Annotated in this window: 88 protein-coding genes and 1 pseudogene (2 of these 89 only partly in view); 53 read left to right on the top strand and 36 right to left on the bottom strand. The window is 45.8% G+C overall.

What is annotated here, in order from left to right:
- The 5 genes from ACOMG9_RS04940 to ACOMG9_RS04920 form a co-directional block, all read right to left on the bottom strand.
- Positions 1-774, bottom strand: the beginning of a protein-coding gene (locus ACOMG9_RS04940; RefSeq protein ID WP_494529880.1) for an AarF/UbiB family protein. Its footprint begins 894 nt before the window's first position; 774 of the gene's 1,668 nt are visible here — the first part of the coding sequence; the start codon lies at positions 772-774; its stop codon lies off the left edge, out of view.
- A 122-nt stretch (positions 775-896) separates the two neighbouring features.
- Positions 897-2,591: an IS66 family transposase gene (gene tnpC / locus ACOMG9_RS04935; RefSeq protein ID WP_494529122.1), complete on the bottom strand. Its 1,695-nt coding sequence runs from the start codon at positions 2,589-2,591 to the stop codon at positions 897-899.
- A gap of 36 nt (positions 2,592-2,627) precedes the next feature.
- Positions 2,628-2,996: an IS66 family insertion sequence element accessory protein TnpB gene (tnpB, locus tag ACOMG9_RS04930; RefSeq protein ID WP_448215654.1), complete on the bottom strand. Its 369-nt coding sequence runs from the start codon at positions 2,994-2,996 to the stop codon at positions 2,628-2,630.
- Entirely contained in the window at positions 2,993-3,319 is a 327-nt protein-coding gene (gene tnpA, locus ACOMG9_RS04925; RefSeq protein WP_448215653.1) for an IS66 family insertion sequence element accessory protein TnpA, read from the bottom strand. Before tnpA ends, tnpB begins: the two co-directional genes overlap by 4 nt.
- 76 nt (positions 3,320-3,395) lie before the next feature.
- Entirely contained in the window at positions 3,396-3,620 is a 225-nt protein-coding gene (locus ACOMG9_RS04920) for a hypothetical protein (RefSeq protein WP_494530407.1), read from the bottom strand.
- Between ACOMG9_RS04920 and ACOMG9_RS04915 the strand changes: the two genes are divergently transcribed.
- Positions 3,575-3,850 carry a 2-dehydropantoate 2-reductase N-terminal domain-containing protein gene (locus ACOMG9_RS04915; protein ID WP_448216016.1) on the top strand — a complete coding sequence of 92 codons (276 nt, stop codon included), beginning with the start codon at positions 3,575-3,577 and terminating at the stop codon, positions 3,848-3,850. The two genes, ACOMG9_RS04920 and ACOMG9_RS04915, sit on opposite strands and share 46 nt — an antisense overlap.
- Positions 3,851-4,000: 150 nt before the next feature.
- Here ACOMG9_RS04915 and ACOMG9_RS04910 read toward each other — a convergent pair whose 3' ends face one another.
- Complete coding sequence (locus ACOMG9_RS04910) at positions 4,001-5,653, bottom strand: AarF/UbiB family protein (RefSeq protein WP_494529879.1); 1,653 nt, start codon at positions 5,651-5,653, stop codon at positions 4,001-4,003.
- Between the two features lie 528 nt (positions 5,654-6,181).
- On the opposite strand from ACOMG9_RS04910, the gene ACOMG9_RS04905 reads away from it, so the two are divergent.
- Complete coding sequence (locus ACOMG9_RS04905; protein WP_448216014.1) at positions 6,182-7,111, top strand: ketopantoate reductase family protein; 930 nt, start codon at positions 6,182-6,184, stop codon at positions 7,109-7,111.
- Between the two features lie 37 nt (positions 7,112-7,148).
- Here the strand turns inward: ACOMG9_RS04905 and ACOMG9_RS04900 are convergent, their stop codons facing one another.
- Entirely contained in the window at positions 7,149-7,676 is a 528-nt protein-coding gene (locus tag ACOMG9_RS04900) for a hypothetical protein (protein WP_448216013.1), read from the bottom strand.
- A 152-nt stretch (positions 7,677-7,828) separates the two neighbouring features.
- On the opposite strand from ACOMG9_RS04900, the gene nadC reads away from it, so the two are divergent.
- The 3 genes from nadC (at position 7,829) to ACOMG9_RS04885 (ending at position 11,512) form a co-directional block, all read left to right on the top strand.
- Complete coding sequence (nadC, locus tag ACOMG9_RS04895) at positions 7,829-8,707, top strand: carboxylating nicotinate-nucleotide diphosphorylase (protein ID WP_448216012.1); 879 nt, start codon at positions 7,829-7,831, stop codon at positions 8,705-8,707.
- A gap of 16 nt (positions 8,708-8,723) precedes the next feature.
- Positions 8,724-9,740, top strand: a complete 1,017-nt coding sequence (galE, locus tag ACOMG9_RS04890) for a UDP-glucose 4-epimerase GalE (RefSeq protein ID WP_448216011.1) — start codon at positions 8,724-8,726, stop codon at positions 9,738-9,740.
- Positions 9,741-9,829: 89 nt separating this feature from the next.
- Complete coding sequence (locus tag ACOMG9_RS04885; RefSeq protein WP_494529878.1) at positions 9,830-11,512, top strand: helix-hairpin-helix domain-containing protein; 1,683 nt, start codon at positions 9,830-9,832, stop codon at positions 11,510-11,512.
- A gap of 103 nt (positions 11,513-11,615) precedes the next feature.
- Here the strand turns inward: ACOMG9_RS04885 and ACOMG9_RS04880 are convergent, their stop codons facing one another.
- Positions 11,616-12,089, bottom strand: coding sequence for a pilin (locus tag ACOMG9_RS04880; RefSeq protein ID WP_494529877.1), 474 nt, complete (start codon positions 12,087-12,089; stop codon positions 11,616-11,618).
- Positions 12,090-12,229: 140 nt separating this feature from the next.
- Here ACOMG9_RS04880 and ACOMG9_RS04875 point away from each other — a divergent pair, with 140 nt between their 5' ends.
- Positions 12,230-12,670: a hypothetical protein gene (locus ACOMG9_RS04875; RefSeq protein ID WP_448216008.1), complete on the top strand. Its 441-nt coding sequence runs from the start codon at positions 12,230-12,232 to the stop codon at positions 12,668-12,670.
- Here ACOMG9_RS04875 and ACOMG9_RS04870 read toward each other — a convergent pair.
- A complete protein-coding gene (locus ACOMG9_RS04870) occupies positions 12,663-13,934 on the bottom strand; it encodes an O-antigen ligase family protein (RefSeq protein WP_494529876.1) in 1,272 nt (423 codons plus the stop codon). The two genes, ACOMG9_RS04875 and ACOMG9_RS04870, sit on opposite strands and share 8 nt — an antisense overlap.
- Positions 13,935-14,543: 609 nt before the next feature.
- Here ACOMG9_RS04870 and ACOMG9_RS04865 point away from each other — a divergent pair.
- Both ACOMG9_RS04865 and ACOMG9_RS04860 read left to right on the top strand, forming a co-directional pair.
- Positions 14,544-15,527 carry a transposase gene (locus tag ACOMG9_RS04865; RefSeq protein WP_448216006.1) on the top strand — a complete coding sequence of 328 codons (984 nt, stop codon included), beginning with the start codon at positions 14,544-14,546 and terminating at the stop codon, positions 15,525-15,527.
- Between the two features lie 449 nt (positions 15,528-15,976).
- Entirely contained in the window at positions 15,977-16,795 is an 819-nt protein-coding gene (locus ACOMG9_RS04860) for an ISL3 family transposase (RefSeq protein ID WP_448216005.1), read from the top strand.
- Between the two features lie 109 nt (positions 16,796-16,904).
- Here the strand turns inward: ACOMG9_RS04860 and ACOMG9_RS04855 are convergent, their stop codons facing one another.
- On the bottom strand, positions 16,905-17,927 hold the full coding sequence (locus tag ACOMG9_RS04855) for a hypothetical protein (RefSeq protein ID WP_448216004.1): 1,023 nt from the start codon (positions 17,925-17,927) through the stop codon (positions 16,905-16,907).
- Positions 17,928-18,399: 472 nt separating this feature from the next.
- Here ACOMG9_RS04855 and ACOMG9_RS04850 point away from each other — a divergent pair, with 472 nt between their 5' ends.
- The 3 genes from ACOMG9_RS04850 (at position 18,400) to ACOMG9_RS04840 (ending at position 21,152) form a co-directional block, all read left to right on the top strand.
- Positions 18,400-20,256: a hypothetical protein gene (locus ACOMG9_RS04850; RefSeq protein WP_448216003.1), complete on the top strand. Its 1,857-nt coding sequence runs from the start codon at positions 18,400-18,402 to the stop codon at positions 20,254-20,256.
- Positions 20,257-20,512: 256 nt separating this feature from the next.
- Positions 20,513-20,746: a FitA-like ribbon-helix-helix domain-containing protein gene (locus ACOMG9_RS04845; protein ID WP_448216002.1), complete on the top strand. Its 234-nt coding sequence runs from the start codon at positions 20,513-20,515 to the stop codon at positions 20,744-20,746.
- Positions 20,733-21,152, top strand: a complete 420-nt coding sequence (locus ACOMG9_RS04840; RefSeq protein ID WP_448216001.1) for a type II toxin-antitoxin system VapC family toxin — start codon at positions 20,733-20,735, stop codon at positions 21,150-21,152. Before ACOMG9_RS04845 ends, ACOMG9_RS04840 begins: the two co-directional genes overlap by 14 nt.
- A gap of 216 nt (positions 21,153-21,368) precedes the next feature.
- On the opposite strand, the gene ACOMG9_RS04835 is transcribed toward ACOMG9_RS04840, so the two are convergent.
- From ACOMG9_RS04835 to moaD, 11 genes are all read right to left on the bottom strand, one after another.
- Entirely contained in the window at positions 21,369-21,641 is a 273-nt protein-coding gene (locus ACOMG9_RS04835) for a CopG family antitoxin (RefSeq protein WP_317143018.1), read from the bottom strand.
- Positions 21,638-21,916, bottom strand: a complete 279-nt coding sequence (locus tag ACOMG9_RS04830; RefSeq protein WP_448216000.1) for a BrnT family toxin — start codon at positions 21,914-21,916, stop codon at positions 21,638-21,640. The genes ACOMG9_RS04835 and ACOMG9_RS04830 overlap by 4 nt, the downstream gene beginning before the upstream one ends.
- A 274-nt stretch (positions 21,917-22,190) precedes the next feature.
- Complete coding sequence (locus ACOMG9_RS04825) at positions 22,191-22,517, bottom strand: type II toxin-antitoxin system HicB family antitoxin (protein ID WP_422137239.1); 327 nt, start codon at positions 22,515-22,517, stop codon at positions 22,191-22,193.
- A 1,526-nt stretch (positions 22,518-24,043) separates the two neighbouring features.
- On the bottom strand, positions 24,044-25,465 hold the full coding sequence (locus tag ACOMG9_RS04820) for an O-antigen ligase family protein (RefSeq protein ID WP_494529875.1): 1,422 nt from the start codon (positions 25,463-25,465) through the stop codon (positions 24,044-24,046).
- A 71-nt stretch (positions 25,466-25,536) separates the two neighbouring features.
- Positions 25,537-25,965 (bottom strand): pilin, encoded by a 429-nt coding sequence (locus tag ACOMG9_RS04815; RefSeq protein WP_494529874.1) that lies wholly within the window; start codon positions 25,963-25,965, stop codon positions 25,537-25,539.
- 621 nt (positions 25,966-26,586) lie between these two features.
- Complete coding sequence (locus ACOMG9_RS04810) at positions 26,587-27,033, bottom strand: DUF29 domain-containing protein (protein ID WP_494529873.1); 447 nt, start codon at positions 27,031-27,033, stop codon at positions 26,587-26,589.
- Positions 27,034-27,097: 64 nt separating this feature from the next.
- Positions 27,098-28,171, bottom strand: a complete 1,074-nt coding sequence (gene modC, locus ACOMG9_RS04805) for a molybdenum ABC transporter ATP-binding protein (protein WP_494529872.1) — start codon at positions 28,169-28,171, stop codon at positions 27,098-27,100.
- A complete protein-coding gene (modB, locus tag ACOMG9_RS04800) occupies positions 28,171-28,845 on the bottom strand; it encodes a molybdate ABC transporter permease subunit (RefSeq protein ID WP_494529871.1) in 675 nt (224 codons plus the stop codon). The genes modC and modB overlap by 1 nt, the downstream gene beginning before the upstream one ends.
- A complete protein-coding gene (modA, locus tag ACOMG9_RS04795; protein ID WP_494529870.1) occupies positions 28,845-29,594 on the bottom strand; it encodes a molybdate ABC transporter substrate-binding protein in 750 nt (249 codons plus the stop codon). Before modA ends, modB begins: the two co-directional genes overlap by 1 nt.
- Positions 29,591-30,046 (bottom strand): molybdopterin synthase catalytic subunit MoaE, encoded by a 456-nt coding sequence (gene moaE / locus ACOMG9_RS04790; RefSeq protein WP_422132548.1) that lies wholly within the window; start codon positions 30,044-30,046, stop codon positions 29,591-29,593. Before moaE ends, modA begins: the two co-directional genes overlap by 4 nt.
- Before the next feature lie 2 nt (positions 30,047-30,048).
- Positions 30,049-30,294 (bottom strand): molybdopterin converting factor subunit 1, encoded by a 246-nt coding sequence (moaD, locus tag ACOMG9_RS04785; RefSeq protein ID WP_422132547.1) that lies wholly within the window; start codon positions 30,292-30,294, stop codon positions 30,049-30,051.
- Positions 30,295-30,374: 80 nt separating this feature from the next.
- Here moaD and ACOMG9_RS04780 point away from each other — a divergent pair, with 80 nt between their 5' ends.
- Complete coding sequence (locus ACOMG9_RS04780; protein ID WP_448215968.1) at positions 30,375-30,938, top strand: MYG1 family protein; 564 nt, start codon at positions 30,375-30,377, stop codon at positions 30,936-30,938.
- A gap of 43 nt (positions 30,939-30,981) precedes the next feature.
- Here the strand turns inward: ACOMG9_RS04780 and moaC are convergent, their stop codons facing one another.
- The 3 genes from moaC to mobA are packed head-to-tail and all read right to left on the bottom strand — an operon-like array spanning position 30,982 to position 32,587.
- A complete protein-coding gene (gene moaC, locus ACOMG9_RS04775; RefSeq protein ID WP_448218610.1) occupies positions 30,982-31,458 on the bottom strand; it encodes a cyclic pyranopterin monophosphate synthase MoaC in 477 nt (158 codons plus the stop codon).
- On the bottom strand, positions 31,455-32,006 hold the full coding sequence (moaB, locus tag ACOMG9_RS04770) for a molybdenum cofactor biosynthesis protein B (protein WP_494529869.1): 552 nt from the start codon (positions 32,004-32,006) through the stop codon (positions 31,455-31,457). The genes moaC and moaB overlap by 4 nt, the downstream gene beginning before the upstream one ends.
- Positions 32,003-32,587, bottom strand: a complete 585-nt coding sequence (mobA, locus tag ACOMG9_RS04765) for a molybdenum cofactor guanylyltransferase (protein ID WP_494529868.1) — start codon at positions 32,585-32,587, stop codon at positions 32,003-32,005. The genes moaB and mobA overlap by 4 nt, the downstream gene beginning before the upstream one ends.
- A 337-nt stretch (positions 32,588-32,924) precedes the next feature.
- Between mobA and ACOMG9_RS04760 the strand changes: the two genes are divergently transcribed.
- The 3 genes from ACOMG9_RS04760 (at position 32,925) to ACOMG9_RS04750 (ending at position 38,251) form a co-directional block, all read left to right on the top strand.
- The gene (locus ACOMG9_RS04760) at positions 32,925-36,134 is read left to right on the top strand and encodes a hypothetical protein (protein ID WP_494529867.1); all 3,210 of its coding nucleotides are present in this window, start codon (positions 32,925-32,927) and stop codon (positions 36,132-36,134) included.
- A gap of 77 nt (positions 36,135-36,211) precedes the next feature.
- On the top strand, positions 36,212-37,702 hold the full coding sequence (locus tag ACOMG9_RS04755; protein ID WP_422132543.1) for an SLC13 family permease: 1,491 nt from the start codon (positions 36,212-36,214) through the stop codon (positions 37,700-37,702).
- A gap of 90 nt (positions 37,703-37,792) precedes the next feature.
- Entirely contained in the window at positions 37,793-38,251 is a 459-nt protein-coding gene (locus tag ACOMG9_RS04750) for a YcgN family cysteine cluster protein (protein ID WP_448215971.1), read from the top strand.
- A 17-nt stretch (positions 38,252-38,268) separates the two neighbouring features.
- On the opposite strand, the gene ACOMG9_RS04745 is transcribed toward ACOMG9_RS04750, so the two are convergent.
- On the bottom strand, positions 38,269-39,015 hold the full coding sequence (locus tag ACOMG9_RS04745; RefSeq protein ID WP_422137226.1) for an enoyl-CoA hydratase-related protein: 747 nt from the start codon (positions 39,013-39,015) through the stop codon (positions 38,269-38,271).
- A 251-nt stretch (positions 39,016-39,266) separates the two neighbouring features.
- A complete protein-coding gene (locus tag ACOMG9_RS04740; protein ID WP_448215972.1) occupies positions 39,267-40,163 on the bottom strand; it encodes a 1,4-dihydroxy-2-naphthoyl-CoA synthase in 897 nt (298 codons plus the stop codon).
- 225 nt (positions 40,164-40,388) lie between these two features.
- Here ACOMG9_RS04740 and ACOMG9_RS04735 point away from each other — a divergent pair, with 225 nt between their 5' ends.
- The 7 genes from ACOMG9_RS04735 to ACOMG9_RS04705 all read left to right on the top strand — a co-directional run bounded on the left by ACOMG9_RS04735 (position 40,389) and on the right by ACOMG9_RS04705 (position 48,391).
- A complete protein-coding gene (locus ACOMG9_RS04735; RefSeq protein ID WP_448215973.1) occupies positions 40,389-40,796 on the top strand; it encodes an SCP2 sterol-binding domain-containing protein in 408 nt (135 codons plus the stop codon).
- Positions 40,797-40,942: 146 nt separating this feature from the next.
- Entirely contained in the window at positions 40,943-41,464 is a 522-nt protein-coding gene (locus tag ACOMG9_RS04730; RefSeq protein WP_422137223.1) for a flavin reductase family protein, read from the top strand.
- Positions 41,465-41,534: 70 nt separating this feature from the next.
- On the top strand, positions 41,535-42,101 hold the full coding sequence (locus tag ACOMG9_RS04725; RefSeq protein WP_448215974.1) for a DUF4202 domain-containing protein: 567 nt from the start codon (positions 41,535-41,537) through the stop codon (positions 42,099-42,101).
- Positions 42,102-42,112: 11 nt separating this feature from the next.
- The gene (locus ACOMG9_RS04720; protein WP_422132536.1) at positions 42,113-42,613 is read left to right on the top strand and encodes a protein disulfide oxidoreductase; all 501 of its coding nucleotides are present in this window, start codon (positions 42,113-42,115) and stop codon (positions 42,611-42,613) included.
- A 66-nt stretch (positions 42,614-42,679) separates the two neighbouring features.
- Entirely contained in the window at positions 42,680-44,104 is a 1,425-nt protein-coding gene (locus tag ACOMG9_RS04715) for an efflux transporter outer membrane subunit (RefSeq protein ID WP_422132535.1), read from the top strand.
- A 7-nt stretch (positions 44,105-44,111) separates the two neighbouring features.
- On the top strand, positions 44,112-45,302 hold the full coding sequence (locus tag ACOMG9_RS04710; RefSeq protein ID WP_422137219.1) for an efflux RND transporter periplasmic adaptor subunit: 1,191 nt from the start codon (positions 44,112-44,114) through the stop codon (positions 45,300-45,302).
- A complete protein-coding gene (locus ACOMG9_RS04705) occupies positions 45,299-48,391 on the top strand; it encodes an efflux RND transporter permease subunit (RefSeq protein WP_494529866.1) in 3,093 nt (1,030 codons plus the stop codon). Before ACOMG9_RS04710 ends, ACOMG9_RS04705 begins: the two co-directional genes overlap by 4 nt.
- 208 nt (positions 48,392-48,599) lie before the next feature.
- Here the strand turns inward: ACOMG9_RS04705 and ACOMG9_RS04700 are convergent, their stop codons facing one another.
- Positions 48,600-50,375, bottom strand: a complete 1,776-nt coding sequence (locus ACOMG9_RS04700) for a hypothetical protein (RefSeq protein WP_448215976.1) — start codon at positions 50,373-50,375, stop codon at positions 48,600-48,602.
- Positions 50,376-51,680: 1,305 nt separating this feature from the next.
- On the opposite strand from ACOMG9_RS04700, the gene ACOMG9_RS04695 reads away from it, so the two are divergent.
- The 6 genes from ACOMG9_RS04695 to ACOMG9_RS04670 all read left to right on the top strand — a co-directional run bounded on the left by ACOMG9_RS04695 (position 51,681) and on the right by ACOMG9_RS04670 (position 57,213).
- A complete protein-coding gene (locus ACOMG9_RS04695) occupies positions 51,681-53,480 on the top strand; it encodes an F-box/WD repeat-containing protein (RefSeq protein WP_448215977.1) in 1,800 nt (599 codons plus the stop codon).
- A gap of 109 nt (positions 53,481-53,589) precedes the next feature.
- Positions 53,590-53,778, top strand: coding sequence for a hypothetical protein (locus ACOMG9_RS04690; RefSeq protein WP_448215978.1), 189 nt, complete (start codon positions 53,590-53,592; stop codon positions 53,776-53,778).
- Between the two features lie 144 nt (positions 53,779-53,922).
- Complete coding sequence (locus ACOMG9_RS04685; protein WP_448215979.1) at positions 53,923-54,243, top strand: type II toxin-antitoxin system Phd/YefM family antitoxin; 321 nt, start codon at positions 53,923-53,925, stop codon at positions 54,241-54,243.
- Between the two features lie 165 nt (positions 54,244-54,408).
- Positions 54,409-54,666 carry a type II toxin-antitoxin system YafO family toxin gene (locus ACOMG9_RS04680; protein ID WP_448215980.1) on the top strand — a complete coding sequence of 86 codons (258 nt, stop codon included), beginning with the start codon at positions 54,409-54,411 and terminating at the stop codon, positions 54,664-54,666.
- A 180-nt stretch (positions 54,667-54,846) separates the two neighbouring features.
- Entirely contained in the window at positions 54,847-56,634 is a 1,788-nt protein-coding gene (locus tag ACOMG9_RS04675) for a WD40 repeat domain-containing protein (RefSeq protein ID WP_448215981.1), read from the top strand.
- Between the two features lie 381 nt (positions 56,635-57,015).
- Positions 57,016-57,213: a hypothetical protein gene (locus ACOMG9_RS04670; RefSeq protein ID WP_448218612.1), complete on the top strand. Its 198-nt coding sequence runs from the start codon at positions 57,016-57,018 to the stop codon at positions 57,211-57,213.
- 68 nt (positions 57,214-57,281) lie between these two features.
- Here the strand turns inward: ACOMG9_RS04670 and ACOMG9_RS04665 are convergent, their stop codons facing one another.
- Positions 57,282-58,322: a hypothetical protein gene (locus tag ACOMG9_RS04665; protein ID WP_448215982.1), complete on the bottom strand. Its 1,041-nt coding sequence runs from the start codon at positions 58,320-58,322 to the stop codon at positions 57,282-57,284.
- A gap of 391 nt (positions 58,323-58,713) precedes the next feature.
- Here ACOMG9_RS04665 and ACOMG9_RS04660 point away from each other — a divergent pair, with 391 nt between their 5' ends.
- The 3 genes from ACOMG9_RS04660 to ACOMG9_RS04650 all read left to right on the top strand — a co-directional run bounded on the left by ACOMG9_RS04660 (position 58,714) and on the right by ACOMG9_RS04650 (position 63,031).
- A complete protein-coding gene (locus ACOMG9_RS04660; RefSeq protein WP_448215983.1) occupies positions 58,714-58,899 on the top strand; it encodes a hypothetical protein in 186 nt (61 codons plus the stop codon).
- Between the two features lie 224 nt (positions 58,900-59,123).
- On the top strand, positions 59,124-60,920 hold the full coding sequence (locus tag ACOMG9_RS04655) for an F-box/WD repeat-containing protein (protein ID WP_494529865.1): 1,797 nt from the start codon (positions 59,124-59,126) through the stop codon (positions 60,918-60,920).
- A 302-nt stretch (positions 60,921-61,222) separates the two neighbouring features.
- Positions 61,223-63,031, top strand: a complete 1,809-nt coding sequence (locus ACOMG9_RS04650) for an F-box/WD repeat-containing protein (RefSeq protein WP_448215985.1) — start codon at positions 61,223-61,225, stop codon at positions 63,029-63,031.
- Positions 63,032-63,223: 192 nt separating this feature from the next.
- On the opposite strand, the gene ACOMG9_RS04645 is transcribed toward ACOMG9_RS04650, so the two are convergent.
- From ACOMG9_RS04645 to ACOMG9_RS04635, 3 genes are all read right to left on the bottom strand, one after another.
- Positions 63,224-63,475 carry a hypothetical protein gene (locus ACOMG9_RS04645; RefSeq protein WP_448215986.1) on the bottom strand — a complete coding sequence of 84 codons (252 nt, stop codon included), beginning with the start codon at positions 63,473-63,475 and terminating at the stop codon, positions 63,224-63,226.
- Between the two features lie 103 nt (positions 63,476-63,578).
- Complete coding sequence (locus ACOMG9_RS04640) at positions 63,579-64,733, bottom strand: hypothetical protein (RefSeq protein WP_448215987.1); 1,155 nt, start codon at positions 64,731-64,733, stop codon at positions 63,579-63,581.
- A gap of 502 nt (positions 64,734-65,235) precedes the next feature.
- The gene (locus tag ACOMG9_RS04635; protein ID WP_448215988.1) at positions 65,236-66,402 is read right to left on the bottom strand and encodes a hypothetical protein; all 1,167 of its coding nucleotides are present in this window, start codon (positions 66,400-66,402) and stop codon (positions 65,236-65,238) included.
- A 994-nt stretch (positions 66,403-67,396) separates the two neighbouring features.
- Here ACOMG9_RS04635 and ACOMG9_RS04630 point away from each other — a divergent pair.
- The 3 genes from ACOMG9_RS04630 to ACOMG9_RS04620 all read left to right on the top strand — a co-directional run bounded on the left by ACOMG9_RS04630 (position 67,397) and on the right by ACOMG9_RS04620 (position 73,330).
- Positions 67,397-69,334, top strand: a complete 1,938-nt coding sequence (locus ACOMG9_RS04630) for a WD40 repeat domain-containing protein (protein ID WP_494529864.1) — start codon at positions 67,397-67,399, stop codon at positions 69,332-69,334.
- 77 nt (positions 69,335-69,411) lie between these two features.
- The gene (locus ACOMG9_RS04625; RefSeq protein ID WP_448215990.1) at positions 69,412-71,073 is read left to right on the top strand and encodes a WD40 repeat domain-containing protein; all 1,662 of its coding nucleotides are present in this window, start codon (positions 69,412-69,414) and stop codon (positions 71,071-71,073) included.
- Positions 71,074-71,404: 331 nt separating this feature from the next.
- Complete coding sequence (locus tag ACOMG9_RS04620; RefSeq protein ID WP_494529863.1) at positions 71,405-73,330, top strand: WD40 repeat domain-containing protein; 1,926 nt, start codon at positions 71,405-71,407, stop codon at positions 73,328-73,330.
- Between the two features lie 316 nt (positions 73,331-73,646).
- On the opposite strand, the gene ACOMG9_RS04615 is transcribed toward ACOMG9_RS04620, so the two are convergent.
- On the bottom strand, positions 73,647-75,380 hold the full coding sequence (locus ACOMG9_RS04615; protein ID WP_448215992.1) for a hypothetical protein: 1,734 nt from the start codon (positions 75,378-75,380) through the stop codon (positions 73,647-73,649).
- A gap of 704 nt (positions 75,381-76,084) precedes the next feature.
- Positions 76,085-77,941, bottom strand: coding sequence for a WD40 repeat domain-containing protein (locus tag ACOMG9_RS04610; protein ID WP_494529862.1), 1,857 nt, complete (start codon positions 77,939-77,941; stop codon positions 76,085-76,087).
- A gap of 449 nt (positions 77,942-78,390) precedes the next feature.
- On the opposite strand from ACOMG9_RS04610, the gene ACOMG9_RS04605 reads away from it, so the two are divergent.
- Complete coding sequence (locus ACOMG9_RS04605) at positions 78,391-78,876, top strand: DUF29 domain-containing protein (RefSeq protein ID WP_422132512.1); 486 nt, start codon at positions 78,391-78,393, stop codon at positions 78,874-78,876.
- Between the two features lie 187 nt (positions 78,877-79,063).
- On the opposite strand, the pseudogene ACOMG9_RS04600 reads toward ACOMG9_RS04605, so the two are convergent.
- A pseudogene (locus ACOMG9_RS04600) lies at positions 79,064-79,216 on the bottom strand (transposase); the annotation flags it as partial.
- Between the two features lie 161 nt (positions 79,217-79,377).
- Here ACOMG9_RS04600 and ACOMG9_RS04595 point away from each other — a divergent pair.
- The 10 genes from ACOMG9_RS04595 to ACOMG9_RS04550 all read left to right on the top strand — a co-directional run bounded on the left by ACOMG9_RS04595 (position 79,378) and on the right by ACOMG9_RS04550 (position 100,139).
- The gene (locus ACOMG9_RS04595; protein WP_494529861.1) at positions 79,378-81,171 is read left to right on the top strand and encodes an F-box/WD repeat-containing protein; all 1,794 of its coding nucleotides are present in this window, start codon (positions 79,378-79,380) and stop codon (positions 81,169-81,171) included.
- A 168-nt stretch (positions 81,172-81,339) separates the two neighbouring features.
- On the top strand, positions 81,340-83,262 hold the full coding sequence (locus tag ACOMG9_RS04590) for a hypothetical protein (RefSeq protein ID WP_494529860.1): 1,923 nt from the start codon (positions 81,340-81,342) through the stop codon (positions 83,260-83,262).
- 308 nt (positions 83,263-83,570) lie between these two features.
- Positions 83,571-85,454, top strand: a complete 1,884-nt coding sequence (locus ACOMG9_RS04585; protein ID WP_448215997.1) for a WD40 repeat domain-containing protein — start codon at positions 83,571-83,573, stop codon at positions 85,452-85,454.
- 238 nt (positions 85,455-85,692) lie between these two features.
- Positions 85,693-87,606, top strand: coding sequence for an F-box protein (locus ACOMG9_RS04580; protein ID WP_448215998.1), 1,914 nt, complete (start codon positions 85,693-85,695; stop codon positions 87,604-87,606).
- A gap of 260 nt (positions 87,607-87,866) precedes the next feature.
- Positions 87,867-89,537 carry an F-box/WD repeat-containing protein gene (locus ACOMG9_RS04575; RefSeq protein ID WP_494529859.1) on the top strand — a complete coding sequence of 557 codons (1,671 nt, stop codon included), beginning with the start codon at positions 87,867-87,869 and terminating at the stop codon, positions 89,535-89,537.
- 148 nt (positions 89,538-89,685) lie between these two features.
- Complete coding sequence (locus tag ACOMG9_RS04570) at positions 89,686-91,602, top strand: F-box/WD repeat-containing protein (protein ID WP_448215960.1); 1,917 nt, start codon at positions 89,686-89,688, stop codon at positions 91,600-91,602.
- Positions 91,603-91,767: 165 nt separating this feature from the next.
- A complete protein-coding gene (locus ACOMG9_RS04565; protein ID WP_494529858.1) occupies positions 91,768-93,720 on the top strand; it encodes an F-box/WD repeat-containing protein in 1,953 nt (650 codons plus the stop codon).
- Between the two features lie 117 nt (positions 93,721-93,837).
- Positions 93,838-95,754, top strand: coding sequence for an F-box/WD repeat-containing protein (locus ACOMG9_RS04560; RefSeq protein WP_494529857.1), 1,917 nt, complete (start codon positions 93,838-93,840; stop codon positions 95,752-95,754).
- 336 nt (positions 95,755-96,090) lie between these two features.
- Complete coding sequence (locus ACOMG9_RS04555) at positions 96,091-98,070, top strand: F-box protein (protein ID WP_494529856.1); 1,980 nt, start codon at positions 96,091-96,093, stop codon at positions 98,068-98,070.
- A 137-nt stretch (positions 98,071-98,207) separates the two neighbouring features.
- On the top strand, positions 98,208-100,139 hold the full coding sequence (locus tag ACOMG9_RS04550; RefSeq protein ID WP_448215956.1) for an F-box/WD repeat-containing protein: 1,932 nt from the start codon (positions 98,208-98,210) through the stop codon (positions 100,137-100,139).
- Here ACOMG9_RS04550 and ACOMG9_RS04545 read toward each other — a convergent pair.
- Positions 100,089-100,856 (bottom strand): hypothetical protein, encoded by a 768-nt coding sequence (locus tag ACOMG9_RS04545; RefSeq protein WP_494529855.1) that lies wholly within the window; start codon positions 100,854-100,856, stop codon positions 100,089-100,091. The two genes, ACOMG9_RS04550 and ACOMG9_RS04545, sit on opposite strands and share 51 nt — an antisense overlap.
- A gap of 279 nt (positions 100,857-101,135) precedes the next feature.
- Here ACOMG9_RS04545 and ACOMG9_RS04540 point away from each other — a divergent pair, with 279 nt between their 5' ends.
- The 8 genes from ACOMG9_RS04540 (at position 101,136) to ACOMG9_RS04505 (ending at position 114,308) form a co-directional block, all read left to right on the top strand.
- A complete protein-coding gene (locus tag ACOMG9_RS04540; RefSeq protein WP_448215063.1) occupies positions 101,136-102,149 on the top strand; it encodes an IS110 family RNA-guided transposase in 1,014 nt (337 codons plus the stop codon).
- Positions 102,150-102,779: 630 nt separating this feature from the next.
- Positions 102,780-104,567: a WD40 repeat domain-containing protein gene (locus tag ACOMG9_RS04535; protein ID WP_448215954.1), complete on the top strand. Its 1,788-nt coding sequence runs from the start codon at positions 102,780-102,782 to the stop codon at positions 104,565-104,567.
- Between the two features lie 266 nt (positions 104,568-104,833).
- A complete protein-coding gene (locus ACOMG9_RS04530) occupies positions 104,834-106,663 on the top strand; it encodes an F-box/WD repeat-containing protein (protein WP_448215953.1) in 1,830 nt (609 codons plus the stop codon).
- 296 nt (positions 106,664-106,959) lie between these two features.
- Positions 106,960-108,771 carry a WD40 repeat domain-containing protein gene (locus ACOMG9_RS04525; RefSeq protein WP_494529854.1) on the top strand — a complete coding sequence of 604 codons (1,812 nt, stop codon included), beginning with the start codon at positions 106,960-106,962 and terminating at the stop codon, positions 108,769-108,771.
- A gap of 232 nt (positions 108,772-109,003) precedes the next feature.
- Positions 109,004-110,791, top strand: a complete 1,788-nt coding sequence (locus ACOMG9_RS04520) for a WD40 repeat domain-containing protein (RefSeq protein WP_494529853.1) — start codon at positions 109,004-109,006, stop codon at positions 110,789-110,791.
- Between the two features lie 153 nt (positions 110,792-110,944).
- Positions 110,945-112,738, top strand: coding sequence for an F-box/WD repeat-containing protein (locus ACOMG9_RS04515; RefSeq protein ID WP_494529852.1), 1,794 nt, complete (start codon positions 110,945-110,947; stop codon positions 112,736-112,738).
- A gap of 154 nt (positions 112,739-112,892) precedes the next feature.
- Positions 112,893-113,498, top strand: coding sequence for an RING finger domain-containing protein (locus ACOMG9_RS04510; protein ID WP_448215949.1), 606 nt, complete (start codon positions 112,893-112,895; stop codon positions 113,496-113,498).
- Positions 113,499-113,717: 219 nt separating this feature from the next.
- A complete protein-coding gene (locus ACOMG9_RS04505; protein ID WP_494529851.1) occupies positions 113,718-114,308 on the top strand; it encodes an RING finger domain-containing protein in 591 nt (196 codons plus the stop codon).
- Positions 114,309-114,408: 100 nt separating this feature from the next.
- Here the strand turns inward: ACOMG9_RS04505 and ACOMG9_RS04500 are convergent, their stop codons facing one another.
- Positions 114,409-115,343, bottom strand: the 3' portion of a protein-coding gene (locus ACOMG9_RS04500) for a hypothetical protein (RefSeq protein ID WP_494529850.1). 910 nt of this gene lie beyond the right edge of the window; only the last 935 of its 1,845 coding nucleotides appear in the window; its start codon lies beyond the right edge, outside the window; the stop codon is at positions 114,409-114,411.

Genomic DNA, 115,343 nt, shown 5'->3' with positions numbered 1-115,343 from the left:
GCCATCAATATACTCCATCACAAGGGCATCAGGGCTGGATAACGATACAGCCACCTCAGGTACCCTGAACTGAACTGGCACCTGATGGCCTGAACCGGTACTTACGCGGTACTCATTGCTTTCTGTCAAATCTTTTAATGTCACAGACGCTTTTTCGGTAAACTTAAGTTCCCGTGATAAATCACACTCATTACTAAAACTCTTGAATGCCCTGGAAAAGTCGTCAAAGTCCTTCTCTGACATAAAACCCGAGTTATTAAGGTTAGAAAACAGGCCGGTCATTATCGAAACATCAGTGTTAATTTTTTCTGCCAATTCTGGTGATAAATATTTAACAGCAAAGTCTTGTCCATCAATATTAAACTGATCGACCTGGCAAATAGTCCCACGCCCAAGTGTTTCAACATGCCGGACAGTTGCTGCTGAAACGGCAGTGTTAGCCATGACCTGGCTACTGCTGTCATTATCAGCTGCGCCTGATCGTTCCTGCATGGCACCTTCAGAAAGCAGCCTGTCAGAACGCAATCCGGCATTAGCCACATTGCGCTCGACAACTTTCCTGATTACCTCAGGATCAACCTTGCCTGCCGAATACTGACTTGCGGATTTCACTATGTCAGTCACATAGTTATAAACCTTTTGATCTGATTTAAAACACTCAGCCGGTGCTTGAGTTGCTGCCAGGTATTGGCCTATTTTGCCGCATAGCCCACCATTTTCATGGTAAAACTGAGCAATTGCTTCAGGAGAACGTAAACAGACTTTCTTCGCCACTGCAGCGCCGCAACTGGCAGCCACTCCAAGAACACGTGATGTCCTCTTGAGGGTGCGGGTGACTCTCTGTGTTATGTAAGCGCCAAATAAACCAGCGTACTGGCTGCCGCCCCCAAGATTTCTTATTCTTTGCCTGTCTTAACATTCCAGGGGAGAAGCTGTTCCAGTTTCTCAACGGTATCGGCGTAAGGCAGCTCTTTTAAAATATGGTTCAGGTAATTGAAAGGCTCCAGACCATTCACCTTTGCGCTTTCAATCAGGCTGTATAAAAGGGCACTGGCTTGCGCCCCTTTTGGCGTGTCTGCAAACATCCAGTTCTTGCGGCCAATAGCGAAGGGGCGGATGGTGTTTTCCGCTGCGGCATTACTGATATCCAGGTGGCCGTTGTCACAGTAAACGACCAGTTTTGGCCATTGGTTCAATGCATAGCTCATGGCTTGGTGCGACAGGCTGCCCGGGTCTAGCCTGGTTATGTTTTTCTCCAGCCATACATGAAAGTCGTCCAGTAGTGGCTTACTCTTTTGCTGACGCAGGATGGCTTTTTCTGATGGAGGAAGATCTCCTATTTCTTTCTCAATGGCGTAAAGCTTACCGATTTTGCCTAAAGCGACATTCGCCTTGCTAACGCGGGTGTTTTTCACCTTTTTGCCCGGTTTGGCTTCGCCCTTCCTGGCATCCAGAAATTTCCTGCGAACGTGGTCGAAGCAACCCGCCTGGGTGATGCCTTCTTGTTTGCATACAGCGTCGTAACTGGCATACCCGTCAGTTTGCAGGTAACCGCTGAACCCTTCGAACAGACGCAGGGGAACCTCCTTGCCTCTTGAGGGATCGTATTCAAACACCACCGATGTTTGTCCGGGTGGCCCACCAAGGCTGACCCACATATATTTGTCAGAGTTGATGGACTTGCTGGTTTCCTTGATCACCTGAATTCGGGTTTCGTCAGCATGGATCACCGAACCGGTCTTTTGATGATCTCTCATCAAATTGATGAGTGGCCGCAGTTCTGTAGACAGCCGAATCAAAGAGTTGGCCATCGTCGTCCGGGTGACAGAGCCACCGTATCGCTTGAGGATATTCTCTTGCCTGTACAAAGGCAGTGCGTCGCAGTACTTGGAGACAATGATCCAGGCCAGTGTGCAAACAGAGAGTGAAGATTTGGGCAGTGGGTGTTTTGGCAGCTCTGCAACTTTAATGACCCGCTTCTCCTGTCCATGCTCATCGACTTCTGGAAAGACTGCTTTCTCTTGCAGAATTTCTTTCACCTGAACCTTGGTCGGAACGATATCAAGCTCTTCACGGACTTTGACAAAGAAGGTATCAATGGCTCCGGCTTTTTCTTCTTCACTGAGTTCAGAGCGTTCCTGCACTCTGGGCAGAGACTCTGAAAATGACTTGCGCCCTGTTTTCTTTTTGCGTGGTTTTGGAGGCTCTTGCTCTGGCTGACCTTCAGCTTCGTCTTGCTCTCCGGTGCAGCCTTCCAGCTCCACCTCGTTGAAAATGTCGACCTGGCTGTTGTTTTTTTCAGTGCTTCTTCCGTACAGGCGGGATCGGGAGAGCCTCAGGTACTCTTCCAGTTGCGCAATGCGTTTTTTTTGAGAATCGATGACCTCTGACTTCTTTTGAATAATGTCGTCTTTTTCAAGAAGGGCATTTTCTTTTTCAAGAAGGGCATTTTCTTTTTCAAGAATGACACTTTCCTGCGAATGGATCGCCTCAAACAAGGCGACCATTTCAGGGTTAGTCTCAGCCTGATGAAAGGGCAAATCCAGTGCGGATTTCGGCTGAAAAATCAGAGTGTCGGCGGTCGATTTCATGGTCGCTATTTTACCATAAAACCCTGAAAAACAGGACTAAAAACAGCTCTCATAATGCCTTTTTTTATGGGGTTGCATGGCATTGAGATTGTAGCCGTCCAGCAGCCAGTTTAATTGTTTCCCGGTTAATGTAACCAGCTCTTCGTCCGGTTTGGGCCAGTGGAATTTGTCCTCAGACAGGCTCTTGTAATAAAGCACAAAACCATTATCTTCCCAGAACAGGCACTTGATTTTATTACGCTGCCGGTTGGTAAACGCATATAAATAGCCGTCAAAGGGGTTGTGCCCCAGCTCTTGTTCAACCAACACAGCAAGCCCACGAAATGACTTGCGAAAGTCAATCGGCTCCCGGTAGAGAAACACCTTTGGTAATACCTCTGACGGTCGCATAACCGGGGTGTTCATAGCATATCCCTCACCAGTTGCTCACAAAGCGACAGGTTACTTTCATCAATACCGGACACTGTTACACCACTGGGTAGGGTGATGGAGAGTGGTGTTATCCGAGAAGGCGCACCAGGTTCTGGTTGGGGTGTTACCTGGACAAAGCCAGAGTTGTTCGGGGTCGGTTTTACGCTGGGGGTTGTGTCGAGTTTACGCTTCCAGTATCCGAATTTGGATACCCTTATACCATGCTGTTGGCACCACGCACTCTGAGTCAAACCTGAATCCCGCCACGACTGAACACGCTCTAGCCATTCACTGTCTGCGGGTAATTTCTTTGACATATTGGCCTCCTTATATCGGGAGGCTAATCATTTCAAATGGGGTTTTGATTCTGAAGGGCGTGGGTTTATTTGGCGTTTACTGTGTTATTGAGCCAGCCGCCTGAGATATCGTCCTGAAAACCAGGGAGTCACCCGCTCTGGAGTGACCTGCTGCAGGGTGCTCATGCGCGGGTTGCAATTGCTTATGGGGATTAATGGCGGTGACAGTGCTTTTTGATGCACTGGTGGAAGCGTTAGCCTCAAACACCCTATTGTATGCACCAGTGCTGGTCACTCCTGCGGTATTATTCGAAACGTCCATATCAACTCCTTGGTTCATCCATATTGTTTACATACAGCTTTGACTTGAATGAATCAAAAAAGTTCATTTTTAATGCTTATCATTTATTGGTCTACACAAAAGCGCAGGATGCTGAATCGGCTGTTCTTTCAGTCGCTGATCACTTATCAGACCCGTGCCTGATACTATTAATCCAGAACGCTATGGGTAGGCAACAGGCGATAGCACAACATTTCAGTTCACAAACATGACTGGCTGGCAAAGCCAGCACCAACAATACTGTTGTCGGGTGGTGTGGTTATTATTTCTGGAGGTGGTTCACGATAATAGCGAGAGTGTCTTCTAAGTCGTGGCGGCAGTAAATTGGTCTGAAAACCCGCTTTTGTTCGTCAAATAGCTCGCTATTCTCGATAATACTCCCAGTTATCCATTAGCGACTCCAGTTGCCCTATATACTGGCGATATGCAGACAATTGCCACCCAACCCGCAGTAATATGGGATTGTTCGGACTGATCTGAAAACCCAGACTTTGAGCAAATTTGTCAAAAGGAACAGCGACAACTCTGTGCAAGGCTGTAATGTCAGCCTTCTGCATATCTTGCTCCACATGTTCCATGGCAAGCCGGATCAAAAATCGCGTCAATAGCTCCACAAACGCAGCCTCTGATTGGACAGGCCCCTCCGTATCAGAATCGTCCGAGATGTCTTTTAACCAATGATAAATCTGACTGCAAATTTCTCCAACGCTAGCTTCTCTCTGAAATTGTTGTAATTCATCAATGGGGGGTATGATATCCGGTCCAAAGCCCCTACGATAAGTTTCAATAAATGTTTCTATAGATTCCTGCGCTTCCGGGGATATTGCCGTGCAAACCAGAGCCCGGATGTCAACTTCGTCGGTTGTATCCATCGAGCTTGGGATATTTTCCTCTTCAATCAGGCCATTCCCGTTAGCACGGTTATGAAACAACAAGAACAGTCCTGCAAGAAGTGAATAATAAACAGGGTCTTTCATCATGCGCAAAATATCGTTATTGCCAGTACTGTTGGCGTGATCAATACAATAAATACTGATACGATCACTCTCCAGTTTCACCATGAAATTACCCGTTTGGGGGTCAGTATTTAAAAAAAAGGATTCACTGAATAAATCCAAATAAGCTTCTAGCACAAGTTTATGAATGCCGACAATAATAGTATTTATTTCCGTTTCAGTTAGCCTTCCACCCTCTTTCCAGTCCGGCTGCCATGAAGCGAGCCTCTCCCTTAACGCGTCTGTACGATCAAGAGAACAGCCATCAATATACTCCATCACAAGGGCATCAGGGCTGGATAAGGGTACAGACACCTCAGGTACCCTGAACTGAACCGGCACCTGATGGCCTGAGTCGATAGTTACATGGTAGCGCTTGGTTTCTGTCAAATTTTTTAAGGCCTCAGACGCTTTTTCGGTAAACTTAAGTTCCCGTGATAAGTCACACTCATTACTACAACTCTTGAATGCACTGCAAATGTCGTTAAAGTACATCTCTGAGATAAAACCCCAGCCATAAAAGAAAGAAATCAGGCTGTTCACCAACGAAACATCAATATTAATTTTTTCTGCCAACTCTGGTGATAAATATTTAACAGCAAAATCTCGTCCACCAATATTAAACTGATCGACCTGGCAAATACTCCCACGCCCGAGTGTTTTAACATGCCGGACAGGTGCTGCTGAAACAGCACTGTTAGCCATGAACTGGCTACTGCCGTCATTATCAGCTGTGCCTGATCGTTCCGGCATGGCATCTTCAGAAAGCAGTCCGGCATTAGCCACATTGCGCTCGATAACTTTCCTGATTACCTCAGGATCAACCTTGCCTGCCGAGCACTGGCTCGCGACTTTTACCATGTTAGTCGTGTAGTTATAAAGATCTTGATGTGATTTGAAATACTCAGCCGGTGCTTGTTTTGCCGCTACGTATTGGCCTATTTTGCCCCACAGTCCGCCATTTTTATGGAAAAACTGAGCAATTGGTTCAGGAGAACGATAACAGAGAACCTTCGCCATAGTAGCGCCACCACTGCAAGCCAACCCAATAACACGCGATGTCCTTTTCAGGGTGCAGGTGACTCTTTGGGTAATTGAGCTAGCCGCCTGAGATATCGTCCTGAAAACCAGGGAGCAACCCGCTCTGGAATGGCCTGCTGCAGGGTGTTCATGGGCGTGTTGCAATTGCTTATGGGGATTAACGGTGGTAACAGTGCTTTTTGATGATGTACTGGTGGAAGCAGCGTTAGCCTCAGACACCCTATTGTATGCACCGGTGCTAGTCACTCCTGCGGTATTATTCGAAACGTCCATATCATTCCCCCTGGTTCATAAATAATGTTTACATACAATCTCTGACTTGAATGAATCAAGAAAGTTCATTTTTAATGCTTATTATTTTCAATTTTGAATTGAAAAAACTGTAGATAGGTGGAGAAAAATTGAATGGTCGAGAACAAATAGAGACCAATCTTACACCGCTGGCAGCACTCAATATTCACATATCACCATTGACTGTTTAAACTCGCCCGGATTATCTCAACCAGAGTGAGCCAAGAAGTGACCTGGCATATCATCGGTGCTGGCAGTATGGGCTGCCTGTGGACAGCTCAGTTCCTCAGGGCGGACATGAAAGCTACCCTGCTTGTTCGGGAACAGAGCTTGCACTCACTCAACGTTACCCAGCCTGTTCTGGCCATTGATGAACTGGATGGAGTCAGTCAACACTTCCCTATCAAACTGGATTCTTCCGAATCTCTCACTGACTCGATAACCCATTTATTGGTCTGCACAAAGGCACAGGATGCTGAACCGGCCGTTCTTTCACTCGCTGATCACTTATCAGACCAGTGCCAGATACTATTAATCCAGAACGGTATGGGCAGCCAACAAGCAATAGCACAACATTTCAGTTCACAAACCGTATGGGCCGCATCGACAACAGAAGGGGCATGGATGAAAGACGTTCTGCATGTCTGTCATGCCGGTCGTGGATCAACCTGGGTGGGTCCTGTTGGTCAGAAGCCTGAGAATGCTGTTTGGCAAGGATTAAAAGGCGCTCTGGAAAAGCTGCCAGTTGACATTCAGTTTACCCATCAGATTGAAGAAAAGCTCTGGGATAAACTGGCAGTCAATTGTGCCATCAACGGTCTTACTGCCTTGTATGATTGCAGGAATGGACAACTGCTGGACACTGAAGAGCGTCAACAACGTTTAGCAGCATTGGCTGAAGAAGTGACACAGGTGAGGCAAGCGGCCGGCATTCCCGGTTCAGAAAACCTTCTTGAGCTGGTCAGGCAAGTCTGCCGGGATACCGCAATGAACCGCTCTTCTACCTGCATGGATGCCCGACAGGGTCGAAAAACCGAGCTGGCGTTTATTAACGGTTATCTGATCGAGCAGGCTGAAAAGCTGGGCGCGGAGGCGCCTGCCAATCGGACACTGATGAGAGAGCTGGCAGAACTCAACATCCGTTAGCCAAAAAATAACGTCAAGGCATCAGCGACAAGTCAATTCAAGAGTGAGGTGTACGCCATAACTTAATGGCTGATCCAAATGGACAAGTGAAGTGATCGGTTTTGAGGGTCTCTCCGGTTTTTGCATCCGAGGCAATAAACCAGATATTAAATTCTTTATTATTTTCTCTGGAGAGGGTGTAGGCACTTTGCCACTCCATCCAGGCTGGCCAGTCTATCCAGTCTGGCAGAGGTCTGGCATCCCTGACTTCGGCCATTAAATAGGAGTTCAGTTTATAGCTCGTTAACATCATTATCGAGCCATCTTCATTGATGGTGTTTCGTTTAAAAATAGTGACCTCTTTTCCATGGAAACTCTGTACCGCCTGATGAGAATGATGCTTAAGTTTCTTGAGCTTATGAGTACACTGTCCAAAATCAATCACACCGATAACAGGGACCTCTCCCTGTTCAAGAGCGCCCTTCAGGGCTATGTAGGAATTAATTTGTCTGGTCTCGCCCCATACCTGAGAGCAGGACATGGTCAGGGCAAGAAGAGCACACTTAAAGGGCTTGATAATGTACATATCTTTGGTCTTCTGCGTGTTCTGAACATGACCCCCGAGTATAGATCATGTCAAGCTGGTACAGTCGGCAAGAACAAAGACATGAGACAACGATTTGTTTATAATCCCCGCCAATTCTTCATGATTTCCGGCCATATATTAGTAGAGTCAACATGCAGCCCCGAGACAATCTCGCTTCCGACCTGACCGACACCATCCAGCACAATGTTCGCAATGCCCTGGAAGAAGACATCGGCTCAGGTGATATTACGGCCTCCCTCATTCCTGCCGGGCAAATGGCCAAAGCACGCATCCTCTGTCGTGAACCTGCGGTTATTGCGGGACGCCCCTGGTTTGATGAAGTATTCAGGCAGATTGACCCATCGGTGACTCTGGACTGGCAGGTTCAGGAAGGTGAACAGGTGGGAGCGGATCAGGTTCTGGTTTTTATGGAAGGTCCTGCCAGAAGCCTGTTAACCGGTGAACGTACAGCCATGAACTTTCTTCAGACCCTTTCCGGCACTGCTACCCGCTGTTCTTACTACGCCAATCTGGTCAAAGCGACGGGCGTTAAACTGCTGGACACCCGTAAAACCCTGCCCGGTCTTCGCCTCGCCCAAAAGTACGCCGTCATGGCAGGCGGATGTCACAATCACCGGATCGGGCTTTATGATGCCTTCCTGATCAAGGAGAACCATATTGCCGCCTGTGGCGGGATTGAGCAGGCAGTCAGCACCGCCCGCGCCATGGCTCCGGGCAAGCCTGTGGAAGTTGAGGTCGAAAACATGGAAGAGTTCCAGCGGGCAAGAAGCGCTGGTGCCGACATCATTATGTTGGACAACTTCCCTCTGGACGCACTGCGTGAAACCGTCGAACTGAACAACTCCCTGCCAGCACCTCAACCCGGGCTGGAAGCTTCCGGGGGTATTACCGATGAGCGCCTGCCGGTAATTGCAGCGACCGGAGTCGACTTTATTTCCATCGGAACACTCACCAAAGATATTCAATCCATTGATCTGTCCATGAGACTGGTTGATACCACAGAGATCTGAACAGGAAGCCAAAACCATGAGTAAAATTCTGGTCACAGGAGGTGCAGGCTATATCGGTAGCCATACCTGTCTGGAATTATTAAACGACAACTACGAAATAGTGGTTCTGGATAACCTCAGCAACAGCAGCGAAGAATCTCTGAGCCGGGTTCAGGAGATTACCGGCAAAACACTGGCGTTTGTCAACGGCGACATCCGCGATCGAGCTTTGCTGGACGCCCTCTTTCAGCAACACGATTTTGAAGCCGTTATTCACTTTGCGGGGTTGAAAGCCGTAGGGGAGTCTTGCGAAATCCCTCTCGATTACTATGAAAACAATGTCTACGGCACCCTTGTACTCTGCCAGGCCATGCAGGCAGCCAATGTAAAACGCATTGTCTTCAGCTCGTCAGCGACCGTTTATGGTGATCCTGCCAGTCTGCCGATCACAGAAGATTTTCCGCTGAGTGCCACTAACCCTTACGGCCGCTCGAAACTGATGGTGGAAGAAGTACTGGAAGATCTCTTCAAATCGGATACTGACTGGAGCATTGCCCTGCTTCGTTACTTTAATCCGGCAGGTGCTCATTCTTCTGGTCGCATTGGCGAAGATCCTAATGACACCCCTAACAACCTGATGCCCTACGTGACTCAGGTGGCCATTGGAAAGCTGGAAAAATTAAGAGTTTTTGGTAACGACTACCCCACCATCGACGGCACCGGAGTTCGTGATTATATCCACGTGGTGGATTTGTCAGTGGGTCATGTCAAAGCCATAGAAAAACTTCGTACGACCAAAGGCGTACATACCTGGAACCTCGGCCTGGGCAAAGGCTACAGTGTTCTGGAAATAGTTGCGGCGTTTGAAAAAGCGTCTGGCCAAAATGTACCTTACGAGATCACGGCTCGCCGTTCCGGTGACATTGCCGCCTGCTATGCCAATACCGACAAAGCTCTGAATGAGCTGGGTTGGAAAGCAGAGCGGGGGCTTGAAGAAATGGTGACCGACGCCTGGCGCTGGCAGTCCGACAATCCGGATGGATACAACCCTTAACTTTAATGGGGCTTTAATGCCCCATTTCGATCAGTTTCGTCTTATCTGGCCGATCAATTAAAGACGTCCCCCTCCCCGGAAAACTGATCATGAAACACCTTTTTTCGCTTTTTCTCCTGCTCATTCCAATCACTGTATGGAGCGCCTGTCCAAGCTGGACCTCCGAGCAGGCTGAAAAGCAGATCGTTGCTCTGCAAAAAGAGATCAGACATAACGATGACCTTTACTACAACAAACACTCTCCCGTGCTCACCGACCATGAATACGATGCGCTGAAAGCGCAACTGCAATCTCTGATAAAGTGTTTTCCGGAACTGACACTTCCCCCTGTTGCTGAGGAGAATATCGAGGGAGACGTTGACCATCGCGCCTTTATGGGTAGCTTGAAAAAGGCCCGGGACATTGATGATATCAAAAAATTTCTCAAACAAGCCGGTAAGGAAATCATTCTGGTTCAACCCAAGATTGACGGTGTTGCGGTTGAGCTGGTTTATCAGAACGGCAAACTGGTCGCCGCTTCTACCCGGGGCACAGGCGACAGAGGGCAGAATATTCTTGATGCCGTCAAACACATGCCCATGATCCCGAAAGCGCTGATTACGGAATATAACGATATTGTCCTGCACGGAGAACTCTTTGCCCGCCTGAATGAGACCGTCAAAAATTCCGTTTATAGCAGTGCCCGTCATTATGTCTCCGGCCATATCAGCCGCAAAGAACTGGATGTTTCGTCACTGGGCAGTATCGAATTTTTCCCATGGCGCTGGGTCAACAGCCCTTTTGATAGCGACAAGACGGTGATTAATACCCTGTACGGCTATGGTTTTGAGCTACCTGCCGAGCATACCCAACGGGGTAATACTCTGAAAGAGATAGAAAAAATTCGTGATACCTATAATAAACGCAGCGATATGGAGCCCTTCCTTATGGACGGTATCGTTCTGAAACTGGATAACCTCGAGCTTCGTAAAAAACTGGGCTGGGAGAGCCAGAATCCAGCCTGGGCCATTGCCTGGAAATTCCCTTCCGACAGTGCGATAACCACAGTTAAAGGCGTTGATTTCAGAGTGGGACGTACCGGCCAGATCACCCCGGTACTTCAGCTGGAACCGATAGCGATCGGAGGGGAAACTGTTCGGCAGGTATCACTGGGCAGCATCAAAAACCTGTCTGAGAAGGATATCGCTATTGGTGACCAGATTTCTGTGCAACTGAAAGGCGCTGCTACACCGGTTTTTGGTCAGGTTGTTCTGAGGCCGGAGCATCGCACCCGACCAATGTTTCCAGACCCGAAAAGATACAATGCCTTCTCCTGCCTTGAGTTAAAGCCGGGCTGTGAAGAACAGTTTACTGAAAGATTGAAATGGCTGGGGATAAGTCTGGATATTCCCTTTTTGCACGAGCCACTGATAAAAAAGCTGATGGCAAATAAGGCCATTGACCGCTTTCCAGATAGTTTCAAAGTGTCTGAGTCTGACCTGAAACAGGCTGGCTTGAATGAACATTCATCGAAACAGCTGCTATCAGTACTCAACACACTTCATAGGATTTCTCTAAAGTCCCAGATAAGAGCCCTGAGCATTCCACAGCTGGGAGAAACCCGTTCCAGAAAGCTGGCAAGCCATTTTGAAAGCTGGGACAAAATTCTTGATGCCACGCCAGAGGAAATGTCGGCTGTAGCTTTGATCTCCGTTGAGCAGGCCCGGAGAGCTAAAGACTATTTAAACACTTCAGACATCAGGGACTCTATTGAATGTTTTAAACGGCCCTGATTTTACCTCTGACTTTCAATCTCAGGTCACCCTCATAGATTCACCAAACAGAAAAAAGGCCGGAATTAAATCCAGCCTTCGAAGAAACTACGTCAGTAAAGTTCTAGGGCGAGTAATCTGGTGTAGTAGTTAAAGAATCATTGCTGCACAATGTACCACCACCATTACATGTAAGAGTCCATACAGTGCCTGTTGCATCAGGAGTGTACGTTAAAGTCTGTGAAGCAAAAGCCCCACCTGGAGTAATTGTGATAACCCCATCCACGACATCGTCTATTGTGTTTCTTGCAGCGGGAATACCATTTGATCCATCATCACAATCAGTGATAGGGTTGGTTTGAGCACAAATACCTACAGCCGTCTTATACTGGCTGGCTTCACTCAACGCGGCGTTTATTGTCGCATTACGGGTATAATTCTGGTACTGGGGAATCGCCACTGCCGCCAGAATACCAATGATCGCCACTACGATCATCAGTTCGATCAGCGTGAAACCCAGCATCCTGGACATCCATGTTTTCATCTCGTTATCCTCGGTCATTGAATAGCTGCCCTCCGCCAATACACTGGGCCCCACAGGTCAGTCTCTAGCAAGATGTCGGCGCTCATGACCAGAGCTTTAGGACTTACCTTTCGTTTTTAAAACCGCTGATTTCTCGTGATTTTCAGATGTGGCCCGATAAGCCTTATACAGGCTTTTCTTCAGGGGCAGCTGCCATGAAAAATCTCACCCTTTTCGCCAATAAAAAACTCTCTCTTGTTGCCCGGGTCATTACTGTTGTGCTGATACTGACATCCACTGCGATCACCGGCGCTGTCAGTCTTCAACATGTCTACCAAGGTGAAGTGGATCGTTATTTTGAGCAGGGGCAAGACTCAGAGCTGATGCTGATCATTCAATCGGGGCACCACACACTCAAAACCACAGGCGTGGGAAAAGACAATTTCAGACCCTTATTAGGCAGTGAACTGGGAGAATATCAGAATCACACCTTTGTTGGCTGGCACGCAGATTTCAGACAAATGACCCGGGAAGGTGGGTTTCCTTTCTTCATGCTCTACGAAGTCAGTTATCAGAAAGGGCGGACTCAGGAGTATTTTTCCTACCAGGGCCTACTGAATCCACAACTGGTAGCCAGAGAAATCCATATTAATTAACAAGGTGAAAGGCTCCATTCTGCCAGAAACGTGGGGCCATGGATTCAAAGGGAATTGAAACTGGGTAGGTTCCCTGAATAAACTCAACGTAGAAAATGCTAAAGAAGGTAATAGACAACAAGATAAGCATTGAAGCCAACAGCTTTGAAACACTCACTTCGTAATCCTTAACTTCAGCAATGACCTTCACTCTGTCCTTATCGTGAGCATACAGACAATAGCCCACTACCAGCAACATCATCATCTGACTCACAGGCGTGATAAATACACCACTGATCTGGGCATGAAGCACCGCACTCAGAATAGCCCAAAAGGCCGATATCTGGATATAGGTTTGCTGCACCGACAATGATCCTCTCTCTAACCTTTTTTTCAGCCGCATCAGGTAAGAAACGCCACCCCAAAGCATGACGATAACAAAGCACAATGTAGCCAGCGTCCCCCACTCAGAAAGCCATTGCAAAACAATATTATGGGGCGATCCCAGTCCATTGTCTGATGAAAGAATAAAATGCTGAGGCCCCACCCCAAACAGGGGATTATCTAATGCCAGTTGCCAGGCAGTGATCCAAAGCTCAACACGATCATAGGTTTTCAATGCCGCTGAGAGTGGTCTGAATCCCTTGACTCCATGCCCCAATAAATAAGGAATGAGCCAAATAAAAACCGTATAAGCGATCAACCCAACCATCAATGCTTTTGTATGAACTCGAATAATGGGTGTTATTACTTTCTGGAAACAAAAGTAAATAGCTATTCCACTCATAACCAAAGACAGAAGGATGCCTCGGCTCTGTGATAAAAAAATGAAAAAATACATAATCATCAAGGGAATCCAGCTTAGCCTCTGAACCAGTGACCCCTTGCTTTTCGACAAAAGGGGCAGTAAAGCCAAAAGTGGAATCAGCCAGTTCTGCGCATGATTCAAAATCCTGGGGTTAGTAAATCCATAAATCGTGTGCATCCAGGACTCAGGCGGATATTGTAAATAAACGGCATAGTGAAACAGGTAGCCAAAACCGTAAAGCCCTAAAGCCATGCCAATAACACTGATAATGCCTGCCAGCTTTCTCTCATCAATACTTTTGGCCAGGAGTAAAGTGCTCATCATCAGTAAACCATAGAGCCCAACCTCCTGAATGCCTTTTAACGGATACTCACTCATTAATGCCGAGCATGATCCAAACCCTAAGCCAAGGAAGATCAAGACTCTGGCCAGAACGGGCAAATAAGCAAAGCCATTCAGGGACTGATAGCAAACCATAAACAACCCAGAGGCAACAGAAAGAAAAACAACTTGAACAACTCGCCTGAAGTTGTAGCTGGACAGTCCGAAATCCCAGATTTGAAGAGCCGACCACATTGCCAGTAGTGTCAGCGTCATTAAAAGAAACACTGCGCTTTTATGGTGAGACTGATGAATGAACGTGAGCATGAGCACTGAATTTATGTGGACATAATCATCGTATATCGGCTATGAGCCGGACAAGAGTAGCCTCGGTAACTTTAAAAAGAGAAGAGAACAAAGAGAGAGAACAAAAAGAACAAAAAGGACATCCAAAGAGAGAGAGGAAGGCACCACAACAAAAAGGACACAACAAGAGAACAAAAAAAACACCCATATATTTGACGAACAAAGAAAGAGAACAAAAAAGACACCCATATATTTGAAGAGAACAAAAAGGACACCCATATATTTGACAGAACAAAAAGGACATCCAAAGAGAGAGAGGAAGGCACCACAACAAAAAGGACACAACAAGAGGAAAAACAAAAAAAAACAAAAAGGACATCCATATATTTGACCAATCGACTGGTTAAGCTATTTTTCTCATGTTTACGATTTTTACCCACCATAGCAATAGGAGATCTCATGACTCAAGCCCGCAGCAACCTGATTGATTCAGGTTCGACACCCTATTACCACTGTGTGTCTCGGTGCGTCCGCAGGGCTTACTTGTGTGGTGAGGATCATCTGACCGGGAATAGTTTTGAGCATCGCAGGCAGTGGGTGGTCGACCGTCTGCGTACATTGACCTCTGTCTTTGCTATCGAAGTCTGTGCTTATGCTGTGATGTCTAATCACTATCACCTGGTACTACACATCAACATCAATGAGTCTGACAAGTGGAATCGAGATGAAATACTGCGGCGATGGACTACCCTTTTCACAGGTCCATTATTGATCCAACGCCATTTGAGCAATGCAAAGCTCAGCAGCTCGGAGCTCAGCCGTATCGATGAATATGTGGCTGAGTATCGTAGCCGTTTGAAAAGTATCAGCTGGTTTATGCGTTGCTTGAACGAACATCTTGCCCGTGAAGCCAACAGGGAAGATGGTTGTAAGGGCCGATTCTGGGAAGGACGTTTTAAAAGTCAGGCGTTACTGGATGAAGCCGCTTTACTGACCTGTATGGCTTATGTTGACCTTAACCCTATCAGGGCAAAACTTGCCTCAACACCAGAGCAATCCGACTATACCTCTATCCAAAAACGCATTGAAAAAACTACCGAAGCAACAGATAGCAGGCAGCCGTTCATGTTGAAGCCTTTTCAGAACCAGGAGCAAGACCCGAATAAAACATTGCCATACATTCTTCATGATTATCTGGAGCTGGTAGACTGGAGTGGAAGAGCGGTCAGAAAAGATAAGAAAGGTTCTATAGCGGAAAGCTCACCTCCTATCTTGGCAAGACTAGAAATAGATGGTGACGAATGGCTAAAAACCATGAGCAGAAACAATCGATTTTATCGTGCAGTCGGACGACTGAAGGCCATGAAGGCATATGCGATCAGTACAGGTCAACGTTGGCTTCAGGGGTTATATTGTTGTGGCCAGTTATTTCAGCCTGGTTGATTCATCTTTTGCCTTATACGCCACATTCTTACCGAATAGATTTGGTGAGATGGGATTCTGCATATTTTATAAACCTAATAAGTTGTATTTCCTTGTTTTATCGAGTTTAGGGTCATCCCAAGTTTGATCCGATCAGGTATTTTTTATGCGTGACGGGCTATGTATTGGCTTCTGGTCAAGAAATTTTATGGGTGTCTTATTTTCCTTCTATGGTGTCCTATTTTCTATTTCTATGGGTGTCCTAATTTCTCTTGGTTAAGAAATTTTGTGAGCGTCTTAATTTCTTTTAATTTCTTCCTTCTTGGGTGTCCTAATTTCCTAATTGGCTATGTATTGGCTTCTGGTCAAGAAATTTTATGGGTGTCTTATTTTTCTTTTTCCTTCCTTATGTGGGTGTCCTAATTTCTCGCTATTATTTTCCTTCTCTTTCTATGGGTGTCCTATTTTCCATGCGTTTTCCATTCCACCATTCTATGGGTGTCCTATTTTCCATTAATGAAGTGGCTTACCAGGTCGGACATAAATACCTGACAGTGGTTTATCAGATTGATCGCAGTTGCACCCGGCTATTATGGGTTGGTCAGGATCGTACTGAAGCCACAACTAGAAACTTTTTCTTCTTTTTTGGCCCTGAGCGTAGTCAGCAACTGAGGTATGTCTGCTCTGACATGTGGAAGCCCTATGTAAAGGCGATCGCCGAGTTTGCCAATCAGGCGCTGCATATTCTGGATCGATTTCACATTGTGGCCATGCTGAACAAGGCCATCGATGAGGTCAGGGCATCAGAACACAAACAGCTTCAGGCTGATGGCTATGAGCCTGTTTTGAAAAAGACCCGTTGGTGTCTGCTGAAACGGAAGGAAAACCTGACCGAGAAAGAAGAGATCAAGTTAAATACAGTGCTTCAGTATAATCTCAAAAGTGTCAGGGGCTATCTGCTCAGAGAGGAGTTTCAAGTGTTCTGGGGTTACATATCACCACACTGGGCAGGAAAGTATCTGGACCGGTGGTGTACAAGAGTCATGCGGTCAAAGATAGAGCCGATGAAGAAAGTAGCTAAAACTGTTCGGCGGCACAGGCCACTGATCCTGAATTGGTTCAGGGCAAAAAAAGCATTTTCCAGCGGAATTGTGGAAGGTCTGAACACCAAGATAAAACTCACTACGAGAAAATCGTATGGTTTCAGAACCTATAGATGTGCAGAAATCGCTTTATATCATGCACTGGGCAACCTGCCCGAACCAGAAATGCCACACAGATTTTGCTGACGAGGCAGAAAAAGAAATAATGCCAATCAGGACTTCCAGTTCATCTTTAACACAGGGCAGCAAAATCATCAAGACATTTTGTGAGCATCCAAATTCCCTCAGTTTCTCTTTATATTTTCCCCCTATAGACTTCAAGAGTAATCTTATCTTCTTTTTTAACTCCCAAATATCTCCTTGAAGATGAGAACATTCTAAAATATGGTCGGTCATCCGAATTTTTTAAAGCTGAAAACAATGTAGGCACAAACTTCTGGCCAAATATAGATTTAGAACAGGCTTTATTATTTGATGTTTTTATAACTCTACCGAATGACGATTTTATTTTTTCAAATTCCTTGTAGATTCTTTGCATTTTTTTAGCGGATGAAGGGGAAGATTTTTTTTCGCACTGAAATAAACTCAAATCACAATCTTCTTTAAATTCTTTTGCTTGATTGTTTATCATTGAAGAGTCACCAGTAATCCATTGTTCAAGAGTGAATGCTCCAGAAACTGACTGTAGTAAGTGAAATTTTTCAGCTCCCCTAACAATAACAAAATCATGAATACTTTCCTCTTCGCTATCATCCGAAACTTTAAGCTTATGAAAAAACACGTAATCATGCTTTGGGTCATTATTGAGGTAGTTCTTATATCCATCCTGATCATCAGGTGAAAAAATAGTAGATTCTGAATAGCTTTTCAGATCGAAGTTTTTTTGAAGAACTAAAGACGTTACGCTGCTTATCGTTTCTTCTTCCAGTTCACCCAAACTCAATTCTAATGCTAATGAAAATGTGTCGCTTTTTTTTGCAAGAACCCTGTCAGGCATATATTTTTTGTCGACACCCAGTACTCTTAAAACATCGGATAACAGTCTACTATCTCGCTCACTATAAAGTGAAACAGGCCTTGAAAAAGCACAGGCTGTCTCATCTGAAGTACTTTGAAAAAACGGTGACTTTTCCTGTAGTTCGATTGATTGCCCTGCATAGGTTGCTGAGGGCAAATTGAGACAATGCGGAGAACTTTCATTATATACAGTAACTTCTTTACCCATAATGAAACCAGTGGGTAATTTCCCTCTTCGGGCGCGCTTGGGTGGTGGTGAGTTTGAAAAAACTGTGTCGGAATTTTTATTTATGCCATCCATGTCGGTTATCTCCCTGATAAGTATTTTTCCTCGATTAGCAAGAGCTTACAAAATTACTCCTAATAACTTAGAGGCGTTTTTAGCATAAAAGTTCATAGCAAGCTGTTAAGTGCAACTAACAAAGTTTCTGTCTTTCAGTAAGGGCAGGACGGTTTTACACATTGACACCTTGTTTCCAGACTCCACAGACTGACGTAGAACTCTGGCCCCTTGCTTTTAAACCCTCTGGGTCACAACGTGGGAGTCCATACGTTATCTCAAGTTACGAAGCTCGGCTTTCGAGGGGGGTGATGTGTTTCCAAACAGGTTGCAAGTACAAGTCGGAAATTTTTTGGATGCCCTGATTTCTTTGGGAACAAGTAAAAAATTTTATGGGTCTCTCTCACACTAATCTATCCTTCTTATCTGTAAACCAGAAGGCAAGGGTAGAATTATTAAACACTCACTCTTTGCAACACTGCTGTTACTGTCGTTGTCTGTCATCTGTCTAGCGAAACCGCTAACAAGGCGTTTTATTATTGAACTTGAACAGAATGCAGATTTTCCAAACCAGAACTTTTCTATAAAGATTGACCAAGGCACATTGTCGGGCAGCCTGCCAGACATTGCCGACATAAATGGCTGCGCAGAAGCGGATTTACCGCCTGATAACAAACGACACAAACCTGACAGTTATAGGGTAAAAACGACCCTCGTTGAGTCGATTTCCTGGCAATGGCTTTACACCACAAACCTGCTGGTTACCTACGAACTGCTCCTGACCAGTAGAGATATCTCTCTATGTTTAAAGCCTTATTTATGGATACCTGTAGAAGCATTTATAACCGTCGGCCTGCTTTTAAAAAGCAATTGGAACCCGGATTCATTGCTGTTTAACCCGATTGAACAACATGAAACGAATCAAAGTCACCTGCTTGCGATAACCGCTGCGATGCCTGGCTCTGAACATGAACAACAAGGCCGACCATCAGAATCATCCGGCCAGCAGGGCCTACGTACCGACAGCTACCCTAAAGACTATTTCATCAATCTACTGTATTCTGACTCTGGCGAGAATAACGGATTCCCTCAACAACACTCGCACACTTTGGGTCTAAATTGTTTCATTTTTCCCTGCAGTGACGTTTGTCAATTCCGACAATCTTCCGATGCGTCCTACAACGCAACCCCAGATTCTAGAGAAAGTTCAACAGACCACAAAGAAGCAAGACCCGGACAAATATCATGCCCCCATCTGGCTGATACAAACGGCCCTTCCAGACAAGCAACCTGCAACGTGATAGTGTTCGGGAAGGATGGCCAGCTGCGACAATGCGGGAAGGTCTACAAGAATAAACGAGCACTAAAGTCTCATAAAAGCAGATTCCATAGCGGCCAAAAGACCTGTGATTTGATGGTGATTACAGAGGATAAAGAGTCGCAGCCATGCGGAAAGGTCTTCCAGAATGCCAGAGGCCTGGAAAATCACAAAAGCATTGTCCACAGCGGGCAAAAAACCTGTGCTGTAACCATAATCGGGAAAGGTGGCCAGCCGCAGCCATGTGGAATAATCTGCAGCAATGCTCGATCTTTGACGGTGCATAAAAGTCGATACCACACCGCTCAGAAAACCTGTTCCATAACCTATATCGGGGAGGACGGAAATCAGCGGCCATGCGGGAAGGTCTGCAAGAATGCTATAGCCCTGACGGAACACAAAAGCAAATTCCACAGCGGGCGAAAAACCTGTAACGTATCGGTGGCTGGAAAGAACGGCCAGCCAGTGCCGTGCGGGAAGGTCTGCCAGAATGCTATAGCCCTGTCGAATCACAAAGGCAGCTATCACAGCAGGCAACAAACCTGTATGAAAAACGTGATCGGGGATGATGGCCAGCTGCGGCAGTGCGGGACAATCTGCAGAAATGTTCCAACTCTGTCGTATCACATAAGAAGAGAGCACTGCGGGCTACAAACCTGTAAAGTAAACATGGTTGGGGAAGATGGTCAGAAACGGCATTGCGGGAAAGTCTGCAAGAACCCTGATGCCTTGTCGAATCACAAAAGAAGAGATCACAGCGGGCAAAAAATCTGTGATAAAACCATAATCGAAGATAATGGCCAGCTGCTACCATGCGCGAAGGTCTGCAATAATGCTAAAGCCCTGTCGGATCACAAAACCAAATACCACGCCGGGCAACAAATCTGTGACGTGGCCGTGATCGGACATGATGGCCAACCGCAGCCGTGCAGGAAGGTCTTCAAAAATTCAAAAAACCTCTTGAATCACAAAAGAATACATCGAAAACGCAAGCCTTTTGATGTGGATCGGGACACTTATCCTATTCCATGAACTGACACCCGCCCTTGCATAAGGAAAACTCAGAAACACGCTTTTTTCTTCAACTCGTTCCCAGGCTCTGAGGCTCTGGCAAAACCTTTAAGTCAGAAATTTTGTGGGTGTCCTGTTCTTTCTTGCCCCCGGATTCATGGGAGAAATTTATGGGTGTCTCAGATTGCTCGTTCTTGATTACTTTTTTACCTTTATTATCGTCCATCTCTGATATCAATGCTATCATTTACGAATTGAATACATCTGGATGACTCTAATGGCTAACCTGATAGTGCGCAATATTGATGAGGAAATAGTTGATGCCCTCAAAGCTCGGGCAGGAAAACACGGGAGAAGTGCAGAAGCTGAGCATCGAAGAATTCTGGAAGCAGCTCTCCTTCATCCCAAGAAAAAAAGCTTCACTGAAGCACTGAAAAACATTCCAGATGTCGGCTCAGATACGGACTTCGAACGTATCAATGATAACGGTGATCGTGATGTATTTAATTGATACCAATGTCATCAGTGAATTAAGAAAAAGAAACAGTGCAAATCAGGGCGTTCAGCTTTTTTTCAACACAGCACAAAAAAAATCATTAAAGCTCTACCTTAGTGTTATCTCCATAGGTGAGCTCCGTAGAGGCGTTGAAAAAATCCGTCATCGAAATGACTCCATTCAGGCAAAGCAGTTAGAGCTATGGCTAAATCATCTGGTAGATGATTATCGAGATCATATTCTTGACTTTGGTAGCACCGAAGCACAGATTTGGGGAAAACTCAGAGTACCCCGCCATGAAAACGCAATTGACAAACAAATTGCAGCAACAGCCCTTGTTTATGGCCTGACAGTAGTCACAAGAAACACCCCGGATTTTGTGGATACAGGGGTTAATTTGTTCAATCCATTTCTGGATTGAACAAAGAGATTATGTCGATGAGGCATAGCAGTCATTGCCAGAAATATTATGGGTTACCTATTTCTCCCTTGAGGAAATTTCGTGGGCGTCGCATTTCTTGCCTTTCTTCGATTCAAAGACACCCGTATATAAATATGGGTGTCTTTGATTACTTTGGTTAGAGATAAATATGGGTGTCCCAGATTATCTGTGGATGTCTCATTTATTGGTTTCTTGTCAGACATCCCGCAAAGCCCCTGACAAATACTTATGAATAATACTGGACACCAGTGTCTGGTATGGAATCCCTTCCCGCTGGGCCCGTGACTTAATCGCCATCAGGTCATGTTGGGAAATGCGGATATTAATACGCTTATCCTTTTTAAACGTCTCACTGGCCATGGCTTCCAGCGTCGTCTTGCGCTCAGGGGTCATCACAGACTCATACTCACCCTGTTCAAGGGCATTGAGCAACGTTTGCTCCTCGTTATCCAATGTTGTTTTTTTCATGATCGTTCTCCCAAATAGTCACGGGTAAATTTGCGGCTGGGAATCAGTGTTTTCAAAAAGATCTCCTGCTCACTTTCCACGTAGGGCACCAGCCAGACGTAACCCTGTACATTCACCACAAAGATCCGCTGATGCGGATACGCTTGCGGATTAGGATGGACGATGTCATCCAGCAGGCCACCATTCTCTATGTGGAAAATGACTTCCTCGAAAGACTGATCCCGTTCGCGGATCAGCTGCTGATTCTTCTGAGGGTTCCAGTTAAAGCGTTTCATCAGAGAAGTATAGCGAATGTGTGCCTTTTGTCATCAAATAAAGCAGGCAATAGTGATTCAATAGTTCGGCTTTCTGGGGGATTCAAGGATGGGAGATTCAAGGACACCCATATATAAATGTGGGTGTCTTAGATTACCTTTGTCATCAAATAAAGCAGGCAACAGAGATTCAATAGTTCGACTTTCAGGGGGATTCAATGGGTATTCAAGTATTCAAGGACACCCATATATGAATGTGGGTGTCCTAAATTACTCTCCCAGTTTATTTTTTTACTCAGTGCAATCTACTGGCTATATAACGATTCAAGCTTACACCTGATTCGGCTGCCTGAATAACTAACAAACGATGCGTTTCTGGAGTAATTCTTAACAATACTTTCCCGCTATAGTCTCTGGTTGAAAAAGGTTGCGGTATCTCTTCATTTGCATTTTTCATTTCATCTACGGTTTCCAGAACTAAATTCTGGATTCCTGATAAAGCACCTACTTGCGTTTCTTCAAGCCAGCTCAAGCCAGGAAATTCAGCACATAAGCCAACATATTCCTGATCCTCTTCAGACCAGGTTACCCGGTATGTATAACGATCAATTTTCCTATCCATTTTTATCACCCTCTATGCGTTCGATCGCCTGTAACACCTGCCTTACCTGGTAAGGTTTAGCTTTGCCCTTGTTATTTTGAATATTCACTCTTGGGTCACCAACCCAAGGTGTTTTATACACCTTATGACTTGATCCTGACTGCCTTGGTGCACCAAAGTATGATTCACAGACTTTGCAAAGGTCTCTGAACCTCACGCCTTTGGGATTACTTCTCATCTGACTGAGAATTTCAGTGATATTAGTCATACAAGGATAGTAGCATTATTGATACTATATTCAAACTGTTAAACACTCCATAGACATGAATAGACCCTTTGGGTCCTGGTGTGGGTGCCCATATTTTTTCTCAAGTTAGTGAGTTCGGCTTTTGAGGGGAGGGGTATGTATTTCCAAACAGCGTGCGGCTACGAGTCAGAAATTTTGTGGATGTCTTAGATTACTCGTTCTCTATGTGGAAAATGACTTCCTCGAAAGACTGATCCCGTTCGCGGATCAGCTGCTGATTCTTCTGAGGGTTCCAGTTAAAGCGTTTCATCAGAGAAGTATAGCGAATGTGTGCCTTTTGTCATCAAATAAAGCAGGCAATAGTGATTCAATAGTTCGACTTTCTGGGGGATTCAAGGATGGGGGATTCAAAGACACCCATATATAAATGTGGGTGTCTTAAATTACTCGCTGTATATAAATGTGGATGCCCCCGGATTCATGGGAGAAATTTATGGGTGTTTTAGATTACTCCCAGATTATTTTTTCCTATCCAGAGAAACCCACATATAAATATGGGTGTCCTAGTTTATTCGACTTTCTGGGGGATTCAAGGATGGGGGATTCAAAGACACCCATATATAAATGTGGGTGTCTTAAATTATTTGGGTGTCCCAGATTATTCTACCCAGATTATTTTTCCCAGATTATTGTGGGTGTCCTAGATTATTGTTTCTGGGGGATTCAAGGATGGGGGATTCAAAGGGATTCAAAGACACCCATATATAAATGTGGATGCCCCCGGATTCATGGGAGAAATTTATGGGTGTCTTAGATTACTCCTTTTTTTCCTATCCAGAGAAACCCACATATAAATGTGGGTGTCCTAGTTTATTTAGAAACCCACAAATAAATATGGGTGTCCCAGATTATTATAAATATGGGTGTCCCAGATTACTCCCTGTATATAAATGTGGATGCCCCCGGATTCATGGGAGAAATTTATGGGTGTCCTAGATTACTCCCTCTCCCAGATTATTTTTTCCTATCCAGAGAAACCCACATATAAATGTGGGTGTCTTAAATTACTCGCTCCCACCCATATATAAATGTGGGTGTCTTAAATTACTCGCTCCCATTTTGAGAAACCCACAAATAAATGTGGGTGTCTCCCAGATTATTTCTTGGGTGTCCTAGATTATCTTCCAAAGACACCCATATATAAATGTGGGTGTCTTAAATTATTTGGGTGTCCCAGATTACCACAAATAAATGTGGGTGTCCTAGTTTATTTTCCAGATTATTCTATGGGTGTCCCAGATTATTTATGAAAAGCTCCATTTTTCCAAAATCTTGGCGCATTCGGCTGATCGTACAACGCAGTAGGATAATTACCATCAAAATACTCCCAATAAAAAATGGCAAAATAAGCTATTGAAAACAAAATCAATACACTAAAGAGTATATTTACAAGCCAATTCGGAGCATTTTTTTTACTCTCACGATCTTTGAAATGCACATTCATACAATACCCCACTACCAAAACCATAAGCATCTGACTCATTGGAGTAGTAAAGACCCCGCTGACCTGTGCATGAATACCCGCACTTAACAAAGCAGTAAAGAGAGAGATTTGAATTAATTGCTGCTGATCTGACAGCACTCCTGAATGGATTCTATACTGCAACCCTCGTAAGTAACTTACCCCACCCCAAACTGTGAGAATGATTAAACAAATGGCAGCAGGAATACCCCACTCAGAGGCCCACTGAAGAATGATATTATGCGGCGAACCAGGACCTGCTCCCACCAAAGTAATAAAGTGTTGCGGACCTATCCCAAAAAAAGGGTTCTCTTGGATGGACTGAAGAGTTATCTTCCATAGTTCAACTCTCCCTGAAGAGGTTGAGTTTTCAAGAATAAATCGATCAAAATCCAATCCAGCAGTATTCCCTATCATTAATGGAACCAGTTGGATGAGAAAAATGTAAGCGAATAAGCCTAAAGTGAAAGACTTCAAATGGATAAAAGCTAGTACCTTTGAACGCTTTGGAAATAAAGTAAAAGTTACTGAGATCGCTACTAATAACGATAATGCAATTCCTCGACCTTCTGTCAGAGCTAAAAAGAAGTACATTAACACTAAAGGCAGCCAACTTAATCTCTTCAGCAGATTATAATTTCCTGAATAAGTAAGAGGAAGAAGTGCGATCAGAGGTATCAACCAGTTTTGAGTATGATTAAAGATTCTTGGATTTGCAAAATCGTATATTGTTGAAGGCCACGCCTCCGGAGGAAACTGGAGGTATAAGGCATATTGAAATATATATCCAAATGCATATAGAAGAATACCTCCACCACATAAGTAGAGAAAAAGTATCCAGCACTCTTCTTCCATTTCAACCATATAAATTACAGATATAGAAATTAGCAAGAGCGAGTATAAACCTAACTCTTGCAGACCCTTATATAAGAACTCTGAGTTTAATGTAGATATAGTACCCAGAGCAGCTACTAAAAAAATTAGCAATGTAGAACAGCTATTGAACGCCAGAATAGGCGATTTACTCCTTAAAAAAACAAAAAAACCATACAAAATCAAAAGAGATAAAGCCACTCTTTTTAGATTAAAAGGATATTCTGTAGAAAATGTATTTAATAGGCCTGACCAAAGAAAAATAAAAGCCACGCCATAGAGAAGAGTGATATAATCGAGTTTCTGAAAAAAAGATTTTGAATTCATCTAGTAAAACAACAACCATGCAAAAGCAAAAAGGCTTCTTGTGTTCAACCAAGAAACCTTTTCGTATAGAGTTATGCGCTGAAATCTGGATTTCCAACCAATGTTGGGTTAGCTTCCAAGTCGTTAGCTCCACCATCACCAGTACAAGCATTGCACTCGATTGTCCAGTTTGTGCCACCTGCATCTGGAGTCATAGTGTAAGTTTGAGCAGCAAAAGCTCCACCTGGTGTTACAGTGATTACACCATCTGTGATAGTAGTCACTACACCATCAACTGCTGGAATACCCTCAGCACCAGCATCACACCGTGCAATAGCGTTTGTCTGTAAGCAGAGTGCTACGGCTGTTCTATATGGACCAGCTTCAGAAATTGATGCAGTAACCGTTGCATTACGAGTGTAATCCTGATACTGCGGAATAGCCACAGCCGCCAAAATCCCAATAATCGCCACAACGATCATCAATTCAATCAGCGTAAAACCACTTTGTTGTTTTTTCATTATTCTTAGCCCCCTGAGGACATACATTTTTATTATTCATTATTTAAGCCACTAGGGTACGCAAGCACCCGCCAAAAACGACACACGGCCACCCTGGCTTGCTCAGTCTACCCACTGCACCCGACAGTGACGCTTCCATAAATACTCTTTCATCCAGTCCATTGTCTGATGGGCAGAATACGATGAAAAAATAACCACTCATGGCTGTAATGTCTTCCTGACTGCTCGCTGAGAGCTTTTTGATGCAAAACTTTCTGTCCTGAGACCCTGTGCGAAAGTGGTACATCAACCTTATCCAACTGCAGAGACCGCACACAGATAAGGGAACATCCTTAGAGCATTACGATATATTCCAGAAAGAAAAAAGCAACCTTTTTCTGGTGTATTTGTGTTGTTTTGGTCAACTTTCTCAGCTTGACAAAAAACACGGTTTCTGACGTTTAGTTGCCTGACAAAAAACAGCCCCTGCGCCACACAGGATTCTGGCAAAAAGAAGGTTTTGCTGAAGATGTCAGAATGGCTCGTTCTAACGACTCATTACCAGATTCATCATGGGACTGATCGATGTCACTTAAATGCTGATTGTCGATCATTCACCCCCAAATCCTGTTAAAAGGGAGGCTATTGTAGAAAGTCTGCTGGCCAGAAATCAGCACTCATAGCTTGGTCGTAAGTCCAGGGACAAGTCGAAGGAAAGGTTTCAAGAGTCAACCCTGTCTCTTTGGTCGCCTCAATCAGTGCATACCGGTAGGCTCTTTCCATGGCTGCCGGGATTCTGGGTTTAAGGCTGGGGTTATCGTTAATGTGATCCAAGAGTTCTGCCCTTTGGCCTATAATCATATACCGCCAGCTATTGGATTGCAGACCCGGTTGATATTGCCACTTCAGCAAATGCATCAAGAGAATCTTCAAACGACTGACTAGCTCTCGATGCAGGTTTTTCCCCATAGCTTCTATTTCCAGTGCAATATTCTTGATATCGGCTTCATCCAAATTCCCGGACCTGAGCAAATCAAGCTGTTGATTGACCCACCCGTAAAAGTCAGAGTCGTAAAGTGGCTCGCCCATCAGGTATCCCTCCTGCCAAAGTGGCTATTATAGTCATGCATTCTGAATTTAGTGCGTCTTAACCTCAAACCACCTCCAACCCCGAAGCCTTAAAGTGAGCAAACACCTTCATGCCAATTTTCAGTGCCAAGCGATCCACCGACTTTCGTGTCACCAGGGCCATTAATGTCTGCTCACCCAGACTTAATGTGATTAACTGGTGCCAGTCGTCTCTTGTTTGTATTGAATCAATCACCACCGGCAAACGATTCAAAACACTGGTGTCGCAAAAATCTTCCAGGACAATACTTACTTCATGGGCAGGAACAATCATTCGCACTTTGCCCCCTAACGCCAAACCTGACTCGTGAACATGCAGCGTATGGCCTTCCGCACTCAGAACGGTAAGCCCATAGTCTTTATCATGATCAACCACTTCTGCTTCCAGCATGGATAACAGCGGCTCATGCTGATCATCTACGGCTAATGCGCTGTTTAACAGAGTCTGACTCTGATCTTTGCCGGTCACAGTGCCCCGGTGCAGTAATAACACCTTGTCTGTCAGGCGAGCCACCTCTTCTCTTGAATGACTGACCATGATGATGGGGATATTAAAATCCCGGTGAATACTTCTTAAGCAGGGCAATATCGTTGCCTTGGAATCCCAATCCAGAGAGGCCAGAGGCTCATCCATTAACAGCACCTGTGGCGCATTCAACAAAGTACGGGCAATGGCTACACGCTGTTTTTCTCCGCCGGACAAGGTTTCAACGCCGCGACTTAACAAGTGACCAATGCCTGATTGCTCGACGACTGCTGCAAAGGTTAATCCCTGTCGATCAGTGTTTGAGCGCTTCATGGAAAACTGCAGGTTACCCAGAACGCTTAAGTGTGGAAATAAACGGGCTTCCTGAAAGATGAAACCTATCCCACGTTGTTCCGGGGGTACAAAAATACCCTGTTCGCTGTCCATCCAGACCTGTTCATTAAACTGAATCCGACCCAGCACCTGTTTTTCCAGACCGGCAATGGCTCTGAGCAGAGAGGTTTTGCCACAGCCCGAAGCACCCATGATGCCCCAGACTGCATTCAGCTTCAGGGAGCTATTGATGGAAAGATCAAATCGATCCCGGGGCAGTTGAATATCCAGTTTCAACATCAATGATTACTCACTCCAGACACCTGTCGCTTGTCAATGCTATAGAGGGCTACCAACATCACAAGAGCAAAGGTTAACAAACCCGCTGCCATAGCGTGAGCCTGATCCAGCTGCTGGGTTTCCACCGCATCGTATAAAGCAATGGACAATACCTGGGTTTCGCCGGGAATATTGCCGCCAATCATCAGCACCACACCAAACTCGCCCACAGTATGAGCAAACCCCATACAGGCAGCCAGCAAAAGTGCTCTGAGGGAATTAGGCAGAACCACATTCATAAACCGGTCAAGCCGACTGGCACCCAGCATTGAGGCGGCTTCAAGCAGACCACAATCCAGCTGCTCAAACGCTCTTTGCAGAGGTTGTACGACAAATGGCAACGAATACAGTACAGAAGCAACCACCAGCCCTGAAAAACTGAATGCAAGGGTAGAACCGGTCAGATCAACCCACCACTGGCCCAGAATATTGTCTGGCGAGAAGGCGATTAACAGATAAAAACCGAGTACCGTCGGCGGAAGCACCAGTGGCAAACCCACAAAAGCTTCTATCAATGGCCGAAAACGACTTTTCATATTGGCCAGTTTCCAGGCCAGAGGGACACCCACCAGCATTAATAGCAGCGTCGTCGTCAGAGCCAGTTTAATAGTCAGCCAGATGGCTGTGGTCAGCATTATTTCGCCCTATCCTTGATGGCTGGAAAATAGCCATGCTCCGCAATATATTTCTGGGACGAGACAGACAACACAAACGCCGAAAACGCCTGAGCTGTCTTTTTATGCTCTGTCCTTTTCAGTATCACCATATCCTGACGAACGGGATCATAAAGCCTGTCCGGCACATAGGTGATTTGCTTCAGCTCTTCACCCGTCAGCTGAGATAAGGCAACCAGTCCCATATCAACATTACCGCTGGCAACAAACTGCCAGGTCTGCTGAATGTTAGCGCCCTGAACCAGCCGCCCCTGATAACTCTGCCATAACCCCAATTTTTCCAGAGATTGTTTTGCCGCCAGTCCGTAGGGAGCGGTTGCGGGGTTGGCAATAGCCAGTCTTCCCTGCCAGTCTTTGAGCTGCTCAATGGAAGAGGGGTTTTTATGTTCTGTTCGATGCCACAGAACCAGACGTCCATAGGCGTATGTTCTGCGGCTGTCTGGCAGCACCCTGCCATTGCTTTCCAGCTTCAGGGGTCGGGCTTGATCGGCTGAGAAAAAAAGATCAAAAGGAGCACCGTGCATAATCTGGTGATAGAGCACGCCGGTCGACGCTGAAGAGATACTGACCCTGTGGCCGGTCTGACGCATAAACTGTTCAGCCAGATGTTCCAGCACAGGTTTAAAATTGGCCGATACCGCCACTCGAAGATTGGCGGCGGTTGCGCCTATGCTCAACAACAGTGTCAGCATACCCAGCCAATACTTCACAAGGATTCCTGTCCCCAGCGTTTGGCTGCCTGTTCATCGGACTCTCTGGCATCGACCCAGCGATCACCTTCTGGCGTGGTTTCCTTTTTCCAGAAAGGAGCACGGGTTTTCAGGTAGTCCATAACAAACTCACAGATCTCAAAGGCTGCTTTGCGGTGGGCACTGGCCACACCGACAAAAACAATTCTGTCGCCCGGCTGAAGCTGTCCGACCCGGTGAATTACTTTAATGGCTTGCAGTGGCCAACGTTCTGCGGCTTCATCAATAATTTCCTGGAGCGCCTTCTCGGTCATACCCGGATAATGTTCCAGGTACAGCCCTCCCACATCATCCCCGAGGTTTTCATCCCGCACCAGTCCGGTGAAAGTCACCAGCGCCCCGGTACCGGTGTTGCCACTGAGCTGATCCTGTTCATAGCCCGGATCAAAGTCGTCTTTCTGTATCGAGATCATGATCACCCTCCGGTGACGGGGGGAAAGAAAGCAATTTCGTCGCCTTCTTTTATTTCAAAATCCTTACGGGTCATGGTCTGGTTCAAAGCCACCAGGGTGCGTGAGTCATTGACGACTTCCTGCCAGTCTTGCCCCTTTGCAGAGAGCAGACTTCGGAGTGCAGAAAGATTCTCTGGAATCTCTGCCAGCTCCAGTCTGTCTGTACCCAGCTTTTCCCGGTAGCTGGCAAAAAAAAGAACCTTAATCACCGGATTTACTCTCCTCTGGAAAAAGTCTGCTACTTTGAGAGTTCTACTCAATAACGTTCTACTAAAACAAGGCTGTATCTATGTCACCCATCGAAGCCAGACTCGACATACTGGAAATACAACATAAAAACCTGGACGCCGACGTGCATAGCCTCGCAAAGGTCTGTGCAGAAATCAAAAATATCGCCCTGACCAATCAGAGTGATATCACCGGATTAAAGCTTGATGTCGCAGACGTTATCAACGACATTGCTGATGTTAAAAATGATGTTGGGTCGGTTAAGGAACATGTCAATGCCTTAACCGCTGCAACTCATGCCGGCTTTATGAGAACCGACAAACGCTTTGATGAGATGGACGCCAGATTCACCGAGCGTATGGATCAAACGGATAAAACAATTAATCAAATGAACACTGAGCTCAATGAACGTATGGATCATATGGACTCAAAATTCACCAAGCGCATGGACCAGATGGACTCAAAATTCACAAAACGCATGGACCAGATGGACTCAAAATTCACCGAACGCATGGACCAGATGGATTCAAAGTTCGCCGAACGCATGGAGCAGATGGATGCCAAGTTCACTGAACGCTTTGAACAACTGGAATTATTAATCCGGCAACGACAACCCGTTAACTAAAACCCGCAAAACCAGTGGCAGCTTCCTATGTTGCCACAGCCATCTACCCTGCTTTGTAGTGGCCGCCCTTGCCACCGCTTTTCTCAAGCACCCGCACACCTTCAATGCACATATCCTTATCCACCGCCTTGCACATGTCGTAGATTGTCAAAGCCGCCATTGAAGCTGCTGCCAGTGCTTCCATTTCAACACCGGTTTTACCGCTCAGGCGACAGCAGGTCTCAATACGTATGCGGTTTTGCTCTGGCTCAAGTTCAAATTCTACGCCAATGAAGTTAAGCATTAACGGATGACACAGAGGGATCAGGTTGCCACACTGTTTGGCAGCCTGAATACCGGCAATGCGTGCTACCGCCAGAACATCGCCTTTCTTGAGACCATTGTCGGCTACCAGTGCCAGCGTTTCCGGCTTCATCACCACGAAACCTTCTGCTCTGGCTTCACGCCGGGTGACATTTTTGTCACCCACGTCCACCATGCTGGCCTTGCCCTCGTCGTTGGTATGGGTGAGCGACATCAGCCTTCAACCTTTTTGAGTTGCTCGACAAAGTTGCAGGGGCGGTGACGACGGTCCAACTGCTCTCTGATAATACCTTCCCAGGCAGTCTTGCAGGCGTTGTTAGAACCCGGCATCACAAAAATGATGGTGCTATTGGCCAGGCCGGCAACGGTTCTCGACTGAATGGTGGAGGTGCCCACCTGCTCATAGGAGAGTTGCCGGAACAGCTCGCCATAACCGTCTATTTCTTTGTCAAAAATGGGGAGTAAGGCTTCCGGTGTACTGTCACGGCCCGAAAAACCTGTGCCGCCGGTCACCAGAACGACCTGAACATGGTCTGAGGCGATCCAGCGGGATACGACTTCACGAATCTTGTAGATATCGTCTTTGACAATGGCTTTGTCAGCCAATTTATGACCGGTGGCAGTCAGATGATCCACCAACAGTTGGCCGGAGGTATCTGTTTCCTCTGTGCGGGTATCAGAAACAGTCAGAACCGCAATATTCAGGGGTACTAATTCAGTTGCTTGCTTATGAGCCATCATGTCTCCGTTAATACCGTTAATCATTTCTCAAGCTTTTCCCCGCTCATGGCTTTCAGGGCACGATGCCACTCATCGGGGGTGTTGGTGTTCTGGAAATACGCTGCCATTGGGGCAGGAAGCGGGACAGCCACACCCGGCAGACGATCAAACAGCCGTCCAAGTGAATAGTCTTGGTGATCCTGACTGCTCAGCGCACTATTGACGGCACTTCGTAGCTGGCTGTCGACAGGCAGGATAAGTGGCAGGGAAAAGGTTTCAAAGATAACCGCCCTGCCCAGCTCAGCTGCAGATAATACCAGCTTCCTGCAGGCTTCCGGTGGCAATAGAGGCATATCCACTGGTACCACTAAAAGGTTCACATCATCGGGTAGAGTGTCAATGGCCGCATGAACACCGCCAAGAGGTCCCCGGCCAGGTATTTTATCCACCAGCGCCCTGCTGCCAAACTGGTCACCACTGAGCAGTACTTTATCGATACCCGACTCATGCAGCAGATTTTGCATATGTTGAAACAGGGGAATGTTCTGCCAGAGCAGACGAGCCTTGTCCTGCCCCATCCGGGAAGACTGGCCACCCGCCAGCACCAGTCCGATAGTTTGGGTCATATTCGGGCACCCTGACCATAAAACGTTTTGCCAGATGAACGGGTTGAGGATTCTACCAGTCTGTCCTGTAGAGGTTAAGGCTAAAAAGTTGCATAAGTACCTAACCAGTTGGTTTCGCATATTCTGGACGGCGGCTTTTTCCATCCTTCTGCGTTCCAACTCTGGTTGCGTAGCTATGGCTACGCGCCCGTCGTTGCGCCTTGAAGGATGAAAAAATCCACTCGCCAGAATATGCGAAACCAAATGGCCAGGTACTTAGCCGAAACCAGTAACCAAAAATGACTGGTCGTTTAAATCTGCTCTTTACCGAACCGATTCCGTGCCGCTAATTAAATTGATGGATTCCATCCTGCAGACTCCCGGGAGCGAAAAAAGTCTTTCCCGGTCAATCAGGGAAGCATCAGAGACTGACATGCCCAGCATAGAAGAACACATAAGCCATCATCTGGGGCTCATCGACCAGGCTACTCAGGAAGGGCGGGCCTGTCGTGTCGCTATGGACAGGGATGGCCGACCAGTTGTAGAGACCTCCCCAAAAGAGTTTCTGAAGCAAGGCCCCTGGAAACTGTTACACCGGAGAAACAGAGAGGCTGAAAGAACGCTCAGGGAAATGATCATCGACGTTATTCGCAAGCCTGAGACTAGCTTATCTCTGCGAAAACAGGTCTTCGAAGGCGCCAAAGCCGGTCGATACGTCTTTTTTTCGGAAAGGGAAGCCAAAGTAATAGAAGAAAACGCAGCACTGATGTTACGCCCTGACCGAAAAAAAGAACCCGTTACCAGCAAACCTCTGCCAAAAAGAAAAGTCAAACTGGTGGATGCCATGAACTTCAAAGGACGGATCAGAGAGGTGTCCGGCAACCCGAAGAGGCACCGGTTTCCCGATGCCATGAAATGCAGTGGCCCTGCCAGAGAGGTTAAAAAAAGGACACCTCCGGAAATCCCTGCTATTCCCTTTACGCCACCGACCATTATTGTTACTCCACCCGCTGAAGAGGCCCAACAGCCCGGTGAATCAACATCGATAGACTTCGAAGCAACGCCTGTGCTTCAGCAGCCGTCAGAAACCACAGACTCTTCGCCCATCAACGGCGGCATCCCCTACATACCGACACCGGTGGAAGTGCCGGAAGACCCGCCTGAGGCCCCGGTTTCCCCAATATCAAGACCTATCACTCTGGTCCCAATGGATTCGCTTGAACGCCCGGTGATTTTTCCGAAAGTGCCCCGGCTTATGCTCGAAGAGGCTCGAAAAGAGCTGGAGACAAAGCTGCCTGCAATCAATCTTGCCGACGCAGATCAGTTTCTTTGGTTGTACTACACCTGTGTGTTTCTCGAAGAACACACATCCGACGACTCGGATGAATTAAAAGCGCAGCTGGAGCAAAGCTTTGCCGCTGCCGGTCTGTCTAATCAATACAGAAAACGGCAAACCGAACAAATGTGGCAGGCGGTTCGCATGCTGAAAGCCGACTTGTCGCCCGAAGCGTTCACTGAATGCACGGATGAGATCAGTCAAATCAGCAGCCCCATGCGTTTCAGCCTTACCCAACACCTGGTCAGGGATATCAATCAACTCGGTTTTCGAAAACTGCCCTACCCCAACGGCGATCCGGCTAAAAAAATCGATGCCTTTCAGCTGGAGTTTCTCGAGCAGGTTAAAGATACCGACGAATTAATGGAAGAGCTGGGCTTTGAAATCGAAGATCCCGATGAAAGTGACCACCCCCTGGAAGCCAGGGCAAAGCTGGTGGATGTCAGGGCACAGCTAGAGAACGAATTATTAACCTACAGCACCGAGCATGAGTCCTTTGCTCAGTTGGTTGACCAGCTGGAAGAGGTTGATCCTGCTGAAATCAGAAAGAAAATCGAAGATGAAATAACACTCACCGGGGAAGAATTACAGGCCATTATCGCAGCCAAAAAGCAGAAACTGGAAATAGCGCAGCGGCTGGGAAAAAAGTGGGGAGACTCCCTGCTGCTGGACGGACGTAACTGGCCAGACAGCTATTCCAGGCAAACGTTATCGAAACTTTATGATCTTGCCAGTCTGGACAGCCCGGCCATTAATGCCAGTCTTACTGGCTGGATTCTGGATAAACATCAGCAGGCGGAATACCATCCACAAGTTATCATTGATGGTTCCGGCATCCATGGACTGCTGGCGGCCTTGACGCAGGTTGAAGCAGGTGCTGATGTCACCCTGTTATTGAACCCGGAACCCGTCTTTGCTGCCAACGAGACGGTCCGGCTCGACCCGCAATGGATGGAAGCATTACGTTTTCATCTCGGTGCACAGTTTGACCTGCTGTTTACAAGCCTGCCAGACCCTGAACAACATTCTCCACAAAACACTGACAGCAGCTCAGGTCTGCTGCACCCGGACGGTTTTGGAGAAATTTCAGCGGGCACCCTGCATCAGGCTCTCTGGAACCAGGTCCTTGAGATGGCCGAGCCTGATGCGTCGCCCCTTAAAATGGTCGCCAATGCCCGGGTCGTCGATATTGAAGCGCCTGATCAGCAAAATACAAAACATCTTGTTCATCTGGAACATCAGAGCGAACAGGGCAGCCACAGGAACAAAGTCCCTGTGGACCTCCTGATCAATGCCCGGGCAGAGCCTGACGCGCCCAGCGCCGAATATCTGGCAACAGAAACCGTCGATGATAAAGCCCATAAGGCCGGGACTGACGGGCAAGCCAGGCCGCCAAAGCGTTTAGCCTGTCGGTGTGCATTTTCATTGCCCCTGGCTTCCGCTCTCAATGAAACTGCCCTAAGGAGCCCTTTCTACACGACGGTCACCGACTCGTCATTCAGCCGGTCTTTGGCCAAAAACATGCAGGAGAGACTGGGTCATATGGCGCCTGTCCTTCCCGGTATCAGAGAAAACATGCTCAACAGAATCCAGCTCAACCTGATCGAAAGGAAGGAAGATTTCGACAACAACAGCCAATATACAATCACTGGCGAATTGGAAAAGCTCTGCCTCTCACTTAAGAATGAACCGGTACCGTTGAAAATCTTTCACACTGAAAACCGGCACGTCATCCAGATTGACATGGAGCTACCTGCCCAACTGTGCCAGTTTCTTGAAATTGCCGATGCCTACCTGCAACACAATGACGCAACTACCCAAGAGGCAGCAGCCATTCGTCAGCAGATTCTGGCGGCCTGGTTTGAAACGGTGGTGCATACAGAATTGCCTGAACGGGGCATCCAACCGGAACACCTGAGACTGGATTCCCTGTCTACTTTTGCACCGGAAAAGACAGCTCTTGATCCCGCCGTTGAGACCCTTGAGGCTGATAACAGCATGCTCACCATAACGGCCATTGGCCCTGCAGCCGTCAAAAACCCAATGTCTCCCGAAGCTAACCAGACCTCGGCCAGAGAACATATCTTCCAGTGTCAGGCGTTGACTGAAAAACTGTCGGAGCACTACAGCCCGGAGGGTCATCTTAAGGACGCTGAAAACCTGCTGGAAGACGCAGAAGATATGGCACAAAAGTACTTATTACTGCAAAAATTCGTTTTTGAAGACGATTAATCCTGCAAGAACTTCATCCTTTATTAGACTTTAAGGTTCCTCTCCTACGAACACTAATAATTGAATGAGGTTGTATCATGTCCAGCCATCTGGAAAACACTACAGCATTGAAACAATGGACTGCAAGACTGGCTGTTCCCCTGTCGTTCTGTGCACTCCTTCTGGTGATCTCTTTGCCTCTTGAAGGTTTGACCGCTTATGGCCAGATTATGCTGGGCATTCTGGTTTTGGCGGTCATTCTCTGGGTAACAGAAGCTTTGGCTTACCCTATCAGTGCCCTGCTTATTGCTGCACTGGTTACCCTCCTGACAGGCATTGTCCCCAGCAGTGAAACCGGTGCAGTCCTGGGTACCAGTAAAGCACTGGGACTGGCGATGAAAGGCTTTTCATCGCCCAGCATCATTGTTATAGCCGGTGCACTGATCATGGCTGCCGCAATGCAGTCCACAGAGCTGGACAAACGTATCGCCCTGACCATTCTGTCACGCATTCGCCCCAGCCCCGGCGCTATTATTGCTGGCTGCCTTCTGGTCGGCGTGGTGTTTTCGTTTATGATTCCTTCACCCACTGGGCGTACGGCCGTTCAGGTTCCTATTCTGGCAGGGGTGATCGCGACACTGGGTCTGGACCCCAAAAGCCGTCTGGCGGCGGTATTGATTATGGGGGCCGCCCAGGTCAGCACAATATGGAACGTTGGTGTCATGACAGCCACCGGCCACAATGTGGCGGGCCTTGAGTTGATGCATGAACACACGGGCTTCACCATGACCTGGATTCAATGGTTGATCCATGCCGGTCCCTGGTCGGCCCTGATGACGGTAATCCTGTATTTTATTTTGAAAATGGAGGTCAAGGGACACGCTTTGAAAGACGACATCGGCCAATGCCTGGACACCTCTTCCGACCCCTGGACCTCCCAACAGAAAAAGCTGGCACTTTTTACCGTTCTCCTGATCAGCCTCTGGGTGACCGAGGGCACGTTTCACCACATTACTGTTCCAGCCACCATGTTATTGATGTCCGTTTGTCTGCTGCTGCCCGGAATTGGGGTCTTTGAGAGCTGGAAAGATATTGAGAAACGCATTCCCTGGGGCGTCATCGTCATGTTTGGCGTCAGCATCAGTCTCGGTCAGCAACTGGTGAGTACAGGCGCTGCTGCCTGGCTGGCAGAACGCTGTTTTTCATCCATGGAAATTCACACCATGTCGTTGGCCCTGCTGGTGTTCGTGATGACATTGTTTACTGTGGTCATGCATTTGGGCTTTGCCTCGGCAATGAGCCTGACCGTAGCATTGCTGCCGGTATTCCTGGCTTTTGCCGACACCCTGCCAGACAGCATGATACATAACGCCATGGGGCTGGTGCTCATACAACTGTTTGCCGTGAGCTTTGGTATGATTCTGCCGGTGAACTCACCCCAGAACATGGTGGCCTATTCAACAGGCACCTTCCAGGCAAAAACATTTGCCCGGATCGGTTTGCTGCTGACTCTGGCCAGTCTGTTGACCTTTGTACTCTTCTCAATGACCTGGTGGCAGTGGACCGGACTCTTGTCTCCGACCCATTAGCCAAAACAGGATAGAGTGTGAAGCCACCTATATCTTAAGTCGAAGATTTGCGGTAAGTTTCACACTCTCATACCAGCCGATTTCCAGCCTATGTCTTCACCAGCCCAAGAACCTTTCTGGCGCACCAAAAGCCTGAAAGCCATGACCCGTAATGAATGGGAGTCTCTTTGTGACGGCTGCGGGCGCTGTTGTCTGAACAAACTCATTGATGACAACACCGGCGAGATTCATGCCGTCGCGGTTTCCTGTAAATTACTGGATCTCACAACGGGTCGATGTCAAAACTACAAACATCGCCGCAAGTTTGTGCCCGACTGTATTATGCTCACCCCCGGAACCATGCAGGAACATCTCCCATGGCTGCCCGACAGCTGTGCATATCGGTTATTGCATGAGGGCTATGATCTACCTGAATGGCACCCTTTGATTTCGGGTGATCCGGATTCAGTTCACAAGGCTGGTTTTTCAGTAAAAGGAAAACCTGTCGCATCCGAAGAAGACGTGCCAGACCCTTCGGATTGGTTTGATTACATTATTCGCACCGGATGACAGATAACTCCTGACTATCAGGCTTTCCCCATAAAGGCACCCATAATCTCGCGAGCCTCGTCCGACTGAAGTCGTTCAGCAAAAAGAGCGCCTTCATCGGTCAGTCTTTTCTCGACATCACTGCGGTAGGACTGTTTAAGCAGTTTTTTGGTGTATCTCAGTGCTTCTTTTGGCTTGGCGGCCAACTCTTCAGCCCTGGCCAGGGCATGTTCAAAGATATGATCAGTATCAACCGCTTCGTTGGCTATACCGTAATCCCGGGCCGTTTCTGCATCAAAAAAGTCCCCCAGCATAAGCAGTTCTGCGGCACGCTGATGCCCCATCACCTGAGGCAGCAGAAGGCTGGAAGCCGCCTCCGGGACCAGGGCCAGGTTGACAAACGGTAATCTCAGCTTGGCGTTTTTAGCAATATAAACCAGGTCGCTGTGCAACAGCATCGTAACACCAACACCGACAGCGACACCGCTGACCGCTGCCACCAAGGGCTTTTCCAAAGCAACCAGTTGACGAAGGAACGTCATTACAGGGGAGTCGAGACCCAGACCCTGTTTCAGAAAGTCACCCAGATCATTGCCTGCCGTAAAGGCATCGGTGTATCCCTGAATCAGAACAACACGAACAGCATCATTCTTATCTGCATCGGCCAGTGCTTTGGCCATATCGGCATACATAGCACTGGTCAGGGCATTCTTTTTTTCCGGCCTGTTCATGGTCACAATCAAGACCGAACCATTTTGCTCAAGCACTACATTATTTTCAGACAAATTCATCACCTTTGAGAGTTGTTTTCTTATTTTCCTGAGTTCACTAATTTGAACATTAACCGCAGTCAGTCTCTGTAAATTGAGACCCGTATCTCGACCCAATTATTCTTTCCCAAGCTCCGCAAGGGAATGTATACCCCCTGAAATCCGGGCTCTAAAATCTGTGGTAAGGTATGGGTTCCCACGCTTGGGTCCAGAGAGTTAAAAGCATGGGAGCCAGAGAAACTATAGACCAACGCCTCGACCCATCCTTAATAATGGTAAGGAAAACGAGAAAAGTCCCTGGATCTCTTTTCCAGAAAAGCATCACGTCCTTCCCTGGCTTCTTCCGTGCCATAGGCCAGCCGGGTCGCTTCGCCGGCAAACAACTGCTGGCCAACCATACCATCATCAGTCATGTTTAAGCCAAATTTCATCATGCGAACAGCTGTTGGTGATTTCTCGCCGATCGTGCCTGCCCATTGCAGGGCCACTTCTTCCAGCGTTGCGTGAGGCACTACTTTATTGACCATACCCATTTCAAAGGCCTCCTGAGCGGAGTAATCCAATCCCAGGAAAAAGATTTCGCGGGCCCGTTTTTGTCCGACCATTTTGGCCAGATAGGCTGAGCCATACCCCGAATCAAAGCTGGCTACATCCAGATCAGTCTGTTTGAAAACGGCGTGTTCTGCCGAAGCCAGTGTCAGGTCGCAGACAACATGCAGGCTGTGTCCACCTCCTGCGGCCCACCCGGGCACTACCGCCATCACCACCTTGGGCATAAACCGGATCAGTCGCTGCACTTCAAGAATGTGCAAACGCCCCAGACGGGCATGATCCTGCGCATCCTGAGGTATTCCCTCATACTTGTAGCCGTCTTTGCCACGCATACGCTGGTCGCCTCCGGAGCAGAAAGCCCAACCTCCATCTTTCGGGGATGGACCGTTGCCCGTCAGAATCACAACGCCTATATTGCTGGAGGTTCTCGCATGTTCGAGCGCCCGGAACAGTTCATCCACTGTCTGGGGTCGAAAAGCATTTCGACACTCGGGCCGGTTAAAAGCAATTCTCACGGTTCCCTGATGTCTGGCTCTGTGATAAGTAATGTCTTCAAATTCAAAGCCATCCACTTCCTGCCAATGTTCCGGATTAAAAATTTCAGAAACCATAGGACCTCCCGAGACACACAGGCCGTAGCGACAAAAGATTTTAGCGAACAATTGTCGCATAACAGCCAGACAGTGCCAGTACATAATCCATAAAAAAGCCGTGATTCAGAAGCCTTGCGGATTGACTGAAGCATAGCCCTGTCTAAAAGTTATGAAAAACCTTTACCATGGGTTGGTGTCTGTCAATAAGGCAATATCCAGGAGAGTTTTTCATAAAAATCGGATATGATCTGCGAATATTGCACAATACATAAAAGCCTGACCCACTCAAGAGCCTCAGGATATAACAGAAAAAATACTCATGGAGTTATAACAATGGCCACGGTGCAAGAAATCTTTGATGAAATGCCCAACCGTTTTGATGCCATTGCCGCAGTAGGGCAAAAACTGATTTTTCAGTTTGATATTACGGACGGGGATAGCTATCACATCACCATCAATGACGGCACTTGTCGTGTGGTCAAGGGCGCCAGTAATGACCCCAGTGTCACCTTAATCACAGACACTGAATCTTTTGTCGGTATCATGACCGGTAAACTGGATGGCATGCAGGCCTTCATGGCTGGCAAGGTTCGCACTGAAGGCAATATGATGCTGGCTACCAGGCTCAACGACTTTTTTCGCAACGAATGACCTTCTCCGGAGTTAATGGCCTCTCGACCTGTTGGAAATCAGCAGGTCTCTCCCTCTCTATCGGCACTTCTGTTTGATTGGTATCATAGTACCCAATTTCGCATAAGTAGCTATTTTCAATTCCTTAGCAATCGTGAGTGCAGTTTATGAGTGATCAGTCTCTGGTTTCGGACTTTAAACAGGCCATGCAGGAACTGGCAGCCTCCGTCAACGTCATTACTTCACAACATGACGGATCAAGAAACGGTCTTACGGCCACAGCCGTATGCTCTTTATCCATGGAACCGGCTTCCATGCTGGCTTGTATCCATGAAGACGTACAGACACTGGCAGAAATCAGAGCCAGCGGTTATTTCTGTATCAATGTTCTGAGCGCAGACCAGCAAAATGTATCTGATGTATTTGCCGGCAGTTCAGGTGCCAGAGGCGAGCAGCGATTCCTGGAAGCAGGAGACTGGACAACGTCTCAATACGGAGCACCCATGCTGGATGAAGCTTTGGCCAGCGTCGTCTGTGAACTGCAGGAAATCAATAAGTCCGGTACCCATCATATTTGTATTGGCCATGTTCGCGAAGTTCGCCTGAACCGGGGCTCATTGCCACTGGTTTATGCCCGGCAACAATACAGCACTCTGACCGATCTGTCTGAAGCAGAAAGAGCTGCCTGAATATGAGAATTCTCACGATAGCAACGCCATCTATCCTGATAGAAATCCACCCACAAAAACATAAAAGTCCATGAGCCGTATTCAACATACTCTCGCAGCGATCGACAAGCTGCATGAACAAGACCCTGAAACCTTCGAAGGTAAAGCCAAAGAACTGATCTATGCAGAGAATATGTCTGCATGGCTCCATAAGTTAAGCCCGGATGCTTCTGAAGAATTGCAGATTGCTGTTCGCAGCCAGCATCTCTGCCGTTGGGAAATTCCGCGCTCAGAATTCCCGATGGATCGCCCCGGATACCTTAAATGGCGAACCGAACTGGGCAAGCTGCACGCCCGAAAAGCAATAGCGATCATGCAGGAGAATGGTTACAGTGAAGAGAGTTGCAAGCAGACCGAAAGTATCATTCGCAAACTTGGCATCAAACGCAATGCCGAAGCACAGACCCTTGAAGACTGCGCCTGTCTGGTATTTATTGAAACCGACTTTCTGAACTTTGCCGGGAAGCACCCGGAGGATAAAGTTATTCGAATTGTCCAGAAGACCTGGGTCAAAATGTCAGAACAGGCTCACCGGGAAGCCCTTGCACTGGCTCTGCCTGCTGAAGCAGTGAGCCTGATTCAGAAAGCTCTGACTTAGAAAGGATTTCAATGAGCATACGTCTTGGCAAGTTTATTCGGGAAGCCTTCTTCACGCTGCTAATCGGTGTTGCAGTCATGACGGCATACAACGTCTATCTGCAAAAAGATATGCCTTCAGGCAAGGCTCCAGAGCTGCGTGCAATCCCCATAAACGGAGAAGCAGTCGACCTTTACACACTGTCTGAGGAAAAGCCCGTCCTGCTTTATTTCTGGGCCAGCTGGTGCCGGGTCTGTCACTGGGTCAGCCCTGCGGTGAGTGATTTGTCAGAAGAGTATCAGGTCGTTAGCGTGGCCCTGGCCTCGGGCAACAATGAGAGAGTAGCGCGATACCTTAATGCTAAAGATTTGCACTTTTCTGTCATTAATGATCCGCAGGGCTCTGTCAGCAGAGCCTGGAATGTCAGCGTGACGCCGTCTATTTTCATCATCAGAAACGGTGAAATCAAAACCATTACAACAGGCTACACCAGCAAGGCAGGAATGCTGGCAAGGTTGTGGATAAATCAATAGCTTATCTAAGCATTTGGTAATTACCTTTGATCCAAAATCACGGTTTCAGGATAATGGCTGTTTAGAATGACTCGTTTCTCAGCCATGAAATACCTACGATACCTGACAATAGGAACCTTGCTCCTCCTGATGTCGGGTTGTACCACGCAGAACAACTTATCGTCACCAGAAGTTTCTCTGCCAGCGGCCTTTTCTCAATCCGGCAATGAAGCCAGGTACAGCCTCTGGTGGCAAAGCTTCAATGACCCCCAGCTCAATACTCTTATTGAAAAAGCACTGACCGATAATTTCAGTCTGAAAGCGGCAACGGACAGGCTTCGTCAGGCTGAAGCCGCTGCCAGACAATCTGGAGCAGCATCACTTCCCAATGTTGATGCGACCTTCGCAGGCAGCCGAACCCGTCAGTCTTCCAATAATATGGAGCAATTTCAGATCGGATTGATGGCCAGTTATGAAATTGATCTCTGGTCACGCCTGACAGCCAATGAAGCCTCTGCAGAATTCGATTTTCTCGCCAGCCGAGAAGCACTGGCCATTGCAACAATAACATTGTCGTCTGAAGTAGCCCGTCACTGGTATGAATTGGTCACCCAGCAAACTCTGATCAAACTCTATCACCAGCAGATTGAAAATCTGACCCGTCAGCTGTCAGTGATTGAACTGCGATTCCGATACGGTCAGACACAGGCAGAAGACCTGCTGCAACAGCAACAGCTTCTGGAAAATCTTAAGGCTAAAAAACTCGCCGCCGGGCATCAGAAGCAACTGACCTCCCGACAGTTGGCGCTTCTGATTGGGACAAGCACTCTGCCCTCAATCGATATTCCGGAAACCCCGGAGCTGAAACCTCTTCCTGCTACCGGCTTGCCAGCTGACCTACTGAGTCGTCGCCCGGATCTGAAACAGGCCTGGTTTAATGTCGAGCGTCAAAACCAGCAATTAATAATGGCCGAAGCCAACCGGCTACCTCAGATCAATCTCACGGCCTCAGTGTTATCCACCAGCTCAAACTTCTCTTCTCTGATGAATGATTGGGCAGCCAATCTGGCGGCCGGACTGATAGGCCCACTCTTTGACGGCGGGATGCGTAAAGCTGAAGTCGATCGTCGACAAGCTGCTTTAAGCGAATCTCTGAACACTTACTCTCAAGCAGTTCTCGAAGCCTTTACGGAAGTAGAAACCACACTGACTCGCGAACAGTCCGTGCACCAGCACCTAGAGAGTATTGACAAACAATTGTCGTTAGCTTTGAAGGCAGAACAGTTCAAACTCACCCGATATCAGAATGGTGACAGCACTTTTCTTGAAGTGTTAACCGCACAAAACAGCAGACTGGATCTGGAACAACAGAAACTGATTAGCAAGGGCAATCTTCTGGCCGCGCGAATTCAACTTTACCGAGCTCTGGCAGGTGATCTGAACATAGAAAAGCTCGTCCGGCATGGAAGCATGGCAAGCACTGAACAAGACAAGGCTCTGCTCACACACTGATATGAAAATGAATCCCCCCATCCAACACCTGAAAAAACCTGCTGCTCCTCTATTGATCCTTGTTATCTCGGTTATTGCAGCATGGTTGCTGATGACGACCTCCCCCAAAGCCGGTCGTGCCGAACCCGGGAAAAAAGCCCAAATGGTGGAAACGGTTACCGTTGAACAACAAACCGTCAACATTCGTGTCAGGGGTCTGGGTACCGTTATCCCCAGTCAGCGGGTCACTCTTTATCCTGAGATCAGTGGCAGGGTCGACGGTATCCTTGATGGTCTGGTGCCCGGCTCCCGTGTCAGGAAAGGTGAGCTGCTTGTGGCTCTGGATCAGGATGAATATCAGATTCTTGTTCGGGAACAGGAAGCCGCTGTCGCTCAGGCATGGTCGGAATTGAAGCTGGAGCAGGGACAGCAGAATATCGCCCGGCAGGAGTACGAACTGACAGGCAATACGCTCTCTCCGGAAGAAGAAGCCCTGGTCCTTCGGCAACCTCAACTGGAAGCCGCCAAAGCAGCCTTAAGTCAGGCTCAGGCGAATCTGGATCAGGCAAAACTGAACCTTGGAAGAACACACATAACAGCTCCGTTTGATAGCCAGATCATCAGCAACACTATTCACCCCGGCAGTCAGGTTAACAACAGCACCGCTTTGATGGTGCTGATCTCTACTGACCGCTTCTGGATCGAAATGGAAGTGCCTGCCGGTCAATTGCAATGGCTGAATTTTGCCAACGAAGACCCTGCCGGTAGTGCGGTGAAAATCACCAGCCCGGATTGGGGTACGGAGTCCCGTCAGGGAACACTGATCTCCGTATCTCCGGAACTGAACGACGGTTCTCTGATGGCAAAAGTCATTATTGAGATTGAGGACCCGCTGGCTCAACGAGAAGAGAATAACGATAAACCTCCCGTCATGATTAATGACCTGCTCCGAGCAGAGATCCTGGGCAAAAAAGTGGACAATGCCTTTGTCGTGCCTGAAGCACTGATAAGAAACAGCCATCAGGTCTGGCTGTTAACCCGGGATAACAGTCTTGAGATTCGTACCCTCTCACCTGTATACCGTGATTCCGAAAAAGCGATCCTGCTTTCTGGTCTTGAAGATGGTGACCAACTGGTCAGCTCCTCGCTGATTGCCCCTGTCGATGGCCTGCCCTTGCGAAGAACTGAAAAGCCTTTTGTTGCAGGTAAGCAGCCATGAACGAAAATAAAGGCGCTATCGCGTGGATGGCCCGTGACAAAATCACTCCGAATCTCCTGATGCTCTTTCTGATTATCGGCGGCCTGTTTGTCACCTGGGGCATCAAGAAAGAAATTATGCCGGAATTCAATGTTGATCGGATCGAGGTCGCTGTCAGTTATTCGGGAGCAACACCCGAAGAGATCGATCTGGGTATTGTACTGCCTGTTGAAAATGCCATCCGGGGCATTGAAGGCATTGATGAGATCAACTCAACTTCGGTTTCAGGCTCAGCCTCAATCACCGTCAAAGTAATGGAAGGGTATGATGCCAACCAGATGCTTCAGGAAATTGATCAGGCAGTAAACCGGCTCACCACGCTGCCGGAAGAATCTGAAAAACCAAGGATATCCGTCAAGAGTCGTAAAAGAGAAGTCATGGAAATCATGATCTACGGTGATGTCGACAAGCGGATTTTGCGTACTCTGGCAGAAAACGTTCGCGACCGTTTACTGCAAGACCCCGGACTCACCCAGATTGAGCTGGATATGGAACCAGGGCATGAGATTCAGATCAGTATCGATCAAGATCAGCTTCAACGTTATGAATTGACTCTGGGAGAGGTCTCCGAAGCTATCAGTCAACAGGCATTCGATCAAACTTCCGGAGAAATTAACGCTATCGGGGGCGACATCAGTGTAAGGGTTCAGGAACGTCGTGAACAGGTTGACACTTTTCGTGATGTTCCGATCAAATCAATGACCAGTGGCAGCACCCTGAAACTGGGAGACATTGCCACACTCAGCCATGAATTCGACGATGACGGAATGGAAGCACGTTATAACGGTCAGCTGGCAGCCGGACTGACTGTTTACCGTGTAGGAGAACAAACGCCCATCGGTGTATCGGATACCGTAAGAAATATTCTGCCTGAGATAAGGGCGGAACTGCCTCCCGGAGTGAGCATCGATATCACCGATGATGACTCGGTAAACTTCAAAAACCAGATGAACCTGCTTTTGAAAAATGCATTCCTGGGGCTGCTACTGGTGCTGGTTCTTCTAAGCCTGTTTCTGGAGTACCGCCTGGCCTTCTGGGTCACCATGGGGATTCCGACATCCTTTCTTGGAGCAATGCTATTACTGCCCGGAATGGATGTTTCCATCAACATTATTTCCATGTTTGCCTTTATCATCGCCCTTGGAATTGTGGTGGATGATGCCATTATTGCCGGTGAAAACATCTATCATCGTCGTCAGGAAGGAATGAGTTTTTCCAGAGCAGCTATTCTTGGCGCCAGAGACGTCGCCGTACCACTGACGTTCAGTATCCTGACCAATATGGTAGCCTTTCTCCCGATTCTGACCCTGCCCGGAATGCTGGGTAAGCTACAGCAGGCCACTCCGCTGGTGGTCATCAGCGTATTCGCTATTTCATGGATCGAGGCCCTTTTTATTCTCCCTGCCCATCTGGGGCAAACGAAAGACAGGCCAAAAGGTAAAGCAGGTCAATGGCTGGACAGCGTTCAACAAAGTGCTAACAAACGTCTAATGTCGTTTATAAACACAAGATACAAGCCAGCACTAAACAGCATTCTTAATCATAAATACCTGTCACTTTCCGTTGCCCTGGCTATTGTAGTGCTGGTTGGAGCATGGCAAGCCAGCGGCAGGCTGGGCTTTTATCTGATGCCCAGAACCGATGCCAGCTTTGTCAGGGTCATCGCGACCCTCCCATACGGTAGTCCAGACAGTAAAATCAGGGAAACTCTGGCAATCATTGAAGCTGGCGCTCAGAAGCTGGCCCGGGAAAATGGCGGCGATAAACTGGTTAGCGGCCTTACAACCATCATTGAGAACGAGGTGATCAGAGTTTCTCTGAACCTGACGGCTCCTGATGTACGTCCAATCAATACGGCTGAAGTTGCCAGACTCTGGAGGAAAGCCAATGGTGAAATGAACGGCCTGCTGAGTATCACTTACACAACGACGGGTCATGGACCGGGAGGTGATCCTGCCCTGACCGTTGAACTGAGCCACAGCGACACTGAAGTTCTTAGTCAGGCCAGTGAATTCCTCTCACGGCAACTGCAACAGTTTAGCGGAGTCACAGATATCTCCAGTAGTTTTGCCAGTGGTAATCCTCAGCTGGATATCCGTATCAGTCAGGAAGGCATGGCACTGGGACTCACTGCTGATGATATTTCAAAGCAGTTGCGCAATGCTCTCTTTGGAGTCACTGCTATAAAACAACAGGAAGGAAGAAACGAAGTTTCGGTAAAAGTCATGTTGAACGAAGCACTGAGACAGAGTGAAGCCGACCTTCTCAACATGATGATTCGTAATGACGACGGCAACTATATTCCTCTGACTCGTGTCGCAACCGTAGACCATAGCATTGCACCATCAACTGTCATCCGCAGGGATGGTAACAGAACCGTTGATATTACCGCAGAAGTGAACCCCAGAGGCTCTACACCTCAGATCATCAGCTCTTTGCAAAAAAATGTGTTTGACGAGCTTTTGGCAAAGTATCCGGGACTGCAAATCGACCTGGGAGGAGACCAGAAACGTGCGGCAAAAAGCATGAGCGCACTGCTGAAGTCGAGCCTGCTGGCCATGCTTCTGATCTACGCTCTGCTGGCTATACCTTTTCAGAGCTTTACCCAGCCGCTGCTGGTCATGGCAGCTATTCCCTTTGGACTGGTAGGTGCTTTCCTGGGTCATATGATACTGGGTTACACCCTGAGTATGATCAGTTTTATGGGCGTTATAGCACTCTGTGGTGTTGTAGTGAACGACAGCCTTATTCTACTCACTACTTACAACAAGCACAGAAAAGATGGTAAAGATTGGCGAGAAGCGATTAATAAGGCCGCAACCCGACGATTCCGCCCCATTATCCTGACGACACTGACCACTTTTGGCGGCTTAGCTCCGATGATTTTCGAAACATCCCGTGAAGCTCAAATGCTCATCCCCATGGCGATCTCCCTGGGCTTTGGTATTCTCTTTGCCACATTTATCACTCTGGCCATCATTCCCTGTCTGATTGGCGTTGGGCACGATATCAAAAGCCGGTTTAAGTGGGAGGCAGGGCAAGCTTATTGATGTGAACCGGAACAATGCCTTAGGTCTCTGAACCAAAAATCGCCATTTCTTGTGGCTTTCCTGGTCTATCCTTCCTCCCTGTAAACCGGAAGGCAAGGATAGGATGATTAAACATTCACGCTTTGCAACACTGCTGTTGCTTTCGCTGTCTGTCATCGGTCAGGCCAAGGCGTTGACAAGACGTTTTATTGTCGAGCTTCAACCTGATTCAGGTTCTCCTTACCAGAGCTTTTCTAGTCTCAAACAAATTTTGGTATTTCTCACGCAAATGATTATTGCGTTTTGAAAAATGATCCATAACAGTATTGCCTTGGTTGTCTTTGATGTGCATTAGCTTAAAAAATGTTTCAAGACCCAGTTTTTGAATTAAAAGATCACCGATTTTGTTATTGATATATTTACAGGAAAAGAAATTGTGCAGCGGTGTGCAGCCGTTATTGTCTTTAAGCTCAAATAACTCAACCAGCAGGAGAGCATCTGCATTTGGTTGACATAGCCGATTCATAATATGCTCTTGTAATGTTTGTGAATCAATACAACCAGATAGTAATGTTGAATTGTCGGCTGCCAAGAATAGTAAATGTAAAGGAGTTGAGCCATCGTTTTTCATACGACCTTGCAAAAACAGGCTTAATTCATAGTTTTCATCCAGCCAATTGACGGTATTAATGATATCATTCAGTTCTGTATCTTCAGATTCAATAAGTCTGGGCTCAAACAGAATATGCAATAGATTTCTACCGGTCGCAGGATTTATTTGTTCAAGAAAGGCTTTGCCCGAATCACCCAGGGCATAAACTATGTTTTTCAGGATTTCTTTATAGACAAACAGATGTAAAACATTATAATGACCATCCTGTAAAGAGAAGAAGAACTCCTTTACTTTCTCCTCACTCATCATGCTTACTATTCCCTGGAATATCTGCATATTCAAACAGGCTAGCATTTCCCGCTGTTCACTGCTATCAGGATAGAACTTGAATTTCTCAGGACATTTCCATTTGCGGTAAGCTATGACGTATCGACTCAGGGCTGTGGTTATTGGGCATTGTTCACCTTGCTGTGGACTTGTAGCCCATTTGGAAAAAGTATCTTTATTGACTGCATTCTTCTGCAATGTAATCACGTGAAGAAGGTTTTCCGGCAAGGATTTTTTATTATAGAGAGTTTGTTCAAGTATATAGATTAAAGATTCTGTGCATTGGGATGGAGTTTTCTGACTGAAAAAATGTTCAATATCCGCCTCTGTTTTCCTGGAGATACTCACAAAAAAACATTTGGGATCGTTCGATAGATCGTGTTTTAATTTTTTATCACTTATTTGGCTGAAATAATATTCTGCATCAACAAAACGTTTGGCAGCTAAGGCATGATAGTACAATTCAGCAGCAAATGAATTTTGCAAGGCCTTGTTACTGGTGTTCATGATCCTGTATTTGAAGTAATCCCACCGCTCCCTAACATCAAGCATATACTGCAACAGGGTTGCCTGATGTTTGGCTTTGTAAAGCAGCAGTTTAATTCTTAATTCTGGATCCGCAATCTGCTTCCAGAGAAATTCAGCCAATTTCATTTTACTCCTGTTCATGGCCTCTACAATCGGAGTTTGCTCTTGCTGCCGTGTGATGTTCTGATGATCAGTACCGTCGATTGTCTGATCCCAAATACGTCGATCACCAGCAATGATCAGAATCCGGTGGTAAGCGATCATATCCTGCAGCATGTACTCTATACCTTCTTCAATTTCTCTATGAGAATCAGCAGAGTTGAGAAGCCACTGTTTAAAGAAGGAATGGCCTTCCAATGTGCTGATCGACAGCACCTTAAACCTCAGTGATTGATCGTGGATAGTCATGCAGAGAGAGGCAACTTTATCAAGCTTGTTAAGCTCAAGGCACTTTTGTATCAGTGAATGGCCCGTTTCCGATTGCACGGTACAAAGCCTGGCTTTTTGAACATCATCCAATTCTTCAGTCAGTATCAATACCAATTCATCAGAATGGAGTCGTTTGCCTGTGCAGGCCCATAGTAAAGCAGACTCATTGGATTTTCCGGTAAATTGGATAGCGTCAAAGCGTTCCTGCGGGTTCAGCTTACATAACAGTTGTTGAATACGGTGAAAGTATTTTTCAGTCCTTAGCTGGAGGGCTCCACCGGGCCTTGCTCTGTCATTGCACATGAACTGTAGTATGCTTTGATCAAGGTCGGGACTCCCCTTCAGGAGTTTTACAATCAATTCCCTGTTTTCATCAAAGACGGTGTCAAACAGATGGGTACTTTTATTATAGAGACAGGCAAATGCAAGGGGAGGAGCAAGGTCATTTGTGGGTTGGGTGAGCATCTCCAAAAGGATTTGTCTATCTATTTTCTCTTCCAGCTTCTTGAGTAATGGTTTATCCATAACACAGCATATCAGATGTAAAAACGTTTTGTTGTCATCGTATGGTTCTAACAGTGCATGCTGTAGTTCTTCCGAAGACAGTCGGTCAAATAAAACCTGGAAAAAAATATGGCCTGCCTTTTCGGAAACGACGGCCAATTCAATAAGTGAATTCGTAGGTTCAGATCTTACCCAGATTTGAGAGGGTCGGGTAACAGTGAACAGACTTTGAATCTGAGCATCACTGAGAGCATTTACCTGGGCTTCGATCTCCTGGTGTTTTTTTTGCTCCAGGGATTGATAAATACGCTCGAATTCAGTGCCCCATGGAATCATTTCGCAGGGCTTATCGGCATCTGAGTTGATAAAGGGTTCAAGTGTAGTGACCGATCGAGCATTAATGTTACTTTCAGTGGGGAATGCTGCAACCAGGGTTAAAGATGGCGGCTTGGAGGAGTGCGGATCATCTGGGTCCAAAACATCCAGTTGCCTTTTAAAGCTTATAGATAAACTGCTCCCTTTGGGTTCAGTGTCTGAATTAACGGGTAGCGGGCTTGGGTTCGGGCGAATATTCATTAAAAATTTACCTCCTGATTGTTACACATACTTTAATCTGGAGATCGTAAACTTAAGTCTCCCTCAGTATCGCTGTGCAGCATGAAATTATAATTTTTAGGTTGATTGGTTCGTAATTTCTTGTGCTTTGACTCTTGACAATGAGAAAGGTTCAATGACAAGAACAAAAAAATATCTCCATAAACGTCTGGGGAGTCACTTATCGTTCAACGGATTCTTGTTAGTCTGGCTATCATGAATGTCTTGAACTTTCATGCTAAAACCGAATCTAACCCTCAGAAACAATTTTGGGTATCCCTGCCAACCAAAGTTAAAATTATGGAGAAACGAGCCATGAATTTCATAAGAAACCTTTCCTGTTTTGGTGGCTCACTCTCATCAACTCCGAATCAATCTCGATCAGGTACATCATCTGGTACCACTCTGGGTAGGAACGTTATTCAAGGTAACAAGAACAAGCCTTTAATGTTGCTCGATCTGCCCCCGGACATACAATCCGAAATTTCTACTTATTTGAAGGATTATGACGTTGCCAAATTAACACGGACACATTCCTACCTTAACAGCACACTCAAAAATGATACGGCAATGGCAAAGGCATGGTATCGCCAGTTTCCTTCATCCCATCAGGCTCTGCTGAAGAGAATCGTCGCTGCAAAAGATAAAAATCAACTTGAGGTTTGGTTGAGGCGCTTTACAAAAGACGAGGCATTAATCAAGTCAGTCATGGGTCGCCAGAAGAGTATTTGTTTTCCTGCTGTGTTTTTTTCCACTCTCACTAAACTGATGTCTGAATGTAAAATATTTAAATTAGAGAGAAGAGCCACCCTCCCCGATAGTGCTGATGTGAAATCGGCCAGCTTCAGCCCCGATGGTAGCCATGTAATCACCTGCAGTAAAGATAACAGGGTGAAAGTTTATGGCCGTAAGGACGATGGTTCATTGGAAGAAAAAGTTACTATCACTCATGAAGACACCGTCAACTCAGCCACCTTCAGCCCCGATAGTCACCATGTGTTGACCATAAGTGACGATAAAACTGTGAAAATCTGTGGTCAGAAGGACGATGGATCATGGGAAAAAAAAGTCACTATTTCCCATGAAGAAAGGGTCAGGTCAGCCAGCTTCAGCCCCGATAGCCGACAGATGGTGACTGCCAGTGATGATTGCAAGGCGATCATTTATGGCCCCAAAGACGATGGCTCATGGGAAGAAAAAGTCATTATTCAACACGATGATACAGTCATGTCAGCCAGCTTCAGCCCCGATAGCCGCCACCTGGTGACCCGCAGTGATAACAAGGTGAAAATCTATTATCAGAAGGATGATGGGTCATGGGTAGAAAAATTCACTGTATCTCACGACAGCTATATCTTCTCAGCCAACTTCAGTGCCGATGGCCGCTATTTGGTGACTGCTGGTATCGATGACAGGGTGAAAATCCATGGCCTGGTGGCCGATGGTTCCTGGGAAAAAAAAATCGCCATCCGTAATAAAGGCATCAAATCAGCAACACTGAGCGCAGACAATCGCCATTTGGTGATCAACTGTCACGATGGCAGGGCGATAATCTATGGCCATAAGGAGAATGGATCATGGGAACGAAAAGGCTTCATTGCCCATAAACATGTCAATTCAGTCACCTTCAGCCCCGATAGCCGACATTTGCTGACCTACTGTAAAAATGGCAAGGCGAAAATTTATGGCCAGAAGGACAATGGATCCTGGGAAAAAAAAGCCGTCATTCGCGATAAAGATACTTTCTTCTCAGCCAAATTCAGCGCCGATAGCCGCCATGTAATCACCTGCAGTGGAGATAACACGGTGAAACTCTATGGCCGAAAGGTCAATGGATCCTGGAAAGAAAAAACCACCATTTCCCATGATGGTCTTGTCACATCAGCAAGCTTTAGCGTCAATGGCCGCCACCTGGTCACTGTCAGTAACGATGGAATAGCGAAGATTTATGGCCAGGGGAACTATGGATCATGGAAAGAAAAAGGCATCATTTCCCGCCTTAGTCCGATCCGGGCAGCCACCTTCAGCGTCGATGACCATGTGCTGATCACAAGTGACAGCGTACAAATCACTGAATTACGGATGAATAGCTTAATGTTTGCGGACACTCATTAGCTCAGAGCCACATTATTTTGCTGCAACACATGTTAAATGAGACGGCAAAAATCACTGAACTTCAGATAAATAAATGATTGTTTGCTGTCACTGGTAAATTGCTCTACAGATGACGACCATTATCGATCTCGGTATAAAAATCCATGGCCTGGAAGCCGGTGGAGCATGGGAACAAAAAGCCATCTTTTCCGATATGCATATCCTTTTCCAGGAAGGCGTTTTTATTGAGTCTGTGTTTTTCACTATAACCAGCAAAATCTTTGTTCAGCGTGCCAATCACGTCCCCTTCCCGAGTTAATTTCAGTGTGAGGATATCCCCGGAGTGACTGTCTTCCTCGGTATTTGCGCCCTTGCCTGTGCCTGTGCCTGTGCCTGTTATCTAAATATAGTGTTATATTTAGTCTAAATAATGATTTAATTTGAATCTAAATAAGGTGATTTTATGTTGCAGAGAGTGCTTTGTGGGTTCACGACTTCTATTAGCAAGTTCAAAACCAATCCGGGCAATGCCATAGCGGAAGCCCGGGGAGAGGCAATCGCAGTGACCTCGAATAATGAGGTTCAGTTCTATGCTGTACCGGCTGAGCTGTTTGAGGAAATGACCGCATTTTGCGAGTATGCTCAACGTGGCACTTCTGAGTTGAGGAGTGTTCCTGGTCGTTTTACTACAACCGATGAGATGGTTGAGCAGATGACTGAAAAGTTGAGAACCAGGTCAGATGATGACTTGGGGGACTTTGTTGAGTGCGAAAACAAAACATAAAAGCCAGCGATAACCAACTGATTTGAAATCCTGGAAGATGATCAGAATCATCGAGGAAAGAAAGAAGGGATGGGAAAGGACGTTTTAATCCCTCTGAGGCTCAATTCGATCGATTGAGTGAAAAAACAAAAAAAGTACTAACTACCAATAAAAAGTAGGGTTGTAATGGCAAAAGCAAGGCTGTTTCAGAGTCAATTGATCATCGATACGATTAGTAAGGAAGAGGCTGATGATCTATTAAACGACTTCAGGCTTTACAAGGAAAAGGGGGTGCTTCCGACCACCTTTGGACGAAACGCCCCTTACAACCACACCCATCATAGATCCTATCTGGAGCTCCAGCACATACATATCCGCCGGGATGGGAAACATTTTCCGGTGAGTTTGGTTCAGTTTCAGAGAAAGTCAGGCCATGTACTATGACATTTTACAGGCTCCTGAAGATTAATGACTGATTGCTTGCCGTTAATCCTGTGATTAGAAGTTGTCCAGAGAGCATGAGAACAATGTGAACTTTCACACTAAAACCGAGTCTAAGCTGCAGAATCAATTTTGAATCTCCTTGACAACCAGGGATAAAAAAATAACCACGAAAAACGAATTATGGATTGCATAAATAACCATTCCGGTATTGGTGATAAACTTCCATCAAGACCAGATCAATCTCCACCAGAGACGCCAAGTGGTAGCACTGCGGGTAGGAAAGTCACTGTACACGACAAGAATGAGTTTTCATTATTGCTGTATTTGCCCCCAGGACTACAGTCCAAAATTTTCACCTATTTGCGAGTTCATGATATTACCCAATTAACACGGGCAAATTCACGCATTAACAACAGGCTCAAAAATGATGCGGCAATGGCGAGGGCATGGTATCGCCGGTTTGCTTCATCACACCAGACTCTTTTAAAGACAATCGTCGCTAAAAAAGATAAAGATGAACTCCAGAAATGGTTGCAGCGCTTTACAAAGGATGAGGCATTAGTCAAGTCAGTCACGGATCGCCAAGAAAGTATTTATTTTCCTGCGCTGTTCTTTTTCACTCTCACTAAACTGATGTCTCAATGCAAAACATTTAAATCAGAGACAGCCATCCTCCCCGATAATAGCAAGTTGTGCACGGCTACTATCAGCCCCGATGGCCGCCACGTGGTGACCGCCATTGACAATAAAACGCTGAAAATCTATGGCCAGATGGACGATGGATCATGGAAAGAAAAAAGCACTGTCTCCCATAATAACAATGTATTCACAGTCACTTTCAGCCCCGATAGTTGCCATGTGGTGACCGCCAGTGTTGGTGGTGAGGTGAAAATTTATGGTCAGAATAACGATGGCTCATGGGTAGAAAAAGCCACTGTATCCCATGACAAATTTGTTTTCTCAGCTATCTTCAGCACCGATGGTCGCCATCTGGTGACCGCCAGTAGTGATAACAAGGCAAAAATTTATAGCCACAAGGACGATGGATCATGGTCAGAAAAAGCCATTATTCGCTACGATGAGCCAGTCATATCAGCCACCTTCAGCAATGATAACTGCCATGTGGTGACCACCAGTTTATTCGGCCAGTGGAAAATCTATAGCCAGCAGAACGATGGATCATGGACAGAAAAAGCCGTTAACCACGATGATTCAGTCAGATCAACCACCTTCAGCGCCGATGGCTGCTATTTGGTGACGACCACTATCCATCACGGTGCAAAAATCCATGGCCTGGAGGCCAATGGAGCATGGAGACAAAAAGCCATCTTTTCCGATATGCATAGGGTCAACTCAGCCATACTCAGCGACGATAGTCGCCATTTGGTGACCTCCAGTTACGATGGCAGGGCGATAATCTACAGCAAGAAAGACGATGGATTATGGAGAAAAAAAGCCATTATTTACCATGATCATCGTGTCGATTCAGCCACCTTCAGCCCCGATAGCCGCCATATGGTGACCGCCAGTTGGGATTGCACGGCGAAAATCTACGGCCTGAAGGACAATGAATCATGGGAAGAAAAAGCCATCATTTCCCATAACAGTTTTGTCTACTCAGCCACCTTCAGCCCCGATAGTCGCCATGTGATTACCCGCAGTCAAGATAACACGGTGAAAATCTATGACCAGAGTATCAATGGTTCCTGGGAAGAAAAAGCTACCATTTCCCATCTCAGGAGAGTCACATCAGCCACCTTTAGCATCGATAGCCGCCTTGTGATCACCGGCAGTGACGATGGCACGACAAAAATTTTTGGCCAGCAGAGTGATGGAACCTGGGAAGAAAAAGCCACCATTTCCCTCAATATTCCCATCGGATCAGCCACCTACAGCATCGATGGCCATGTGTTGACCGTCCATGGCTTTAACACAGTGAAAATCACTGAGCTACAGATGAATGAATGACTGATTGTTTGCCGACAATCCTGTGATTAGGTACCTAACCAGTTGGTTTCACATATTCTGGACGGCGGCTTTTTCCATCCTTCTGCGTCCCAACTCTGGTTGCGAAGCTATTGCTACGCGCCCGTCGTTGCGCCTTGAAGGATGAAAAAATCCACTCGCCAGAATATGCGAAACCAACTGGCCAGATACTTAGAAGTTGTCCTGAGAGCATGAAAACAATGTGTACTTTCTTACTAAAACCGACTCTAAGCTGCAGAATTAATTTTGAATATCCTTGCCAATCAGAGATAAATAAGAACAACGGTAAAAACAAACTATGGACTGCATAAATAGTAAATCTGGTATAGGTGATCGACTTTTATCAACACCAGATCAACCTGAATCAGGGTCACCAAGTGGTACAATCCAGCACCACTCGATGTTTTAAATGAAATATTAAACAGTAAAAATGTTCCAATACTTTATGGCTTCGATAGTTGCCACACCCATCCTATGCTTGTCACACCTATAGGTATAGAGGCTTCGATAGATTTTGATGAGGAAACATTTGAACTCAAAAGTCCTTGGATATCTTCCTGAAAGAAAAGTACAGGCAGAAAAATTTGAGGACATCTTCAAAAATCACAACCTGACCGCACATGAACCTTTTATTGTGGTAGACGAATAAATGTTTCGATTATTTTCAGGCTATTTACGTTATGTAAGTCATCATCCAGAGGTGCTTTAATAAGTTCTTTTGCTCTGTTTATTTGCTCATTCAGTGTACTTTCCAGCTGCTCTTTTGGATTTCTTTCATCAAGATAATGTATTCCAGCTCTTGTACACTCAAGCTTTTGGGCATTAGATATATCCATTTCATTTCTAAGAAGCAGGGGGGCTTTGGCTGCAGGCAATAAAATATTAAAGGTGTTGTCATTTTCTTTCCCTACAGTGATGGAGTGCCAGTTAAAACCAGGCTTTTTATTGATATGGTTCAGTCTGGCGTCAGATTTTTCTAGCATCTGTTCCTCTTTCAAGTATTGCCCCCTGTAATAGGCGTCGAGATACAGCTGACCATTCGCTGACACGTCTCTGAATGTATAGGAATCCACAGGGTAATCCAAATAATGCTCATTGGAATGGAAATAGGGCGAATGAATCAAACGTCTATTTATCTGGTCTATTTCTTCTAATGGCTTCAGTAGTCTTACATCGAGGTCTAATGCACAAGAATGCCTGAAATCATAAAAAATAGATGCTTTAATAATGTCGCTGACGTATGCTGGGTTTTCAACTTGATCATTGAAAGTTCTTACAAAACTAAAAAAGAATTCGTCGTGTTCAACATTCTCAGGATAAAAAGCTGCCTGTATTTTATCTGATTCCGTCTGCAGATTGTAGATTAGACTGTGACCATCATCGTACAGTTCTGCAATAGCCTCTATCTGATGTTCAGGTATATCATGTGCATTCAGGAAGAGTACTCGAAGGGTATCTTCTGGGTTGAGTCGTTTATCCTCCATGATATTGACAAAGGTCAGGGGGCTAACAACTTTTGAGCCAATAATTACGCGCACCAGCAAAAACTTCTCTGTGCGATTTTTGAGTCTATCGTAAGAAAAAGGCGTGTAGTTGATATCACCAAAGCTTTTTGATGTAAATAAAGCGAAGAGAAAAATGATGGTTGCCAGTGTTTTGGTTTTCATCATTTGTGAACTACTCGTCCCTAAGAGGGTGTCGCAAAACTCTCTCCTCATTCTCGTCATTCCCGCGAAGGCAGGAATGTCGGGAGTCAACTCGTTCCCACGCTAGAGAGAGTTTTGCGACACCCTCTATCAGGCGAGGCTTCTGACTTCAAAGGCTACAGCCAGTCCATAGCGACCGGACTTATGCATAGGCCTCCATCAGCAGTAACTGGGTGCCCCTCGGTTATTTGTTGGTCTTTTGTTTGGTTTGCCGCTGCCTTAACGGGTCACTCAGGTATGAGCTCATCTGGTTCTTCAAGGGCGGTTGGGCAGTTAGCTCTGCCTTAATTTTTCGTCCATTGCTTGGTTTTCGTCACCGGGTGCCCTTGCTGGGGCAGACCTGGAATGAATATAAATGGCTATGTACAAATACTCAAGCGGAAAGCTCTGCGTTCCCGTCTTATATCCACGCCCGATTGGGAGAGAGATCAGGTCAGCCACCTTCAGCGCCGATGGCCATGTGTTGACCATCCATGGCGGTAACAGGGCGATGATCACCGAACTATGGATGATTGACCGATCGTTTACTGTCACTCATTAGCCCAAACCCTCATATTCTTCTGCAACATCTGACCAATAAGCCAGATATATTCGATTCCATATGGCTGAATACTTATTGGTCATTTTTCCCGGATCAAAACCCTGCTTTTTTGTTAGTCAGGCTTACATCAATGTCTTGAACTCTCGAAATAAAACCGACTCTAAATTGCACAATCAATTTTAAATACCAACCCAATTCAAATAATAACTATGGGGAAACAAGTCATGAATTTTATAAAAAGCCTTTCCTGTTTTGGTGGCTCACTTTCATCAACAGCGGATCAATCTCGATCAGAAAGAAGAAGTGGTACCGCTATGAATAGGAACGTCACTATACATAACAGGAAAAAGCCTTCACCATTGCTCAGATTGCCCGAGGAACTTCAATCCAAAATTTTTACTTATTTGCAGGCTCATGATATTGCCAAATTGGCGCAGGTAAATTCACACATTAACATCACTATCAAAAAGGGTGATTTAATAGCAAAGGCATGGTATCGCCAGTTTGCTTTATCACACCAGACGCTACTAAAGACACCCCTCACTTCAAAAGACAAAAATCAACTCGAGGGTTGGTTGAGGCGCTTTACAAAGGATGAGGCATTAATCAAATCAATCATGGATCGCCAAGAGAGCATTTATTTTCCTGTTTTGTTCCTTTCCACCATCACTAAACTGATGTCTGAATGTAAAAGATTTAAATTAGAGACAAAAGCGACATTCTCCGTTAATGGTTATTTGGACTTCTCTAAATTCAGCCCCGATGGCCACCATGTGATAATCCCTACTGACAATAAAACAGTGAAAATCTATGGCAAGAAGGACGATGGATCATGGGAAGAAAAAATCACTATCTCTCATGATGACTGGGTCAAGTCAGTCACTTTCAGCGCCAATAGCCGCCATGTGGTGACCGCAAGTAGCGATAAAACCGCAAAAATTTATGACCTGAGGACCGATGGATCATGGTTAGAAAAAGCCATTTTTTCCCATGATGACTCCGTCATATCAGCCGTCTTCAGCGCCAATGATCGCTATTTAGTGACCACCAGTTATGATAGCAAGGCGAAAATTTATGGCCAGATGGACGATGGTTCATGGGTAGAAAAAGCCACCATTTCCCATGACGACCGTGTCGACTCAGCCAAATTCAGCGCCGATGGCCTCCATGTGGTGACCGCCAGTAAAGATCGCAGGGCGAAAATCTACGGCAAGCAGGACGATGGGGCATGGATAGAAAAAGCTATTATTTTCCACGATAAACCTGTCAAGTCAGCCAAATTCGGTGCCGATAGCCGCCATTTGCTGACTGTCAGTAACGATCACATGTTAAAAATCCATGGCCTGAAGGCCGATGGATCATGGGAACAAACAAACATCATTCCTCATTTTCATAATCTCAACTCAGCCAAATTCAGCAACGATAGTCGCCATTTGGTGACCTGCAGTGACGATCGCACGGCGAAAATCTATGGTAAGAAGGACGATGGATCATGGTGGATAAAAACCATCATTTCCCATGAGCATATTGTCGACTTAGCCTCCTTCAGCCCCGATAGCAGCCATGTGCTGACCTGCAGTGACGATGGCAAGGCGAAAATCTATGGCCAGAAGGACGATGGGTCATGGGAAGTAGAAGCTGTCATTTCCGAAATGGAATGGCCCCTGACAGCCAAATTCGGCCAGGATGGCCGCCATGTGTTCATCCGCAGCGGAGATTATACGTTGAAAATATATGGTCAGAAGACTAATGGAGGCTGGGAAGAAAAAACCAGTTTTTCCCATAAGCGTCAAATTAATCAAGTAGGCGTTAGCCGCGATAGCCGCCATTTGGTTACCGCCGGTAGCGATGGAATGATGAAAATTTATGGCCAGGGGAGCCATGGAACATGGAAAGAAAAAGCCACCATTACCCACCACCGTCAGGAGATCAGATTCGCCAACTTCAGCGCCGATGGCCATGTATTGACCGTCCATGATGATAACACGGCAAAAATCACTGAACTGAAGATGAGTGAATGATTGCTGTCACTCATTAGCCCAGATCCACATTTTTCTTCTGCAACGCCTGCCCGGCACGGTAGAGCGCACCAGAACACTGGCCAGGACTTCGACAAAACGTCTTGCCAGACGCCACTGAAATGTGCTGAAAGACAGAAACCCATTTTTTACTTAGTGCTCATTTTTCCCGGATCAAAACCCTGCTTTTTTGTCAGTCAGGCTTACATCAATGTCTTGAACTCTCGTAATAAAACCGACTCTAAATTGCACAGTCAATTTTAAATACCAACCCAATTTAAATAATAACTATGGGGAAGCAAGCCATGAATTTCATAAAAAGCCTTTCCTGTTTTGGTGGCTCACTTTCATCAACAGCGGATCAGTCTCGATCAGAAAGAAGAAGTGGTACCGCTATGAATAGGAACGTCACTATACATAACAGGAAAAAGCCTTCACCATTGCTCAGATTGCCCGAGGAACTTCAATCCAAAATCTGTACTTATTTGCAGGCTCATGATATTGCCAAATTGGCGCAGGTAAATTCACACATTAACATCACTATCAAAAATGCTGATTTAATAGCAAAGGCATGGTATCGCCAGTTTGCTTTATCACACCAGACGCTACTAAAGACACCCCTCACTTCAAAAGACAAAAATCAACTCGAGGGTTGGTTGAGGCGCTTTACAAAGGATGAGGCATTAATCAAATCAATCATGGATCGCCAAGAGAGCAAGTATTTTCCTGTTTTGTTCGTTTCCACTGTCACTAAACTGATGTCTGAATGTGAAACATTTAAATTAGAGACAAAAGCCACATTCCCCGCTTTTGGTAAATCGGACTTGTTTAAGTTCAGCCCCGATGGCCACCATGTCATAATCCCTATTGACAAAGGAAAAGTGAAAATCTACGGCAAGAAGGACGGTGGATCATGGGAAGAAAAAATCACTATCTCTCATGATGACTGGGTCAGGTCGGTCACTTTCAGCGCCAATAGCCGCCATGTGGTGACCACAAGTGACGATAAAACCGCAAAAATTTATGACCTGAGTACCGATGGATCATGGGTAGAAAAAGCCACTATTTCCCATGATAAATCTGTCTTTAAAGCCAGCTTCAGCCCCGGTGACCGCTATGTCGTGACTGCCAGTATAGATGAGAAGGCGAAAATTTATGGCAAGCAGGACGATGGTTCATGGGTAGAAAAAGCCATCATTTCCCATGACGACTTTGAAAACTCAGCCGAATTCAGCGCCGATGGCCTCTATGTGGTGGCCATTGAACATCGCAGAGCAATAATCTATGGCAAGCAGGACGATGGGTCATGGGTAAAAAAAGCTATTATTTCCCATTACAAACGTCTCAGGTCAGCCAAATTCAGCGCCGATAGCCGCCATCTGATGACCGTCAGTCAAGATCACATGGTAAAAATCAATGGCCTCAAGGCCGATGGATCGTGGCAACAAACAAACGTTATTCCCCATTTTCATAAGCTCAACTCAGCCAAATTCAGCAACGATAGCCGCCATTTGGTGACCTGCAGTAACGATGGCACCGCGACAATCTACGGCAAGCAGGACGATGGATCATGGCGGATAGAAATCATCATTTCCCATGAGGATAGAGTCTTCTCAGCCACCTTCAGTCCCGATAGCCGTCGCGTGTTGACCTGCGGTGACGATGACAAGGTGAAAATCTTTAGCCAAGAGGTCAATGGATCATGGAAAGTAGAAGCTGTCATTTCCCGAATAGAAAGGTTCTTCTTTGCCAAATTCAGCCATGACAGCCGCCATGTGTTCATCCATAGCGGAGATTACACGGTGAAAATATGTGGCCAGAAGGCTAATGGAAGCTGGGAAGAAAAAGCCAGTTTTTCCCACAGGCTACAAATTAATTCAATAGAATTTAGCCCCGATAACCGCCATTTGGTTACCTCCAGTACCGATGGCACGGCAAAAATTTATGGCCAGACAAGCCATGGAACATGGAAAGAGAAAGCCACCATCATTTCCGAGCAATTTCACGAGATCAAACTCGCCATCTTCAGCGCCGATGGCCATGTATTGACCGTCCATGAAGATAACACGGCAAAAATAACTGAACTTCGGATGAATCAGTTAATGACTGACTGATTGTTTGTTGTCACTCATTAGCCCAGATCCACATTTTTCTTCTGCAATTCCTGCCCGGCAGCTTATACCAATCGTGTTTTCCCGTGTTGAGCGTGGAGATTTGAGCCTTATGACAAGGCGACAATCGCCAACCCAAAGCTGACGGGCGCACAGTATGTGCGTCCCTGTTGAGCGTGTTGTTAGGTGGCGTGGTTATTGGCGCGAGAGTAAGACTTGGAGCATTTCTTTGATAGCGGCAATATCAGAACCTTGCTGGTCAAAACGCTTATCTTGCTGGTCAAAACGCTTATCTTGCTGGTCAAAACGCTTATCTTGCTGGTCAAATCTCTGGTGCATCTCACCACGGGTTTGACCAAGGCCGTCAATTACGTCAGCCAGGGTGTTACGGATATTATTAATCTCTGTCGTCTGAGGTTTGGGTTTGGGTTTGGGTTTCACACTCATGGGTTACTCCTTGATAAAATGTCGAAGAAGATCAGCATAGCAGAGACTGGCACAAAGACACCTAAGACAGGATTAAGGCTCAGATCTTCAGCGCACCAGGGAGTTAGAAAGTTCGATTAGTATTAAGCCCCTTTGAGTTATCAGAAGCCGAGACAGCTCCGGGCTCTGAGTCGACTTTGACTCCCTCTGAGACTTCTCCTGCATTTACATCCGGGCAAAGAAAAGCTTTATAGGTGGCCCTCACCATATGTTTGAACAAATCATTGTCAGGCAAATTAACTGGATAAAGCCTACCTCTCTCATTATTCAGGTAGCAGTTGATCACAGAAATAACGTGACGTTCCTGATCACTGGCATAAGCCATCACTTCGTCATCTTGATTCAGAAGAAAAACAAAGATCATATTGTCTTCTTTGATAAGAACAGCAAGGAAACAGCCTCCCTTAGGATTAGGAAGCGTCAGAACGTATTCATTCTTTTCCAAAGTCCGGATACTATACCTTGGCCAAGTGTACGCTCTCATCCAGCCAAAAAAGATCAAACCTAACACGACATTCTGTCGAATGGCAGACTGTGCCTGAGTCAATAGCTGCCGAAATTTATCTATCCTGCTATCATCTGGATCGTCGGGGACGAACGTGTCCATGTTGCTTTCAAAATAACAGTCATTGAAGGATGTAGTTGTTGTGACTGGTTGCTCGCCGGCAGGTTCATCAACCACTGAAGTCTGCTGCTGGACAAGGCTAAAATCGTCCTGCTGATTAACCCGTTCACAATCAGACTGATTTCCCCCATCTGAAGCAGGAGCAATAACCACTTCATTAAAAAAGCCACTCGTGGAAGACTCTAACAAAGCCATTTTGCTTGTTGAAGGTCCATCAAAAGCAACAGCCTTTGTCCCGGGACCCAGCTTCAGACTGGAAGCTGGTGGTAGCTCTTCACACTGGCAAGTATTCTCAGTGGATAAATACACCACTTTGGGCTTGGGGTCCTTACCTCTGGAACTTGGGGTATTAGCCGCCAGCCCTCTTTTTCTTATTCTTGCCTGGGCGATCTCCCTTTTTTCCCTGAACTGCCTGTGACATCGATAACATCGACAATCACAGTCATCAAGATGACGGTTACACTGCTTACACCTTTGACGACCCGATTCATCCGTTACTATTTTATCTTTCCCGTCGCCGTTACATCCATGACTGTAGAAGACTCCAGGCAACAAAAATACAAACAACAGCACACTCAAACCCGCTCTAAGCATAAACCCTCCTGAACCAAACCGTTCAGGCAGACTAGTTAATTAATTCAGATTCGTCATCTTGAATTCCATTGCTTTTAGCCTTTCTGTAGCCGGAACTGTTCAATAAAGAACCCTGACCCGATTCCCCTCTGAATCACGCTCTGTAATATCTCTGTTGGTCGCTTTCCAGCGTCCTCCCTCATAAGGGAATTTTGTTCCTTTCCACCATCACCAAACTGATGTCTGAATGTAAAACGTTTGAATCAGAGGCAAAAGTCACCCTCCCCCTTAATGCTGGGTTAGACTTCTGAGCCTTAAGACAGGGCGACAATCGCCAACGCAGGATTAAGTACCTAACCAGTTGGTTTCGCATATTCTGGACGGCGGCTTTTTCCATCCTTCTGCGTTCCAACTCTGGTTGCGTAGCTATGGCTACGCGCCCGTCGTTGCGCCTTGAAGGATGAAAAAATCCACTCACCAGAATATGCGAAACCAACTGGCCAGGTACTTAAGGCTCAAATTTTCAGCGCACCAGGGAGTTAGAAATTTCGATTGATATTAGCCCCGTTGAGTTATCAGAAGCCAAAACAACTCCAGACTCTGAGTCGCCTTTGACTCCCTCTGAGACTTCTCCTGCTTTTTCATCAATGTAACGAAAAGCTTTAAAGGTGGCCCTCACCATATGTTTGAACAAATCATTGTCAGGCAAATCAACTGGATAAAGCTTACCTCTCTCCTTATTCAGATAGCAGTTGATCGCAAAAATAACGTGGCTTTCTTCATTACTGGCATAGCCCATCACTTCGTCATCTTGATTCAGAAGAAAAACAAAGATCATATTGTCTTCTTTGATAAGAACAGCAAGGAAAAAGCCTCCCTGAGGATTAGGAAGCGTCAGAACGTATTCATTCTCTTCCAAAGTCCGGATATTGCGCCGGGGCCAAGTGTACTCTCTCATCCAGCCAAAAAGGATCAACCCTAACACGACATTCTGTCGAATGGCAGACTGTACCTGAGTTAATAGCTGCCGAAATTGATGTACCTTGCTATCTGGATCGTCGAAGACGAACGCTTCCATGCTGCTTTCCAAATAACAGTCATTGAAGGATGAAGTTGTTGTGTCTGGTTGCTCGTTGGCAGGTTCATCAACCAATGAAGTCTGCTGCTGGACAAGGCTAAAATCATACTGCTGATTAACCCATTCATAATCAAACTGATTTCTCCCATCTGGAGCAGGCGCAATAAGCACTTCATTGAAAAAGCCACTCGCGGACGACTCTAACAAAGCCATTTTGCTTGTTGAAGGTCCATCAAAAGCAACAGACTTTATCCTGGGACCCAGCTTCAGACTGGAAGCGGGTGGTAGCTCTTCACACTGGCAAGTATTCTCAGTGGATAAATACACCACTTTGGGCTTGGGGTCCTTACCTCTGGAACTTGGGGTATTAGCCGCCTGCCCTCTTTTTCTTATTCTTGCCTGGGCGATTTCCCTTTTTTCCCTGAACTGCCTGTGACATCGATAACATCGACAATCGCAGTCATCAAGATTACGGTCACACTGCTTACACCTTTGACGACCCGATTCATCCGTTACTATTTTATCTTTCCCGTGGCCGTTACATCCATGACTATAGAAGACTCCAGACAACAAAAATACAAACAACAGCACACTCAAACCCGCTCTGAGCATAAACCCTCCTGAACCAGACCGTTCAGGCAGACTAGTTAATTAACTCAGATTCGTCCTCCCTCATAAGGGAATTTTGTTCCTTTCCGCCATCACCAAACTGATGTTTGAATGTAAAACGTTTGAATTAGAGGCAAAAGTCACCCTCCCGCTTGATGCTGGGTTAGACTTCTGTAAATTCAGCCCCGATGACCACCATGTGATGATCCCTGATGACAATATCTGGTTCGTACAAGCCAGATTTACGAGTTTCCAGTTAAACGCTATTTTTTTCGAAACATGAATCAATGAACTCTGAGGTCGTCTAATGAAGAATTATCTCTTTGTAATAATGCTCGGATATGCATGTGTTTTCTCGGACATTGTTCATTCCAATGACCACTCCGATCAGGAGTACTATAGCTATATTTGGGGTTCATATAACGCTGATGCTTTTGTGGCAAATATAATTGCATTGTACGGAACTGGACTTGTAGTTATTGCGATAACCCCAGTCATATGCGTAAGTGCTCTTGCGGGATGTTGTTTTTGCTCTGGTTCACTTCATGTCAGAGCGTTGAAAGGCGCTGCAATACCGGGAGCCCTCGCAGCATTGGTATATTCAGCCTTGGGGGCTGACATGTGGTATAACTGGCGTATGGGTAATGTAGTCGGGGGGTCTGGGCCGTGAAATTCTATGGCAAGAAGGACGGTGGATTATGGTAAGAAAAAGCCACTATTTGCCATGATAAATACACCCTGGTTCCCATGCTTTCAGGCCCTGTGGGTCCCAGCGTGGGAACGAGTTGATACTGTGCAAATCACTCAACTAAAGATGAAAGACAAAAACCCGCTTGCTACTGATTGATCACTTTCCCAGATCAAAGCCCCGTTTTCTTGTTGGTTACGATTAGATCAATCTTTTGAACTTTCACACTAAAACCGAGTCCAAGCTGCAGAATCAATTTTGAATATCCTTGCCTGCCGGGGATAAATAATAGCAGCGGAAAAACAAACTATGGATTGCATAAATAGCAATGCTCGCACTGGTGGTCCACTTTCATCAACAACAGATGAATCTCGAACAGGAACGCCAAGTGGCACCTCTGCGAGTAGAGACGTCATTGAATGTGACAAGAATGAGTTTTCATTATTGCTCGATTTGCCCGAGAATATACAATCCAAAATTTTCACTTATTTGCAGGTTCGTGATATTACCCAGTTAACACGGGCTAATTCAAACATTAACAACAGGCTCAAAAATGATGATGCCATGGCAAGGGCATGGTATCGCCAGTTTGCTTCATCACACCAGGCTCTGCTGGAGACAATTGTCGCGACAAAAGATAAACAGGAACTCCAGAAATGGTTGCTGCGTTTTACAAAGGATGGGGCTTTAGTCAAGTCAATCATGGATCGCCAAACGAGTGTTTATTTTCCTGCTCTGTTCTTTTTCACTCTCAACAAACTGATGTCTGAATGTAAAACATTTAAATTAGAGACAAAAGCCAGCCTTCCCTGTCATGGCAAGACAAACTCCGCTACCTTGAGTGCCGATGGCCGTCATCTGCTGAGCGTCAGGAATGATAAAAAAACGGTGGATATTTATGGCCACAAGAACGATGGATCATGGGAAACAAAAGGCACTATCTCCCATTATATGAGTGTCGTATCGATCACCTTCAGTGCCGATAGCCACTATGCAGTCACCACTGGAATGGATGGCAAGGCGAAAATTTATGGCAAGAAGGACGAACGATCATGGGAAGAAAAAGCCACTGTTTCCCATGATCAGTGGGTCATATCAGCCACCTTCAGCACCGATAGCCGCCATGTGGCGACCTGTAGTAATGACGGCAGGGCGAAAATCTACGGCAGAAAGGACGAACGATCTTGGGAAGAGAAGGCCACTATTTGCCATGATAAATTCGTCAACTCAGCCACCTTCAGCGTCGATGGTCGCTATGTAGTGACCACCAGTGGAGATCACAGGGCGAAAATCTATGGCCAGAGGGACGATGGGTCATGGGTAGAAAAAGCCACTATTTTCCATGACAACCGAGTCTGCTCAGCCACCTTCAGCCCCGATGGTCGTTATCTGGTGACCACCAGTTTTGATGGCAAAGTGAAAATTTGCGATCAGGAGGACGATGGGTCATGGCTGGAAAAAACCATTATTTCCTATGACGACTTTGTTGACTCAGCCCCCTTCAGCTCCACCTTCAGCTCCGATAGTCGCCATCTGGTGACCATCGCAGGTAGCAAGGCAAGTATTTATAGCCTGGAGGCCGATGGATCATGGGAAGAAAAAGTCACTATTTCCCATGATAAGTGGATCAACTCAGCCACCTTCAGCTCCGATAGCCGCCATATGGTAATCGCCAGTGATGATGGCAGAGCAATAATCTATGGCCAGAACCAAGAAGGATCATGGGAAGAAAAAGTCACCATTTCCCATAACCTGAGTGTCTGCTCAGCGACATTCAGCGCCGATGGCCGCCATGTGGTGACCGCCAGTTTAGATCGCAAAGCGAAAATCTATGGCCAGAAGGACGATGGATCATGGGAAGAAAAAGCCATCATTTCCCATGACGGTTTTGTCGACTCAGCCATATTCAGCCCCGATAGCCGCCATGTGATCACCCTCGGTCAGGATAACACGGTGAAAATCTATGGTCGGAAGATCAATGGATACTGGGGAGAAAAAGCGACCATATCCCACCTTAGGAAAGTTAATTCAGCAACCTTTAGCATCGATGGCCACCATGTGATCACCGCCAGTGCCGATGGAACCGCGAGAATTTATGGTCGGCAGAGTGATGGTTCCTGGGAACAAAAAGCCATCATTTCCCATCATAGTGCGATCGTGTCAGCCAGATTCAGCGCCGATGGCCATGTGTTGACCATTCATGGCGATAACACGCTGAAAATCACTGAGCTGCAGATGAATGAATAAATCCGACTCAAAGCTGCAAAATCAATTTTGAATATCCCTGCCAGCCAGGCATAAATAATAACTATGGAAAATGAGTTATGAATTGCATAAAGAGTCATTCCGGTATTGGTGGTCCACTTTCATCAACAACAGATGAATCTCGACCAGGAACGCCAAGTGGTATCTCTGCGGGCAGAGACGTCATTGAATGTGACAAGAATGAGTTTTCATTATTGCTCCATTTGCCCCCGGGAATAGAATCCAGAATTTTTACCTATTTGCGGGCTCATGATATTACCCAGTTAACACGGGTAAATGTACACATTAACAACAGGCTCAAAAATGATGCTGCAATAGCAAGGGCATGGTATCGCCAGTTTGCATCATCACACCAGGCTCTGCTAAAGACAATCGTTACTACAAAAGATAAAGATGAACTCCAGAAATGGTTAAAGCGTTTCACAGAAGATGAGGCATTAATCAAGTCAATCATGGATCGCCAGGCAAGTATTCACTTTCCTGCTTTGTTCTTTTCCACTCTCACCAAACTGATGTCTGAATGTAAAACATTTAAATTAGAGACAAAAGCCAGCCTCCCCTGTAATGGTGGGATCGATTCCTCTACCTTCAGTGCCGATGGCTGCTATCTGGCGAACAACAGGAATTATAAAACGGTGGAAATCTATGGCCGGGAGAGCAATGAATCCTGGGAGGCAAAAGGCACCATCTGCCACTATGATCGTGTCACATCGGTCACCTTCAGTGTTGACGACCGCTTTGTGGTGACCGCCAGCTTCGATGGCAAGGCGAAAATCTACGGCAGGAAGGATGAACAATCATGGGAAGAAAAAGCCACTATTTCCCATGATGAGTGCGTCACATCAGCCACCTTCAGCGCTGATGGTCGCAATGTGGTGACCGCCGGCATCGACAACAAAGTGAAAATCTATGGCATCAAGAATGATGGTTCGTGGGAAGAAAAGGCCATTATTACCCACGAAGACCCTGTTGAATCAGCCAGCTTCAGTGCCGATGGTCGCTATGTGGTGACGACCAGTGACGATCGCAAGGTAAAAATCTACGGCCTGGAGGCCGATGGATCATGGGAAGAAAAAGCCATCATTACCCACAATGGAGAGGTCAACTCAGCCACATTCAGCTCCGATAGCCGCTATTTGGTGACCGCTGGTGATGATGGCAGGGCAGTAATCTATGGCCTGAATAAAGACGGATCATGGACAGAAAAAACCACCATTTCTCATGATGGTTGTATCTACTCAGCCCTCTTCAGCCCCGATAGCCGCCAGGTGGTGACCTGCAGTGAAGATTTCACGGCGAAAATCTATGACTTGAAGGACGATGGGTCATGGGAAGAAAAAGCCATCCTTTCCCATGAGAATACGGTCTACTCAGCCACATTCGGCCCCGATAGCCGCTATGTGGTCACCCACGATGAAGATTGCACGGCGAAAATCTATGGCCAGAAGCTCAATGGATCCTGGGAAGAAAAAACCACCATTTCCCATGATGGGAATATTATGTCAACAACTTTTAGCGTCGATGGCCGCCACGTGATCACCGCCAGTGCAGATGGCACGGCGAAGATTTATGGCCAGACAAGCGATGGGTCATGGCAAGAAAAAGCCATCATTTCCCATAATGCCGGGATCCTGTCAGCCGCCTTCAGCGCCGATGGTCTGGTGTTGACCATCCATGCCGATGGAATGGTGAAAATCACTGAACTAAAGATGAATGAATGAGTCTTTGCTGTCTCTCATTAACCGAGATCCGCATTAAGTACTCAGCCATACGGAATCGAATATTTCTGGCTTATTGGGCAGGTGCTCTGCAAGGTTGAGTACTTATTCTTCTGCAACACCTGCCCGACAGGATAGCCCCCGGTGTCAAGGTAGATGTTGCCTCTTTTGATTCATGACTCTCAATAACTGAGAGCGGACAATGCCTGCCAGCCAACTAACCGAAATTGAACAAATATTGTGAACTTTCACACTGAAACCCACTCTAAGCTGCAGAATCAATTTTAAATATCCTTGCCAACCAGGGATAAATAACAACCATGGAAAACGAACTATGGATTGCTCAAATATCAGCTCCTGCAATATTACCCCACGCTCAACAACACCACGTCAGTCACCACCTGATACACCAAGTGGTACCACTATGGGCAAGAACGTCATTGTACGTCAGAAGAATGAGTTTTCATTATTGCTCGATTTGCCAGAGAATATACAATCCAAAATTTTCACTTATTTGCAGGTTCGTGATATTACCCAGTTAACACGGGCAAATTCAAACATTAACAACAGGCTCAAAAATGATGATGCCATGGCAAGGGCATGGTATCGCCAGTTTGCTTCATCACACCAAACTCTCCTAGAGACAATTGTCGCAACAAAAGATAAAGAGGAACTCCAGAAATGGTTGCTGCGTTTTACAAAGGATGAGGCATTAGTCAAGTCAATCACGGATCGCCAACCAAGTGTTTATTTTCCTGCCCTGTTCTTTTTCACTCTCAACAAACTGATGTCTCAATGTAAAACATTTAAATTAGAGACAAAAGCCAGCCTCCCCTGTGATGGCAGGTCCAACTCCGCTGCCTTCAGTGCCGATGGCCGCCACCTGCTGAGCTTCAGGAATGATAAAACGGTGGATATATATGGCCACAAGAGCGATGGATCATGGGAAGCAAAAGGCTCTATCTCCCATTATGACCGTATCAGATTGGTCACCTTCAGTGACGATAGCTGCTATGTAGTGACCGCTGGAGTGGATGGCAAGGCGAAAATTTATGGCATTAAGGACGAACAATCATGGGAAGAAAAAGCCACTGTTTCCCATGATCAGTGGGTCATATCCGCTACCTTCAGCACCGATAGCCGCCATGTGGCGACCTGTAGTAAAGACGGCAAGGCGAAAATCTATGGCAAGAAAGACGATGGATCATGGGAAGAAAAAGCCATTATTTCCCATGATAAATGGGTCAGCTCAGTCACCTTCAGCGTCGATGGTCGCTATCTGGCGACCACCAGTGGAGATCGCAGGGCGAAAATCTATGGCCAGAGGGACGATGGGTCATGGGCAGAAAAAGCCATCATTCCCCACGATTTTATAGTCCATTCGGCCACCTTCAGCGCCGATGGTTACTCTCTGGTGACCACCACCCTGAAAGGCAAAGCGATAATTTGCGGCAAGAATAACGATGGATCGTGGGTAGAAAAAGCCATTATTTCCCATGACAAGTTTGTGCACTCAGTCTCCTTCAGCACCAATAGCCGCTATCTGGTGACGACCGGTTACGATAGCAAGGTGAAAATCCATGGTCTGGAGGCTGATGGATCATGGGAAGAAAAAGCCATCATTTCCCATGATAAAGAGGTCAAATCAGTTACCTTCAGCTCCGATAGCCGCCATTTGGTGACCGCCAGTAATGATGGCAGAGCGATAATCTATGGCCAGAACGAAGAAAGATCATGGGAAGAAAAAGTCACCATTTTCCATTACCTGGGTGTATGCTCAGCCACATTCAGCGCCGATAACCGCTATGTGGTGACCGCCAGTTTAGATCGCAAAGCGAAAATCTATGGCAAGAAGGACGATGGATCATGGGAAGAAATAGCCATCATTTCCCATAACAGAAGTGTTGACTCAGCCACATTCAGCCCCGATAGCCGCCATGTGATCACCCTCAGTAAAGATAACACAGTGAAAATCTATGGCCGGAAGATCAATGGGTGCTGGGGAGAAAAAGCTATCATATCCCACCTTATGAAAATTAAATCAGCAACCTTTAGCATTGATGGCCACCATGTGATCACCGCCAGTGCCGATGGAACCGCGAAAATTTATGGCCGGCAGAGTGATGGATCCTGGGAAGAAAAAGCCATCATTTCCCATCATAGTGCGATCGTGTCAGCCAGATTTAGCACTGATGGCTATCTATTGACCACTCATGGCGATAAAACAGTGAAAATCACTGAACTGCAGATGAATGAATGATTATTTGCTGTCAATCTAGCCGAGATCCACATTATTCTTTTGCAACACCTGCCCGGCACGATAGCGACAGAAACCCGTTTTTTACTTATTGATCATTTTCCCGGATCAAAGACCTGTTTCTCTACAGGGGTGCAATTTCGCAACGAATCTTGATATAAAAGGGAGACTGGGTACTCGCCAGCAGGTATAACTGCAAGCTTATTAACTCACTTTACATACAGATCCTGACCCATCAATTTCTCCCACGAGAGTTGGGCCACTCTCTCAAAATGTTCTTTTTTTGCACCTCGAACAATTGGATAGCGTGCGAACAGATTTATTTTTCCTGGCTGAGGCCGTTCATATCCAGTAAATCAATATTCATTTTCATCCACAGCAGAGTAGCAGCCAGGTTTACATTGTGGCAGGCTCCATCATTGAGGGTTAACAAGCCTCGGGTTTCATCAATCACCTGGTTCACTTCCTTTTGGCGTTCTTCAGGAAAGCTCTCCAGCAAACGTTTTAGATTCAGCCGTCCCTGGGTCAGATGTGCAAACCTCAGGGGAAACTGACGCAACTGATACACTTTAACCAAACCTGGTGCCAACCCCGATTTCTGCCAGGTTTGGAGTTCCATAAGAATCATGGAGTCCAGGTGATGCTTATCAATGGCAGGTTTATCTACTGTTTCGATAAAGTCCTTACTTTCCCCATTGACTAACAATCGTCCCAGTTGTTCACCCCCCCCTAAATAAATTGTTTGCAAAAAAAACTTCAACATATTGTCTTTAGCTAGGGGTTCTTTGTCTACATAATAACCGTTACGAGCCAACATGGGGGATTCCAACAATGTTACCAGATCGTGCAACGCGAACGACTCACAACCAAAGCCACTGAGTTGACGACCAGGCAGAAAGAAAAACCGGGAGTCAGTAAAGCCGTGATATTTTATCGCCAGTGTTATCGCTAAACCGACAAAATGCGACAGGGGTGAATAAAGCTGTTCTTTTTTGTAGCGCTTAAAAGCGCTCAGACTATCAACAAAAAAAAACCGATAATGCCCTTTACTATTTTTCCTGATAGAAAAAACATTAACGTGACCTGTTGTATCCTGAAAAATATAGTTTTTTGGCTCTTCTGTTGCCATTAATGGCAGTTGGGTTATAAATAAAGCAACCAACTGGCGAAGACACTGTTGTATGCCAAGATAAGTATGCATGAGCCTTAAAACATTAGAATTAGCGGCATCAAGAAGCCTGTCAACTAACTCGTAGTTGGGCAGACCTTCAGGTAACTCAAGCTTAGGAAGCACTGCTTTGGCAAATATTCTGATTAAATTTGCTGGCAATTTCTTAAACCCCGGATGCTTAATTAAAACATGCGTTATTTCACCTTCTTCCAGCTTTTCGGGAAAATAAAGCTTAAGTAGGTTAAGAACCCCTTTCCAACGGTATTCTGCACTCTCCAGATAACCTTTCTCTTCTAAAATATCGGGGTTTTCCCTATACAATGCTTCCAATTCTGCATAAAAGTCATCAATGTTGTTTTTCTGATCCTTCGTTTTCAATGACTTTTCAGCAGCCTTAACTATTTCTTTCAGTTTTTCAAGGTGCCTGACATGACTCTCATTGTTTCCGGAAGCCGATGCTGCCCCGGAGTCTGATGAACCTGAAGAGCCAGAACTGCCCTGCCCTTTAGTCATTTGTTTTTTACTTTGTCGCTTTTGCTGCGGTGGCGGAGATTTACCGTCAGTTTTAGATTGTTCCTTGTTTTCGTTGCCATAACGGTTCAATTCGAATGGATAACCTGTAAACACAGCTCCTTTATCCGGTTGTAGCCCTCCCCCTTCAGAGACAGGCAAACTGATTATCGAACTTTTTTTCCCCTTTTGTAACAGCAGCAGTGGAACATTCCTGGACTTAGGTAGACGAATGGGATCAGATAAAAAAGAGGAAAAAATCGCATCGACATCATTACCTGAGACCAATGATAAAGCGAAAGGCATTGCAGCCCGACTGTCGAACGAAAAAAAGATGATGGCCAAAATAGAAACACAAGACATACTATTCATAGTGAAAATTCATAGTGAAAAGCTCAAGCCCTATTAGGGATGTAGCATAGAAATAAAAAGATCAGTCTAGACAAAAAACTCAGATTTAACTGACATTGAGGTAATTTCTTTGGCTACCTCTGGCGCATGAGCTCATTATATACGACAAAAATTGTCTGTATATTAAGTAAGCCGTATATGAAACATTCGACGTATTTTCAGAACTGACTGAAGTTGGGCAGATAAGTTAGATGTGAGTGTTGATTTCGTGCTCGGGGCTCTGACATCATTTTATCACCTGTTTCAGATGACTCACTGCAGGTAACGTAATTTGGAACGACTCGATTATGCTAAAACTGATACTTAATGGCAGGCAAAGAATATAACCGGTATTTATATGAGAACTTGTTCCAGTCATATTACAGCAATAATAATCATGATAAGTGCCACTTTTGCTCCCTCAACGTCAGCCATAAAAGTGTATAAGAAAGAAGGAAGAATCCTGGTATTAAGGGATGTACCAATTAGTCAGGTATTTACTCCACAGGTAATGATGGCCCCAGCAGTGTACAATTCATCAGTGTTTAAAATGACATCCACAAAGTGTTTAAAATGACATCCACAATAGACTGTTAGGAGTTTTTATGTAGTGTTAATTAGGTCGCACTACATTAGAGTCGGTTTTAGCATGAAAGTTCAAACATTGATGTCAGTGAAACTAACAGTCATTCATCCATCCTTAGTTCAGTGATTTTCGCCGACTGATCTTCATGAATGGTTAACACATGGCCATCGACGCTTAGGGTGGCTGACACGATCCCTCCAGGATAGGAAATGGTGGCTTTTTTTTGCCATGACCCATCGCTTACCTGACCGTAAACAATAGCAAGATGAAAATCTGACAGCGCCAATAAACTAAAAAATGGATGTCTAAACTGATGATAAATAAATTCCGACGCATTATCGTTATGGGCAGTGACCAAATGGCTGCCATCGGCGCTGAAGGATGCTGATCTAATATACATACCATTGGAAACGGTGGTTTTTTCTTCCCAGGATCCATTAACCTTGCGGCCATAGATTTTCACCTTCCTGTCTTCACCGTGGGTCATCACATGGCGGCTGTCGGCGCTAAAGGTTGCTGATTTGATTGGCATATGATGGGAAATGGTAGCTCTCTCTTCCCATGATCCATTATCGTTCAGGCCATAGATTTTCGCCTTTTTATCTCTACTGCGGGTGATCACACAGCGGTTATCGGGGCTGAAGGTGGTTGAGTAGACCCGATCATCATGAGAAATGGTGGCTTTTTCGTTCCATGATCCGTCTTCCTGACCATAGATTATCGACCTGCCATCTTGACCGGAGGTTACCATATGGCGGCTATCGGCGCTGAATGTGGCAGAGTAGAAACGATCCTCATTGGAAAAGATGTTTTTTTCTTCCCATGTCCCATCGTCCTCCAGGCCACAGATTTTCATCCTGTTACCTTCACAGCAGGTGATTATATGTCGGCTATCGGCGCTGAATTTGGCTGACCAGACTGAATTGTCATGGGAAATGATGGCTTTTACTATCCATGACCCATCGTTCATTTTGCCATAGATTTTCGCTGTGTGATCCAGACTGGTGGTCACCACATAAAGACTATCGTCGCTGAAGGTGGCTGATGTTAAAAAGTCGTGGCTAATAATGGCTTCTTCTGCCCATGACTCATCGTCCCCCTGGCCATAGATTTTCGCCTTGCCATCGTGACTGGCGGTCAGTACATATCGACCGTTGGTGCTGAAGGTAGCTGATATGAGAGGCTTATGATGGCTAATAGTGGTTTTTTCTTCCCATGATCGTTCGTCCTTCTTGCCATAGATTCTCGCCTTGCGATCTTCACTGGCGGTCACTACATGGTGGCCATCGTTGCTGAGCATGAATGATATGACACGACCATTATGGGTGATAGTGCCTTTCGCTTGCCATGAACCATCGGTCTCCCGACCAAAGATTATCACCGTTTTACTATCACTGACGCTCACCAGATAGTGGCCATCGGCACTTAAGGTAGCAGAGTTCATCCTGCCGTTATTGAGGAGGGAGGCTTTTGTCTCAAATATAAATGTTTTGCATTCAATCATCAGTTTAGTGAGAGTGAAAGAGAACAGAGCAGGAAAGTCAATACTCCCATGACGATCCATGACTGACTTGACTAATGCCTTATCCATTGTAAACCGGCTCAACCAATTCCCGAGTTGATCCTTATCTTTTTCAGTGACGATTGTTTTTATCAGAGCCTGGCGTGATGAAGCAAACCGGCGATACCATGCCCTTGCCATTGAATTATCATTTTTGAGCGTCTTGTTCATGTATGAATTTGCCCGTATTAAATTGGCAATATCACGGGTCTGCAAATGACTATAAATTTTGGATTGTATTTCAAAGGGCAAATTGAGCAATAATGAAAGCTTATTCTTGTCACGTACAATGACGTCCCTACCCATAGTGGTAGCAATGGGTGTCTCTGATTGAGAGTGATCGGGGGTTGGTGAGAGTGGCCCACCAAGGCAAGAATGGTTATTTATGCGGTCCATAGTTCGTTTCTTAAAAGTTGTTATTTCCGCTGGTTGCAGTGATATCCAAAATTGATTCTGCAGATTAGAGTCGTTTGTAACATGAAAGTTCATAACATTGATGTCAGTGAAACTAACAGGAAAACAGGACTTTGATTCGGGAAAATGATCAATAAGTACTCAACTATGCGAAATCATATTTTCTGACTTATTGGGCAGGCACTCGCGGCAACTGCTCCTGCGTTGCTCTAGCTCCTGCATCCATGCAGTCGTGATGCGTTGCAACTCTGGTCACATAGCTTGCTATGTTCCCGTCGTTGCGCCTTGCAGAGCACCTGCCCAATAAGCCAGAAATATTCGATTCCGTATGGCTGAGTACTCCCCCCCGGCAAAGGCATCTGTGCTCTGGTAATTCATTTTGCTTCCCTTCTGTTATTTGCCTACAGTGGTAGGTCAATGGAGGTATTTTTATGAATAGCTTATATAACACTGATTATCATCAATGGCTGAGTCAGCAAGTAACCCTGTTGAAAACTCAAAACTTTAATCAGTTGGATTTAGAAAACCTGATTGAGGATTTAGAGTTGAGCCTTAAGCAAGACCTTCGCGAGTTGGAGAACCGCTTGTCAACTTTGATAACTCATCTTCTTAAATGTAATTACCAGACCAGTGCACTAAGGGAGTCTACAGCGACAGATAGAGTCCTTAAAGGTTGGATGGAAACCATAGTTAGATCAAGAATTAAGATTAATAAATTGGTGAAAGAGAATCCTAGTTTAACGTCAAGGATCAAAGACTCCCTTAAACAAGCGTATGTTGATGGTAAAAAAGGAGCCATCAAAGAAATGAATATTTATGTCCATAAAAAACTCGACAACAATAGCTTTCCTGACGAATGCCCCTGGAGCTATGAGCAAATAATGACTGAAGACTGGTATCCACTCAACGGTGTTTGAGTGGTAGGGCAATGGAGGTGATTTATGGAAAACTTGTACGACACTGCTTACCACCAATGGCTGAGCCAACAGCGGGATCTGCTTGCCAAATGACATTTTGACGGGCTTGACACAGAGAATTTGTTGGGGGAGCTAGAGCTGGGCAATGAACAACCCCGCCAGGGGGCGGGGTATCCTTGGTGCAAACTCAAAACATTGCAAGCTGATGATCTGAGTGAAGTTTGTCGTACTCATTTCCCTGATTCTTCACATAATTCGCTATCATCTGCTCATCACCATGCTTTCCGACAGTGCTTGCAAAGTACCCATCAGTCCAAAATTCGCCGCCCATAATGGTTTTGCAACGCCCTCAGAGCGTAGGAACGAGTTGTTAGAGTTTTGCAACAGCCTCGAAGCAAGTTGTTATTGTGAACTTTCTCACGAAATCCGACTCAAAGCTACAGAATCAATTTTGAATATCCCTGCCAGTGAGGGAGAAATAATAACTATGGAAAACGAGTTATGGATTGCCTAAAGAGTCATTCCAGTATTGGTGATGCACTTTCATCAACACCCGTTCAATCTCAATCAGGGACACCAAGTGGAATCAGCACGCGCAGGGACGTATTTGTTCGTGACAAGAATGAGCTTTCATTATTGCTCGATTTACCCTTTGAAATACAATCCAAAATTTATACTTATTTGCAGACTCGTGATATTGCCCGTTTAACACAGGTGAATTCATGCATTTACAACACGCTCAAAAAAGATGCATCAATGATAAAGGCGTGGTATCGCCAGATTGCTCCATCACACCAGGCTCTGATAAAGACAATCTTTATGGCAAAAGATAAAAATCAACTCGAAGGTTGGTTAAGCCGTTTCACAAAGGATAAGGCATTAGTCAAGTCGATCATGGATCGCCAAACGAGTATTTATTTTCCTGCTCTGTTCTATTCCACTCTCACTAAACTGATGTCTCAATGTAAAACATTCGAATTAGAGACAAAAGCCAACCTCCCAGGTAATGGTAAGCTGAACTCAGCCAGCTTCAGCGCCGATGGCCGCTGTATGGCGATCGCCAGTGATAATGATACGCTGGAAATCTATGGCCGGGAGAGCGATGGATCCTGGACAGAAAAAGGCACTGTCCTCCATTATGGCAGTATCATATCGTCCACCTTCAGCGCCAATGGCCGCTATGTAGTGACCGCCAGTAAGGATGGCGAGGCGAAAATCTATGGCAAGAAGGACGATGGATCATGGGAAGAAAAAGCCACTATTTCCCATAATAACTGGGTCAACTCAGCAACCTTCAGCAACGATAGTCGCTATGTAGTAACCGCCAGTGGCGATGGCAAGGCGAAAATTTACGGCCAGAGGGACGATGGGTCATGGGTAGAAAAAGCCATTATTTTCCATTATCAAGATGTCAAATCAGCCACCTTCAGCCCCGATAGCCGCCATGTGTTGACCCGCAGCAGTGATGGCGAAGCGAAAATCTATAGCCAGAGGGTCGATGGATCATGGGAAGAAAAAGCCATTATTTCCCACGACGACTGGGCCTTCTCAGCTGGCTTCTGCGCTGATAGTCGCCATGTGATCACCCGCGGCGAAAATAACAAGGTAAAAATCTTTAGCATCGAGGCCGACGGGTCATGGCAAGAAAAAGCCACTATTTCCCATGATTGCTGGGTCCTCTCAGCCGCTATCAGCGCCAATGGCCGCTATGTGGTGACCACCAGTCGCGATCACACTGTGAAAATCCATAGCCTGGAGGACGATGGATCATCGGAAGAAAAAGCCATCTTTTCCCATGAGAATCGTGTCAATTCAGCCTGCTTCAGCCCCGATAGCCACCATGTGGTGAGCCACAGTTACGATGGCAAGGCGAAAATCTATGGCCAGAAAGACAATGGATCATGGGAAGTAAAAGCCATCATTTCCCATGATGACAGAGTCTGGTTAGCCACATTCAGCGCCGATAGTTGCTATCTAATCACCTGCGGTGAAGATAACAAGGCGAAAATCTATGGCCGGAAGGGCGATGGATCATGGCAAGAAAAAGCCATCATCTCTCATGACAAGGATATAAGATCAGCAACCTTTAGCGTCGATAGCCACCATGTGGTCACCGCCAGTATTGATAAAACGGCGAAAATTTATGGCCAGGTAAGCGATAGATCCTGGCAAGAAAAAGCCACCATTACCCATCCTGGTAGTATCAGATCAGCTATCTTCAGCGCCGATGGCCTTGTGTTGACCATCCATGGCGTTAACACAGCAAAAATCACTGAACTACGGATGGATGTATGACTGATTATTTGCTGTCAATCTTGTGGTTAGAAGTTGTCACATAATTACAACTCGTTCCTACACGAAGCGAGTTGTTATTGTGAACTTTCATACTAAAACCGACTCTAAGCTGCGGAATCAATTTTAAATATCCTTGCGGGATAAACAATAACAATGGGAAAACGAGTTATGGATTGCATAAAGAGTAATTCTGGTATTAGTGATGCACTTGCAACAACACCCGTTCAATCTCAATCAGGGACACAAATTGGAATCAGCACGCGCAGGGAGGTATTTGTTCGTGACAAGAATGAGCTCTCATTATTGCTTGATTTACCCATTGAAATACAATCCAAAATTTATAGCTATTTGCAGACTCGTGATATTGCCCGTTTAACACAGGTGAATTCATGCATTTACAACACGCTTAAAAAAGATGCATCAATGATAAGGGCGTGGTATCGCCAGATTGCTTCATCACGCCAGGCCATTACGGGAATAATCCTCACTGCAAAAAATAAAGATCAACTCGAGAATTGGTTGAGCCGATTTACAAAGGATAAGGCATTAGTCAAGTCAATCATGGATCGCCAGGCGTGTTTTTATTTTCCTGCTTTGTTCTTTTCCAATCTCACTAAACTGATGTGTCAATGTAAAGCATTTAAATTAGAGACTAAAGCCACCATCCCCTGCCATAGTTCAGAGGACTTAGCTTCCTTCAGCGCCGATGGACGCCACCTGGTGATCGCCTTTGACTCTGAAACCTGTAAAATCTATGGCCAGCAGAGCGATGAATCATGGGTAGCAAAAGGCACTATCTCCCATGATAGGCAAGTCAAATTTGTCACCTTCAGTGCCAATAGCCACTATGTAGTGACCGCTGGTATGGATGGCAAGGCGAAAATTTATGGCAAGAAGGACGAACGATCATGGGAAGAAAAAGCCACTATTTGCCACAGTTACTGGATCCGCTCAGCCACCTTCAGCCCCGATAGCCGCCATGTGTTGACCTACAGTAACGACGGCAAAGCAAAAATCTACGGCAAGAAGGACGAACGATCATGGGAAGAAAAAGCCACTATTTCCCATGATAATTGGGTCGATTTTGCCACCTTCAGCAAAGATGGTCGCTATGTAGTAACCACCAGTTGGGATCACAGGGCAAAAATCTATGGCCAGAGTGACGATGGGTCATGGGCAGAAAAAGCCGTCATTCCACATGATGACATTTACTCAGCCACCTTTAGCCCCGATAGCCGCTATGTGGTGACTGAAGGCTTGGGCAGCAAAGCGAAAATCTATGATAAGAAGAACGATGGGTCATGGCTGGAAAAAGCCATTATTTCCCATTGTGTCTCAGTCACTTTCAGCTCCGATAGTTGCCATGTGGTGATCACCAGAAGAAATGGCAGTGCAAAAATCTATAGACTGGATGCCGATGGATCATGGCAAGAAAAAGCCATCATTTCCCACAATGCAGAGGTCAACTCAGTCACATTCAGCCCCGATAGTCGCTGTTTAATAACCTCCAGTGACGATGGCAAGGCGATAATCTCTGGCCAGGATGAAGACGGATCATGGCAAGAAAAAGCCATCATTTCCGATTACCTGAGTGACTGCTCAGCCAAATTCAGCGCCGATAGCCACCATCTGGTGACCGCCAGTCTAGATTTCAAAGCGAAAATCTATGGTAAGAAGGACGATGGATCATGGGAAGAAAAAGCTATCATTTCCCATAACGAAAGTGTCTACTATGCCTCATTCAGCCCCGATTGCCGCCATGCCATCAGCTGCAGTGAAGATTTAACGGTAAAAATCCATGGCCTGGAGATCGATGGATCATGGAGAGAAAAAGCCAACATTTCCTATGATAGGGGCATTACAATAGCAACCTTTAGTGCCGATGGCCGCCATGTGGTCACTGTCAGTCTCGAAGGGACAGTGAACATTTATGGTCAGAACAGCAATGGATCATGGGAAGAAAAAGCCAGTATTTCCCATCCTGGTACTATCCGATCAGCCACCCTTAGCGCCGATGACCATTTGTTGACCATCCATGGCACGGACACGGCGAACATCACTGAACTAAGTATGAATGATTGCCGTTACTAGGAGCCTGACCGAGAATAGCGCCCGTAGCGAGGACGGCAGAAAATTGAGGATGAAAATTCGGTTTTGTGAGGAGAATAGCGAGCTATTTGACGAACAAAAGCGGATTTTCAGACCAATTTGCTGCCGCCGCAGTAGGGCAGACTATTCTCGGTCAGGCTCCTAGTCCAGCCATACCAATCGAACTTTCTAACTCCCTGTTGCGCTAAAGATTATTGTGAACTTTCCTACTAAAACCGACTCTAAGCTGCAGAATCAATTTTGAATATCCTCGCCAACCAGGGATAAATAACAACCATGGAAAACGAACTATGGATTGCTCAAATAGCAGCTTCTGCAACATTACTCCACGCTCATCAACAGTAGACCAACCTCCATCAGATACTCCAATTGATACCATTATGGGCAAGAACGTCATTGAACGTGACAAGAATGAGTTTTCATTATTGCTCGATTTACCCGAAGCTATACAATCCAAAATTTTTACTTATTTGCAGGCTCGTGATATTGCCCATTTAGCACGGGCAAATTCATGCCTTAACAACAGGCTCAAAAATGATGATGCAATGGCAAGGGCGTGGTATCGCCGGTTGACTTCATCACACCAGACTCGTCTAAAGACAATTGTCACTACAAAGGATAAAGATGAACTCCAGAAATGGTTAAAGTGTTTTACAAAGAATGAAGCATTAATCAAGTCAATCATGGATCGCCAGGCAAGTATTCACTTTCCTGCTTTGTTTTTTTCCACTCTCACTAAATTAGAGACTAAAGCCAGAATCCCCTGTAGTGGTTCAAAGAACTCAGCTAAATTGAGCACCGATGGACGCCACCTGGTGATCGCCTGTGACTCCAGAACCTTTAAAATCTATGGCCAGGAGAGCGATGAATCATGGGTAGCAAAAGGCACTATCTCCCATGATAAGGAAATCAGATCAGTCACCTTCAGTGCCAATAGCCGCTATGTAGTGACCGCTGGTATGGATGGCAAGGCGAAAATTTATGGCAAGAAGGACGAACGATCATGGGAAGAAAAAGCCACTATTTCTCACAGATACTGGGTCCGCTCAGCCACCTTCAGCCCCGATAGCCGCCATGTGTTGACCTTCAGTAACGACGGCAAGGCGAAAATCTATGGCAAGAAGGACGAACGATCATGGGAAGAAAAAGCCACTATTTCCCATGATGATGAGGTCCATCATGCCACCTTCAGCAAAGATGGTCACTATGTAGTAACCACCAGTTGGGATCACAGGGCAAAAATCTATGGCCAGAGTGACGATGGGTCATGGGCAGAAAAAGCCATCATTCCACATGATGACATTCTCTACACAGCCACCTTCAGCCCCGATAGCCGCTATGTGGTGACCGCCAGTCTGGATCACAGGGCAAAAATCCATGGCCAGAAGGACGATGGGTCGTGGCTGGAAAAAGCCATTATTTCCCATTTTGACTCAGTCACCTTCAGCTCCGATAGTCGCCATGTGGTGATCACCAGAACAAATGGCAGTGCAAAAATCCATAGACTGAATGCCGATGGATCATGGGAAGAAAAAGCCATCATTTCCCTCAATGGAGGGGTCAACCCAGCCAAATTCAGCCCCGATAATCGCTATTTAATGACCTCCTGTAACAATAACAAGGCGATAATCTATGGCCAGGATAAAGACGGATCATGGAAAGAAAAAGCCACCATTTTCGATTACCTAAGGAATTACTCAGCCAAATTCAGCGCCGATAGCCGCCATCTGGTGACCGCCAGTTTATATAACAAAGCGAAAATCTATGGCAAGAAGGACGATGAATCATGGGAAGAAAAAGCCATCATTTCCCATAACAAAAGTGTCTACTATGCCACATTCAGCCCCGATTGCCGTCATGTCATCACCTGCAGTAAAGATTTAACGGTAAAAATCCATGGCCTGGAGATCGATGGATCATGGAGAGAAAAAGCAATCATCTCCCATGATGAGGGTATTCGCTTAGCAGCCTTTAGTGTCGATGGCCGCTATGTGGTCACTGTCGGTTACGATGGAACGGTGAACATTTATGCTCAGAACAGCGATGGATCATGGGAAGAAAACGCCAGCATTTCCCATCCTGGTATTATCCAGTCAGCCACCCTCAGCGCCGATGACCGTTTGTTGACCATCCATAGCGCGGGCATGGCGAGAATCATCAACATTGTGATTTAGCTGCATAAGTTGAGGCGACATCTACCTTGAAAGTTACCGGCACGGACACGGCGAACATCACTGAACTAAGTATGAATGATTGCCGTTACTAGCCCAGCCATACCAATCGAACTTTCTAACTCCCTGTTGCGCTAAAGATTATTGTGAACTTTCCTACTAAAACCGACTCTAAGCTGCAGAATCAATTTTGAATATCCTCGCCAACCAGGGATAAATAACAACAATGGAATAACAAACAATGGATTGCATAAATAACAATTCCTGTATTGATGATCGACTTTCATCAAAACCAGATCAATCTCAAACAGAGCCGCCAAGTGGTACCTATGCAGGCTGGGAAGTCGTTGAACGTGACAAGAATGAGTTTTCATTATTGCTCGATTTGCCTGAGGATATACAATCCAGAATTTTCACTTATTTGCAGGCTCGTGATATTGCCCAGTTAACACAGGTAAATTCATCCATTAACAACAGGCTCAAAAATGATGATGCAATGCCAAGGGCATGGTATCGCCGGTTGGCTTCATCACACCAGACTCTTCTAAAGACAATTGTCGCAACAAAAGATAAAGATGAACTCCGGAAATGGTTGCAGCGTTTTACAAAGGATGAGGCATTAATCAAGTCAATCATGAACCGCCAGGCAAGTATTCACTTTCCTGCTTTGTTCTTTTCCACTCTCACTAAACGGATGTATCAATGTAAAGCATTTAAATTAGAGACTAAAGCCACCATCCCCTATGAAAGTTCAACGCACTATGCTGCCTTCAGCGCCGATGGACGCCACCTGGTGATCTCCCGTGTCCCCAAAACCTGCACAATCTATGGCCAGGAGAGCGATGGATCATGGGTAGCAAAAGGCACTATCTCCCATAATAACTATGTCAGATCAGTCACCTTCAGTGCCAATAGCCACTATGTAGTGACCGCTGGTATGGATGGCGAGGCGAAAATTTATGGCAAGAAAGACAATCGATCATGGGAAGAAAAAGCCACTATTTCCCATAATCGCTGGGTCCGCTCAGCCACCTTCAGCCCCGATAGCCGCCATGTGTTGACCTGCAGTAACGACGCCAAGGCGAAAATCTATGGCCTGACGGACGATGGTTCATGGGAAGTAGAAGCCATCATTTCCCATAACGAAGAGATCTACTTAGCCACCTTCAGCATCGATAGTCACTATGTAGTAACCGCCAGTGCAGACGGCAAGTCGAAGATCTATGGCAGGAAAGACGAACGATCATGGCAAGAAGAAGCCACTATTTCCCACGATGACTGGGCCAAATCAGCCAACTTCAGCACCGATGGCCGCTATGTGGTATCCGTCTGTGGAAATGGCACGGCGAAAATTTATGCCAAGAAGGACGATGGATCATGGGAAGAAAAAGCCATTATTTCCCATTTTGTCTCAGCCATCTTCAGCTCCGATAATCGCCATGTGGTGACCACCAGAAGAAATGGCAGTGCAAAAATCCATAGACTTGATGCCGATGGACCATGGAAAGAAAAAGCCATCATTTCCCACAATGGAGAGGTCAACTCAGCCACATTCAGCCCCGATAGTCGCTATTTAATGACCACCAGTGACGATGGCAAGGCGATAATCTATGGCCAGGATAAAGACGGATCATGGAAAGAAAAGGCTACCATTTCCCATTACCTAAGTGTCTGTTCAGCCAAATTCAGCGCCGATAGCCGACATGTGATGACCGCCAGTTTAGATGGCATAGCGAAAATCTATGGCAAAAAGGACGATGGACCATGGGAAGAGAAAGCCAGCATTTCCCATAAAGAAAGTCTCTACTCTGCCAGATTCAGCCCCGATAGCCGTCATCTCATCACCTGCAGTCCTGATTACACGGTGAAAATCCATGGCTTGGAGATTGATGGATCATGGAGAGAAAAAGCCATCATCTCCCATCGAAGGGTTATTACATTAGCAACCTTCACTGTCGATGGCCGCCATGTGGTCACTGTCAGTTACGTTGGAACAGTGAAAATTTTTGGCCAGAACAGCGATGGATCATGGAAAGAAAAAGCTACCATTTCCCATCTTGGTGATATCCGATCAGCCACCCTCAGCACTGATGACCATTTGCTGACCATCCACAACGCAACGGCGAGCATCACTGAACTAAGTTTGAATGAATGATTGCTGTTACTAGCCCAGCCTCACATTATTATTCTGCAACACCTGCCAGGCATGATAGTTCGAACGAACCGGAACACCGGCCACGACTTCAACAATTTACTGGATCAAAGTCCTGTTTTAAGCACCTAACCAGTTACTTATTATTGGTTACGCTTACATCAATATTGTGAACTTTCCTACTAAAACCGACTCTAAGCTGCAGAATCAATTTTGAATATCCTTGCCAACCAGAGATAAATATTAACTAAGGAAAAAGAACAATGGATTGCATAAATAACAACTCCTGTATTGATGATCGACTTTCATCAAAACCAGAGCAATCTCAAACAGAGCCGCCAAGTAGTACCTATGCAGGCCGGGGAGTCATTGAACGTGACAAGAATGAGTTTTCATTATTGCTCGATTTACCCGAGGATATACAATCCAGAATTTTTACTTATTTGCAGGCTCGTGATATTGCCCATTTAACACGGGCAAATTCATCCATTAACAACAGACTCAAAAATGATGATGCCATGGCAAGGGCGTGTTATCGCCAGTTGGCTTCATCACACCAGACTCTTCTAAAAACAATTGTCGCTACAAAAGATAAAGATGAACTCCGGAAATGGTTGCAGCGTTTTACAAAAGATGAGGCATTAATCAAGTCCATCATGGATCGCCAGGCAAGTATTCACTTTCCTGCTCTGTTCTTTTCCACTCTCACTAAGCTGATGTGTCAATGTAAAGCGTTTAAATTAGAGACTAAAGCCAGCATCCCCTGTAGCAGTTCAAAGGACTTAGCTGCCTTCAGCGCCGATGGCCGCCACCTGGTGATCGCCTGTGACTCCAGAACCTTTCAAATCTATGGTCAGGAGAGCGATGGAACATGGCAAGCAAAAGGCACTATCTGCCATGGTTCCGGTGTCAAATCGGTCACCTTTAGTGCTGATGGCCGTTACGTAGTGACAACCAGTAGAAAGTGCAAGACGAAAATTTATGGTAAGAAGGACGAACGATCATGGGAAGAAGCGACTATTTCCCGAGACAACTCCTTATACTCAGCCAAGATCAGCGCCGATGGCCGCCATGTATTGAACCGCAGTGCCGATAACAAGGTGAAAATCTATGGCCTGGAGGCCGGTGGTTCATGGGAAGAAAAAGCCACTCTCTGTCATAATGATTGGGTCCGGTCAGCCACTTTCAGCCCCGATAGCTGCCATGTGGTGACCTGCAGTGAAGATTGTAAGACGAAAATCTATGGTCTGGAGGCCGATGGATCATGGAAAGAAAAAGCCAGCAAATACCATGGGTATAGCATCAGATCAGCCACCTTCAGCCCCGATAGCCGACGTATGATGACCTGCACCTGTGATGGCAGGGTGAAAATCTATGGCCAGAAGGACGATGGATCGTGGAAAAGACAAGCCACCACTTCTAATGATGATCAGGTCAATTCAGCTACCTTCAGCCCCGATAGCCGCCATCTAATCACCTCCTGTTTCCATGGCAAAGCGAAAATCTATAGCCAGAAGGACGATGTATCATGGAAACAAAAAAAGACCATTTCCCACTATTTGGAAATCAAATCAACAGCCTTTAGCGTCGATAGCCGCCATGTGATGACCCGCAGTTATGATAGAAAGGTGAAAATCAACGGCCTGAAGGACGATGGATCATGGCAAGAAAAAACGGCCATTTCCCATGGTTTGGGAATCAGATCAGCAGTCTTTAGCTTCGATGGCCGCCATGTGGTCACTGCCAGTGACGAAAAAACATCGGGAATTTATGGTCAGGTAAGTGATGGATCATGGCAAAAAAAAGCCACCATTTCCCATGGTTGCAGGATCAGGTCAGCCATCTTCAGCGCCGATGGCCATGTGTTGACCATCCATACCGATAACACGGCGAAAATCACGGAACTAAAGATGGATGGGTGGGTGGATGAATGAATATTTCGCGGATCAAAGCCCTGTTTTCTTATTGGTTACGCATATATCAATAGTGTGAACTTTCAGACTAAAACCGACTCTAAGCTGCAGAATCAATTTTGAATATCCTTGCCAACCAGGGATAAATAACAACCATGGAAAAGGAACTATGGATTGCTCAAATAGCAGCTTCTGCAATATTACTCCACGCCCATCAACACCAGGTCAATCTCCATCAGATACACCAAGAGGTACCATTACGGGCAAGAACGTTATTGTACGTGACAAGAATGAGTTTTCATTATTGCTCGATTTACCCGAGGATATACAATCCAAAATTTTTACTTATTTGCAGGCTCGTGATATTGCCCATTTAAGACGGGTAAATTCATCCATTAACAACAGGCTCGAAAATGATGATGCTATAGCAAGGGCGTGGTATCGCCAGTTGGCTCCATCACACCGGACTCGTCTAGAGACAATTGTCGCTACAAAAGATAAAGATGAACTCCAGAAATGGTTGAAGCGTTTTACAAAGGATGAAGCATTAATCAAGTCAATCATGGATCGCCAGGAAAGTATTCACTTTCCTGCTTTGTTCTTTTCCACTCTCACGAAACTGACGTGTCAATGTAAAACATTTAAATTAGAGACTAAAGCCAGCATCCCCTGTAATACTTTAAAAGACTTAGCTTCCTTCAGCGCCGATGGACGCCACCTGGTGATCGCCTGTGACTCCAGAACCTGTAAAATCTATGGCAAGGAGAGCGATGAATCGTGGGTAGCAAAAGGCACTATCTCCCATGACAGGCAAGTCAGATTTGTCACCTCCAGTGCCAATAGCCGTTATGTAGTGACCGCTGGTATGGATGGCAAGGCGAAAATTTATGGCAAGAAGGACGAACGATCATGGGAAGAAAAAGCCACTATTTGCCACAGTCACTGGGTCCGCTCAGCCACCTTCAGCCCCGATAGCCGCCATGTGTTGACCTACAGTGATGACGGCAAAGCGAAAATCTATGGCAAAAAGGACGAACGATCATGGGAAGAAAAAGCCACTATTTCCCATGATGATGAGGTCCATTTTGCCACCTTCAGCAAAGATGGTCGCTGTGTAGTAACCACCAGCTGCGATCACAGGGCAAAAATCTATGGCCAGAGTGACGATGGGTCATGGGCAGAAAAAGCCATCATTTCCCATAACGAAACAGTCTACTATGCCACCTTCAGCCCCGATAGCCGCTATGTGGTGACCGAAAGCATGGATGGCAAGGCAAAAATCTATGGCAAGAAGAACGATGGTTTATGGCTGGAAAAAACCATTATTTCCTGTTGTGTCTCAGTCACTTTCAGCTCCGATAGTCGCCATGTGGTGATCACCAGAAGAAATGGCAGTGCAAAAATCTATAGACTGGATGCCGATGGATCATGGCAAGAAAAAGCCATCATTTCCCACAATGCAGAGGTCAACTCAGTCACATTCAGCCCCGATAGTCGCTGTTTAATAACCTCCAGTGACGATGGCAAAGCGATAATCTCTGGCCAGGATGAAGACGGATCATGGCAAGAAAAAGCCATCATTTCCGATTACCTGAGTGACTGCTCAGCCAAATTCAGCGCCGATAGCCACCATCTGGTGACCGCCAGTTTAGATTTCAAAGCGAAAATCCATGGTAAGAAGGACGATGGATCATGGGAAGAAAAAGCTATCATTTCCCATGACGAAAGTGTCTACTATGCCTCATTCAGCCCCGATTGCCGCCATGCCATCAGCTGCAGTGAAGATTTAACGGTAAAAATCCATGGCCTGGAGATCGATGGATCATGGAGAGAAAAAGCCAACATTTCCTATGATAGGGGCATTACAATAGCAACCTTTAGTGCCGATGGCCGCCATGTGGTCACTGTCAGTCTCGAAGGGACAGTGAACATTTATGGTCAGAACAGCGATGGATCATGGGAAGAAAAAGCCACCAGTTCACATTCTGGTCGTATCGAATCAGCCATCCTCAGCGCCGATGACCGTTTGTTGACCACCCATGACACGGGCAAGGCGAGAATCACTGAACTAAGTATGAATGAATGATTGCTGTTACTGGCCCAGACCCACATTATACCAATCAAACTTTCTAACTCCCTGTTGCGCTAAAGATTATTGTGAACTTTCCCACTAAAACCGACTCTAAGCTGCAGAATCAATTTTGAATATCCTTGCCAACCAGGGATAAATAACAACCATGGAAAAGGAACTATGGATTGCTCAAATAGCAGCTTCTGCAATATTACTCCACGCCCATCAACACCAGGTCAATCTCCATCAGATACACCAAGAGGTACCATTACGGGCAAGAACGTTATTGTACGTGACAAGAATGAGTTTTCATTATTGCTCGATTTACCCGAGGATATACAATCCAAAATTTTTACTTATTTGCAGGCTCGTGATATTGCCCATTTAAGACGGGTAAATTCATCCATTAACAACAGGCTCGAAAATGATGATGCTATAGCAAGGGCGTGGTATCGCCAGTTGGCTCCATCACACCGGACTCGTCTAGAGACAATTGTCGCTACAAAAGATAAAGATGAACTCCAGAAATGGTTGAAGCGTTTTACAAAGGATGAAGCATTAATCAAGTCAATCATGGACCGCCAGGAAAGTATTCACTTTCCTGCTTTGTTCTTTTCCACTCTCACGAAACTGACGTGTCAATGTAAAACATTTAAATTAGAGACTAAAACCACCTTCCCCTGTGACACTTTAGAGGACTTAGCTTCCTTCAGCGCCGATGGACGCCACCTGGTGATCGCCTGTGACTCCAGAACCTGTAAAATCTATGGCAAGGAGAGCGATGAATCGTGGGTAGCAAAAGGCACTATCTCCCATGACAGGCAAGTCAGATTTGTCACCTTCAGTGCCAATAGCCGTTATGTAGTGACCGCTGGTATGGATGGCAAGGCGAAAATTTATGGCAAGAAGGACGAACGATCATGGGAAGAAAAAGCCACTATTTGCCACAGTCACTGGGTCCGCTCAGCCACCTTCAGCCCCGATAGCCGCCATGTGTTGACCTACAGTGATGACGGCAAAGCGAAAATCTATGGCAAAAAGGACGAACGATCATGGGAAGAAAAAGCCACTATTTCCCATGATGATGAGGTCCATTTTGCCACCTTCAGCAAAGATGGTCGCTGTGTAGTAACCACCAGCTGCGATCACAGGGCAAAAATCTATGGCCAGAGTGACGATGGGTCATGGGCAGAAAAAGCCATCATTTCCCATAACGAAACAGTCTACTATGCCACCTTCAGCCCCGATAGCCGCTATGTGGTGACCGAAAGCATGGATGGCAAGGCAAAAATCTATGGCAAGAAGAACGATGGTTTATGGCTGGAAAAAACCATTATTTCCTGTTGTGTCTCAGTCACTTTCAGCTCCGATAGTCGCCATGTGGTGATCACCAGAAGAAATGGCATTGCAAAAATCTATAGACTTGATGCTGATGGATCATGGGAAGAAAAAGCCATCATTTCCCACAATGCAGAGGTCAACTCAGTCAAATTCAGCCCCGATAATCGCTGTTTAATAACCTCCAGTGACGATGACAAGGTGATAATCTCTGGCCAGGATAAAGACGGATCATGGCAAGAAAAAGCCAGCATCTCCGATTACCTGAGTGACTGCTCAGCCAAATTCAGCGCCGATAGCCGCCATCTGGTGATCGCCAGTTTAAATTACAAAGCGAAAATCTATGGCAAGAAGGACGATGGATCATGGCAAGAAAAAGCCATCATTTCCCATAGCAAAAGTGTCTACTTTGCCGAGTTCAGCCCGGATTGCCGTCATGTCATCACCTGCAGTGAAGATTTAACGGTGAAAATCCATGGCCTGAAGATTGATGGATCATGGAGAGAAAAAGCCATCATCTCCCATGATAAGGGTATTAGCTTAGCAACCTTTAGTGCCGATGGCCGCTATGTGGTCACTGTCGGTTACGATGGAACAGTGAACATTTATGGTCAAAATAGCGATGGATCATGGGAAGAAAAAGCCACCAGTTCCCATCCTGGTTTTGTCGGATCAGCCATCCTCTGCACCGATGACCGTTTGTTGACCACCCATAGCGCGTGCACGGCGATAATCACTGAACTAGGAATGAATGAATACTCCCTGTTTCAGGCTATTATGTGTCGCCTCTTTTGATTCATGACTCTCAATAACTTATTGTGAACTTTCCTACTAAAACTGACTCTAAGCTGCAGACTCAATTTTGAATATCCTTGCTAACCAGGGATAAATATCAACCATGGAAAACGAACTATGCATTGCCCAAATAGCAGCTCCTGCAATATTACTCCACGCTCATCAACAGCAGACCAACCTCCATCAGATACACCAAGTGGAACCAACGCAGGCAGGGAAGTCATTGCGCATGACAAGAATGAGTTTTCATTATTGCTCGATTTACCCGAGGATATACAATCCAAAATTTTCACTTATTTGCAGGCTCGTGATATTGCCCATTTAAGACGGGTAAATTCATCCATTAACAACAGGCTCGAAAATGATGATGCCATGGCAAGGGCGTGGTATCGCCAGTTGGCTGCATCACACCAGACTCGTCTAGAGACAATCGTCACTTCAAAAGAAAAAGATGAACTCCAGAAATGGTTAAAGCGTTTTACAAAGGATGAGGCATTAATCAAGTCCATCATGGATCGTCAGGAAAGTATTCACTTCCCTGCTTTGTTCTTTTCCACTCTCACTAAACTGATGTGTCAATGTAAAGCATTTAAATTAGAGACTAAAGCCACCATCCCCTGTAATACTTTAAAGGACTTAGCTTCCTTCAGCGCCGATGGACGCCACCTGGTGATCGCCTGTGACTCTAAAACCTGTAAAATCTATGATCAGGAGAGCGATGAATCATGGCTGGCAAAAGGCACTATCTCCCATGACGAGAAAGTCAGATCAGTCACCTTCAGTGCCAATAGCCGCTATATAGTGACCGCTGGCATGGATGGCAAGGCGAAAATTTATGGCAAGAAGGACGAACAATCATGGGAAGAAAAAGCCACTATTTCCCATGATCACCGGGTCAAATCAGCCACCTTCAGCCCCGATAGCCGCCATGTGTTGACCTACAGTGACGACGGCAAAGCGAAAATCTATGGCAAGAAGGACGAACGATCATGGGAAGAAAAAGCCACTATTTCCCATGATGATAAGGTCCATTTTGCCACCTTCAGCAAAGATGGTCGCTGTGTAGTAACCACCGGTCGCGATCACAGGGCAAAAATCTATGGCCAGAGTGACGATGGGTCATGGGCAGAAAAAGCCATCATTCAACATGATGACACTGTCTACACAGCCACCTTCAGCCCCGATAGCTGCTATGTGATAACCACCAGCCTGGATAGCAAAGCGAAAATCTATGGCAAGAAGAACGACGGGTCATGGCTGGAAAAAGCCATTATTCCCCATTTTGTCTCAGTCCAATTCAGCTCCGATAGTGGCCATGTGTTGATCACCAGAAAAAATGGCAGTGCAAAAATCTATAGACTGGATGCCGATGGATCATGGGAAGAAAAAGCCATCATTCCCCACAATGGAAAGGTTAACTTAGACAAATTCAGCCCCGATAGTCGCTGTTTAATGATCTTCACTGACAATGTCAAGGTGATAATCTCTGGCCAGGATAAAGACGGATCATGGAAAGAAAAAGCCGTCATTACCCATGACAATAGCATCTGGTCAGCCAAATTCAGCGCCGATAGCCGCCATGTGGTGACCGCCAGTTTAGATGGCAAAGCGAAAATCTATTGCAAGAAAGACGATGGATCATGGGAAGAAAAAGCCATCATTTCCCATAACATGGGTGTTTACTATGCCACATTCAGCCCCGATAGCCGTCATGTCATCACCTGCGGTATAGATAACACGGTGAAAATCCATGGCCTGACGATCAATGGATCATGGAAAGAAAAAGCCATCATCTCCAATGGTGACGATATTAGATTAGCCACCTTTAGTGTCGATGGCCGCCATGTTGTCACTGCCAGTTTCGATAGAACAGTGAAAATTTATGGTCAGAACAGCGATGGATCATGGGAAGAAAAAGCCACCAGTTCCCATCCTGGTGGACTCGTATCAGCCACCTTCAGCATCAATAGCCATGTGTTGACCATCCATGGCGATAACACAGCGAAAATCACTGAACTGCGGATGGATGGATGACTGATTGTTTGCTGTCAATCCTGTGGTTAGAAGTTGTCGCATAATTACAACTCGTTCCTGCACGAAGGGAGTTGTTAAGTACCTGGCCAGTTGGTTTCGCATATTCTGGCGAGTGGATTTTTTCATCCTTCAAGGCGCAACGACGGGCGCGTAGCCATAGCTACGCAACCAGAGTTGGAACGCAGAAGGGTGGAAAAAGCCGCCGTCCAGAATATGCGAAACCAACTGGTTAGGTACTTATTGTAAACTTTCCTACTAAAACCGACTCTAAGCTGCAGACTCAATTTTGAATATCCTTGCCAACCAGGGATAAATAACAACCATGGAAAACAAACTATGGATTGCTTAAATAGCAGCTCCTGCAATATTACTCCACGCTCATCAACAGCAGACCAACCTCCATCAGATACTCCAAGTAGTACCGCTATGGGCAAGAACGTCATTGAACGTGACAAGAAAGAGTTTTCATTATTGCTTGATTTACCCGAGGATATACAATCCAAAATTTTTACTTATTTGCAGGCTCGCGATATTGCCCATTTAACACGGGTAAATTCATCCATTAACAACAGGCTCGAAAATAATGATGCAATGGCAAGGGCATGGTATCGTCGGCTGGCTTCATCACACCAGACTCGTCTAAAGACAATTGTTGCTACAAAAGATAAAAATGAACTCCAGAAATGGTTGCAGCGTTTTACAAAGGATGAGGCATTAATCAAGTCCATCATGGATCGCCAGACAAGTATTCACTTTCCTGCTTTGTTCTTTTCCACTCTCACTAAACTGACGTGTCAATGTAAAACATTTAAATTAGAGACTAAAGCCACCGTCCCCTGTATTACCAGAGACCACTTAGCTGCCTTCAGTGCCGATGGACGACACCTGGTGATCGAATGTGACTATGAGACCTGTAAAATCTATGGTCAGGAGAGCGATGGAACATGGCAAGCAAAAGGCACTATCTCCCATAATCAGATTGTCAGATCAGTCACCTTCAGTGCCAATAGCTGCTACGTAGTGACCACTAGTACGGATGGCAAGGCGAAAGTTTATGGCAAGAAGGACGAACGATCATGGGAAGAAAAAGCCACTATTTCCCATGATAAATGGGTCAAATCAGCCACCTTCAGCCCCGATAGCCGCTATGTGTTGACCTACAGTGACGACGGCAAAGCGAAAATCTATGGCAAGAAGGACGAACGTTCATGGGAAGAAAAAGCCACTATTTCCCATGATGCCAGTGTCAGTTTTGCCACCTTCAGCAAAGATGGTCGCTATCTGGTAACCACCAGTTGGGATCAAAGGGCAAAAATCTATGGCCAGAGTGACGATGGGTCATGGACAGAAAAAGCCATCATTCCACATGATGACGATGTCCACACAGCCACCTTCAGCCCCGATGGCCGCTATGTGGTGACCGCCAGCCTGGATAGGACAGCGAAAATCTATGGCCAGACAGACGATGGGTCATGGCTGGAAAAGGCCATTGTTTCCCATTTTGTCTCAGTCACCTTCAGCTCCGATAGTCGCCATGTGGTGATCACCAGAGATAATGGCAGTGCACAGATCTATAGACTGGATGCTGATGGATCATGGGAAGAAGAAGCCATCATTTCCCATAATGGAAAGGTCAAGTCAGTCAAATTCAGTCCCGATAGTCGCTGTTTAATGACCTCTGGTGACGATGACAAGGCGATAATCTCTGGCCAGGATAAAAACGGATCATGGCAAGAAAAAGCCATCATTTCCGATTACCTGAGTCACTGCTCAGCTGGTACAACAGCCTGGGAGTTTCTTGAATCAATTTCCGGTTACCTAAGGGAGTGCTCAGCCAAATTCAGCGCCGATAGCCGCCATGTGGTGACCGCCAATTTAGATCACAAAGCGAAAATCTATGGCGAGAAGGACGATGGATCATGGGAAGAAAAAGCCATCATTTCCCATAACAGAAATGTCTACTTTGCCAAATTCAGCCCCGATAGCCGTCATGTCATCACCTGCAGTAATGATCTCATGATGAAAATCTATGGCCTGAAGATCGATGGATCATGGAGAGAAAAAGCCATCATCTCCCATGATAGTTTTATTACATTAGCAACCTTTAGTGTCGATAGCCGCCATTTGATCGCTACCAGTTTCACTGGAACAGTGAAAATTGTTGGTCAGAACAGCGATGGATTATGGGAAGAAAAAGTCAGCATTTCCCATCCTGATATTATCCGATCAGCCACCCTCAGCGCCGATGACCAATTGTTGACCATCCATGGCAAGGACACGGCGAGCATCACTGAACTAAGTATGAATGATTGCTGATAGTAATCGAACTTTCTAACTCCCTGTTGCGCTAAAGATTATTGTGAACTTTTACACTGAAACCCAGTCCAAGCTGCAGACTCAATTTTGAATATCCTTGCCAACCAGGGATAAATAACAACCATGGAAAAGAAACTATGGATTGCTCAAATAGCAGCTCCTGCAGTATTACTCCACGCCCATCAACACCGGGTCAATCACCATCAGATACTCCAAGTGGTACCGCTATGGGCAAGAACGTCATTGAACGTGACAAGAAAGAGTTTTCATTATTGCTCGATTTACCCGATGACATACAATCCAAAATTTTTACTTATTTGCAGGCTCGTGATATTGCCCATTTAAGACGGGTAAATTCATCCATTAACAAAAGGCTCGAAAATGATGATGGAATGGCAATGGCGTGGTATCGCCAGTTGGCTTCATCATACCAGACTTGTCTAAAGACAATCGTCGCTACAAAAGATAAAGATGAACTCCAGAAATGGTTGCAGCGTTTTACAAAGGATGAAGCATTAATCAATTCCATCATGGATCGCCAGGCAAGTATTCACTTTCCTGCTTTGTTCTTTTCCACTCTTAATAAACTGACGTGTCAATGTAAAACATTTAAATTAGAGTCTAAAACCACCATCCCCTACACTTCAGAGGACTTAGCTTCCTTCAGCGCCGATGGACGCCGCCTGGTGACCGCCTGTGACTCCAAAACCTGTAAAATCTATGGCAAGGAGAGCGATGAATCATGGGTAGCAAAAGGCACTATCTCCCATGACAGGGAAGTCAGATCAGTCTCCTTCAGTCCCAATAGCCACTATGTAGTGACCGCTGGCATGGATGGCAAGGCGAAAATTTATGGCAAGAAAAACGAACAATCATGGGAAGAAAAAGCCACTATTTCCCACAGATACTGGGTCCGCTCAGCCACCTTCAGCCCCGATAGCTGCCATGTGTTGACCTACAGTAACGACGGCAAAGCGAAAATCTATGGCAAGAAGGACGAACGATCATGGGAAGAAAAAGCCACTATTTCTCATGATGATGAGGTCGATTTTGCCACCTTCAGCAAAGATGGTCGCTGTGTAGTAACCTGCAGTTGGGATCACAGGGCAAAAATCTTCGGCCAGAGTGACGATGGGTCTTGGGCAGAAAAAGCCATCATTCCCCATGATGACATTCTCTGCACAGCCAGATTCAGCCCCGATAGCCGCTACGTGGTAAGCGCCAGCCTGGATAGCAAAGCGAAAATCTATGGCAGGAAGAACGATGGGTCATGGCTGGAAATAGCCATTATTCCCCATTTTGCCTCAGCCACCTTCAGCTCTGATAGCCGCCATGTGGTGATCACCAGAAAAAATGGCAGTACAAAAATCCATAGACTGGATGCCGATGGATCATGGGAAGAAACAGCCATCATTTCCCACAATGCAAAGGTCAAGACAGTCACATTCAGCCCCGATAATCGCTGTTTAATAACCTCCAGTAACGATAGCAAGGCGATAATCTCTGGCCAGAATAAAGACGGACAATGGCAAGAAAAAGCCACCATTTCCCATATAAAAAGCGGCTACTTACCCAAATTCAGCGCCGATAACCGCCATCTGGTGATCGCCAGTTTGGATAACAAAGCGAAAATCTATGGCAAGAAGGACAATGGTTCATGGGAAGAAAAGGCCATCATTTCCCATAACAAAAGTGTCTACTATGCGACATTCAGCCCCGATTGCCATCATGTCATCACCTGCAGTAAAGATTTAACGGTGAAAATCCATGGCCTGGAGATCGATGGATCATGGAGAGAAAAAGCCATCATCTCCCATGATAGGGGTATCAGATTAGCAGCCTTTAGTGTCGATGGCCGCTATGTGGTCACTGTCGGTTACGATGGAACAGTGAACATTTATGGTCATAAGAGCGATGGATCATGGGAAGAAAAAGCCAGCATTTCCCATCCTGGTATTATCCGATCAGCGACCCTCAGCGCCGATGACCGTTTGTTGTTCATCCACAGCGCGGGCAAGTCAAGAGTCAATGAATACTCTCTGTTTCACACTAAATGTCGCCTCTTTTGATTCATGATTCTCAATAACTGAGAGCATTGGATCATTAAGTAACGATTTGGTCTGTAATGCCTTAAATTCAGTTTTTGCAGATTGATAACCGGGGGCACCAGGAGCATAATAGAGTTCATCAAATAAGGGTGTGGTTTCAGTAGCCAGAGACCAACTTGCACCAGAAAAGCCATCTCGATTATCTTTAAGAGTATTGGTAACAGAAAATAGCACCTCACCCTCATAACTAACATCATAATAAGAATTAAATAGTTGAGAACTGCACGTCCCATCATTAATTTTTTGACTTTTTGAAATATTGCGAGGTTCAAGATATCCGAGTAATTGGATGACATTCTCAAGTACTTGGATATCCTGAGCAGGAGCTGTATTTCTACTACACCTATCTTTATTAATTAGATATTCTTGTTTCAAATTATCTAAGTAATTTATGATTCTTTTCACAGTTTCCCGGGCTTTTTTGTTTGCTGCGTCTATTTCGGTGCTCTCCTGGCTAGACACTATTCTCTGTTCGAGTGATGTGCTGGTGCTGGCAACCGCTCCCAACCTCTGACTTGAGTGATCAGGATCACCTCCGTTGACGGCACGCCTCGATGAAGAATCAATTTTGCCAGATGCCGTTGTAGTTCTTCCGAAGCAGACAGCCTCTGGTGATTGCTTCTCAGGCTTTGGTGAAAATAAATCAACAATGCCGGAATTGTTATCTACATTATTCATATTTAATATCTCTTTAGTTAGCTTCGTTCTCACCTAGCAGCCTGACCGAGAATAGTCTGCCCTACTGCGGCGGCAGCAAATTGGTCTGAAAATCCGCTTTTGTTCGTCAAATAGCTCGCTATTCTCCTCACAAAACCGAATTTTCATCCTCAATTTTCTGCCGTCCTCGCTACGGGCGCTATTCTCGGTCTAATGGGATGGTCCGCCCCTCCTAAACGGCTTCAAATGAGCCAAAATGGAGTTAACCATTTAAACAGGATTAACCGGAGCGAACCACCCATGACTATTTCAGTACTTGGTATCGATATTGGCAAGAACAACTTTCACCTGTTTGGTGTTGATGAGCAGGGTAGCAAAGTCATCAGAAAGAAGTCGTCCAGGAAGAACCTTCTAGAGTACGTGGCAAATCTGGAGCCATGCATTATCGCTATGGAAGCTTGTGGTGGTGCTCACTATTTGGCTCGGTTATTCAAGAACTATGAGCATACTGTCAAGCTGATTTCACCTCAATTTGTCAAGCCTTATGTCAAGACCAACAAAAATGACTACAACGATGCTGAAGCGATTGCAGAAGCAGCTTCACGGCCCAGCATGCGTTTTGTACCTGTTAAAACGTCAGAGCAGCAGGCCTGGCAACTTCTGCACCGCTATCGTCAACAAGCGGTTGATCAGAGAACTGCCCTGGTTAACCAGATCCGGGGGTCACTATTGGAAGAAGGTATTGTAGTTGCCCAGGGTATTGGTAAAGTTCGTGCACAGCTTCCACGAATTCTGGAAGATGCTGAAAATGGACTCCATTCGCTGACTCGTGAGCTGCTACATGGTTTATCAGAAGAGTTGGCCAGTCTTGACAAGCGTATTCAACAGTATGACCAGAAAATTCAGGAGCTAGCAAAAAACGACGACGAATGTCGTCGAATGATGACTATGCCGGGTATCGGAGCCATCACTGCCACAGCATTGAAGGCAGCCATTGGTGATGCGACGTATTTTAAATCTGGTCGACACCTTGCCGCATGGATGGGATTAGTTCCAAGACAGCATTCCACAGGCGGTAAGTCAGTCCTGCTGGGCATCAGTAAACGGGGTGATAAATACCTGCGCACATTATTGATACACGGCGCACGTTCGGTACTCCACTGCCTCAAAAATAAGGATGACCGCTGTAAAAAATGGGTTAGCCAACTTAATGAGCGCAGCAATCACAACGTTGCCGCCGTTGGTCTGGCTAATAAAATGGCTCGGATTGTCTGGGTCATCATGACCCGAAATGAAGTTTACAAGGCTGCATAATGAAGTAAAGGCGGCAGCGGCAAAGTAAAGCATAAGCTTAATCAAAGGGGACCCCCCCGCAGATTGCGATGAGCATGTACAGTTGATGGCAAACAGGTAAAAACCGGCAACCTGAAACCTGATAGGAGCCTTGACCCTTGAGGCCGTCGGACTGATAAGGCCAGGTTGCGCGGATACCCATCAGGGCCAGAGGGTTAGACCTCATGAATAGGCCGTATATATGATTGCAGTTATCTTTGTTTGCTAATTAACAAAACAGGCTCTTGCAAAACGGGGCGGACCATATAAGGCTCCTAGCAAGAATATTTAAAATTGATTCAATAGTTTTGAGTCGGTTTTGGAACGTAAGTTCATAACATTGAAGTCAGTGCGATTAACAAATCTGTGAACAAGACGGGAACATAGCAAGCTATATGACCAGAGTTGCAACGCATCACGACTGCATGGATGCAGGAGCTAGAGCAACGCAGGAGCAGTTGCCGCGAGTGCCTGAACAAGAAGTCAGAAAATATGATTTCGTATGGTTGAGTACTTATGTGAACTTTCCTACTAAAACCAACTCTAAGCTGCAGAATCAATTTTGAATACCCTTGCCAACCAGGGATAAATAACAACTATGGAAAACGAACAATGGATCACATAGATAACAAATCCCTTGGAAGCACGCCAACCTCATCGACACTTGAACAACCTCCATCAGTTGCACCAATGGGTACCATTATGGGCAAGAACGTCATTGAACGTGACAAGAATGAGTTTTCATTATTGCTCGATCTACCTGAGGATATGCAATCCAAAATTTTTACTTATTTGCAGGCTCGTGATATTGCCCATTTAACACGGGCAAATTCATGCATTAACAACAGGCTCAAAAATGATGCTGCAATGGCAAGGGCGTGGTATCGCCGGTTTGCCTCATCACACCAGACTCTACTAAAAACAATCGTCACCACAAAAGATAAAGATGAACTCCAGAAATGGTTAAAGCGTTTTACAAAGGATGAAGCATTGGTGGAGTCAGTCATGGATCGCCAAGCCAGTATTCACTTTCCCGCTCTGTTCTTTTTCAGTCTCACTAATCTGATGTCTCAATGTAAAACATTTAAATTAGAGACAAAAGCCAGCCTCCTTAGTCATGGGATGAACTCAGCTGCCTTCAGCCCCGATGGCGACCATCTGGTGATAAGAGAAGTTGAGAAGAGCACTTTGAGAATCTTCGGCCAAAAGGACGATGGTTCATGGCAACGAAAAAGCACTATCTCCCATGATGACCATATCCGATCCTTCACCTTCAGCGCTGATAGCCGCTTCATGGTGACCGCCGGTAAAGATGGCGAGGCGAAAATCTATGGCAAGAAGGACGATGGATCATGGGAAGAAAAAGCGACTATTACCCATGATAACTGGGTCAACTCAGCCACCTTCAGTGCCGACAATCGCTACGTAGTGACCGCCAGTTTCGATCATAAGGCGAAAATTTATGGCCTGATTGACGATGGATCATGGGTAGAAAAAGCCATCATTCATCACGATTGTCACGTCGATTCGGCAACCTTCAGCGCCGATAGCCGCTATGTAGTGACTGCCAGTAAAGATGGCAAGGCGAAAATTTATGGCCGGGAGGACGATGGGTCATGGACAGAAAAAACCATTATTTCCCATGACGACCGAGTCCTCTCGGTTACCTTCAGCGCAAGTGGCCGCTATGTGTTCACCAACGGCAGAGATAAAAAGCTGAAAATCTATGGCCTGAAGGCCGATGGGTTATGGGAAGAAAAAGCCACTATTTTCCATGATTGCCACTTCCGCTCAGCAGCCATCAGCGCCAATGACCGCTATATATTGACTGCCAGTTGCGATCACAAGGTCAGAATCCATGACCTGACTGACAATGGATCATGGGAAGTAAAAGCAACTATTTCCCATGATTACCGGGTCAACTCAGCCACCTTCAGCCCGGATAGCCGTCATGTGTTGACTGGCAGTCACGATGGCAAGGCGAAAATCTATGGCCAGAAAGACAATGGATCATGGGAAGAAAAAACCATCATTTCTCATGAACACTGGATCGTATCAGCTAACTTCAGCGCTGATAGCCGCCATGTGATCACCCTCAGTGAAGATAACAAGGTGAAAATCTACGGCCTGAAGAACGATGGATCATGGCAAGAAAAAGCCATCATCTCCCATGGCAGGGATATCAGATCAGCAACCTTTAGCATCGATGGCCGCCATGTGGTCACTGCCAGTTTCGATCAAAAGGCGAAAGTTTATGGTCAGAACTGCGATGGATCATGGCAAGAAAAAGCCACCATTTCCCATCAAAGTACTGTCCAATCAGCCACCTTCAGCGCCGATGGACTTGTCTTAACCATCGATTTCAAGACTAACATCACTGAACTGAGTATGAATGATTGATGGTTTGCTATCACTTGTTAGTTCAATGGATAAATGGTTTTTGGTGGATTACAGCTATTGACCCGGAAGGCCATTCTGCACCTGCTGAAAGACAGAAACCCACTTTCTACTGATTGATCATTTTTCCGGATCAAAGTCCTGATTTTCTGTTCGTTACGATTAGATCAATAGTGTGAACTTTCCTACTAAAACCGACTCTAAGCTGCAGAATCAATTTTGAATACCCTTGCCAATCAGGGATAAATAACAACTATGGAAAACACACAATGGATCGCATAGATAACAAATCCTTTAGAAGTGCGCCATCCTCATCAACACCTGAACAACCGCCATCAGTGACCCCAATGGGTACCATTATGGGCAAGGACGTCATTGTACGTGATGACAATGAGTTTTCATTATTGCTCGATTTACCCGAGCATATGCAATCCAAAATTTTTACTTATTTACAGGCTCGTGATGTTGCCCATTTAACACAGACAAATTCATCCATTAACAACAGGCTCAAAAATGATGCCACAATGGCAAGGGCGTGGTATCGCCGGTTTGCTTCATCACATCAGGCTCTACTAAAGACAATCGTCACTGCAAAAGATAAAGATGAACTCCAGAAATGGTTGCAGCGCTTTACAAAGGATGAGGCATTAGTGAAGTCAATCATGGATCGCCAGGCGAGTATTTATTTTCCTGCTCTGTTCTTTTTCAGCCTCACTAATCTGATGTCTCAATGTAAAACATTTAAATTAGAGACAAAAGCCAGCCTCATCTGTGATGGTGGGTTAAAATCAGCTGTCATCAGCGCCGATGGCCGCCATGTATTGGCTCATACTGACGACACATGGATGAAAATCTTCAGCCAAAAGGACGATGGGTCATGGCAACCAAAAGGCACTATCTCCCATGATGACTACGTCATATCGTCCACCTTCAGCGCCAATTGTCGCTACCTGTTGACCGTCAATAACGATTACAAGGCGATAATCTGTGGCAAGAATGACGATGGATTATGGGAAGAAAAAGCGACTATTATCCATCATCGCTTTATCAAATCAGCCGCCTTTAGCGCCGACAATTGCTATGTAGCGACCGCCAGTTACGATAAGAAGGCGAAAATTTATGGCCAGAAGGACGATGGATCATGGGAAGAAAAAGCGACTATTTCCCATGGTCACTGGGTCAACTCAGCCACCTTCAGTGCCGACAATCGCTATCTAGTGACGGCCAGTGAAGATGGCAAGGCGAAAATCTATGGTCTGAGGGACGATGGGTCATGGGCAGAAGAAGTCATTATTTCTCACGATGACCAGGTCCACTCTGCTGACTTCAGCGCAAGTGGCCGCTACGTGTTCACCCGCTCCGGAGATAAAAAGGTGAAAATCTATGGCCTGGATGATGGGTCATGGGAAGAAAAAGCCACTATTTTCTATAACAGCTGGTTCTACTCAGCAGCCTTCAGCGCCAATGACGGCTTCATATTGACTGCCAGTAGCGATCACAAGGTGAGAATCCATGGCCTGACTGACAATGGATCATGGGAAGTAAAAGCCACTATTTCCCATGATAAATGGGTCAACTCAGCCACCTTCAGCCCCGATAGCCGCCATGTGTTGACTGGCAGTTTCGATGGCAAGGCGAAAATCTATGGCCAGAAAGACAATGGTTCATGGGAAGAAGAAGCCATCATTTCTCATGAACACTGGATCGTATCAGCTAACTTCAGCGCTGATAGCCGCCATGTGATCACCCGCAGTGAAGATCACACGTTGAAAATCTACGGTCTGAAGTACGATGGAACATGGCAAGAAAAAGCCATCATCTCCCATGGCGATAGTATTAGATCAGCCACCTTTAGCGTCGATGGCCGCCATGTGGTTACTGCCGGTTTCGATGGCAAGGCGAAAATTTATGGTCAGAACTGCGATGGATCATGGGTAGAAAAAGCCACCCTTTCACATCAAGGTACTGTCCTGTTATCCACCTTCAGCAACGATGGCCTGGTATTGACCATCGACCGAACATCCAACCCCACCGCCAATGCCCTGGTGTTGATCTACAATCATGCGGCGAATATCACTGAACTAAGTATGAATGAATGAATGATGGTTCGCTGTTCCATTCAGCCGTGTACCGAAGGTGCATCAGGTGGAAGATTTCGTTGGCCATACCAAAATTTCTGATTAGCTTCGATCTTGCTTTGTGCGGCTAATGCCTGCTGATATCTTAGAAAAACTCACATTTCAGTAGTCCCGATTTTTAAATCAAACTTCACATTGCATGTTCAGAGATAGATAGTGAACTTTAATACTAAAACCGAGTCAAAATCACAGAATCAATATTAAATATCCTCGCTATTCAAGGTTAAACACTATCTACGGAGAAAGAGAAACGAACAATGGATTGCATAAATAAAAATTCCTGTGATATTACTCCACCCTCATCAGCATCAGGTCAACCTCCGTCAGATACATCAAGTGGTACCACTATGGGCAAGAACGTCATTGTACGTGACAAGAGTGAGTTTTCATTATTGCTCGATTTGCCCCCGGAAGTACAATCCAGAATTTTCACCTATTTGCGCGCTCATGATATTACCCAATTAACACGGGCAAATTCACAAACTAACAACGGGCTCAAAAATGATGCTGCAATGGCAAAGGCATGGTATCGCCATTTTGCTTCATCACACCAGACTCTACTAAAGACAATTGTCGCTGCAAAAGATAAAGATGCACTTCAGAAATGGTTAAAGCGTTTTACAAAGGATGAAGCACTGGTTAAGTCAATCATGGATCACCAGGCGAGTATTCACTTTCCTGTCCTATTCTATTTCACTCTCACAAAACTGATGACTCAATGTAAAACATTTGCATTAGAGACAAAAGCCACCCTTCCCTGTTATAGCGAGATCCCCTGTTATGGCGAGACCGGCTCAGCTACCTTCAGTACCGATGGTCGCCATCTGGTGAGCGTCAGGGATTGTAAAACGGTGGAAATCTATGGCCAGAAGAGCGATGGATCATGGGAAGCAAAAGGCACTATCTGTCATGATAACCGTCTCAGTTCGGTCACCTTCAGTGCCGATGGCCGCCATGTAGTAACCGCTGCTGACGATTTCAAGACGAAAATTTATGGCCAGAAGGACGAACAATCATGGGAAGAAAAAGCCACTATTTCCCATGATAACTGGGTCAATTCAGCCACCTTCAGCCCGGACAGCTGCTATGTCGCGAGTTGGAGTAAAGACGGCAAGGCGAAAATCTATGGCAAGAATGACGAAGGATCATGGAAAGAAAAAGCCACTATTTCTCATGATGAATGGGTCTGCTCAACCAGCTTCAGCGTCGATAGTTGCTATGTAGTGACCGCCGGTGGAGACGGCAAGGCGAAAATCTATGGCAAGACAGACGAAGGATCATGGGAAGAAAAAACCATTATTTCCCATAATAAATGGGTCAAATCAGCCACCTTCAGCACCGATGGCCGCTACGTGGTGACCGCCAGTGGAGATGGCACGGCAAAAATTTATGGCCAGGGGGACGATGGCTTGTGGACAGAAAAAGCCATCATTACCCATGATAATTTAGTAGCATCGGCCACCTTCAGCACCAATGGCCGCTATGTGGTGACCGCCAGCTTTGATGGCAATGCAAAAATCTATGGCAAGAATAACGATGGATCCTGGATAGAGAAAGCTATTATTCCCCATGACGATTGTGTCAGGTCAGCCATCTTCAGCCCCGATGGTCGCCATGTGAGGACGATCAGTGACGATCACATTGTGACAATCTATGGCCTGGAGGACGATGGTTCATGGGAAGAAAAAGCCATCTTTTCCCATGATGATACGGTCAACTCAGCCACATTCAGCCCTGATAGCCGCTATTTGGTGACCTCCAGTGACGATGGCATAGCGATAATTTACGGCAAAAAGGACGATGGATCATGGGAAGAAAAAGACGCCATTGACCATAATGATTGGATCTTTTCAGCCACCTTCAGCCCCGATAGCCAACATGTGATCACCGCCAGTAGAGATGGCACTGCGATAATTTATGGCCGACAGAGTGATGGGACCTGGGAACAAAAAGCCATCATTTCCCATCATAGTTCCATCGAATCAGCCACCTTCAGCACAGACGGCCATGTGTTGACCATCCATGGTGATGGAACGTTGAAAATCACTGAACTACAGATGAATGACTAATTGTTTGCTGTCACTCATTAGCCAAGATCTGCATTATTCTTCTGCAACGCTCAGCAGGATAACTTGAGCGCACCAGAGCACCCGCCAGGAATTCAACAAACCCTCTTTCCAGACCCCACTGAGGATTAGATCAATAGTGTGAACTTTCCTACTAAAACCGAGTCTAAGCTGCAGAATCAATTTTGAATACTCTTGCCAATCAGGGATAAATAACAACGATGGAAAACGAACTATGGATTGCATAAATAACAATTCCCCTGAAACTGCTCCACGCTCATCAACATCAGTTCAACCTCCATCAAATACACCAACTGGTACCACTATGGGCAGGAACGTCTTTGTACGTGACAAGAATGAGTTTTCATTATTGCTCGATTTGCCCCCGGGAATACAATCCAAAATTTTCACCTGTTTGCGGGCTCATGACATTACCCAATTAACACGGGCAAATTCAGACATTAACAACAGGCTCATAAATGATGCTGCAATGGCAAGGGCGTGGTATCGCCGGTTGGCTTCATCACACCAGGCTCGACTAGAGACAATTGTCGCTACAAAAGATAAAGATGAACTCCAGAAATGGTTAAAGCGTTTTACAAAGGATGAGGCATTAGTTAAGTCAATCATGGATCGCCAGGCGAGTATTTATTTTCCTGCTCTGTTTTTTTCCACTCTCACTAAACTGATGTGTCAATGTAAGGCATTTAAATTAGAGACTAAAGCCAACATCCGCTGTAGCAGTCAACAGAACTCAGCTATCTTCAGTGACGATGGCCGCCACTTAGTGATCGCCTGTGACTTTAAAACATGGAAAATCTATGGTCAGGAGAGCAATGGATCATGGGAAGCAAAAGGCACTATCTCCCATGATGACTATGTAAGATCTGCCACCTTCAGTGCCGATGGCCGCTATGTAGTGACCACCACCATAGTTGGCAAGGCGAAAATTTATGGCAAGAAGAACGAACAATCATGGGAAGAAGAAACTATTTCCAACGACGATTCGTTACGCTTAGCCACCTTCAGCGCCGATGGTCACTATGCAGTGACCGCCAGTAAAGATGGCAAGGCAACAATTTATGGCCGGTTAACCGATGGGTCATGGTTAGAAAAAGCCATCATTCGCCACAATAATTTTTTAAGCTCAGTCACCTTTAGCGCCGATGGCCACTATGTGATGACCGCCAGTTTTGATGGCAGAGCGAAAATCTATGGCAAGCAGAACGATGGGTCATGGGCAGAAAAAGCCATTATTTTCCATGATAACCGGGTCGACTCAGCCACCTTCAGCGCCGATGGCCGCCATGTGGTGACACGCAGTGCCGATAACGAGGTGAAAATCCATGGCCTGGAGGCCGATGGTTCATGGGAAGAAAAAGCCATCATTTATCATGATGATGGAGTCTGTTCAGCCAGCTTCAGCCCCAATAGCCGCTGTGTGGTCACCGCCAGTAAGGATGGCAGGGCGATCATCTTTGGCAAGAAGGACGATGGATCATGGGAAGAAAAAGCCACTATTAACCATGATGATTGTGTCTGGTCAGCCACCTTCAGCCCTGATAGCCGCTCTGTGGTCACCCACAGTAAAGATAAAAAGGCGAAAATCTATGGTCTGAAAGACGATGGCTTATGGGAAGAAAAAACGACAATCCCCCATTATTTGTATATTTGTTCAGCAACCTTTACCTTCGATAGCCGCCATTTGATCACCCGCGGTGGAGATAGCAAAGTGAAAATCTATGGCCATCAGGACAATGGCTCCTGGGCAGAAAAAGCTATCATTACCCACGATGATGTCATATCAGCAAACTTGAGCGTCGATGGCCGCCATTTGGTCACTGTTGGTAGCGATAAAATGGCGAAAATTTATGGCCAGGTAAGCGATGGACCATGGCAAAAAAAAGCCACCATTTATCATCGCAGAGGGATCAGACGAGCCATCTTTAGCGCCGAAGGTCATGTGTTGACCATCCATGGCAATAACATGGCAAAAATCAGTGAGCTATGGATGGATGAATGACTGATCATTTTCCCAAAACAAAGTCCTGTTTTCTTATTGGTAACGATTAGATCAATCCTGTGAACTTTCCTACTAAAACCGACTCTAAGCTGCAGAATCAATTGTGAATATCCTCGCCAATCAGGGATAAATAACAACGATGGAAAACAAACTATGGATTGCCTGAATAACAATTACGTTAGAAGTACTCCACCCTCATCAAAACCAGGTCAACCACCATCAGATAGACCAAGTTGTACCACTATGGGCAGGAACGTCATTGCACGTGACAAGAATGAGTTTTCATTATTGCTCGATTTACCCGAGGATATACAATCCAAAATTTTTACTTATTTGCAGGCTCGTGATATTGCCCTGTTAACACGGGTAAATTCATCCATTAACAACAGGCTCAAAAATGATGATGCAATGGCAAGGGCATGTTATCGCCGGTTGGCTTCATCACACCAGGCTCGACTAAAGAAAATTGTCACTACAAAAGATAAAGATGAACTCCAGAAATGGTTGCAGCGTTTTACAAAGGATGAGGCATTAGTTAAGTCAATCATGGATCGCCAGGCGAGTATTTATTTTCCTGCTCTGTTTTTTTCCACTCTCACTAAACTGATGTGTCAATGTAAGGCATTTAAATTAGAGACTAAAGCGAGCATCCCCTGTAGCAGTCGAGAGAACTCAGCTACCTTCAGCGACGATGGACGCCACCTGGTGATCGCCTGTGACTCCGGAACATGGAAAATCTATGGCCAGGAGAGCGATGGATCATGGGAAGAGAAAGGCACTATCTTCCATGATTACTGTTTCAAATCGGTCACCTTCAGTGCCGATGGCCGCTATGTGGTGGCTGTCTATAGAGATGACAAGGCGATAATTTATGGCCAGAAGGACGAACGATCATGGGAAGAAGTGACTATTTCCCACGACGACTCGCTCTGCTCAGCCAGCTTCAGCACCGATGGCCGCTTTGTAGTGATCACCACTAAAAATAACAAGGCGAAAATTTATGGCAAGAAGGACGATGGCTCATGGGTAAAAGAAGTCACTATTTCCCATGATAAATCGCTCCAATCAGCCACCTTCAGCACCGATGGCAGCCATGTTGTGACCGCCAGTTTTGATGGCAAGGCGAAAATCTATAGCAAGAAGAACGACGGTTCATGGATAGAAAAAGCCATTATTTCCCATGATAAATGGGTCCAATCCGCCGCCTTCAGCGACGATGATCGCCATGTGGTGACCCGCAGTATCGATCACAAGGTGAAAATCTATGGCCTCAAGGCCGATGGTTCATGGGAAGAAAAAGCCATCATTTCCCATAATAAAGACATCAACTCAGCGACATTCAGCGCCGATAACCGCCACTTGGTGACCTCCAGTGACGATCGCAGAGCGATAATCTACAGCAAGAAGGACGATGGATCATGGGAAGAAAAAGCCACTATTTACCACGATGATTGGGTCTTCTCAGCCACCTTCAACTCCGATAGCCGCTCTGTGGTCACCCGCAGTATAGACAGAGTGGCAAAAATCTATGGCCAGAAGGACGATGGATCGTGGGAAGAAAAAATGATCATCTCCCACTATTTGAAAATTATATCAGCAACCTTTAGCGTCGATGGCCGCCATGTGATCACCAGAGGTGAAGATAGCAAGGTAAAAATATATGGCCATAAGGACAATGGATCCTGGGAAGAAAAAGCCATTATTTCACATGCCTATGGTGATGTCATATTAGCAACCTTTAGCCTCGATGACCGCCATCTGGTCGCTGCCGGTAACCATAAAACGGTGAAAATTTGTGGCCTGGTAAGCGATGGATCATGGAAAATAAAAGCCGCCATTTCTCATCGCGAAGGGATCAGGACAGCCATCTTTAGCGCCGATGGCCATGTGTTGACCATCCATGACGATGACACGGCAAAAATCACTGAACTATCAATGAAGGACTGATCGTTTGCTCTAACTTGCTGAATCAACTTTTGAATATCTCTGTCAACCGCAGGTAAATAATAGCTTGTCACAGGATAGGTCATAAAATTTGGTGAACTTTTCTCCCGGTTTTTTATCTAATCATTAACCAATCAACAAAAATGGAGTTTATTTTATGAAGATGAATGTTACGGATGTATGTCAAATCTGTTTCGGGACTTTTAATGAAAATGATACTGAAAATCTTCGATGTCATGATAAAGTATTTCTCTCGTGTCATGAGACTCATGTCTTTGGAAGAAAATGCATTGCTCAATGGTTTGACCAATCTAAGAAATGTCCTATTTGTAGATTTGAAGAGCCGTCATTTATTCTTGAGAATATGCCTCCTGCTCGTCCATTGCATGAACGGGTTATCAGAAAAATTTCTCAAATTGCTAATTATACTTTTATTAGTGCTGCTAGCTCTGCTCTTACTGCAGCAACCTTTATTGGTGCCTTCGGCGCTATTAGCCTCGGCACTGGTTTGGCTGGGACTGTTGCTGTTGACTCTGCTTTGGCTGCTGGTGTAAGTACAGCTATTGTAACTGGATCTGCTTTTGGAGCGGGAAATAGCTTGGCTGACTTAAGACCTTTCGGGTTGGCAGGTGCGGCTATTGGCTTTGCCTGTTGTCCTGTAGCTTTTGGAAGTTATAGCTACCTTGCTGCTTCTCATTTTGCTGGTTTTACTGTTGGTGCACTCGTTGGCGGAACTTGGCCCTTAACTAATCTACACCCATAAAGAAACGCGAAGACTGGTCATGACACCCAACAAAGTCGTCATGACTTTTATAACCGCTGATGAAGTGGAGGTCAGGCTCCAGAAGACGAATTGACTGTCAGGCAGATTGATTAGTTAAAGTAGAATTGACCCTCGAAGTTGGTCAGTCCACTTAAAGCACTGGATGTGGAATTCTCGATGGGTGTCCAGATATTTGAACAGAGATGGTGTTTATTTTCGATGAATGTTGCGGATGTATGTCAAATCTGTTTCGAGTCTTTTAATGAAAATGATAATGAAGATCTTCGATGTCATGATAAAGTAGTTCTCCCGTGTCATGAGACTCATGTCTTTGGAAGAAAATGCATTGCTCAATGGTTTGACCGATCTAAGAAATGTCCTATTTGTAGGTCTGAAGTGCCGTCATTTATCCTTGAGAGTATGCCTCCTACTCGTTCATTGCATGAACGGGTAATCAGAAAAGTTTCTCAAATTGCTACTGATGTTTTTATTTGTGCTGCTAGCTCTGCTATCACTTCGGCAATCTTTATTGGTGCCTCCGGCATTATTGACCTTGAGACTGGTGATGTTGAGTCTGCCCTGGCTGCTGGTGTAAGTACAGCCATTGCAACTGGATCTGTTTTTGGAGCGGCAAATAGCCTGGCTGACTTAAAACTTTTCGCGTTTACGGGTGCGGTTATTGGCGTTGCCGGTTGTCCTATAGCTTTTGCAATTTATGGCTACCTTTCTGCTTCTCATTTTGCTGGTTTTGCTACTGGTGCATACGTTTGCGGAGTTTGGTCCGGTATTAGTTCTCATCTGGATCCATAAGGCTCCTGGAATATTGATTTTCAATTCACGCAAACCCCTCACCAGGCTGAGCTTGTTGCAAAAGTAGCGAGCAAAGCAGAGCACTTTTTCGACAGCCTTTTTAAGCCGGAGGGATGTTCAGGTATAGGCCCAAAATCAGGGTCAGACTGGTCATGACATCCAACAAAGTACTCGTGACTTTGGTTCCCTCTGATGAAATCGAGGACTGGTTAAAAGGAGCAACAGCGGACGAATCGACTGTCAGGTCGGTCATAGCACCCAACATAGTTGTCATGACTTTTGTACCTGCTGATGAAGTGGATGTATTGTCAAAAGGAGAAACAGAGGACGAATTGACTGTCAGACTGGTCATGGCATCCAACAAAGTCGTCATGACACCTGCTGATGAAGTGGAGGCCTGCCCGGAAGGAGTAACAGAGGACGAATAGACTGTCGGGCAGGCTGATGAGTTAAAGTAGAATTGACCCTCGAAGTTGGCCATTCCAACTAAAGCAACGGCTGTGGAATTCTCGATGGGTGTCGGGAAATACAGGCAGTCTGATGAGTTAAAGAAGAATTGCCCCTCGAAGTTGGTCAGTCCACTTAAAGCACTGGTTCTAGAATTCTCGATGGGTGCCCAGGTATTCAATGCGATATTCACATGCTGGGAAAATGTGAGTGGGCCGGTAGTTGCATTGCCTGGATTCACGAAGCTTTCGCAATTATATGCCCAAAGGAGTGTATCTGCGCTTTTAATGCTGTATTCATGCTGCTCTTGTCGCCAGAGTTTGACTGCCTGAAAGTGGTTGCAAGCAAGGGCAAGCTTAACGATTCCTTTGATATCTAAAGCTGTATTTTTTACCCGGATCTGATTGCGCGTGAGTGCATAAAAAGGAGGTTCTTCATTGGTATCCGAATGACCGACAAGAGAGAAACCAAACTGTTCTTTTTTATATCCCGGCGACACAGTTTTGAACACAATTTCACCTGTATTGTCAATGTCGATCTCGTTTCCAGAGATATCGATACTGCTTCCCGGTCCAATATGTAACTCAG

The sequence above is a fragment of the Endozoicomonas sp. PH6C genome, from assembly GCF_059322965.1.
The sequence above is the reverse complement of the archived record's forward strand: the minus strand, read 5'-3'. Positions and strand labels throughout refer to the sequence as shown.

What these genes read in the sequence shown, in the direction of transcription:
- tnpC (WP_494529122.1), bottom strand. Translation starts at nt 2,591, where the DNA reads ATGAAATCGACCGCCGACACTCTGATTTTTCAGCCGAAATCCGCACTG.
- tnpB (WP_448215654.1), bottom strand. Translation starts at nt 2,996, where the DNA reads ATGAACACCCCGGTTATGCGACCGTCAGAGGTATTACCAAAGGTGTTT.
- tnpA (WP_448215653.1), bottom strand. Translation starts at nt 3,319, where the DNA reads ATGTCAAAGAAATTACCCGCAGACAGTGAATGGCTAGAGCGTGTTCAG.
- ACOMG9_RS04915 (WP_448216016.1), top strand. Translation starts at nt 3,575, where the DNA reads ATGCACCAGTGCTGGTCACTCCTGCGGTATTATTCGAAACGTCCATAT.
- ACOMG9_RS04920 (WP_494530407.1), bottom strand. Translation starts at nt 3,620, where the DNA reads ATGGACGTTTCGAATAATACCGCAGGAGTGACCAGCACTGGTGCATAC.
- ACOMG9_RS04910 (WP_494529879.1), bottom strand. Translation starts at nt 5,653, where the DNA reads ATGGCGAAGGTTCTCTGTTATCGTTCTCCTGAACCAATTGCTCAGTTT.
- ACOMG9_RS04900 (WP_448216013.1), bottom strand. Translation starts at nt 7,676, where the DNA reads ATGTACATTATCAAGCCCTTTAAGTGTGCTCTTCTTGCCCTGACCATG.
- nadC (WP_448216012.1), top strand. Translation starts at nt 7,829, where the DNA reads ATGCAGCCCCGAGACAATCTCGCTTCCGACCTGACCGACACCATCCAG.
- galE (WP_448216011.1), top strand. Translation starts at nt 8,724, where the DNA reads ATGAGTAAAATTCTGGTCACAGGAGGTGCAGGCTATATCGGTAGCCAT.
- ACOMG9_RS04885 (WP_494529878.1), top strand. Translation starts at nt 9,830, where the DNA reads ATGAAACACCTTTTTTCGCTTTTTCTCCTGCTCATTCCAATCACTGTA.
- ACOMG9_RS04875 (WP_448216008.1), top strand. Translation starts at nt 12,230, where the DNA reads ATGAAAAATCTCACCCTTTTCGCCAATAAAAAACTCTCTCTTGTTGCC.
- ACOMG9_RS04870 (WP_494529876.1), bottom strand. Translation starts at nt 13,934, where the DNA reads ATGGTTTGCTATCAGTCCCTGAATGGCTTTGCTTATTTGCCCGTTCTG.
- ACOMG9_RS04865 (WP_448216006.1), top strand. Translation starts at nt 14,544, where the DNA reads ATGACTCAAGCCCGCAGCAACCTGATTGATTCAGGTTCGACACCCTAT.
- ACOMG9_RS04860 (WP_448216005.1), top strand. Translation starts at nt 15,977, where the DNA reads ATGCGTTTTCCATTCCACCATTCTATGGGTGTCCTATTTTCCATTAAT.
- ACOMG9_RS04855 (WP_448216004.1), bottom strand. Translation starts at nt 17,927, where the DNA reads ATGGATGGCATAAATAAAAATTCCGACACAGTTTTTTCAAACTCACCA.
- ACOMG9_RS04845 (WP_448216002.1), top strand. Translation starts at nt 20,513, where the DNA reads ATGGCTAACCTGATAGTGCGCAATATTGATGAGGAAATAGTTGATGCC.
- ACOMG9_RS04840 (WP_448216001.1), top strand. Translation starts at nt 20,733, where the DNA reads ATGTATTTAATTGATACCAATGTCATCAGTGAATTAAGAAAAAGAAAC.
- ACOMG9_RS04835 (WP_317143018.1), bottom strand. Translation starts at nt 21,641, where the DNA reads ATGAAAAAAACAACATTGGATAACGAGGAGCAAACGTTGCTCAATGCC.
- ACOMG9_RS04830 (WP_448216000.1), bottom strand. Translation starts at nt 21,916, where the DNA reads ATGAAACGCTTTAACTGGAACCCTCAGAAGAATCAGCAGCTGATCCGC.
- ACOMG9_RS04825 (WP_422137239.1), bottom strand. Translation starts at nt 22,517, where the DNA reads ATGGATAGGAAAATTGATCGTTATACATACCGGGTAACCTGGTCTGAA.
- ACOMG9_RS04820 (WP_494529875.1), bottom strand. Translation starts at nt 25,465, where the DNA reads ATGAATTCAAAATCTTTTTTTCAGAAACTCGATTATATCACTCTTCTC.
- ACOMG9_RS04815 (WP_494529874.1), bottom strand. Translation starts at nt 25,965, where the DNA reads ATGAAAAAACAACAAAGTGGTTTTACGCTGATTGAATTGATGATCGTT.
- ACOMG9_RS04810 (WP_494529873.1), bottom strand. Translation starts at nt 27,033, where the DNA reads ATGGGCGAGCCACTTTACGACTCTGACTTTTACGGGTGGGTCAATCAA.
- modC (WP_494529872.1), bottom strand. Translation starts at nt 28,171, where the DNA reads ATGTTGAAACTGGATATTCAACTGCCCCGGGATCGATTTGATCTTTCC.
- modB (WP_494529871.1), bottom strand. Translation starts at nt 28,845, where the DNA reads ATGCTGACCACAGCCATCTGGCTGACTATTAAACTGGCTCTGACGACG.
- moaE (WP_422132548.1), bottom strand. Translation starts at nt 30,046, where the DNA reads ATGATCTCGATACAGAAAGACGACTTTGATCCGGGCTATGAACAGGAT.
- ACOMG9_RS04780 (WP_448215968.1), top strand. Translation starts at nt 30,375, where the DNA reads ATGTCACCCATCGAAGCCAGACTCGACATACTGGAAATACAACATAAA.
- moaB (WP_494529869.1), bottom strand. Translation starts at nt 32,006, where the DNA reads ATGATTAACGGTATTAACGGAGACATGATGGCTCATAAGCAAGCAACT.
- mobA (WP_494529868.1), bottom strand. Translation starts at nt 32,587, where the DNA reads ATGACCCAAACTATCGGACTGGTGCTGGCGGGTGGCCAGTCTTCCCGG.
- ACOMG9_RS04760 (WP_494529867.1), top strand. Translation starts at nt 32,925, where the DNA reads ATGGATTCCATCCTGCAGACTCCCGGGAGCGAAAAAAGTCTTTCCCGG.
- ACOMG9_RS04755 (WP_422132543.1), top strand. Translation starts at nt 36,212, where the DNA reads ATGTCCAGCCATCTGGAAAACACTACAGCATTGAAACAATGGACTGCA.
- ACOMG9_RS04750 (WP_448215971.1), top strand. Translation starts at nt 37,793, where the DNA reads ATGTCTTCACCAGCCCAAGAACCTTTCTGGCGCACCAAAAGCCTGAAA.
- ACOMG9_RS04740 (WP_448215972.1), bottom strand. Translation starts at nt 40,163, where the DNA reads ATGGTTTCTGAAATTTTTAATCCGGAACATTGGCAGGAAGTGGATGGC.
- ACOMG9_RS04735 (WP_448215973.1), top strand. Translation starts at nt 40,389, where the DNA reads ATGATCTGCGAATATTGCACAATACATAAAAGCCTGACCCACTCAAGA.
- ACOMG9_RS04730 (WP_422137223.1), top strand. Translation starts at nt 40,943, where the DNA reads ATGAGTGATCAGTCTCTGGTTTCGGACTTTAAACAGGCCATGCAGGAA.
- ACOMG9_RS04725 (WP_448215974.1), top strand. Translation starts at nt 41,535, where the DNA reads ATGAGCCGTATTCAACATACTCTCGCAGCGATCGACAAGCTGCATGAA.
- ACOMG9_RS04720 (WP_422132536.1), top strand. Translation starts at nt 42,113, where the DNA reads ATGAGCATACGTCTTGGCAAGTTTATTCGGGAAGCCTTCTTCACGCTG.
- ACOMG9_RS04715 (WP_422132535.1), top strand. Translation starts at nt 42,680, where the DNA reads ATGACTCGTTTCTCAGCCATGAAATACCTACGATACCTGACAATAGGA.
- ACOMG9_RS04710 (WP_422137219.1), top strand. Translation starts at nt 44,112, where the DNA reads ATGAATCCCCCCATCCAACACCTGAAAAAACCTGCTGCTCCTCTATTG.
- ACOMG9_RS04705 (WP_494529866.1), top strand. Translation starts at nt 45,299, where the DNA reads ATGAACGAAAATAAAGGCGCTATCGCGTGGATGGCCCGTGACAAAATC.
- ACOMG9_RS04695 (WP_448215977.1), top strand. Translation starts at nt 51,681, where the DNA reads ATGAATTTCATAAGAAACCTTTCCTGTTTTGGTGGCTCACTCTCATCA.
- ACOMG9_RS04690 (WP_448215978.1), top strand. Translation starts at nt 53,590, where the DNA reads ATGACGACCATTATCGATCTCGGTATAAAAATCCATGGCCTGGAAGCC.
- ACOMG9_RS04685 (WP_448215979.1), top strand. Translation starts at nt 53,923, where the DNA reads ATGTTGCAGAGAGTGCTTTGTGGGTTCACGACTTCTATTAGCAAGTTC.
- ACOMG9_RS04680 (WP_448215980.1), top strand. Translation starts at nt 54,409, where the DNA reads ATGGCAAAAGCAAGGCTGTTTCAGAGTCAATTGATCATCGATACGATT.
- ACOMG9_RS04675 (WP_448215981.1), top strand. Translation starts at nt 54,847, where the DNA reads ATGGATTGCATAAATAACCATTCCGGTATTGGTGATAAACTTCCATCA.
- ACOMG9_RS04665 (WP_448215982.1), bottom strand. Translation starts at nt 58,322, where the DNA reads ATGATGAAAACCAAAACACTGGCAACCATCATTTTTCTCTTCGCTTTA.
- ACOMG9_RS04660 (WP_448215983.1), top strand. Translation starts at nt 58,714, where the DNA reads ATGGCTATGTACAAATACTCAAGCGGAAAGCTCTGCGTTCCCGTCTTA.
- ACOMG9_RS04655 (WP_494529865.1), top strand. Translation starts at nt 59,124, where the DNA reads ATGAATTTTATAAAAAGCCTTTCCTGTTTTGGTGGCTCACTTTCATCA.
- ACOMG9_RS04650 (WP_448215985.1), top strand. Translation starts at nt 61,223, where the DNA reads ATGAATTTCATAAAAAGCCTTTCCTGTTTTGGTGGCTCACTTTCATCA.
- ACOMG9_RS04645 (WP_448215986.1), bottom strand. Translation starts at nt 63,475, where the DNA reads ATGAGTGTGAAACCCAAACCCAAACCCAAACCTCAGACGACAGAGATT.
- ACOMG9_RS04640 (WP_448215987.1), bottom strand. Translation starts at nt 64,733, where the DNA reads ATGCTTAGAGCGGGTTTGAGTGTGCTGTTGTTTGTATTTTTGTTGCCT.
- ACOMG9_RS04635 (WP_448215988.1), bottom strand. Translation starts at nt 66,402, where the DNA reads ATGCTCAGAGCGGGTTTGAGTGTGCTGTTGTTTGTATTTTTGTTGTCT.
- ACOMG9_RS04630 (WP_494529864.1), top strand. Translation starts at nt 67,397, where the DNA reads ATGGATTGCATAAATAGCAATGCTCGCACTGGTGGTCCACTTTCATCA.
- ACOMG9_RS04625 (WP_448215990.1), top strand. Translation starts at nt 69,412, where the DNA reads ATGAATTGCATAAAGAGTCATTCCGGTATTGGTGGTCCACTTTCATCA.
- ACOMG9_RS04620 (WP_494529863.1), top strand. Translation starts at nt 71,405, where the DNA reads ATGGATTGCTCAAATATCAGCTCCTGCAATATTACCCCACGCTCAACA.
- ACOMG9_RS04615 (WP_448215992.1), bottom strand. Translation starts at nt 75,380, where the DNA reads ATGAATAGTATGTCTTGTGTTTCTATTTTGGCCATCATCTTTTTTTCG.
- ACOMG9_RS04610 (WP_494529862.1), bottom strand. Translation starts at nt 77,941, where the DNA reads ATGGACCGCATAAATAACCATTCTTGCCTTGGTGGGCCACTCTCACCA.
- ACOMG9_RS04605 (WP_422132512.1), top strand. Translation starts at nt 78,391, where the DNA reads ATGAATAGCTTATATAACACTGATTATCATCAATGGCTGAGTCAGCAA.
- ACOMG9_RS04595 (WP_494529861.1), top strand. Translation starts at nt 79,378, where the DNA reads ATGGATTGCCTAAAGAGTCATTCCAGTATTGGTGATGCACTTTCATCA.
- ACOMG9_RS04590 (WP_494529860.1), top strand. Translation starts at nt 81,340, where the DNA reads ATGGATTGCATAAAGAGTAATTCTGGTATTAGTGATGCACTTGCAACA.
- ACOMG9_RS04585 (WP_448215997.1), top strand. Translation starts at nt 83,571, where the DNA reads ATGGATTGCTCAAATAGCAGCTTCTGCAACATTACTCCACGCTCATCA.
- ACOMG9_RS04580 (WP_448215998.1), top strand. Translation starts at nt 85,693, where the DNA reads ATGGATTGCATAAATAACAATTCCTGTATTGATGATCGACTTTCATCA.
- ACOMG9_RS04575 (WP_494529859.1), top strand. Translation starts at nt 87,867, where the DNA reads ATGGATTGCATAAATAACAACTCCTGTATTGATGATCGACTTTCATCA.
- ACOMG9_RS04570 (WP_448215960.1), top strand. Translation starts at nt 89,686, where the DNA reads ATGGATTGCTCAAATAGCAGCTTCTGCAATATTACTCCACGCCCATCA.
- ACOMG9_RS04565 (WP_494529858.1), top strand. Translation starts at nt 91,768, where the DNA reads ATGGATTGCTCAAATAGCAGCTTCTGCAATATTACTCCACGCCCATCA.
- ACOMG9_RS04560 (WP_494529857.1), top strand. Translation starts at nt 93,838, where the DNA reads ATGCATTGCCCAAATAGCAGCTCCTGCAATATTACTCCACGCTCATCA.
- ACOMG9_RS04555 (WP_494529856.1), top strand. Translation starts at nt 96,091, where the DNA reads ATGGATTGCTTAAATAGCAGCTCCTGCAATATTACTCCACGCTCATCA.
- ACOMG9_RS04550 (WP_448215956.1), top strand. Translation starts at nt 98,208, where the DNA reads ATGGATTGCTCAAATAGCAGCTCCTGCAGTATTACTCCACGCCCATCA.
- ACOMG9_RS04545 (WP_494529855.1), bottom strand. Translation starts at nt 100,856, where the DNA reads ATGAATAATGTAGATAACAATTCCGGCATTGTTGATTTATTTTCACCA.
- ACOMG9_RS04540 (WP_448215063.1), top strand. Translation starts at nt 101,136, where the DNA reads ATGACTATTTCAGTACTTGGTATCGATATTGGCAAGAACAACTTTCAC.
- ACOMG9_RS04535 (WP_448215954.1), top strand. Translation starts at nt 102,780, where the DNA reads ATGGATCACATAGATAACAAATCCCTTGGAAGCACGCCAACCTCATCG.
- ACOMG9_RS04530 (WP_448215953.1), top strand. Translation starts at nt 104,834, where the DNA reads ATGGATCGCATAGATAACAAATCCTTTAGAAGTGCGCCATCCTCATCA.
- ACOMG9_RS04525 (WP_494529854.1), top strand. Translation starts at nt 106,960, where the DNA reads ATGGATTGCATAAATAAAAATTCCTGTGATATTACTCCACCCTCATCA.
- ACOMG9_RS04520 (WP_494529853.1), top strand. Translation starts at nt 109,004, where the DNA reads ATGGATTGCATAAATAACAATTCCCCTGAAACTGCTCCACGCTCATCA.
- ACOMG9_RS04515 (WP_494529852.1), top strand. Translation starts at nt 110,945, where the DNA reads ATGGATTGCCTGAATAACAATTACGTTAGAAGTACTCCACCCTCATCA.
- ACOMG9_RS04510 (WP_448215949.1), top strand. Translation starts at nt 112,893, where the DNA reads ATGAAGATGAATGTTACGGATGTATGTCAAATCTGTTTCGGGACTTTT.
- ACOMG9_RS04505 (WP_494529851.1), top strand. Translation starts at nt 113,718, where the DNA reads ATGAATGTTGCGGATGTATGTCAAATCTGTTTCGAGTCTTTTAATGAA.